Annotated in this window: 123 protein-coding genes and 3 tRNA genes (1 of these 126 running past the window's edge); 47 read left to right on the plus strand and 79 right to left on the minus strand. The window is 50.5% G+C overall.

From position 1 onward, the window contains the following. Together McpAg1_RS04920 and McpAg1_RS04925 are read left to right on the plus strand one after the other, a co-directional pair. Positions 1-626, plus strand: a 626-nt coding sequence (locus tag McpAg1_RS04920) for a 4Fe-4S dicluster domain-containing protein (protein ID WP_338094185.1), incomplete at its 5' end; no start/stop codon positions are given. A 113-nt stretch (positions 627-739) separates the two neighbouring features. Then, positions 740-1327, plus strand: coding sequence for a carbonic anhydrase (locus McpAg1_RS04925; RefSeq protein ID WP_338094186.1), 588 nt, complete (start codon positions 740-742; stop codon positions 1325-1327). 125 nt (positions 1328-1452) lie between these two features. Here McpAg1_RS04925 and McpAg1_RS04930 read toward each other — a convergent pair whose 3' ends face one another. Next, the gene (locus tag McpAg1_RS04930) at positions 1453-2049 is read right to left on the minus strand and encodes an SLOG cluster 4 domain-containing protein (protein WP_338094187.1); all 597 of its coding nucleotides are present in this window, start codon (positions 2047-2049) and stop codon (positions 1453-1455) included. A 253-nt stretch (positions 2050-2302) separates the two neighbouring features. Here McpAg1_RS04930 and McpAg1_RS04935 point away from each other — a divergent pair, with 253 nt between their 5' ends. Next, entirely contained in the window at positions 2303-2488 is a 186-nt protein-coding gene (locus tag McpAg1_RS04935; protein WP_338094188.1) for a CxxC-x17-CxxC domain-containing protein, read from the plus strand. 235 nt (positions 2489-2723) lie between these two features. On the opposite strand, the gene McpAg1_RS04940 is transcribed toward McpAg1_RS04935, so the two are convergent. From McpAg1_RS04940 to mobB, 17 genes are all read right to left on the minus strand, one after another. Continuing rightward, on the minus strand, positions 2724-3494 hold the full coding sequence (locus McpAg1_RS04940; RefSeq protein WP_338094189.1) for a formylmethanofuran dehydrogenase subunit C: 771 nt from the start codon (positions 3492-3494) through the stop codon (positions 2724-2726). After that, positions 3491-5194, minus strand: a complete 1704-nt coding sequence (locus McpAg1_RS04945; protein ID WP_338094190.1) for a formylmethanofuran dehydrogenase subunit A — start codon at positions 5192-5194, stop codon at positions 3491-3493. Before McpAg1_RS04945 ends, McpAg1_RS04940 begins: the two co-directional genes overlap by 4 nt. Continuing rightward, positions 5187-5798: a 4Fe-4S binding protein gene (locus McpAg1_RS04950; protein WP_338094191.1), complete on the minus strand. Its 612-nt coding sequence runs from the start codon at positions 5796-5798 to the stop codon at positions 5187-5189. The genes McpAg1_RS04945 and McpAg1_RS04950 overlap by 8 nt, the downstream gene beginning before the upstream one ends. Position 5799: 1 nt before the next feature. Beyond that, positions 5800-6885 carry a hydrogenase large subunit gene (locus McpAg1_RS04955; protein WP_338094192.1) on the minus strand — a complete coding sequence of 362 codons (1086 nt, stop codon included), beginning with the start codon at positions 6883-6885 and terminating at the stop codon, positions 5800-5802. Next, a complete protein-coding gene (locus McpAg1_RS04960; RefSeq protein ID WP_338094193.1) occupies positions 6882-7346 on the minus strand; it encodes an NADH-quinone oxidoreductase subunit B family protein in 465 nt (154 codons plus the stop codon). Before McpAg1_RS04960 ends, McpAg1_RS04955 begins: the two co-directional genes overlap by 4 nt. Beyond that, the gene (locus McpAg1_RS04965; protein ID WP_338094194.1) at positions 7343-7714 is read right to left on the minus strand and encodes an EhaM family protein; all 372 of its coding nucleotides are present in this window, start codon (positions 7712-7714) and stop codon (positions 7343-7345) included. The genes McpAg1_RS04960 and McpAg1_RS04965 overlap by 4 nt, the downstream gene beginning before the upstream one ends. Then, positions 7705-7962, minus strand: coding sequence for a hypothetical protein (locus McpAg1_RS04970; RefSeq protein WP_338094195.1), 258 nt, complete (start codon positions 7960-7962; stop codon positions 7705-7707). Before McpAg1_RS04970 ends, McpAg1_RS04965 begins: the two co-directional genes overlap by 10 nt. Then, positions 7959-8822 carry a respiratory chain complex I subunit 1 family protein gene (locus tag McpAg1_RS04975; RefSeq protein ID WP_338094196.1) on the minus strand — a complete coding sequence of 288 codons (864 nt, stop codon included), beginning with the start codon at positions 8820-8822 and terminating at the stop codon, positions 7959-7961. The genes McpAg1_RS04970 and McpAg1_RS04975 overlap by 4 nt, the downstream gene beginning before the upstream one ends. Before the next feature lies 1 nt (position 8823). Continuing rightward, on the minus strand, positions 8824-9015 hold the full coding sequence (locus McpAg1_RS04980; protein WP_338094197.1) for a hypothetical protein: 192 nt from the start codon (positions 9013-9015) through the stop codon (positions 8824-8826). Positions 9016-9018: 3 nt separating this feature from the next. Continuing rightward, a complete protein-coding gene (locus tag McpAg1_RS04985; protein WP_338094198.1) occupies positions 9019-9678 on the minus strand; it encodes a hypothetical protein in 660 nt (219 codons plus the stop codon). After that, positions 9678-10289, minus strand: a complete 612-nt coding sequence (locus McpAg1_RS04990) for an EhaG family protein (RefSeq protein WP_338094199.1) — start codon at positions 10287-10289, stop codon at positions 9678-9680. The genes McpAg1_RS04985 and McpAg1_RS04990 overlap by 1 nt, the downstream gene beginning before the upstream one ends. Beyond that, positions 10286-10744, minus strand: coding sequence for an EhaF family protein (locus tag McpAg1_RS04995; RefSeq protein ID WP_338094200.1), 459 nt, complete (start codon positions 10742-10744; stop codon positions 10286-10288). The genes McpAg1_RS04990 and McpAg1_RS04995 overlap by 4 nt, the downstream gene beginning before the upstream one ends. Next, positions 10741-10992, minus strand: a complete 252-nt coding sequence (locus McpAg1_RS05000) for an EhaE family protein (RefSeq protein ID WP_338094201.1) — start codon at positions 10990-10992, stop codon at positions 10741-10743. The genes McpAg1_RS04995 and McpAg1_RS05000 overlap by 4 nt, the downstream gene beginning before the upstream one ends. Next, a complete protein-coding gene (locus tag McpAg1_RS05005) occupies positions 10989-11228 on the minus strand; it encodes an EhaD family protein (protein ID WP_338094202.1) in 240 nt (79 codons plus the stop codon). Before McpAg1_RS05005 ends, McpAg1_RS05000 begins: the two co-directional genes overlap by 4 nt. After that, entirely contained in the window at positions 11225-11476 is a 252-nt protein-coding gene (locus McpAg1_RS05010) for an EhaC family protein (RefSeq protein ID WP_338094203.1), read from the minus strand. Before McpAg1_RS05010 ends, McpAg1_RS05005 begins: the two co-directional genes overlap by 4 nt. Beyond that, complete coding sequence (gene ehaB / locus McpAg1_RS05015) at positions 11473-11961, minus strand: [NiFe]-hydrogenase-3-type subunit EhaB (RefSeq protein WP_338094204.1); 489 nt, start codon at positions 11959-11961, stop codon at positions 11473-11475. Before ehaB ends, McpAg1_RS05010 begins: the two co-directional genes overlap by 4 nt. Positions 11962-12284: 323 nt before the next feature. Continuing rightward, on the minus strand, positions 12285-12710 hold the full coding sequence (gene mobB, locus McpAg1_RS05020; RefSeq protein WP_338094205.1) for a molybdopterin-guanine dinucleotide biosynthesis protein B: 426 nt from the start codon (positions 12708-12710) through the stop codon (positions 12285-12287). 105 nt (positions 12711-12815) lie between these two features. On the opposite strand from mobB, the gene McpAg1_RS05025 reads away from it, so the two are divergent. Then, entirely contained in the window at positions 12816-14537 is a 1722-nt protein-coding gene (locus tag McpAg1_RS05025) for a formylmethanofuran dehydrogenase subunit B (RefSeq protein ID WP_338094206.1), read from the plus strand. Then, a complete protein-coding gene (locus McpAg1_RS05030) occupies positions 14534-15220 on the plus strand; it encodes a hypothetical protein (protein WP_338094207.1) in 687 nt (228 codons plus the stop codon). Before McpAg1_RS05025 ends, McpAg1_RS05030 begins: the two co-directional genes overlap by 4 nt. Positions 15221-15493: 273 nt before the next feature. Here the strand turns inward: McpAg1_RS05030 and McpAg1_RS05035 are convergent, their stop codons facing one another. From McpAg1_RS05035 to McpAg1_RS05065, 7 genes are all read right to left on the minus strand, one after another. Continuing rightward, a complete protein-coding gene (locus McpAg1_RS05035) occupies positions 15494-16024 on the minus strand; it encodes a nucleoside-triphosphatase (RefSeq protein WP_338094208.1) in 531 nt (176 codons plus the stop codon). A 1-nt stretch (position 16025) separates the two neighbouring features. Continuing rightward, positions 16026-17090, minus strand: a complete 1065-nt coding sequence (locus McpAg1_RS05040) for an ABC transporter ATP-binding protein (protein ID WP_338094209.1) — start codon at positions 17088-17090, stop codon at positions 16026-16028. Continuing rightward, the gene (locus McpAg1_RS05045) at positions 17083-17904 is read right to left on the minus strand and encodes an ABC transporter permease (protein ID WP_338094210.1); all 822 of its coding nucleotides are present in this window, start codon (positions 17902-17904) and stop codon (positions 17083-17085) included. The genes McpAg1_RS05040 and McpAg1_RS05045 overlap by 8 nt, the downstream gene beginning before the upstream one ends. A 16-nt stretch (positions 17905-17920) precedes the next feature. Continuing rightward, positions 17921-18733 (minus strand): molybdate ABC transporter substrate-binding protein, encoded by an 813-nt coding sequence (modA, locus tag McpAg1_RS05050; protein ID WP_338094211.1) that lies wholly within the window; start codon positions 18731-18733, stop codon positions 17921-17923. Between the two features lie 99 nt (positions 18734-18832). Continuing rightward, entirely contained in the window at positions 18833-20347 is a 1515-nt protein-coding gene (locus McpAg1_RS05055) for a molybdopterin-binding protein (RefSeq protein WP_338094212.1), read from the minus strand. Continuing rightward, positions 20338-21543 carry a molybdopterin molybdotransferase MoeA gene (locus tag McpAg1_RS05060; protein WP_338094213.1) on the minus strand — a complete coding sequence of 402 codons (1206 nt, stop codon included), beginning with the start codon at positions 21541-21543 and terminating at the stop codon, positions 20338-20340. The genes McpAg1_RS05055 and McpAg1_RS05060 overlap by 10 nt, the downstream gene beginning before the upstream one ends. Further along, complete coding sequence (locus tag McpAg1_RS05065) at positions 21540-21725, minus strand: hypothetical protein (RefSeq protein ID WP_338094214.1); 186 nt, start codon at positions 21723-21725, stop codon at positions 21540-21542. The genes McpAg1_RS05060 and McpAg1_RS05065 overlap by 4 nt, the downstream gene beginning before the upstream one ends. Before the next feature lie 63 nt (positions 21726-21788). Here McpAg1_RS05065 and McpAg1_RS05070 point away from each other — a divergent pair, with 63 nt between their 5' ends. Then, positions 21789-22580: a hypothetical protein gene (locus McpAg1_RS05070; protein ID WP_338094215.1), complete on the plus strand. Its 792-nt coding sequence runs from the start codon at positions 21789-21791 to the stop codon at positions 22578-22580. 40 nt (positions 22581-22620) lie between these two features. On the opposite strand, the gene pfdA is transcribed toward McpAg1_RS05070, so the two are convergent. From pfdA to rnhB, 17 genes are all read right to left on the minus strand, one after another. Beyond that, positions 22621-23070 (minus strand): prefoldin subunit alpha, encoded by a 450-nt coding sequence (gene pfdA, locus McpAg1_RS05075; RefSeq protein ID WP_338094216.1) that lies wholly within the window; start codon positions 23068-23070, stop codon positions 22621-22623. Further along, the gene (rpl18a, locus tag McpAg1_RS05080) at positions 23060-23245 is read right to left on the minus strand and encodes a 50S ribosomal protein L18Ae (RefSeq protein ID WP_338094217.1); all 186 of its coding nucleotides are present in this window, start codon (positions 23243-23245) and stop codon (positions 23060-23062) included. Before rpl18a ends, pfdA begins: the two co-directional genes overlap by 11 nt. Before the next feature lie 11 nt (positions 23246-23256). Continuing rightward, positions 23257-23925: a translation initiation factor IF-6 gene (locus tag McpAg1_RS05085; protein ID WP_338094218.1), complete on the minus strand. Its 669-nt coding sequence runs from the start codon at positions 23923-23925 to the stop codon at positions 23257-23259. Further along, positions 23926-24189, minus strand: coding sequence for a 50S ribosomal protein L31e (locus McpAg1_RS05090; protein WP_338094219.1), 264 nt, complete (start codon positions 24187-24189; stop codon positions 23926-23928). It lies immediately after the preceding gene. Between the two features lie 4 nt (positions 24190-24193). Next, positions 24194-24346: a 50S ribosomal protein L39e gene (locus tag McpAg1_RS05095; RefSeq protein WP_338094220.1), complete on the minus strand. Its 153-nt coding sequence runs from the start codon at positions 24344-24346 to the stop codon at positions 24194-24196. Positions 24347-24348: 2 nt separating this feature from the next. Beyond that, positions 24349-24942, minus strand: a complete 594-nt coding sequence (locus McpAg1_RS05100) for a DUF7411 family protein (RefSeq protein ID WP_338094221.1) — start codon at positions 24940-24942, stop codon at positions 24349-24351. Continuing rightward, on the minus strand, positions 24939-25271 hold the full coding sequence (locus tag McpAg1_RS05105; RefSeq protein WP_338094222.1) for a DNA-binding protein: 333 nt from the start codon (positions 25269-25271) through the stop codon (positions 24939-24941). Before McpAg1_RS05105 ends, McpAg1_RS05100 begins: the two co-directional genes overlap by 4 nt. Positions 25272-25303: 32 nt before the next feature. Then, on the minus strand, positions 25304-25753 hold the full coding sequence (locus tag McpAg1_RS05110) for a 30S ribosomal protein S19e (protein ID WP_338094223.1): 450 nt from the start codon (positions 25751-25753) through the stop codon (positions 25304-25306). Between the two features lie 190 nt (positions 25754-25943). After that, the gene (locus McpAg1_RS05115) at positions 25944-26294 is read right to left on the minus strand and encodes a YhbY family RNA-binding protein (RefSeq protein ID WP_338094224.1); all 351 of its coding nucleotides are present in this window, start codon (positions 26292-26294) and stop codon (positions 25944-25946) included. Positions 26295-26514: 220 nt separating this feature from the next. Next, positions 26515-28197 carry a cache domain-containing protein gene (locus McpAg1_RS05120; RefSeq protein ID WP_338094225.1) on the minus strand — a complete coding sequence of 561 codons (1683 nt, stop codon included), beginning with the start codon at positions 28195-28197 and terminating at the stop codon, positions 26515-26517. Between the two features lie 119 nt (positions 28198-28316). Further along, the gene (locus tag McpAg1_RS05125; RefSeq protein ID WP_338094226.1) at positions 28317-30008 is read right to left on the minus strand and encodes a cache domain-containing protein; all 1692 of its coding nucleotides are present in this window, start codon (positions 30006-30008) and stop codon (positions 28317-28319) included. A gap of 114 nt (positions 30009-30122) precedes the next feature. Next, positions 30123-31811: a cache domain-containing protein gene (locus McpAg1_RS05130; RefSeq protein WP_338094227.1), complete on the minus strand. Its 1689-nt coding sequence runs from the start codon at positions 31809-31811 to the stop codon at positions 30123-30125. A 447-nt stretch (positions 31812-32258) separates the two neighbouring features. Beyond that, positions 32259-32561: a ribonuclease P protein component 4 gene (locus tag McpAg1_RS05135; protein WP_338094228.1), complete on the minus strand. Its 303-nt coding sequence runs from the start codon at positions 32559-32561 to the stop codon at positions 32259-32261. Positions 32562-32565: 4 nt separating this feature from the next. Then, positions 32566-33177 carry a phosphoribosylglycinamide formyltransferase gene (gene purN, locus McpAg1_RS05140; RefSeq protein ID WP_338094229.1) on the minus strand — a complete coding sequence of 204 codons (612 nt, stop codon included), beginning with the start codon at positions 33175-33177 and terminating at the stop codon, positions 32566-32568. Positions 33178-33224: 47 nt separating this feature from the next. Next, positions 33225-34136, minus strand: coding sequence for an EamA family transporter (locus McpAg1_RS05145; RefSeq protein WP_338094230.1), 912 nt, complete (start codon positions 34134-34136; stop codon positions 33225-33227). Positions 34137-34497: 361 nt separating this feature from the next. Continuing rightward, positions 34498-35829 (minus strand): site-2 protease family protein, encoded by a 1332-nt coding sequence (locus McpAg1_RS05150; protein ID WP_338094231.1) that lies wholly within the window; start codon positions 35827-35829, stop codon positions 34498-34500. Between the two features lie 271 nt (positions 35830-36100). After that, positions 36101-36760: a ribonuclease HII gene (gene rnhB / locus McpAg1_RS05155; RefSeq protein ID WP_338094232.1), complete on the minus strand. Its 660-nt coding sequence runs from the start codon at positions 36758-36760 to the stop codon at positions 36101-36103. A gap of 41 nt (positions 36761-36801) precedes the next feature. Between rnhB and McpAg1_RS05160 the strand changes: the two genes are divergently transcribed. After that, complete coding sequence (locus McpAg1_RS05160; RefSeq protein WP_338094233.1) at positions 36802-37458, plus strand: potassium channel family protein; 657 nt, start codon at positions 36802-36804, stop codon at positions 37456-37458. 139 nt (positions 37459-37597) lie between these two features. Here McpAg1_RS05160 and McpAg1_RS05165 read toward each other — a convergent pair whose 3' ends face one another. Further along, the gene (locus tag McpAg1_RS05165; RefSeq protein WP_338094234.1) at positions 37598-38692 is read right to left on the minus strand and encodes a hypothetical protein; all 1095 of its coding nucleotides are present in this window, start codon (positions 38690-38692) and stop codon (positions 37598-37600) included. 5 nt (positions 38693-38697) lie between these two features. Further along, entirely contained in the window at positions 38698-39903 is a 1206-nt protein-coding gene (locus tag McpAg1_RS05170; RefSeq protein ID WP_338094235.1) for a tubulin/FtsZ family protein, read from the minus strand. Positions 39904-39998: 95 nt separating this feature from the next. Between McpAg1_RS05170 and McpAg1_RS05175 the strand changes: the two genes are divergently transcribed. The 9 genes from McpAg1_RS05175 (at position 39999) to ndk (ending at position 47252) form a co-directional block, all read left to right on the plus strand. Beyond that, on the plus strand, positions 39999-41270 hold the full coding sequence (locus McpAg1_RS05175; RefSeq protein ID WP_338094236.1) for an NAD(P)/FAD-dependent oxidoreductase: 1272 nt from the start codon (positions 39999-40001) through the stop codon (positions 41268-41270). Next, positions 41267-41983 carry a dolichyl-phosphate beta-glucosyltransferase gene (locus McpAg1_RS05180; protein WP_338094237.1) on the plus strand — a complete coding sequence of 239 codons (717 nt, stop codon included), beginning with the start codon at positions 41267-41269 and terminating at the stop codon, positions 41981-41983. Before McpAg1_RS05175 ends, McpAg1_RS05180 begins: the two co-directional genes overlap by 4 nt. Continuing rightward, positions 41967-42944 carry a lysylphosphatidylglycerol synthase transmembrane domain-containing protein gene (locus tag McpAg1_RS05185; RefSeq protein WP_338094238.1) on the plus strand — a complete coding sequence of 326 codons (978 nt, stop codon included), beginning with the start codon at positions 41967-41969 and terminating at the stop codon, positions 42942-42944. The genes McpAg1_RS05180 and McpAg1_RS05185 overlap by 17 nt, the downstream gene beginning before the upstream one ends. Beyond that, the gene (locus McpAg1_RS05190) at positions 42941-44944 is read left to right on the plus strand and encodes a DUF2298 domain-containing protein (protein WP_338094239.1); all 2004 of its coding nucleotides are present in this window, start codon (positions 42941-42943) and stop codon (positions 44942-44944) included. Before McpAg1_RS05185 ends, McpAg1_RS05190 begins: the two co-directional genes overlap by 4 nt. Positions 44945-44957: 13 nt before the next feature. After that, positions 44958-45689 (plus strand): glycosyltransferase, encoded by a 732-nt coding sequence (locus McpAg1_RS05195; protein ID WP_338094240.1) that lies wholly within the window; start codon positions 44958-44960, stop codon positions 45687-45689. Positions 45690-46017: 328 nt separating this feature from the next. Beyond that, positions 46018-46386: a 50S ribosomal protein L7Ae gene (gene rpl7ae, locus McpAg1_RS05200; RefSeq protein ID WP_338094241.1), complete on the plus strand. Its 369-nt coding sequence runs from the start codon at positions 46018-46020 to the stop codon at positions 46384-46386. Positions 46387-46391: 5 nt separating this feature from the next. After that, a complete protein-coding gene (locus McpAg1_RS05205; protein WP_268922260.1) occupies positions 46392-46601 on the plus strand; it encodes a 30S ribosomal protein S28e in 210 nt (69 codons plus the stop codon). Positions 46602-46607: 6 nt separating this feature from the next. Further along, positions 46608-46799 carry a 50S ribosomal protein L24e gene (locus McpAg1_RS05210; RefSeq protein WP_042698067.1) on the plus strand — a complete coding sequence of 64 codons (192 nt, stop codon included), beginning with the start codon at positions 46608-46610 and terminating at the stop codon, positions 46797-46799. Between the two features lie 3 nt (positions 46800-46802). Continuing rightward, positions 46803-47252, plus strand: coding sequence for a nucleoside-diphosphate kinase (ndk, locus tag McpAg1_RS05215; protein ID WP_338094242.1), 450 nt, complete (start codon positions 46803-46805; stop codon positions 47250-47252). 301 nt (positions 47253-47553) lie between these two features. Here the strand turns inward: ndk and McpAg1_RS05220 are convergent, their stop codons facing one another. The 3 genes from McpAg1_RS05220 to McpAg1_RS05230 form a co-directional block, all read right to left on the minus strand. Further along, complete coding sequence (locus McpAg1_RS05220; protein ID WP_338094243.1) at positions 47554-48771, minus strand: FAD-dependent oxidoreductase; 1218 nt, start codon at positions 48769-48771, stop codon at positions 47554-47556. A gap of 56 nt (positions 48772-48827) precedes the next feature. Then, positions 48828-49388, minus strand: a complete 561-nt coding sequence (locus tag McpAg1_RS05225; protein WP_338094244.1) for a nucleotide-binding protein — start codon at positions 49386-49388, stop codon at positions 48828-48830. A gap of 155 nt (positions 49389-49543) precedes the next feature. After that, entirely contained in the window at positions 49544-50404 is an 861-nt protein-coding gene (locus tag McpAg1_RS05230) for a formate/nitrite transporter family protein (protein ID WP_338094245.1), read from the minus strand. Between the two features lie 275 nt (positions 50405-50679). On the opposite strand from McpAg1_RS05230, the gene McpAg1_RS05235 reads away from it, so the two are divergent. Together McpAg1_RS05235 and fdhF (McpAg1_RS05240) are read left to right on the plus strand one after the other, a co-directional pair. Further along, a complete protein-coding gene (locus McpAg1_RS05235; protein ID WP_338094246.1) occupies positions 50680-51159 on the plus strand; it encodes a Tfx family DNA-binding protein in 480 nt (159 codons plus the stop codon). Between the two features lie 5 nt (positions 51160-51164). Further along, positions 51165-53201: a formate dehydrogenase subunit alpha gene (gene fdhF, locus McpAg1_RS05240; protein WP_338094247.1), complete on the plus strand. Its 2037-nt coding sequence runs from the start codon at positions 51165-51167 to the stop codon at positions 53199-53201. Here the strand turns inward: fdhF (McpAg1_RS05240) and McpAg1_RS05245 are convergent. Next, a complete protein-coding gene (locus McpAg1_RS05245) occupies positions 53194-53379 on the minus strand; it encodes a hypothetical protein (RefSeq protein WP_338094248.1) in 186 nt (61 codons plus the stop codon). The two genes, fdhF (McpAg1_RS05240) and McpAg1_RS05245, sit on opposite strands and share 8 nt — an antisense overlap. A gap of 199 nt (positions 53380-53578) precedes the next feature. Here McpAg1_RS05245 and McpAg1_RS05250 point away from each other — a divergent pair, with 199 nt between their 5' ends. From McpAg1_RS05250 to McpAg1_RS05300, 11 genes are all read left to right on the plus strand, one after another. Next, positions 53579-54574, plus strand: a complete 996-nt coding sequence (locus McpAg1_RS05250) for an ABC transporter substrate-binding protein (protein WP_338094249.1) — start codon at positions 53579-53581, stop codon at positions 54572-54574. A gap of 45 nt (positions 54575-54619) precedes the next feature. After that, complete coding sequence (locus tag McpAg1_RS05255) at positions 54620-55330, plus strand: ABC transporter permease (RefSeq protein WP_338094250.1); 711 nt, start codon at positions 54620-54622, stop codon at positions 55328-55330. After that, positions 55323-56420 (plus strand): ABC transporter ATP-binding protein, encoded by a 1098-nt coding sequence (locus tag McpAg1_RS05260; protein WP_338094251.1) that lies wholly within the window; start codon positions 55323-55325, stop codon positions 56418-56420. The genes McpAg1_RS05255 and McpAg1_RS05260 overlap by 8 nt, the downstream gene beginning before the upstream one ends. A 371-nt stretch (positions 56421-56791) precedes the next feature. Continuing rightward, positions 56792-56971: a hypothetical protein gene (locus McpAg1_RS05265; protein WP_338094252.1), complete on the plus strand. Its 180-nt coding sequence runs from the start codon at positions 56792-56794 to the stop codon at positions 56969-56971. Between the two features lie 176 nt (positions 56972-57147). Further along, on the plus strand, positions 57148-57543 hold the full coding sequence (locus tag McpAg1_RS05270; RefSeq protein ID WP_338094253.1) for a molybdopterin dinucleotide binding domain-containing protein: 396 nt from the start codon (positions 57148-57150) through the stop codon (positions 57541-57543). 7 nt (positions 57544-57550) lie between these two features. After that, positions 57551-58870 (plus strand): formylmethanofuran dehydrogenase subunit B, encoded by a 1320-nt coding sequence (locus McpAg1_RS05275; protein ID WP_338094254.1) that lies wholly within the window; start codon positions 57551-57553, stop codon positions 58868-58870. Then, the gene (locus McpAg1_RS05280) at positions 58867-60576 is read left to right on the plus strand and encodes a formylmethanofuran dehydrogenase subunit A (protein ID WP_338094255.1); all 1710 of its coding nucleotides are present in this window, start codon (positions 58867-58869) and stop codon (positions 60574-60576) included. The genes McpAg1_RS05275 and McpAg1_RS05280 overlap by 4 nt, the downstream gene beginning before the upstream one ends. An 8-nt stretch (positions 60577-60584) precedes the next feature. Continuing rightward, positions 60585-61385, plus strand: coding sequence for a formylmethanofuran dehydrogenase subunit C (locus tag McpAg1_RS05285; RefSeq protein ID WP_338094256.1), 801 nt, complete (start codon positions 60585-60587; stop codon positions 61383-61385). Between the two features lie 338 nt (positions 61386-61723). Next, a complete protein-coding gene (fdhF, locus tag McpAg1_RS05290) occupies positions 61724-63796 on the plus strand; it encodes a formate dehydrogenase subunit alpha (protein ID WP_338094257.1) in 2073 nt (690 codons plus the stop codon). Between the two features lie 3 nt (positions 63797-63799). Continuing rightward, the gene (locus McpAg1_RS05295; protein ID WP_338094258.1) at positions 63800-65044 is read left to right on the plus strand and encodes a Coenzyme F420 hydrogenase/dehydrogenase, beta subunit C-terminal domain; all 1245 of its coding nucleotides are present in this window, start codon (positions 63800-63802) and stop codon (positions 65042-65044) included. An 84-nt stretch (positions 65045-65128) separates the two neighbouring features. Further along, the gene (locus McpAg1_RS05300; RefSeq protein ID WP_338094259.1) at positions 65129-65716 is read left to right on the plus strand and encodes a carbonic anhydrase; all 588 of its coding nucleotides are present in this window, start codon (positions 65129-65131) and stop codon (positions 65714-65716) included. Between the two features lie 285 nt (positions 65717-66001). Here McpAg1_RS05300 and McpAg1_RS05305 read toward each other — a convergent pair whose 3' ends face one another. The 8 genes from McpAg1_RS05305 to prf1 all read right to left on the minus strand — a co-directional run bounded on the left by McpAg1_RS05305 (position 66002) and on the right by prf1 (position 75186). Continuing rightward, positions 66002-66817 (minus strand): 2Fe-2S iron-sulfur cluster-binding protein, encoded by an 816-nt coding sequence (locus tag McpAg1_RS05305; RefSeq protein WP_338094260.1) that lies wholly within the window; start codon positions 66815-66817, stop codon positions 66002-66004. Further along, positions 66814-68607 (minus strand): NADH-ubiquinone oxidoreductase-F iron-sulfur binding region domain-containing protein, encoded by a 1794-nt coding sequence (locus McpAg1_RS05310; RefSeq protein WP_338094261.1) that lies wholly within the window; start codon positions 68605-68607, stop codon positions 66814-66816. Before McpAg1_RS05310 ends, McpAg1_RS05305 begins: the two co-directional genes overlap by 4 nt. Beyond that, a complete protein-coding gene (gene nuoE, locus McpAg1_RS05315) occupies positions 68604-69152 on the minus strand; it encodes an NADH-quinone oxidoreductase subunit NuoE (protein ID WP_338094262.1) in 549 nt (182 codons plus the stop codon). Before nuoE ends, McpAg1_RS05310 begins: the two co-directional genes overlap by 4 nt. A 12-nt stretch (positions 69153-69164) precedes the next feature. Further along, entirely contained in the window at positions 69165-69437 is a 273-nt protein-coding gene (locus McpAg1_RS05320) for a ubiquitin-like small modifier protein 1 (protein WP_338094263.1), read from the minus strand. 7 nt (positions 69438-69444) lie between these two features. Then, the gene (locus McpAg1_RS05325) at positions 69445-71241 is read right to left on the minus strand and encodes an aldehyde ferredoxin oxidoreductase family protein (protein ID WP_338094264.1); all 1797 of its coding nucleotides are present in this window, start codon (positions 71239-71241) and stop codon (positions 69445-69447) included. Then, positions 71238-71714 (minus strand): 4Fe-4S dicluster domain-containing protein, encoded by a 477-nt coding sequence (locus tag McpAg1_RS05330; RefSeq protein ID WP_338094265.1) that lies wholly within the window; start codon positions 71712-71714, stop codon positions 71238-71240. The genes McpAg1_RS05325 and McpAg1_RS05330 overlap by 4 nt, the downstream gene beginning before the upstream one ends. A gap of 503 nt (positions 71715-72217) precedes the next feature. Continuing rightward, on the minus strand, positions 72218-73894 hold the full coding sequence (argS, locus tag McpAg1_RS05335; RefSeq protein WP_338094266.1) for an arginine--tRNA ligase: 1677 nt from the start codon (positions 73892-73894) through the stop codon (positions 72218-72220). 5 nt (positions 73895-73899) lie between these two features. Next, positions 73900-75186: a peptide chain release factor aRF-1 gene (gene prf1, locus McpAg1_RS05340; RefSeq protein WP_338094267.1), complete on the minus strand. Its 1287-nt coding sequence runs from the start codon at positions 75184-75186 to the stop codon at positions 73900-73902. 166 nt (positions 75187-75352) lie between these two features. Between prf1 and McpAg1_RS05345 the strand changes: the two genes are divergently transcribed. From McpAg1_RS05345 to McpAg1_RS05355, 3 genes are all read left to right on the plus strand, one after another. After that, positions 75353-76870: an SLC13 family permease gene (locus McpAg1_RS05345; protein ID WP_338094268.1), complete on the plus strand. Its 1518-nt coding sequence runs from the start codon at positions 75353-75355 to the stop codon at positions 76868-76870. A 142-nt stretch (positions 76871-77012) separates the two neighbouring features. Continuing rightward, complete coding sequence (locus McpAg1_RS05350; protein WP_338094269.1) at positions 77013-77663, plus strand: hypothetical protein; 651 nt, start codon at positions 77013-77015, stop codon at positions 77661-77663. 312 nt (positions 77664-77975) lie between these two features. Then, positions 77976-79658: a sodium:solute symporter family transporter gene (locus McpAg1_RS05355; RefSeq protein WP_338094270.1), complete on the plus strand. Its 1683-nt coding sequence runs from the start codon at positions 77976-77978 to the stop codon at positions 79656-79658. A 328-nt stretch (positions 79659-79986) separates the two neighbouring features. On the opposite strand, the gene McpAg1_RS05360 is transcribed toward McpAg1_RS05355, so the two are convergent. The 6 genes from McpAg1_RS05360 to McpAg1_RS05385 all read right to left on the minus strand — a co-directional run bounded on the left by McpAg1_RS05360 (position 79987) and on the right by McpAg1_RS05385 (position 83046). Beyond that, positions 79987-80058, minus strand: a tRNA-Ala gene (locus McpAg1_RS05360). Between the two features lie 32 nt (positions 80059-80090). Continuing rightward, positions 80091-81110, minus strand: a complete 1020-nt coding sequence (locus McpAg1_RS05365) for a transcription initiation factor IIB (protein WP_338094271.1) — start codon at positions 81108-81110, stop codon at positions 80091-80093. Next, entirely contained in the window at positions 81086-81430 is a 345-nt protein-coding gene (locus tag McpAg1_RS05370; RefSeq protein ID WP_338094272.1) for an H/ACA ribonucleoprotein complex subunit GAR1, read from the minus strand. The genes McpAg1_RS05365 and McpAg1_RS05370 overlap by 25 nt, the downstream gene beginning before the upstream one ends. A 115-nt stretch (positions 81431-81545) precedes the next feature. Then, entirely contained in the window at positions 81546-82190 is a 645-nt protein-coding gene (locus tag McpAg1_RS05375; RefSeq protein ID WP_338094273.1) for a histidinol phosphate phosphatase domain-containing protein, read from the minus strand. 7 nt (positions 82191-82197) lie between these two features. Next, a complete protein-coding gene (locus tag McpAg1_RS05380; RefSeq protein ID WP_338094274.1) occupies positions 82198-82470 on the minus strand; it encodes a signal recognition particle subunit SRP19/SEC65 family protein in 273 nt (90 codons plus the stop codon). Positions 82471-82695: 225 nt separating this feature from the next. Beyond that, positions 82696-83046, minus strand: a complete 351-nt coding sequence (locus McpAg1_RS05385) for a hypothetical protein (RefSeq protein WP_338094275.1) — start codon at positions 83044-83046, stop codon at positions 82696-82698. Positions 83047-83268: 222 nt separating this feature from the next. On the opposite strand from McpAg1_RS05385, the gene hypB reads away from it, so the two are divergent. From hypB to McpAg1_RS05405, 4 genes are all read left to right on the plus strand, one after another. Next, the gene (hypB, locus tag McpAg1_RS05390; RefSeq protein WP_338094276.1) at positions 83269-83916 is read left to right on the plus strand and encodes a hydrogenase nickel incorporation protein HypB; all 648 of its coding nucleotides are present in this window, start codon (positions 83269-83271) and stop codon (positions 83914-83916) included. Positions 83917-84030: 114 nt separating this feature from the next. After that, positions 84031-84408: a 30S ribosomal protein S8e gene (locus McpAg1_RS05395; protein WP_338094277.1), complete on the plus strand. Its 378-nt coding sequence runs from the start codon at positions 84031-84033 to the stop codon at positions 84406-84408. Between the two features lie 138 nt (positions 84409-84546). Next, the gene (locus McpAg1_RS05400) at positions 84547-84969 is read left to right on the plus strand and encodes a hypothetical protein (protein ID WP_338094278.1); all 423 of its coding nucleotides are present in this window, start codon (positions 84547-84549) and stop codon (positions 84967-84969) included. Further along, positions 84966-85436, plus strand: coding sequence for a DUF2240 family protein (locus McpAg1_RS05405; protein ID WP_338094279.1), 471 nt, complete (start codon positions 84966-84968; stop codon positions 85434-85436). The genes McpAg1_RS05400 and McpAg1_RS05405 overlap by 4 nt, the downstream gene beginning before the upstream one ends. Positions 85437-85546: 110 nt before the next feature. Here McpAg1_RS05405 and McpAg1_RS05410 read toward each other — a convergent pair whose 3' ends face one another. Then, positions 85547-85945, minus strand: coding sequence for a 30S ribosomal protein S6e (locus McpAg1_RS05410; RefSeq protein ID WP_338094280.1), 399 nt, complete (start codon positions 85943-85945; stop codon positions 85547-85549). A 71-nt stretch (positions 85946-86016) separates the two neighbouring features. Beyond that, positions 86017-87789, minus strand: coding sequence for a translation initiation factor IF-2 (infB, locus tag McpAg1_RS05415; RefSeq protein ID WP_338094281.1), 1773 nt, complete (start codon positions 87787-87789; stop codon positions 86017-86019). A 565-nt stretch (positions 87790-88354) separates the two neighbouring features. Here infB and McpAg1_RS05420 point away from each other — a divergent pair. After that, positions 88355-88427, plus strand: a tRNA-His gene (locus McpAg1_RS05420). Positions 88428-88813: 386 nt separating this feature from the next. Here McpAg1_RS05420 and McpAg1_RS05425 read toward each other — a convergent pair. The 4 genes from McpAg1_RS05425 to McpAg1_RS05440 all read right to left on the minus strand — a co-directional run bounded on the left by McpAg1_RS05425 (position 88814) and on the right by McpAg1_RS05440 (position 93336). Beyond that, on the minus strand, positions 88814-89173 hold the full coding sequence (locus McpAg1_RS05425; protein ID WP_338094282.1) for a winged helix-turn-helix transcriptional regulator: 360 nt from the start codon (positions 89171-89173) through the stop codon (positions 88814-88816). A 73-nt stretch (positions 89174-89246) separates the two neighbouring features. Next, positions 89247-91151: an ABC transporter ATP-binding protein gene (locus tag McpAg1_RS05430; RefSeq protein ID WP_338094283.1), complete on the minus strand. Its 1905-nt coding sequence runs from the start codon at positions 91149-91151 to the stop codon at positions 89247-89249. 8 nt (positions 91152-91159) lie between these two features. Beyond that, positions 91160-92896: an ABC transporter ATP-binding protein gene (locus tag McpAg1_RS05435; protein ID WP_338094284.1), complete on the minus strand. Its 1737-nt coding sequence runs from the start codon at positions 92894-92896 to the stop codon at positions 91160-91162. Continuing rightward, positions 92893-93336: a MarR family winged helix-turn-helix transcriptional regulator gene (locus tag McpAg1_RS05440; RefSeq protein WP_338094285.1), complete on the minus strand. Its 444-nt coding sequence runs from the start codon at positions 93334-93336 to the stop codon at positions 92893-92895. The genes McpAg1_RS05435 and McpAg1_RS05440 overlap by 4 nt, the downstream gene beginning before the upstream one ends. Before the next feature lie 231 nt (positions 93337-93567). On the opposite strand from McpAg1_RS05440, the gene hcp reads away from it, so the two are divergent. Continuing rightward, positions 93568-95106, plus strand: a complete 1539-nt coding sequence (gene hcp, locus McpAg1_RS05445) for a hydroxylamine reductase (protein ID WP_338094286.1) — start codon at positions 93568-93570, stop codon at positions 95104-95106. A 14-nt stretch (positions 95107-95120) separates the two neighbouring features. Here hcp and McpAg1_RS05450 read toward each other — a convergent pair whose 3' ends face one another. Together McpAg1_RS05450 and McpAg1_RS05455 are read right to left on the minus strand one after the other, a co-directional pair. Then, a complete protein-coding gene (locus tag McpAg1_RS05450) occupies positions 95121-95753 on the minus strand; it encodes a GyrI-like domain-containing protein (RefSeq protein WP_338094287.1) in 633 nt (210 codons plus the stop codon). A 69-nt stretch (positions 95754-95822) separates the two neighbouring features. Further along, the gene (locus McpAg1_RS05455) at positions 95823-96281 is read right to left on the minus strand and encodes a peptidylprolyl isomerase (protein ID WP_338094288.1); all 459 of its coding nucleotides are present in this window, start codon (positions 96279-96281) and stop codon (positions 95823-95825) included. 103 nt (positions 96282-96384) lie between these two features. Here McpAg1_RS05455 and McpAg1_RS05460 point away from each other — a divergent pair, with 103 nt between their 5' ends. The 3 genes from McpAg1_RS05460 (at position 96385) to McpAg1_RS05470 (ending at position 98892) form a co-directional block, all read left to right on the plus strand. Continuing rightward, complete coding sequence (locus McpAg1_RS05460; protein ID WP_338094289.1) at positions 96385-96798, plus strand: acyl-CoA thioesterase; 414 nt, start codon at positions 96385-96387, stop codon at positions 96796-96798. Positions 96799-97214: 416 nt separating this feature from the next. After that, a complete protein-coding gene (locus McpAg1_RS05465) occupies positions 97215-98369 on the plus strand; it encodes a TIGR04083 family peptide-modifying radical SAM enzyme (protein WP_338094387.1) in 1155 nt (384 codons plus the stop codon). Between the two features lies 1 nt (position 98370). Beyond that, positions 98371-98892, plus strand: a complete 522-nt coding sequence (locus McpAg1_RS05470; protein ID WP_338094290.1) for a VOC family protein — start codon at positions 98371-98373, stop codon at positions 98890-98892. Between the two features lie 510 nt (positions 98893-99402). On the opposite strand, the gene McpAg1_RS05475 is transcribed toward McpAg1_RS05470, so the two are convergent. From McpAg1_RS05475 to serA, 3 genes are all read right to left on the minus strand, one after another. Further along, the gene (locus tag McpAg1_RS05475) at positions 99403-100503 is read right to left on the minus strand and encodes a transglutaminase-like domain-containing protein (RefSeq protein WP_338094291.1); all 1101 of its coding nucleotides are present in this window, start codon (positions 100501-100503) and stop codon (positions 99403-99405) included. A gap of 70 nt (positions 100504-100573) precedes the next feature. Continuing rightward, a tRNA-Val gene (locus McpAg1_RS05480) sits at positions 100574-100647 on the minus strand. A gap of 332 nt (positions 100648-100979) precedes the next feature. Beyond that, positions 100980-102563 carry a phosphoglycerate dehydrogenase gene (gene serA, locus McpAg1_RS05485; RefSeq protein ID WP_338094292.1) on the minus strand — a complete coding sequence of 528 codons (1584 nt, stop codon included), beginning with the start codon at positions 102561-102563 and terminating at the stop codon, positions 100980-100982. 433 nt (positions 102564-102996) lie between these two features. On the opposite strand from serA, the gene ppsA reads away from it, so the two are divergent. Together ppsA and mfnA are read left to right on the plus strand one after the other, a co-directional pair. Beyond that, positions 102997-105282, plus strand: a complete 2286-nt coding sequence (gene ppsA, locus McpAg1_RS05490) for a phosphoenolpyruvate synthase (RefSeq protein WP_338094293.1) — start codon at positions 102997-102999, stop codon at positions 105280-105282. 29 nt (positions 105283-105311) lie between these two features. Beyond that, a complete protein-coding gene (gene mfnA / locus McpAg1_RS05495) occupies positions 105312-106430 on the plus strand; it encodes a tyrosine decarboxylase MfnA (RefSeq protein ID WP_338094294.1) in 1119 nt (372 codons plus the stop codon). 245 nt (positions 106431-106675) lie between these two features. Here the strand turns inward: mfnA and McpAg1_RS05500 are convergent, their stop codons facing one another. Then, positions 106676-107386, minus strand: coding sequence for a YkgJ family cysteine cluster protein (locus tag McpAg1_RS05500; RefSeq protein WP_338094295.1), 711 nt, complete (start codon positions 107384-107386; stop codon positions 106676-106678). A gap of 124 nt (positions 107387-107510) precedes the next feature. Here McpAg1_RS05500 and tsaA point away from each other — a divergent pair, with 124 nt between their 5' ends. From tsaA to McpAg1_RS05520, 4 genes are all read left to right on the plus strand, one after another. Next, a complete protein-coding gene (gene tsaA / locus McpAg1_RS05505; RefSeq protein WP_338094296.1) occupies positions 107511-108017 on the plus strand; it encodes a tRNA (N6-threonylcarbamoyladenosine(37)-N6)-methyltransferase TrmO in 507 nt (168 codons plus the stop codon). A gap of 74 nt (positions 108018-108091) precedes the next feature. Further along, positions 108092-108301, plus strand: a complete 210-nt coding sequence (locus McpAg1_RS05510; protein ID WP_338094297.1) for a TOBE domain-containing protein — start codon at positions 108092-108094, stop codon at positions 108299-108301. Between the two features lie 227 nt (positions 108302-108528). Next, a complete protein-coding gene (ftsY, locus tag McpAg1_RS05515) occupies positions 108529-109704 on the plus strand; it encodes a signal recognition particle-docking protein FtsY (RefSeq protein ID WP_338094298.1) in 1176 nt (391 codons plus the stop codon). Further along, entirely contained in the window at positions 109704-111050 is a 1347-nt protein-coding gene (locus tag McpAg1_RS05520) for a signal recognition particle protein Srp54 (RefSeq protein ID WP_338094299.1), read from the plus strand. The genes ftsY and McpAg1_RS05520 overlap by 1 nt, the downstream gene beginning before the upstream one ends. Before the next feature lie 4 nt (positions 111051-111054). Here the strand turns inward: McpAg1_RS05520 and McpAg1_RS05525 are convergent, their stop codons facing one another. The 5 genes from McpAg1_RS05525 to McpAg1_RS05545 all read right to left on the minus strand — a co-directional run. After that, on the minus strand, positions 111055-111507 hold the full coding sequence (locus tag McpAg1_RS05525; RefSeq protein WP_338094300.1) for a hypothetical protein: 453 nt from the start codon (positions 111505-111507) through the stop codon (positions 111055-111057). Positions 111508-111810: 303 nt separating this feature from the next. Then, on the minus strand, positions 111811-112134 hold the full coding sequence (locus McpAg1_RS05530) for a TfoX/Sxy family protein (RefSeq protein WP_338094301.1): 324 nt from the start codon (positions 112132-112134) through the stop codon (positions 111811-111813). 92 nt (positions 112135-112226) lie between these two features. Beyond that, a complete protein-coding gene (locus tag McpAg1_RS05535; protein ID WP_338094302.1) occupies positions 112227-112442 on the minus strand; it encodes a hypothetical protein in 216 nt (71 codons plus the stop codon). Between the two features lie 37 nt (positions 112443-112479). Next, on the minus strand, positions 112480-113331 hold the full coding sequence (locus McpAg1_RS05540) for a DNA-3-methyladenine glycosylase family protein (protein WP_338094303.1): 852 nt from the start codon (positions 113329-113331) through the stop codon (positions 112480-112482). Between the two features lie 12 nt (positions 113332-113343). After that, positions 113344-113363, minus strand: the final stretch of a protein-coding gene (locus McpAg1_RS05545; protein ID WP_338094304.1) for a hypothetical protein. It continues 160 nt past the right edge of the window; only the last 20 of its 180 coding nucleotides appear in the window; its start codon lies off the right edge, out of view — the gene reads right to left on this strand; the stop codon is at positions 113344-113346.

A 113363-nucleotide genomic window follows, 5' to 3' on the forward strand; every position in this document is an offset into this window, starting at 1 on the left:
GTAACTGGGGTGTTGTCGGCGATAAGGCTGGCAAAGCAACGTTTGTTGAGGTCTGTTCCGAGAAGGGTGCAATGCTCTTTGATGCAGCGGTGAAGGCAGGAGCGATCAGCTCATCTGCACCGGACGCGAAGGGACTTGAGATCCGCGGAAAGATCGAGAACGTGATGATTAAGATGGGCAAGAAGGCGCAGGAACACCAGTTCGGAGAACTTGGTACCGGCACCGAACGCCTCAACAAAATCATGGCCGAGGCATCCAAGTGTATCAAATGCTACGGATGTATCGAGAACTGTCCGATCTGCTACTGTGTCGAGTGTTCGACCAAGAAGCCGCACCTCGTCCGCCCGGGAATTGTTCCTCCGGACTTTATGTTCCAGATGATCCGCTTTGCCCACATTGCGGACTCCTGTATCAACTGCGGTCAGTGCAGTGAACTCTGTCCGATGGACATCCCGAACTCACTCTACATGCACTCCCAGCAGGTTGAGCTTGAGAAGATGTTCGGCCACAAGCCGGGTTACGACATGACCATGCCGGTCCTTTCCTATGCTGAGGAGATGGAGGAACGCGAGCGTCTGCACGCAACCGGCTCGGACATGATCTACGACAATGTGTTTAACGAGTAATTTTACTCCTTAAGCATACTTTTTCCGGATACGCAAAGATACGCACTTTCTAACAGTGCGGATTTTTGCGTCTCTTTTTTTCGGCCTACCGAACACCAAGAGGTGAAAAAAATATGATTGAGAGTTTTATTGAAGGCAACAAGATTTTCCTCGAAAAGGATTTCGAGCGAAAAAAAGATCGGTATATGACTCTGGTTGAGTCCCAGCACCCGACTGTGCTGTGGATCGGCTGTTCTGATTCTCGTGTGAATCCTGAGCGGATTACCCACTGCCGTGCAGGGGAGTTGTTTACCCACCGAAACATTGGAAATATTGTGCCAACCCATGACTGGAACTTTGCGACGGTTCTGGAGTATGCGGTTCGCCATCTGAAGGTGAAGGATATTGTGATCTGTGGTCATTCGGACTGCGGGGCACTGAAGGCACTGGACGTTGATATGAAGGACGATGCGTATATTCCGATGTGGATTAACAGTGCCCGCGAGGCGCAGACACGTGTGGATGCCCGTATTCCTGAGGCGCCGAAGACGCCGGAGGAGAAGGCAGCACGGAAAAAAGAGATCGAGATCGAAAATATCCGCCTGCAGATCGAACATCTCAGATCATATCCTCTGGTTACCGAGGCAGAAAAGAAGGGATGCCTGGATGTCCATGGATTATATTATGATCTGAAAACAGGCGTTCTGTCCCAGATCGTCTGATTTTTTCGGTCATTATTTTTTTTAGTTTTTGAAACTCGGGAACAAAATAATTTCAGGTTCCTCAGACTCTTCGTGTAACTCCCAAGTCAGAGTTTTTCTTGAAAGAAAAAATCCAAAAAAATTTCTTACCGCTTTCCTGCACATGCTGGACGCGAGATATAGAGCGGCAGTTTTTCTGCAAGAATGTTTACCGCATCCTCGGCCGTATCAACACCATAGACACGGTCGCCCTCTATCTGCGGGCAGCGATCTTTGTCATCAAGTTTTTTGTCGGCAACAATCGCACTCCAGTCTGCAAAAATTTCAGGAGAGCCTGCCGGATGCGGGACACGATATGCGAGAATCAGCCGCCGCATAATCCATGCATACGACAGTTCAGAAAGTGTCCCTGATCCTCCTCCGACCGCGATCACCGCATCACTGTTGGCGACGATAAAATTTCTTGCATGATCTAAACCTGTTGCGATCGGAATGTCGATGTACGGATTTGCCGCGTCCGGAGTACATCCCGGCAGAACACCGATAACATCTCCGTCCGAGTAGACTGGCGATGCATGAGCCCCGCGGCCGGCAGCCTCCATTACTCCGCCAAGCCCGCCGCAGATGATCCGGTATCCTGCGGTGACGAGGGCAGTGCCGAGCTGTTCTGCAAAGATCTCTTTTTCAGAATTCTTCTGAAGGGATCCGTCACCGATTACGGCAATGATCGGCTTTCTATTCATAGATGTTGTTTGGACGGTAAAAGAGATGAACTGTTGCATTCTCAGGAATCGGCGTTGTCTATCGTTTTCTCTGGACGACTCAGGATGAAAAATGCAAAGTTGGACTGATACATTGTTATATATCCATGCAGCACCAATGTAACTCTGCAGTTTCGTCTGCATGAGTTATATGCGCATCAAACCCGTTTCGGGTTTTGTGCGTGCAGACTCATGAGCATGGGATTTGTATCCCGTGTTCATGGAGTTAATAAAAATGGAAAGAAGAAATTCCTACGGCGCACCGCGCCAATACAACGACGCACCCCGCGAGATGACCAAAGCAATCTGCTCCGACTGCGGAAAAGAGTGCGAAGTTCCCTTCAAACCGACCGAGGGTAGACCGGTTTACTGCCGTGACTGCCTCCCAAAGCACAGAGCACCGCGCACGCCCCGGTACTAAAGAGATATTCTGCGGAGAAAAGTCTCCGCGTTAACTTTTTTTTTGATTCGATTACTTTGTTTGTGCTCCGCCCACGGAAATGCGGAAAACACAGAAAAAAACATCACGGAGCAGACGTGAACATCACAGAAATATTGTTTTAAATATGAATTCCGTGTTGTTCACGTCTGCTCCGTGCTCTTTTTTTCTGTGAAATTCGGTATTTTCCGTTTTTCCGTGGGCGACCCAGAAAAAATTATATTCGCGTGTAACTACCCACGCGGAGTGTTCCCTTCCCATTGCGGTGCGCGAGATCGCCCGTGAAGACCGTAAGCTCGCGGCCGTTTTCCACAACTTTGCCTACCTCGGCAAACGTTGGCATGAAATCATCCACATGCCCGAAGATCGTACACTCTCCGGCAAACATATCGCCGCAGGGCATCACCGCATTGCCCTCGATGATCAGTTTTCCTCCTTTCATGTTCACGCCCGCATGCAGTCCTGCACTGCCCATCACATGTACAACGCCGCCGAAGAGACACTCACCGCAGTAGTCGCCGACATCACCCTTCACGAAAATCTCGCCGCCGCGAACACCTTTGCGTCCGCCGCGGTAACCTGACCCGCAGTAGTTTCCGGCATTCCCATGACAGATGATTTTGCCGCCAAGCATCTCGCGGCCAAGCCAGTCTCCGGCATCCCCCATGATCTCAATCGTCCCGCCGGTCATAAAGTCGCCGCAGTGCATCCCGATACTTCCCTCAACAACAATTCTGCCGTCAGTCATGTACTCGCCCACACGTTTCACCCGTGAAGCGTCTCCGATGATCACAATCTCGGTTGCGGCAGGACCCGCCGCCTCGCCATCCACGCGGATATCAAACACCTCAGAGAGCATCATCTTCTGGTTTCCCACATACACATTCACCAGAACAGTTTTCGAAAGCGTCTCCGGCGTAATCACCTCTGCCTCAATTGGCAGATGCGGATCAATTGAGTCACGCATAATCAGAGTAATTCGTCTCATAACTTCGTCTCCGTTTCAATCTTCATACTGCGGGCGATGTAGTAGTTCTCATCAACCGGATAGTTCTCCTTCTGAATCGAGTAGAACCGCTCAAAGGTTCTGATAAGCTCAGGATCATTATCCATATCATATGCTTTCGGCACTTTCGGGCTGCACCAGAACATTCTGTTTTGGCTGCCTGCCAGAATCTCATCATCGCGCGAGATCATAACACCTCCCTTGAACGTGTATCTGGTCTGGCCGAACCCGCGGATAACCTCTGCGTACTGTTTTGCCGGATCGATTTTATCAGGCCGGATCGGATACACCGCAATATCAGCTTCAGCACCGACGCCGAGATGTCCTTTGCCGCGTTCCAGTAACCCGAGTGCCCGCGCCTGCCCTGCCCGCGTCATTACTGCGATCTCATCAAACGTCATCTCGCGGTCGAGTGACGGGAGCACCACACGCTTCGCAGTCCCTGCGTGAATTGTCGCAAACTCCTTGTCCCGGTACTCGCGGCTCATCAGAAGCCCGATGATCTCAGGATACTTCACGAACGGCGCTCCGTTCGGATTATCGGTTGTTAAAAGACACTGCCAGGGATTTTCCACCAGCAGTGCAAGTTCAAGACCGATCGCCCACATGATGCTGTTTACCAGATTCTTGCGCCGGTACATCACGGGAATAACACCGGACGCGGTCTCCAGCTCGACATCATGATTACTCCATTTGTCCTGATGCAGACGATAGAGATTGAACTCCATCGGGCCGTCAGCGGTCATCGTGGTTGTTCGTCCAAACATTACCTGACCCATGTCGATGGTTATCTGCGGACGCAGGTTCACCATTCTGGAGACAGGTTCTGCTTTTGAACAGAAATCTCCCCAGCCGGATCCGCCGTAGGAGTGGAACTGGACATGCGTCAGATACGCGGTCTGCCGTTTCTCGTTCAGATCCTTCACCAGTCCCATCGTTCCAAGCGTGCAGGTGTAGTTGCCGGGCTTTCCCAGATTATTGCAGTGCAGATGGACTGAATGCGGCAGTCCGAGCATCTCGTTTGCTTCGATCACGCCGGTAATGAACTCTGCCGGACTTATGTCGAAGAAGGGAATCGGTTTTCTGATGCATTCAACGTTTTTACCCCAGCTCCACATCTCAGCACCCAGAGGGTTGGTGACTTTTACGCCGTAACCTTTGACAGCGTTCAGCCGCCATGCAATGAGAGCCGCAGCGCGTTTGATGTCTCCTGCTCCGATCGCCCGCATAACGCCCCAGTCACCATCAAAGAGTGTGAGAATAAGACCGTCCTGTAATGGTGTGTGGCGGAACTCTTCATGCGTGTGCCTTGCTTCAAGAGGAGCCATCGCCCCTTCGGTGAGCGTGGTGTATCCCATCTGGGCGTAGCGGTAGCTGTTGCCGTACGTGGTCGGGATACTGTAGCCTGAGACCGCCCGCATGCCGCGTCCGCGGGGAGCACGGCCTGCCCGCATATCCTCAGGGCTCATGTATCTGCCGAAGTTCACTTTTGTTCCGCAGATATGGGTGTGGGAGTCAATACCGCCCGGAAGTACCAGCATGCCGCCACAGTCGATGACCTCGGAATTTTTGGACGGCTCTTCTGCGATGCGTCCGTCAACAATCGCGATGTCCATTATCTCCTGCGAGATGTGGTTGACCGGATCGATCACACAGGCATTTTTCAAAAGATAGTCAGGCATCTGCTGTTTCCTCCTTTTGTACTGCTTGAACGCGTCTTGCGACATGCATTGCCCCATTCGGGCAGGTGTCCTCACAGACCTTGCAGCCTTTGCAGAGCTCGTTGTGCAGAACCGTATTTCTTCCTTTCACCACTCTCATCAGAAGATCGTCAGAGACTGAAGTTCCTCCGGCTCCCATCTCTGGATCGATCTCGCGGTTTACGGGACACGCTGTCGTGCAGTTGCCGCATCCCATGCAGAGTTTTCGATGAACCTGCACTTCATACTCGTGCGTGAAGGCAAGTCTCTGTTCGTGTTTGCGAGCGAGAATATCTCCTGCGGTCATCACTTCTTCAGGACATATCTCCACACAGTAACCGCACCGGAAGCAGTGGCCGCGAATAATCTGCGGTTCCCATTTTCCATCTTCCCGCATAACCACATCGATTGCTCCCGGAGCAGGACAGATCATTCTGCACTCAAGGCAGTGCGTACATTCGTTGCCGGTGAGTTCGGGAAAATCGCGGAAGTATGCGGGAGCTGAGAGCGGCGCAGTTTTTGCGGCAAAGAATTTTTTTATCCACGCAGGCCTTGCGAACTCTTTGAAGTAAGACAAAACGCTCATGTTACCGCTCCGCACAGGCAATGCAGGGGTCTGCACTGATGAAGGTCGAGGTCACGTCGGCTGCTGATGCGAGGTTTTTCATCATCGCATGCGTTCCCACTTCCACGTTCATGATTGACGGCGTCTGAATGGCGACCGAGATGACCTGACCTTCTGCATCCAGTTCGATATCGTACGTCAGATCTCCCCGCGGCGCTTCAATCGTGTGTTTGCAGCGGCCGGCAGTCACGCGGCCGCCGAGCCGGATCGGTCCTTGCGGCAGAGCCGCAAGGGCGTTCTTGATGATTGTTGTCGACTGGAACAGTTCGTCAAACCGCAACATGATGCGGGCGAAGTTGTCGCCTTCGGGTCGCGTGATCATCTTCCAGCCAAGTTCTTTGTAGAGCGGGTCGTTTGCCCGGGCATCGCGGGGAATACCGCTTGCCCTTGCTGTCGGTCCTACAACCCCGCTTTCCTTTGCATCTTTTTCGCTCAGAATGCCGATCCCTTTGGACCGGAGAGCAATCATCGGACCTGTTGCAAACATCTTCACAAATCTTGGAAGTTCTGCTTCCACATGAGCGATCGCTTCCCGAATTTTTTCCGCGGTCTCGTCTGTGATGTCCTCGCGAACGCCGCCCGGCACAACATATGCTGCCATAATGCGGGTGCCGGTCATGATCTCGATTGCATCCATTACGGTCTCGCGGAGATTTAACAGATACATCGCAAGCGTCTCGTGCTCGATTGTGTAGCAGTACGAGTAGTTTGCAAGCAAATGGCTCTGCATCCGGTCAAGCTCGTTGAGGATAATCCGCAGATGTGCGGCTCTGGGCGATACGGCGATACCGCTGATACTCTCCAGTGCTCCGACAATTACTGTGTTGTGGACGACCGAACATATTCCGCAGACCCGTTCTGCAAGAAAGATCGTCTCCTGCCAGGGTCTGCCGATCATGATTTTTTCGATGCCTTTTTTCACGTAGCCAAGCTCGACTTCGGTTGCGATCACCCGTTCGCCTATGGTTTCGCATTTGATTCGTGCCGGCTCCTTGAAGCAGGGATGAACCGGCCCGATCGGGAGCGAGATGTCAACCACTTTCTTCATCGCTTCTCCTCCAATCTGGTCTCATAGTTGTCAAAGAGTATGTCTGCTACGCTCAGTATTGCGTTGATGATCTCGGTCGGCCGCGGCGGACAGCCGGGAACGGCTGCTGCGACCGGAATATATTTGCTGACCGGCGGGTCGACGAGAGAGCCGGGCCTGTTGAACGCACAGCCTGAGATCGGGCAGTTGCCGATGGTGACAACTGCTTTCGGCTCAGGGACTTTGTCCCAGAGATCAGGAAGTTTGTCAATCCACTGCGCTGACATTGCTCCGGTCACTAATATTACGTCAGCCTCGCGGGGATTGTTATGGACATAGATGCCGTACTGTTCGATGTCGTAACGCGGCGAGAGGCATGCGAGAATCTCAATATCGCAGCCGTTGCAGGAGCCGGTGTTCACGTAACAGACATGAATGGAACGTTTGCGAACCGCGTTTTTCACTTTCTGTAAGAGTGTCATGAAACTACCTCCACAATTTCTGCGAGAAGTTCTGCAATCGCGGTGCCGGACTCTGCACGGCTGCGGAGTTTTGCGGCCGCTGCTTCAGAGAGAATGCCTGTTGCAGTTGTCAGATGCGGAAGAGAAAGAGCGTCTGAGATCTCGTCGCCAGCAGCCGCGGCAGCTTTTGCTGCCGCATCGGCTGCTTCAAGCCGTGGCCCCAGATTTTCCAGCGTCATCATGTCACAGTTGTTGATCAGAATTTTTCGCATTTTCTGTCGGTTTACGCCAAGCCGTTCGGCAAGAGCGACCACTGCCTGATCCTGCCTGGTTCCCTTGAGAACTGCAAGTTTCATCGGCTGAAGATTTCGTTCGTAGATCAGATCCATGGTATCGCTCCTGCCCAGCAAAGCACGCCGTAGACGACAAACAACAGAATCATCACCCAGACAAGAATCATCTCGCCGGTGTGAATCTTCTCCTCATCTTTTGCGAGGAATACAAATGCAAGAATGCCAAGCAGCACTGCTCCGGCAACTGCTCCTCCAAGCACTTCAGGATGACTGATGACTTCTATCGCCATCAGCAGAATGTAGAATGCGATTCCTGCAACAACTCCTTTTGCTATCCAGCTCATAGTATCCCTCCAAGGACCAGCCACACGCATCCGCCGTAGAGCAGAACGACCAGAGTCCAGACTGTTTGAATCGTCACGACCTGATACGGGGTCAGCATCGGTGTTGACGCACAGACAAAGGAGACCGAGATCATCAGAACGATCATCAGAATGATCATCAGCCACCATGGCACCGCTCCGATAAACAGCAGAACAAATGCCGAGAGCAGCACAACCGTCTTCAGACTCATCGCAATGTTCAGCATCGCCCGCCATCCGCCGAAGTGTTCGGTCCAGTAGCCGGAGATGAGTTCCTTTGCCTCAATCACCGAGAACGGGCCGTAGTGTGCTTTGGACAAAATGATCAGATACAATGATACTGCTGCCGGAAACGCGAGCAGAAGAAGCGGCGTATGCGTGGTGTTCCACTCAGCAATTTCCCCGATCGAAAGCGTTCCGGTAAACAGATACACGATTGCAACAGTTGCGAGCAGCGGAAGTTCGGCTGCCGCTGACATGACCGATCTGATTGCGCCGAACTTGGTGTACGGAGAGCCTGACGACAGTCCGGTTCCATGTTCCACGATCTTATGCAGCATATAGAGTGCGAAGAGGATCAAGAGACTTGCGCCGGTAGCGACCACCCAGAGTGCCGCAACCCAGATGCCGACCGCAATCAACACGATTGCAACATACATCACCTGACTTGCAGTCCTTGGTATCCATGTCTGTTTGAAGGAGAACTTCAGCGTGTGCAAAATTTCCTGCCAGATAGGGGGGCCCGGCCGCAACTGAATGCGTGCGATGACCTTCCGGTGCAGGCCATGCAGCAGAAGTCCGGCAAACACTGCAATGATGAGGAGCAGAAGAAAGGGAATCATCTCAGTACCCCACAAACGGAATGTCTCCGTCCTTTGTTCCTGCACACCACCAGTAAATGAAGCAGGCGAGTGCTGCCGGTATGCATATCACCACAACTGCAATGAGCGCGGGAATCTCTGCTACTGCGAGCGCAGCTGCTATTGCCGCCACGGCAAACACGATTCCAAGACCAAATGCTGTAGACTTTTTCATGATTCACACCGTCAGGAGAATTTCCACTACCCGCAGGAAAAGCAGGAGCGAGCTTACATGGATCATCAGAATGTAGGGGGCGCCCGGCGCTCTGGTAATCTCGGCTTTACCGATATAAAACGGTGCCATTCCTTCGCCCAAGACTCCAACTAACAGCAGGAGTTTGGCAACGATTGGAACCGAGATTCCGGCTGTTGCTTCCGCAGCGACGGCGAGTTCCCAGATCGAGAGCGTTCCACACGTTGCGGCAATAATTGCCGCTCCGGCAAACAAGGGAACGGTCGCCATCATCACAACAAGGCCGTAGGAGAACGCGGCGTTGAGCACCTGTTTGTTTTTGACTGCTGCAACGATACCGATATTGAGCACACCGATAAATGCCGCAAACAAGGTGAAGTTGAAGATGTCCCCTGTTGTGATTGCGCCAATCGTTGCGATACCACAGGCGATTGCCATGAATCGCTGGAACTTCATCAAATCAACAGGCACGTCTTTGGTGTAGTAGCCGTCAGTCCCAAACACAATGTCGATCGGTTTTTCCGGCAGGCTGATGATCGCGAGGATGACAAACATCGCCGCAAACGCAAACAGCACCACCGTGTAGCCGGAAAGATAGTGGACGATGTCGCCGAACGGCATTCTGATTAAGATCTGTTCAAACATTATTCACCACCCCGCATTGTTCCAACCAAAGACATTTTTGCCATAACTTTGAGCATGATGCCAACCGCCGCAAGCATGATCGCAAGGAACCACTGCGAAGGAAACAGCATGAAGATGAAGAATGCAATTACCCAGAGTGCCCAAGCATAACCCGCGGCGTTTTCGATCTTTGCAAAATGTTCGCCCATATTTTTTCCAAGGAAAAAGATCATAAGACCAAGCGCTGCAATAAGTCCTCCGGAAAATCCGGTGAGAAAAATTCCGTACGCTGCAAGCAGAAGGCCGATGATTGGGGGGGCTGTCTTCATGACCTCGATGTCGAATTTTTTTGCCGAATGTTTCTGCTGAAGTTTTTCTTTGGCGAGCCAGAGTTCAGAGACCGCCATAATCTCAGCAACGCCGACGACGAGACCCGGCAGAATCAAAGCTTCTGCAAGATCGGTCGCAATGAGTGCGACCACGACAAGACCGGTTATCTCAATGAGGTCGATGATGATGAGTTTGTGGATGTCATCCTTTTCGCGAAGGATCGCCGAGAACGCAATGATGATCGCGATGAATGCAATTGCAATACCGATCTGGTACACGAGCGGCATCTCAATGGTGATCATTGTTTTGCCCTCCGGTAAAGGAACGAGGCTATGGCAAAAGCCGCAAAGAAGATACTTGCTTCAACAATCGTGTCAAGACCTCTGGTGTAGTAGAGGATCTCATCAAGGATGCCGCCCGGATGGCCGACGATGGTTGTTCCAAGGTACATGGTGGTGTTTGCCAAAAACCAGCTTGCAGGCGTTAAGTACGCGGTGACGTAGCCGATCGCAGGGGAGTTCTCAGGATACTGGGCGACGATCTGCGCCGGCTCGGTAAATGGTATACCGCCGCGGTCGTAAGGGTTTAAGGAGCTTTCAGGATTGATGGATTTTGGGTAGAGCTGAGACTCGTCGTAGACGAGGAATGGAACGGTGAGAAGTCCGATTACTGCGATGAGGCAGACGACGCCTGCGTAAATTTTTGGCAGATTATTTGTGTCTGCAAGGTATTCGGAGATCTTCTGGACTTTGCTCATTGCTCTTCCTCCCTGGCCTGTTGTTTTTCGATGAGCCGCACGAAGATGAGAGTCGTAACAATGTTGACGGCGACGAAGGTCACAAGAGCGAGCATTTCGTCGAACGCGAGCATGATGAAGACGAGACCGAACTCGGCGACTTCCATGTTGATGAGTCTCGTGAGATAGGTTTTGTCACGAGGGTATGCGGTTGCGGCGACTCCTATCAGGAGCAGTACGCAGCCGATGATGAACTCGAGCTCGTTCATTGGAGTCCCTCCGGTCGTTTGCGGCAGAGGAGGAGGACGAAGATGGTTCCAATCGGCATCATGAGAGAGACGACGATGGCAATATCAAGATAGCCCAGCTTTACGATGAGAATGACCGCTCCTGATACGAGAATTCCTAAGGTGATCAGTTTGTCAAACGGATTTCTGACGAGAACGGTTGCAATGCCTCCGATAAGGGCGAGGAATGCGGCGAGAAGAGTGACGAGCTCTATCATGTCTGCTCACCTCTGAGTTTTTCCATGGCTGATGCGATGGCGTTTGCTTCGAGCGTTGCGCCGATAAGATATGCCGCTGCGGCAACCAGCGTCAGCGGATGCGGGAGGATGAGGGCAATGACTCCTGTAACTGCGAAGTTCATGACAGTGACGAAGGGGAGTTTTTTTGCGGTGTTTTTCTCCAGCACTGCGCGAAGGGCTGCGTAGACGGCGATGACCGCACAGATTGCGAGAACAAGTTCGGTCATGAGCATCTCCTCCAGAGTTTTCCAAGGATTCTGCTTACACGCTTGGGTGAAACACCCTGCACGATGAGAATGGCGATGACGATTCCTGCGATGAAGGTCTCGGGCGGAAATCCTGCGAAGGTGTCAAGCGCCCAAAAAACTGCGGTTGCAAGGAGAGTCCCGCTCACTGCGGCGTATCCTTTGTCTGCGCAGATTCGTGCGCCGATAAAGATGAGGACTGCTGCAAGGAGTCCTCCGGGGACGCCCCAGATCCAGTAACCGCATGCGGCAACGAGTGTTCCTGCGGATGCGTCGGGTGAAGTGACGATGTTTCCAATCATCCAGCCGCCGCACCGGTCGCCGCCATCAGCTTCGATTTCTCGTTCGATGGTCTCCGTTCCTGATACTCCGGCGTGAGCGGGGAGTTTCCAGAACAGGTCAAGGCCCACAAAGAGTATGAGGGTGATTACCGCAGATGCGGCGATATATGCTGGTTCAGGGATCATGCTCTTCTCATTCTTTGAAAAATACGGGTTACCCGCAGGTGCGGCGGATTTTTCGGTAATGATATGCTATTGACATCTGTTTCATTAATAAATTGCGGATTGGTACTGTGAAACGCGAATAGCGCGAATAGCACGAATACAAAAAAATCGCCAATGACGATTTTTCAAGAGAAAAGAAATTTCCAGTCACACCCACCGAACAGATCTGTCTAAAAATGAGTAATATAGTAATATCTCAAAAATCGCCATTGGCGATTTTTATTCGCGCTATTCCGCGAAGCGGTGAGCAGGCCGAAGGCATGCGATTCGCGTTTAAAAATATTTCAGCGCTTCTTTGGCACGTAGACCTCAAACATATCCCGCATCGCAAACACTTCCTCAGCATTCGCATCCCGCATCACCACATTTTTCGCCGCAAGATCACCGAGCACCACACAGGAGAACCCTTCCTCCTTAAACCCCTCAACAACCGCGTACTCGTATCCCTTCCATGCATAAAAGTCCAGAATCTCATACACATCCATCGTCCGAAGACTCATCACCGCTTTTTCTGCATCAATACCGGTTGTCGCAACTGCCCCTCCCTCAAAATGCACGGTAGTATCCTTTCCTTTCGGCAGTTCCCAGATGTGATGTCCCATATGTTTTATTGTGGCAACCGTTGCAACGCCTGCAAGAAGCGGCACGAGCTTCGTGATCATGGTTGTCTTCCCCGAGTTCGAGTGGCCGATGATATTGATGATCCGCATATCTATAGTATTGCACCCTAAGATCACTTTATTAATTTGCACCCGGATACATACTTCATAAGATGACCGGACGCAATCAACCGGAACGGTCGGGATACAACTCTCATGAAACTGCTTATGAGCAGCGGACGAACACCCGAACAGGGTGCCCAGCTGTACTATAAAGACTCCGAATCCTACTCACGCGAAACCTCCTACTGTTTCCTCAATCCAATGGACGCAATGGAAATCGGCGTCGAAAACGGCGAGCATGTTCTCATCGAAAGTAGTGCTGGAAAAACTGTATTCTCGGTTCGCGAGTCTCCCGAAACTCCCGAAGGAGTCGCCTACCTCCCCTGCGGCCCGTACGCAAACTTCATTCTTCACGAGTTCACCCACTCAACAGGAGCGCCGGACTTCAAAGGAGTCCCAGTTGAAGTCACGCAGACTGAGCTTCCGCTCCTGTCGGCATGGGACTTAATGGAAGAGCTCGGCGGCAGAAGATACAAAATTCCTGCGGGAACAACAATTCCCGATCTCGAACAAGGCGAAAAAGTACTTAAAAACCATGCCTGCCCGCTCTGCGGCTGCCTCTGCGACGATATCGAGCTCCACATTGCTGACGGCATTGTCACTGACGTTGTGAACGGCTGTCTGCTCTGCGCGGGAAAGTTCCGTTCCCGCGGTCGGATGGCAGTTCCCGTCCGCCGCGAAGGAGATGAGTGGAAGGAGACGAGTTTTGATGAAGCCATCAGAACCGCGGCCGAGATGTTTGCGAATGCAAAGCGTCCGCTCTTCTACGGCTGGTCAGGAACATCCACCGAAGCGATGCATATTGGGCTTGAGATCGCCGAAGAGATCGGCGCGGTAATGGACAACTGTTCATCTGAGTGTCACGGCCCGACCATTATGGCGGTACAGGAGGTCGGCCATCCCGGCTGCACGCTCGGACAGGTGAAAAACCGCGCTGATGTTCTTGTCTATTGGGGCTGCAACCCGATCGCAGCGCATCCACGTCATCTCTCACGCTACTCAACCTTCTCGACCGGCGCGTTCCGTCCTGAAGGACGGGCCGACCGAACGGTTATTGTGGTGGACATCCGCGAGTCAGAGACCGCAAAACTTGCCGACATCTTCATTCAGGTAAAACCCGGCGGAGACTACGCGCTCTTCAATGCACTTCGGGCGATTGTCCGGGGCGAACGCGATGTGATTCCTGACGCGGTCGCGGGAGTTGAGCGGAGCGTTCTCTTCAAGGTCGCAGATATTTTACTGAACGCAAAGTTCGGCGCGTTTTTTACCGGCATCGGTCTGACCCAGTCGCGGGGCAAGTACAAGAATGTCCGCGCCGGCATTGAGCTGGTCGATGAACTGAACCGGCACACGAAGTACACGTTAACGCCGCTTCGCGGCCACTGGAATGTGGACGGCACGAACCAGATGTTTTCGCTCGCGGCAGGGTATCCATACGCGGTGGACTACTCCCGCGGCATCGTCCATTACAATCCCGGCGAGACGAGCGGGGTAGACATCCTTGCAAAGCACGAGGCTGATGCGGTGATGATTATCGGGACCGATCTTGGCGCGCACTTTCCCCGCGAGACGGTCGCACATCTGGCAAAAATCAATACGGTGGTGATCGATCCGTTCATCTCGCTCTCTACCGCGATTGCGAAACTGCATATTCCGGTTGCATCCGTCGGTCTTGATGCGGAAGGAACGGCATACCGGCTTGACGGGGTGCCGATTCATGTGAGAAAGGCGTTTACATCAGGCATGCCCTCAGACGAGGTTATTCTGACTCGTTTGTTAGAGGAGATTAAGAAAATCAAGGAGGAACAAAAATGATACGTAGTTTAGTAATACTGCTGATTGCAGCTGCTCTTCTGGCAGTTCCTGCGGCAGCAGGAGTGACGGAGTTTGATGCGGATTATCTTCCAACCGGCCCGGTGATTGCGGGTCAGGAGATGACGGTGTATAAGGAGATCTTTGTCGGCGAGCGGTTCGCTCCGATCTACACGCTGGAGTTTGATACCGAGCTTTCAGACCCAGTCTGGAAGATCGATCTTGTTGTGGGCGGAAGAGTTACGCAGACCTGGGATTTCCCGTACGAACACGGGACGATCAGCGGGTTTACGATCTCTACTGATGACAACGATACGAAGCTGACGACGACATTGACCGGAACGCCTGCGAGTTATGATGTTGGTGAGGAGATTATTCTCTGGCAGATGAAAGTGATGATGGCAAATGATGTCGCAAAGGATACGTTTGTTTCAAAGCCGGTGACGGTGGAGAGTAAACCTGCGCCAACCGCTGCTACTCTGCCGGTTACGACTGTAAGGACGGTTGAGACAACTGTTCCACACTCGGTAATTTTCACTACTGTTCCGACAACCGTTCCGACTACGTTGGTGACTGAGGCTCCTACTGAGATTCCAACTGAAGTCCCAACAACTCCTGCGAGTCCGTTCTACTTCGGCGCCGGACTGATTGCTGCTATGTCGCTTCTGCTGCTCTGGCGCAGATAATTTTTTTTCTTTTTTGTTGTTGAATGATGAGCGTAGCTTTGCTTTGTAGGAAACACGAACCACGCGAAAAAACATAAAAATACAAAAACACGAAACAGTATGAAAAGCACGAAATAATTTCATCACGGTTTTTGCAGAAAAAACCAACTAAATCATTTCGTGTTTTTCGTAATGTTTCGTGAGTTTACGATTTTCGCGTCATTTCGTGTGGTTCGTGTTTCCCTCGAAATAAAACGTCATTTACCACTCAACAGTACCCATTTACGAAATTATTCAGGTTCCCCGAGCATCCCGCATCGCCCTCAACACCCTCTCCCTCACCATATCAACCATCTCCTCCCGATTCTCCCGCGTCACCACAAGCACCTCAACTGCGGGATGATCCCGCACAGCGTCCAAAAAAGCAAGCCGCTTATCCCGCACAACGCCTAAAACCGGCACATTTCCATCCAGCACCGCAAACACAGCCTGCTGAAACGCATACGACGAACTCTCCATCCACCCAAGCTCATCCATCAAAATAAGAGGGGGCGCGGCCTCCCGAAGAAGCGGAACTCCGATAGCGACAAACACCTCCTCACGCACCTCAGGTATTTTTCCCGGCACGCGATGGGCAAGATGACATTTTTCTGAACAAGTCGGATTCTTCGCATCAACCAGAAAAATATCCGAACAGCCTTCGACACCCGGCACCGCCATCGTCAAAAACCCGGAAACCGGAACATCAAGCTCATCCAAGACCCGCCGCAAAATCGTACTCTTCCCAACCTGCACATCCCCGGTTAGAAACAGATGCCGTCTCATTTCAGATAAACACCTGAACAGCAGTCGCCTTAAACGTCACCGCAACCGTCTGGCCGGTCGCAAGACCAAGTCTCTCAATACTCTGCTGCGTCACGGACGCTGCAAGTGGAATGCCGATATCCACATGCACAAGCCGGTAAAGTCCGGTATCCTCGATCTTTGTGATCATTCCTGTAAACGAGTTGATTGCACTCGACACAAACCGCTCGCGGGAGATGATTAACTCCTCAGGCCGGATGCCAACGCTCACCGTTCCGGAAAGTGCGGTAGCCGCACGAATCTTCACGCCCCCAACATCCACACAGACAACTCCGCTGCGGTTGACCACGACCTTTCCCCGGAACAGATTCAGATTCTCCGAAAACGTCGACATAAACCCGTTAATCGGATTATGAATCATCTCTTCCGGCAGACCTGACGCAACAATTCTGCCCCGCTCAATCACCGCAATACGGTTCGCAAACGAAAGAGCGTCGACGAGTGAATGCGTCACCAGAATACAGGGGATCTGCTCAGCCCGGATAACGGACGCAAGCTCTCTTCGCATCTGTTCCTGCGTCCGAACATCAAGTGCAGAAAGCGGCTCATCCAAGAGCAGCAGCTCAGGCTTTGGTGCAAGAGCGCGGGCAAGTGCTGTCTTCTGGCGCTGACCACCTGACATCCTCGTCACCCGCTGATCCGCAACCTCCGAAAGCCCCATCCGCTCGCAGAGTTCACCAACACGGGCATCGATATCAGTTTGTGACGCATTCTGCACTTTGAGGCCATATGCAATATTCTCCTTCGCCGTCATATGCGGAAATAGCGCATAGTTCTGGAACATATACCCGATTCTGCGATCCTCGGGCGGCAGAAGAACGCGGGCATTTGAATCATAGAGAGTGCGGCCGTTCAGCGAAATCTTTCCTGACGCAGGTTTTAGAATGCCGGAGAGAATTCGCAGAACCGTTGACTTACCTGCCCCGTTCTCCCCGATCAAAGCAAGCGTTTCGCCATCTCTCACCGTGAAGTTTTCTACGTTCAGATCGAAATCACGAAGCTGCGCAGAAAACGATCCTTCAAGCATACGCATTCTCCTTTCGCCCGATATACTTCACTGCCAAAATGATCGCGAACGAAAACACCACCAGAAGAATTGCCAGCGCAATCGAAACCGCCATATCACTTTGCAGCTCGCTGTAGATAGCGAGCGGCATCGTCTGGGTTTTTCCTTGAAAGTTTCCGGCAAACATCAGCGTCGCACCAAACTCGCCGAGAGCTCTGGCAAACGTCATGATAATACCTGACAACAGCGAACTTGCCGCAAGCGGAAGCGTCACCTTGAAAAATGTTTGAATCGGTGTTGCTCCAAGCGTCCGTGAGGCCGCTTCATAGTTTGGATCCACCGCCTCAAAACTCGACCGCGCCTGACGAATGAAAAACGGCGACGCAACAAATATCTGGGCGATCACGACCGCAAGTGTCGTAAACGCAATCTGGATACCAAACACGTTCAGGTACTGGCCCAACAGACCGTTTCTCCCAAACGCCATCAGAAGTGCAAGACCTGCGACCGTTGGCGGCAAAACAATCGGCAGATCGGTTAAGGTATCAACAATATCCCGGCCGGGATACGAGTAACGGGCGTTCACATACGCAAGAGGCGTTCCGAGAATTACCACCACAATCGTACTGAATGTTGCCGTGATCAAACTGAGTGAGAGGGCATCGCGTGCGAGAGGGCTGGAAAGAGCCGTGATGAAATCTTCCGGACTGACCCGCGTAAACAGCGAGACTAAGGGAATGGTAATAAAAATAAGAAACAGAAAGATGAGTCCGGCAACAATCGCTTTTGTTCCGATGCGGGAAGCGTGATGATGTTTTGTGCGTGCCTGACTCATAGATTTTCCTTTGTCTTTATGCGGCTACCGGATCAAATCCGTAGTCCTTCAGAAGTGCGGTTCCAACAGGTCCCGTCATATAGGACTCGAATGCCTTCACTGCTTCAGGGTTTTTCGTTGTGTTGATGATACCGTACGGGTAGTCTGCAATTACATTGTAGTTGTCTGGGAGTTCAATTAAAGTGATATCATCTTTGTCTGCTTTGGAGATGTCAGACTTGTAGACAAGGGATGCATCTGCTTCGTCGAGGACAAGCAGCGGCTTGACTTTGTCGACTGCGTCAACTTCTGACTTTACGTTTGCCATGAATGCGTCAACGTAGCCATCGTGACTGTCGTTCTGGTACTTGTTGATGATATCGCGGGTGTACTGGCCGAACGGAACATCTTTGTTACCGATTACGAGCACGACGTTTTTTTCTGCCATGCCGGCAAGGTCAGTGATGTTCTTGCTGTTTGCTTTCGGGACAGCGATTGCGAGTTTGTTTTTGAGAAGGATCTTCTTCTCGCCAATGAGGCCTGCGTCAACAACCGGCGTGAACTGTGCGTTGTTTGCCGAGATGTAGAGATCAGCGTCAGCGCCTTCAAGAATCTGGGTCTTTAAGGTCTGGCTTCCGGCGAAGTTGAAGTTGACTTTGATGTTCTTGTTCTCTTCCATGAACTTGTTGCCGAGTTCTGTCATGACACCGGTCAGCGATGCTGCGGCATAGACGTCGATTTCAACCGGTTGCTCTTCAGGAGTCGTTGTTCCGATACAGCCGGCCATGGCAACAGTCAGCACTACACACACCATCAGTGCTGTGAAAATGAAAGGTTTGTTCAGTCTCATACGTATTCAGATCATTGTTCGTCTGAATGATATTTAAGTGTAAGGTGATTTATGTTAACTGGTAAACTTAACTCATTTAACAAACTTACTCGAAACCGGTCAGGAGCGGGAGAGTTTTTTCCTGAACTCTGTTGAGTCTGCAAGTTCGAGCACAGTTTTCGTGAGAGGATCGTTCTCCATTTCTTTGCGGCAGACCAGAGTCGCATTTTTGGTGAGTTTCTTCTGCACAATTGGCAGGTCGCCGAGCACAGCGAGGTCGGCCGTGTCGGTGATACAGACGAGATGGCAGGCGTTCTTCAGCAGAAGCATGAGTCCTGAGAGTCCGTTGAAGTTGCCGGTTCTGATGCGGATGTCTTTTTTGACGGCAAGTTCGGTGAGCGCTTCGATTGCGGGATCATAGACACCTGCAATCAAAACGGTTCGGTCGAGTTCCTCGGTCGGGGCGGAGAGGAGGGCAGGCACAACTTCTCCTGCTTCAAATCCTTCGACACCGTACGGAATTCGTATGATCACATTCGACCGAACACCAGTCATCTGGACGCTTGCGCCCCGTGACTGAGGGATTGCAGCGTACTCGCTGCCGACTTTTGCTGCTGCGTGAAGACTGAACTCATCAATGCCGCCTTCGGATGAGATGGAGTCGCCGAGTCTGACGTTGATGGTCTTGTGTTCAGGTCCTTTCCATCCCCATGCTTCGAGCAGTTCGCGGACAAAAATGCGGAGAACAGTCTGGGCAGAGAGCGGGTAGCCGGGCAGTCCGAAGATCGGTTTCTTTCCGGCGATGCCAAGCATAGCAGGTTTTGCCGGTTTGACGGCGACACCGTGGAAGAGAAGTTCGCCGAGTTCGCCGATGACTTTTGCGGTGAAGTCTTTGGTGCCGGCAGAGGATCCGGCAGAGACGATAGCGATGTCGTTTTCTGAGAGAATTTTTTCGAGTGCGCCCCGGATGAGAACCGGGTTGTCGACGACCGGAGGGTAGCGGATGACATCAACGCCGAACTGGCGGAGGTAGGATTCTGCCATGGTGGTGTTGCTTTCAACGACCTGACCGGGGGCCGGCCTCTCACCCGGCATGATGAGTTCGTTGCCGGTCGGGAGGATTCCAACCGAGACGGATCTGACGCTGACATGCGTGAATCCATACGAGGCGATCGCGCCAATATCAAATGGGCGGATGAGGGTTCCGGCAGGAAGGATGAGCTGACCTGCTTTGATGTCTTCGCCGACAGGCCGAACATTTGTTCCCGGGTTGACGGATTTCCGGATGGTGATTGCATCAGGATCGTCTCCGTCAAACCAGACATCTTCGACGCGGACGACTGCGTCGAACTCTTTGGGGATGACGTTTCCGGTGTTGACCCGTGCGAAATTTTTGAGGGAGAGCGGTGTCTGGTCACCTGCTTTGATAGTCTGCGATGATTTGACCGCAAAGCCGTCCATCGCAGATACCGGAACCTCGGGAACCGAGTACTCGGCGTAGAGGGACTGCGCGAGCCTGTGACCAACTGATTCAACGATCGGAACGCGGCGCACGGTGGTGTGCGGCGGGATGCTTCTGATGACCGCGAGTGCTTCGTCGACGGTTATCTGGTGTAGGTATCGTTTCATTGCCATAAGTGAACCTCCACGGTTTCGCCGGCTTCGCATCCGTCGAGGCCTGCGGGGATGCGGATGTAGCCGTCGCTGTGAATGAGGGTGTTGAGGAGTCCGGATTTGCCAAGGACCGGCTCGGCGCTTCCGTCCGGTAATATTTTGATTCTGATCAGGTCTTCGCGTCCTTTTTCCGAGGGAAAACTCATGGAAAGTTTTGCAGGAACAATTCGGTCGCGGGTCTGGTCCCCGGTCATCTTCTGAATCATGGGTTTTGCAAAGACGGTTGCGATCATGTAGGTTGAGGCTGGGTGACCGGGGAGACCGAGGATGGGTTTACCGGATATTGAACCGATTATGGTTGGTTTGCCTGGCGCGATTGAGACGCCGTGGACGTGGATTGTGCCAAGTTCTGCGATGACGTTGGCGGTGACGTCGCGTTCGTCTTTGGAGCTGCCGCCGGAGAGGATGACTGCGTCGCACTCGGCCACTGCCCGTTCGAGAACGTTTTTGAGTGCTTCTGCAATGTCAGGGATGATTCCGTAGAACGCAGGAATCCCTCCTGCTTCAATGACGAAGGACTGGAGAAGGGTGCTGTTGGTGTCGCGGATTTTTCCAAGTTCGAGTTTTTCGTTTGGTGCTATGAGTTCGTTGCCGGTTGAGATGATACCGATTTTCGGTTGGCGGATGACGGGTACCGGATCGATACCAAATGCGGCGAGAACTCCTGCTGCCTGGGCGGTGAGTTTTGTTCCAGCTGGAAATATGTTCTGATCTTTGGCGAAGTCTTCGTCCTTACCAAGGACGTCTGCACCTGGGTTGACAGGGGTTTTGATCATGACGAGGTCGCCTGCGAGTTCGGCGCTTTCCTGCATGACAACTGCGTCTGCACCCTCTGGCATAACTCCTCCGGTCGGGATGTATTTGGCGGTTTTTTCGTCAAGAAATCCTGAGTTGTTCTGGCCCATCAGGATTTTTCCGGTGAGTCTGAGAATTTTTGGTTTTTGTTCGGCTGCTCCGAGAGTGTCTGCGGAGCGGACGGCATAGCCGTCTTTGACTGAACGGTCAAATCCCGGGATGTTTTCGGGGGCGGTGATTGAACAAGAGAGGATTCTGCCGCAGGTTTTGTCTAAGGGTATCAGTTCTTCGGGGAGAATTTTCGTGAGGGCGAGGAGTGCCTCCTCTGCTGCGGCTGCGGTTTGCAGCCTGAGAAATCTCATTTGAAGCACCCGAATTTGCAGTGTTTGAATTTGATGTGTTCTATGTCGCAGTATTTGCCGATGTGGAAGGGATCGATCTGGTAGGTTTCGCAGATGGCTGAGGCTTGTTCACAAGTGATCTCAGAGGTGATACCTTCCTCTGCAAAGATGGATCTGATCTTCTCTTTGGTTTCACTTTTCATATCATAGATGATGGTTGACTGAACAAATAATGATTAGGATTTGCCGCCTTGCTCTGAAGGTGCATGGTATCAGACGGCATAGCCACTCGTTCTACAATTGTTATCAACGACACAACAGGAACAACGAAGGTCCTTGCAAACTATCTCTATCTCGATGAAGCTGGACAGTATGTCGTTATCGGTGAGGTTCCGCTCAAGGAAAAAACGAGACCGGTAAACAACAGTGTCTGGACAACTGTTCCGACCGGACTCTATGAGGAGCCTGACTGGGACGGAAGTTGGTATGTTTTCCAGAATGCTGATGGAACTCTTGTTCCCGCTACCCTCACGTTCAAAAATCCTGCGGTGATTGATAACCGTCCTCATGTCATCTATACGATTGAAGGAAACCTTACCCGGGTGGTGAACACAACTCCGGTCACCTATCCGTCAATCATTACGATAGTCATTGATGATGATGCGAACAGTGTATCAGATATCTATGTCACCGAAAAATCTGATGAGATCTGGGGCAGCAGATCAAATGCATGGGGAAACACCACGATTCTTTCCGGTGATGTGTTTGTGCCGAATCTGGAGATTTATGATCCCGAAAGCGATGAAATATCAGTGATTGCTTCATCGCAGAAGATCGTCTTCGGTGAGAGTCCTCGTGAGAGCCTGATCTATACTGAACTGAATCCTGACAACTGTTACTGGATGGTTGAGCTGGACGACTTCATTGATGATGACGCGTTCTATCTGGAAGGACCCGGGATGACTTCATCATCTCCGACTCAGGCACAAACTCCGTTATGCATCGCAGGAGTTTTCGCAGGACTTCTACTTGCCGGAGTTATTTGCAGAAGAACATAAATTCTTTTTTTTAAATTCAGAAGAAAAGAGAAAGGAAAAATCAGCGGATCTGCTTCTGTGCAGAAGCATAAATCTCCTGCATACGCTGCTCCACCGCTGACATCTGACTCTGCAGTTTTCCCAGAGATTCGGAAAGCCGTTTGCCGGATGCATCCATCTCGGTGATCCGGTCGCGCAGGAAGGAAAGTGCATCCTCGGTTGACTTCTCAACCGTAACTCCTGCGCCAATCCCAACAAGCATCCTCTTCGTGTCCGTAACAGTTGCACGAACCGACACGCCGCCGCCAAGACTGAGAAGTGTGGAAACTTCACCATCTGCTGCGGCGAGAGCCTCAAGTGCCTCAACTGACGCAAGAGCCTCAGCACGTGCCGTCTCGATGAAACGCAACTGCTGGGAAAGAAGATCAAACTGCTGGGAATACTCTGCGGCATAGGAACGGAGGGCTTGTACCTCCTGTTCCAGATTTGCCTGATTTACATTACTCGCCATTGACAGCCTTTACAGAATCAACGGTAATATATTTGCGCTCGAGCCGGTGCTTGCTGCCAATCGTTGCAAGAGTGAACTCTCCTGCAAGACGCTCGCTTGGTGCATCGACTGTCTTTGTGTAGGGCTTCATCTGTCCATCATTTTTGAACGTGCCCTTAACCTCAAATTTCGGCATGTTTTTTCACCTCACAGAAATCCAAATACATCTTCAATTCTACCGAGTTCAAAACCCGTGGTAGCGTTTCCTGCCAGATAACCCTTGCTGTTCACGAGCAAACCAGTTCCGATCAGATTGGATCCCATATTTACTGAACCCGTTCCAACCGAAATGTCCGCTGTCGGAAGACTGCTCTCAAGATGTTCCAGCTCTGATGGTGCGCTTCGGGCCGGCAGCAGTACCCCTGCATTCGTGCAGGCTCCTACCATACCAACCGTTCCGACACCGCCAAAAGACATGGGAACAGTCTCAACTTTCAGGAACTCACTGACCATCTTGCGCATCGCTGACGACATGTCAGGATGCACAACTGCGAATGAATCATTGGTAAGAATTACGTTCCCTGCCGCATTCATCTCTTCGCCGAGGAGTAAGACATCGCCGTACTCCTGCAGAAGTTCAAGTTCTGAATCGTGAATGAGACCGGAAACAACAAATCCGCGGGAATTGCCGGTGAGAAGAAGACCGATAACGGATGATCCTTGAATAAAGGTTGGAATAACCTCGACATCAAGAGCTTCCGCTATTTTTGATCCGAACTCCTCGGGGGAGTCTATTGGAACAAACGCAATGTCTTCAAAGACACGGGCAAAGACGCCGATGTTCGGGTCGCCATTCAGTGACAGGGTGTGGTCCATTTATTCCTCAGCAAGTTCTGCCTGGACCTGTCCGTCTTCGAACTTCATAGCGCGAACACGAATACGTCTTGGCGGTTTCTGGGATCCGCGTGCCCAGACAGCTTCGTTAATGCTCTTGTCGAGCTTAACGTCATCACTTTTCATGTGATGCTCAAGGTAGCCGCGGATGTCTTTGATTGCTGCGTTTGCACGCTTGTAGCATGGCACGCGCTTGACATCACGGAGCGGAATTACATATACCTGTTCCTTTTGTGCTTCTACCATTTTTTTACACCTTCAGAGTGCTGCGTCTCCAGTTGCGTCTGCATGGGTGAGACACAACATTGCGCTTGGTTTTGATCATGACCCAGGCAGGAACACGGCGGTTCTGCTGAGTTGCCTTTGCAAGACGAATCTTACGGCTTTTGGTAAGTTTGCTCATGGTTAATCACCAGTCTTTTTTCGAATTATCAGAGACTGTTCATGGTTTTTCGGGAAGAGCGACGTAAAGTCGATTCCTCGCTGAACCATTTCGGCTCTGATCTCACTTTCGAAATCTCCGTTTGGAATTGATCCTGTTTCGCCGTAGGCGACTTCAAAGGATTTTTCACACAACCGGATGATCTCTTTTTTTCCTATGCCAAGCAGAGGCCGCATGTAGCTGACCCCGTACTTCATCTCAAGACTCTGCACTTCTGACTGTGTCCGCATGGGAACCCGGTCATCACGACGGGTTCCATCGGCGACCACCTCATATTCCTGCGCAATTGCACAGAGAGACCGTCGGTGGATTTCGTTGATGGCATTTGCAGGATGCCCGTCATCAACAATCATGCTGATGATTTCGTCAAGGAAACCTGACGCAAAGGCCTGTGTTTTCCAGGGAAAACCGGTTGCCTTTGCCGCCGCCTCTATGGATGGAACAGCATGGGAGGAATCGAACACGAATGTTATGAGCTCTACGTCATAGTCCCGCGCAAGCAGAACCGCGGCAAGAGTACTGTCTTTGCCGCCGCTGTAGAGCACACCCGCTTTCATCCGACCCTGCGGATATTGAATTCCTTTTTCTGCGGAACAATCTGGGTGAGCAGCTGTTTGAGTTGTGCATCGGTTATTTTCTGACGCAGGCGGCCTGACTGGGCGAGAGCGACGATCTGCTGCTCGATTGATGCGGCAAACTCGGGTTTGGCGAGTCTGATTGTGTTGAGCCGCTCGCGGGCTTCAGGTTCCATTGCCTGCATGAGAACATTCTGAATCTGCGCCTGCATTGCCTGCTGACGCTGTACTTGTTCCTGTTCTGCCATCTGCTGCTGCTGGAGCTGCATCATGCGCTGCCGGCGGATATCTGCGAGTTCATCGTCTCCCATTTCTGGTCACCATTATGTTTGTCAGATGTTCGTTAGTACTTCTCAAGACCGGGGGCTGCCTTGACTGCTTCTTCCTTTAAGGAGTAGGCGATGTTGTCAAGGAACTTGCGGCCTTTTGCGGAAACGTTGCGGCCGCCGGTAACTTTCTCAATGAAACCTGCTGCCTCAAGCTGCTGCATTACTTTGCGGGCAATGCTGCCGCTTCCCTTTCTGAAGTGGGACGGTTTGGAACCATTGTCCTGCATACCACCGTAAACGGAGCGCATGCGCTCAACGCCAATCGGGCCGTCAACATAGATACGACGCAGCACTGCTGCGGAACGGATATACCACCAGTCCGGGTTTTCCGGCGGCATCTGTTTGTGTACTCCCGTCTTTACGTACTCGGACCACTCGGGTGCCTTGATTGCGGACTCGTTCTTGAGTTCGTCGGCGACCTTTGCAATGAGATCGTTGGCCGGGATATCAAATACTGTAGTCATAGACTTTTCCTCACTGTAAGCCCATGCCTTTCGGCATGATTTGGTTGCGAGAGTTCATCTCTGCAACGCATGACATTAACAGTCTGTATCAATTGGTGTTGGAACAATAAATATGTTCGTGAGAGGAAAAATTTTGCATGTTTTGATATGCGTTCCGTTTAAAAGACAAAATCTGAAAAGAGAAAGAAAATTATTTTTTCTCAAGATAGAATGATTTGATCCGGTCACGTGCGGACTGTTTTTTCACAGGTTTCTTTCCTTTTGCAGGAGTTACTACCGGAAGTCTGCCGCGATTCTTTGCCCCGAGCACCACCATTCGCCCGCGGGAGTCGAGAACTTCGGCAGATGTCCTCGCGGCAAGTTCAAGGATCTCAGCCTCGTCCATGTCCGAGCTCTGAAGCCATTTGATCTTGATTACTTTGCGCGCATCAAGCTGGCGGCGTGTCTCCTCGACGAGATCGTCGGTACAGCCGTTTTTGCCGACCCAGATGGTGGGTTTTAATGTTTGAATATAGGATTCGGTATCTGATGGATTGGGCACGTGTGGTATTCCCTCGTGCCGTATATATTAGAGAGATATGATGATAAGAGTTCCCCTCAAAAATATTTTTTCATGATCGACTTTGACGAACCATTTTCTGTTTATTTCATGCCATGAAGACAGATCGCGCCAAATGACAGAACAGATGAGTAATCGTAAAAAATATTTCAAACATGATGAAAAATGCAGGGGACACATCGGGATAAAAAAATTAAAAAAATCAAGAGGGGATCGGATGTGAATCCAGTTTGATGGAACCTGCAATAAACCACTCATCATCTACCGGCTCAACATACATGAGGGAGATAGTAAAGAGACCATCCTCAGCATTCCGTGACTCCACATACTCAAATCCTCCGCCCTGTTTTGCGATCAGAACAAAATCACGGAAAGTGGACGTTCCGTGAGGATCAACAACTGAGAACATATCAATGCCGATCAAATCAGAATTGAAAATATCAGCAAGAAGTTCTCCTTCGTAACTGACCGCAGCGAATCTGACATCAGGATAAATCAGATCCCCGGAAGGATCATTCAGTGTTGCCAGTGTTTGTTCCTTTCCATAAACGCTGACATACTCCTGTACCGGCTGGACTGCCCGAACCAGTTTCGATCGCACTTCAGGATCAAAGGAGACCGTGTGGTTCAGTAATGATTTCTGGGATCCGACAAACCATGTTTCATCCACCGGAATCACATACGCAAGACCGAAAATAGTTTCATTTCCTGCATAGGGCAGTTTGGAGTAGTAATGCACATATCCACCGCCCTGGTTGACACGGTTAATCATCGTGGCTACCTGACGTATGCCGTACGCATCCTGATAGTTTATCTGGTTCCCCCCCATAAGGCCCCTTTCCGTTGGCATGGAAAGTACAACACCATCTGTTGAGATCGCGAAAATCTCGGTTTCTGTATTGGAGAAAGGACCGGAAGGATCACTCATCGCTACAAGAGTGGCCTCTTTGCCGTATTTTTTCGCATAGATAAAAAGGGCTTGAGTGACGTCAGTTACCTCTTTAATATTCACATTTTCTGGGAACGTCACATCCGTTGCCTTGTACGGATAGTCCACTAGCACCAGACGCAGGTCCTGACCACCGAACGACAGAGTATTCCAGATGCCCACTTTCTCAACAACATCAGAACTTCTCAGAGAATAAGACAAATATTTGAGAGTCCCTTCACTGTTTTCAATAAATGGACGAATATCTGATATTTTTGAGTGTTCCTGGTAATAGTGACTGGTGTAGTAATTTTTGCCAATGGTTGATGTATCCGGATGGTAGATGATCGTACCATTCGAGTTGACAATCCACAACTCATACAGTGTATCTTTGTAGTACGGGGTATCCGGCGTTTCATTCAGCAGTATAATCGGCATATGGGCAAAACAGAGATACCCATTGTAACTGCCGTCAGCTGTATAGACCGGAACGACAAAACACACGACCATGCCGTAAACATTTGACATAACAGGATCAGTTAAGATCACATCCTGTCCGGCAAACGACTGTTCCGTAATATTTTGAAATTCACTGGAGGTCAGAACACTGCCCATGCTGTATATCGGGACACTGATAACAGTGTTGTCAGCAGATACCCAGGCAATTCCGGCACTGTTTGGGTACTCGTTAAACAGATTGCGCAAAATTGCCTGAGCTTTCGGGTCATCAGGAGTGAGGGGGGACAGTTCCTTTGCAGCAGCCTGCATGGAGGCAGTAATATCGTCAGTTATGTTGTCGATGCTTTGATAGAACTCCTCAGACATCTGCATCATATCATCAGAAACTGAGACGTTCATCTGCCCGGACGAAGGGGTCAAGGCTATCGAAATCAGCACTATGGCACTCACGCACACCACAGCAAGAACGATAAGAGAGAGAAGAAGTCGCCGACTCACCAATTAGATCATCCATCTCTTTCACGTGTGGAGTTATCAAGCTTGTGAACGGTATCATGAGCTTGGAGACGAAAAAAGATGCAGGTAACTGTATTGTGATAAAAAAAATTAAAAAAAAATTAGGAGGATATGATTCGATGTGAGTCGAGTTCGATCGCACCTGCGATGAACCACTCATCATCTACCGGTTCAACATACATGAGAGAGATAGTGGCGAAGTTCGGATCAGCATCCCGTGACTCCACATACTCAAACCCTCCGCCCTGTTTTGCGATCAGAACAAGATCGCGGGTAATGGATGTCCCGTGAGGGCCGACACGTGAGAACATGTCAATGCCGATCGACTCGGGATGGTCGGCGTCGGCAAGAAGTTTTCCATCATAACTGAACGCTGTGAACCGAATCTCAGAGTTGTTGAACTCCCCGAAAGAATCATTCAGCACTGAGAGTGTCTGTTCTTTTCCATGAGCATCGACATACTCCTGCACAGGCTGGACTGCCCGGATCAGTTTCGATCGCACTTCGGCGTTAATGGGGACTGTGTAGGTCAGTACTGAATGCCGTGATCCAATAATCCATGTTTCGTCCACAGGAATCACACACGCAAGACCGAAGATCGCCTGATCTGTCGAGTAAGGCAGTTCGGAGTAGTAGTGTACGTATCCTCCGCCCTGACTGGCACGATTGATCAGCGTGGCCACCAGGCGTATGCCGTACGCATCCTGATAATTGATCCTGTTCAATCCCACAATCTTGCTTTGTGACGGCATGGAAAGAATGACACCATCAGTTGAGACCGCAAAAATTTCGGTTCCGGTATTGGAAAAAGGACCGGAAGGATTATTCATCGCTGCAAGCGTTGCCTCTTTGCCGTATTTTTTCGCATACAGATAGAGAGCCCGCGAAACATCGGTTATCTCCTCCAGATCGATGGTTTCCGGGAGAGTCACCTCCGTGACTTCATAAGGAAAGTCCACCAGCACCAGACGCAGGTCCTGACCGCCGAACGACAGGGTTTTCCAGATAGATGTTTTTTCAACAACATCAACGTTGTTCAGTTCATAGAACTCATATTTGGTGGTTCCCTCGCTGGTTTCAATAATGGGGCGAATGCCGGAGAAGGCATTGGCAGGCCCCCGATAAAACGAGTTCGTGTAGTAATTATATCCGATCGTTGAGGTGTCTGGATGGCAGAAGACCGTTCCTTCCGAGTTGGCTATCCACAGCTCATACTGGGTGTCTTTGTAGTACGGTGTATTCGGCGTCTCATTCAAAAGGGTAATCGGCATATGGGCAAAGCAGAGATATCCATTGTAGCTGCCGTCAGCTGCATAGACCGGAACAACAAAACACACGACCATGCCGTAAACATTTGACATAACAGGATCGGTTAAGATCACATCATGTTCGGCAAACGACTGTTCTGTAATGTTTTGCAGTTCGGATGAACTCAGAACACCTGTCAGGCTGTGTATCGGGACACTAACCACATTTTTGTCAGCAGATACCCAGGCAATTCCGGCACTGTTTGGGTACTTGTTAAACAGATTGCGCAAAATTTCCTGAGCTTCCGGGTCATCCGGAGTGAAGGAGGACAACTCCTTTGCAGTGTCATGCATCACGGCAGCAATATTATCAGTTACTGCATCAATGCTTTGGTAAAAATCCTCGGACTGCTGTATCATGTCCTCGGAAACAGAGACGTTCGTCGGTTCAGGCGAAGGGGTCAAGGATATCGAAACCATCACTATGGCAACCACACATGCCACAGTAATAAGAACGACAAGGGGGAGTAAAAGACGTCGATTCATCAGATATGTCTCCTTATTGATTGTGAGTCTCGGCTAATCAAGTTTCTGAACAGATAGCACGAACGTAGAGAAAAAAATGCCTGAAACTGTCTCACGATAAAAAAATTAAAAAAATTAGACGGGGACCTGGTGTGAATCGAGTTCGATCGCACCTGCGATGAACCACTCATCATCTACCGGTTCAACATACATGAGAGAAATGGTGGCGGAATTTTCATCGGCATCCCGTGACTCCACATACTCAAACCCTCCACCCTGTTTTGCGATCAGAACAAGATCGCGGGTGATGGATGTTCCGTGAGGACTGACGCGTGAGAACATCTCGGTGCCGATCAACTCAGGATGCTCGGCGTCGGCAAGAAGAATTCCTTCATAACTGATCGCATTGAACCGAATATCAGCATTGTTGAATTCCCCAAAAGGATCATTCAGCACTGAGAGTGTCTGTTCCTTTCCATAAGCATCGACATACTCCTGTATGGGCTGGACTGCACGAATCAGTTTCGACCGCACTTCGGCGTTAATGGGGGCGGTGTTGGTCAGTACTGAATGCCGGGATCCGACAAACCATGTTTCGTCCACAGGAATCACACACGCAAGACCAAAAATCGCCTGATCGGGTGAGTAAGGCAGTTCGGAGTAGTAGTGTATGTATCCTCCGCCCTGATTGGCACGGTTGATCATCGTAGCCACCAGACGCATACCATACACATCCTGATAGTTGAGCCTGTTCAATCCCACAATCTTGCTCTTTGACGGCATGGAAAGAATGACACCATCAGTTGAGATCGCAAAAATGTCGGTTCCGGTATCTGAAAAAGGACCGGAAGGATCATTCATCGCTGCAAGAGTCGCCTCTTTACCGTATTTTTTCGCAGACAGATAGAGAACTTGCGCAACATCGGTTATCTCGTCCATGTCGATGGTTTCCGGGAACGACACCTCCGGGGCCTCATAGGGATAGTTCGTCACCACCAGACGCATATCCTGACCGCCGAACGTCAGAGTATTCCAGATACATGTTTTTTCGACAACATCAACGTTGTTGAGTTCATAGAACTCATATTTGGTGGTTCCCTCGCTGGTCTCAATAATAGGACGAATGCCGGAGAACGATTTGTCAAGTCCACGATAAAGCATGTTCGTGTAATAGTTGTATCCGATCGTTGAGATGTCTGAGTGACATAACACCGTTCCTTCCGAGTTGGCTATCCACAGCTCATAGTTGGTGCCATTGTAGTACGGCGTATTCGGTATATCATTCATGAGCGAAATCGGCATATGGGCAAAGCAGAGATATCCATTGTAGCTGCCGTCAGCTGCATAGACCGGAACGACAAAGCACACGACCATGCCGTAAACGTTTGACATAACAGGGTCGGTTAAGATCACATCATGTTCGGCAAACGACTGTTCCGTAATGTTTTGCAGTTCAGGAGAGCTCAGAACACCTGTCAGGCTGTATATCGGGACATTGACCACATTTTCGTCAGCAGATACCCAGGCAATTCCGGCACTGTTTGGGTACTTGTTAAACACATCACGCAAAATTTCCTGAGCCTCCGGGTCATTCGGGGTGGAAGAGGACAATTTCGTTGCAGTGTCCTGCATCTCAGCAGTAATATCTTGATTTATTCTGTCGACATTTTGGTAAAAATACTCGGAGAGTTTTATCATGTCCTCGGAAACAGAAACGTTCGTCGGTTCAGACGAAGAGGTCGAGGATATCGAAACCATCACTATGGCGACCACACACACCACAGCAATGAGAACGACAAGGGGGAGTAAAAGACGTCGATTCATCAAATGTTCTGTTATAATTTGTGAGTATCGATAAATCAAACTTGTGTATTTTTTGGCGTTGTGTTTTTGAGTTGCCCCAAAAAAACGCAGAATGCCTGCCTGCTCCTGATTGTTGTTTCGCAGAAATATCATCGCAAATCTCAAGGATGGCGAGTATTTTCTGATGACCGCTGAGATGTTACCGGAGTATGCGGTAACAAATTAAGATAGTTATTCGGTTGCTTTTTGAAAATAATTCTGTTTCAGAGGTTTTGTGTTTTTTTTGTTACCGATGTTTTGTACTGTTGTATGTAGTTAATATTTTGGTAAGAGGTATATTGGATTTAGCGGTAACAGAGGTAACACTTTTTGGAAAAATCATTACTTATCGTTTCGTTTTCCGTTTGAATGGCAACTCACAGGTATTTTTTGTTGCCGCATCCCGGTAACATTTTCCCTGCACGTATCTCAGGAGAGAGGATATCTCACAACCGCACCGCAGACAAGGCAGGTGCAGATAACTTTTCCATGCTGAACGCGGACACGGAAATTTTCCCCGGGCACAAAGTATGCGTGACATGTCGGACAAAAAGATCTGCGGAACTGTTTTGGCATCCGCAAGCGCTGACGCATGGCAATTTCGCGTGCGAGGAAAACATACCGGTTCGCAAGAGCTGGATTTGAGCGATTCAAATACGCCTGATCAAATAAAATTTCGATCCGTTCGGATGCAATTTTTTTGGGCGATGCGCCCTTGTTGTGCTGAGCCATGAAATTATTTTTTCTCCAGAATTTTCACGTGACGACCCGACACCACAAGCCGGTCATCACAGAAAAGTGCAACCGCCTCGGGAAATGCAATATGTTCCTGCGTCAAAATCCGATCATCAAGAGCCTCTTCATCATCATCATCCAGAACAGGAACTGCTTTTTGTAAAATGATCGGACCCGAGTCAAGCCCTTCGTCCACGAAGTGTACTGTGCATCCTGCAATTTTTACTCCGTACTCCAGAGCCTGTCTCTGACCGTGAAGACCGGGGAATGCAGGCAGGAGAGCCGGATGAATATTGATCATCCTTCCTGCAAACTCGCGGATAATTTCTGTACCAATTATCCGCATATATCCTGCGCATACAAACAGATCAGCATTCGCCGCTTTCATCGCCGCAAGCATCTCAGCTTCATACGCAGCTTTGGTGGGATAATCTTTGAAGTGAATCACATATGCAGGAACGCCTGCGGCCTTCGCCCGCTCAATTGCGTAGGCATCCTTGTTGTCGGTAAAGAGCCCGATGCACTCTCCGTTAATTTCCCCGCGGGAGAGTGCGTCCAGTATCGCCTGAAAGTTTGAACCGCGACCGGATGCAAGCACTGCAATTCGCTTCATGATACAGATATATTGGACATAAATGGATTATTACGTTTCGGCAGGAGTCACAGAGTCCAGGCCCTGCGGCCGAGGTACGGATACGCAATTCCGAAAAATATCAGCGCAACGCCAATCCACTGCATCCATGAGACCGCTTCTGACAAAATAAGTACCGCACAGATGATGGATGCCGGCAGCTCGGATGAACTCAGAATGGTTGCAGCGCCCGTAGATATCTTCGGCGCTCCAATCGAGAAAAGAAACATCGGCAGAGCGCACCCGATACCTCCGAGAACAATTCCATAGACCCAGATGCCGGAAAACGCCGTCCCGTTCAGCACGTAGGCAGGAGAGAAAATGCAGATCAGGAGCGCAAGGGAGCAGGACATGATGACAAAACTTCGCGTCAGCGGATGCATCTCGGTCTCGGTGCGGCCGAGCAGGAACATGTAGACTGCATAGAACAGTGCCGAGAGCATCCCAAAAACAACGCCCGGAACTGTCAGGTGAGCATCAGTTCCAATAAATCCGGTGGCAAGGACTGTTCCAACAATCAGAACAGCGACAGCAGTAAGCGTCCGCCGCGACGGCAGACGACGCTCCACCAGAGACTGGATGATTACTCCAATCCAGGTAAACTGGAATAACAAAATGACCGAGACGTATGCGGGAACGCTCTGCAAAGAAAAGCAGTAGCACATACTCACGAGAGCAATGGATGCACCGGTCGCAATCAGTCGAAGGACACGCTTGGCAGTCCATGGTACGGCAGTTTTCTGCCGACGCAGAAATCCAAAAGCAAATCCTGCGGCAACCAGCACTAAAAGAATCATCCAGCCGTAAAAATACTGGGTCATTACTACATCGTTGACCGAAAAACCTGCGGCATAGGCAAGCTTCACCGTTGGCGATGACGGACCGTAACAGCACCCGCCAAGAAAAACCAGAAAGGGAAACAGAAGCCAGCGGCCGTTCATAAAGATATAATTTTATGAGGGTTGTATCCTCATAAGTGCTGTCCTTTTTTTTTTGGCTTTGGATTATTATTTCTGCTCCGCCCACGACTCACATGCCTTCGGCCTGCTCACTGCTTCGCAGGAAAAACGGAGTACACGAAATTTTGCGGAAATAAAAACATCACTGAGAGGCGTGAACAACACGGAAAATATTTCTGATACTTCGTATCAAGCCTCCGAATGAAAATGAAATTGGAATTTCATACCAATTAATTTAGGATTCCGTGATGTTCTCGTCTGCTCCGTGATGTTTTTCTGTGAAATTTCGGTGTGTTCGGTTTTTCCGTGGGCGGAGCTGAACAAAAAAACGCAACGCTCCGTTTCAACGGAAAAAGTACGGCATGATGATTGGAATAATAATTACCACAATCAGCAGATTTGTGATCATACTACAAACGGTCTGCGTGTAGTCTCCTTTACCGCGTTTGGAGAGGAAACTTTTCACACCCTCGCGAAGCATCTGACCTCCGTCGAGCGGACCGATCGGCAGGGCATTGAACGTGCCCAGCAGAATATTCACCCATGCACACCAGTAAAAGATGTGAACAACCTCCCAGAATCCATCGAATGGTGCGGACAAATATGCAGGATCCGGAGTTTCGGTAACCAGCATGCTGAATGCATTGTTGCCGGTAATGGATGAAAACGGCAGGACCAGGAAGTTCAGGAACGAAACAACTGCACCTGCCGGGGACGTCGGATGAGTCCATGCATGCAGCGTGTCCGTGACTGCTTTCGGGTCACCATAGAACACACCCATAAATCCTGAGCTGAGATTGCCGGCAACTGAGCCGGCGGCCTCGGAAGGAATGGAGGTGAGGGTGATGTCATACATCTGTTGTTCCCCTTTGTACTCGCCCAGCACCTCAATGGTCTGACCGGGGACGGTTGTGGAAAGAATTTTCGCAACATCGGTGGTATTGGAAACCGGCATGCCGTCAATTGAAAGAATCACGGTGCCCGGCTGCATTCCTGCAAGGTCTGCCGGGTATCCTTCATAGATTCCCTGCACGAACGGCAGGGTCCCGGGGACAACCATACCAAGCAGTGCGACAAGCACGAGAATGCACAGTGCTCCAACAACCATATTGTTGGTGACTCCTGCGGCAAACATCCGCAGTTTGGTTGGAAGCGGGGACTTTTCGATCTCCTCCTCGTCAGGTTCAACAAATGCTCCGATCGGGATCACAAGAGCAAGGATACCGGTATACTTCACCCGGATTTTTTCCACACGCGCCAGAAGACCGTGACCAAACTCATGGATGACTACCGCAAACACCAGCGCAAACCAGACCGCAAATGTTGAGGGAACAAAGTCGTTGATGCCGGGAATCAGAAGAAGATTCTGCGGCTGGATAACAGGGGACGGGTCTGGTTGAAGAATCATCGTCAGATATGCCGTGACAATGATGAGAGCGGTCATCACCAGGCCGCAGAGCGCAGTGACGACAACGCCAAGCGTTCCGTAGACAAGAAACGTTCTGCGAAACCGCGCAAATACATCAAAGATGCCGGTACGGGACGTGCGAATCATCAGGCACGGCCCCATAAACGCAAAAATATCAGGCCGGTAGTTGTGTTTTTTGATCGCCAGGCAGATTAGAGCATAGACGATTACACAGATTAGTACCGGGACTACCCAACCAAACTCCATTTCTCTGTAATGGTCTGATGTGAAAGGTTAAGATGTTGATGTTCGGGAGGATGGTGAATCCAAGTTCGTTTGCTGACAAACATCACTCATTATTCGTCGTAGCTCCGCCCACGGAAAAACGGAACGCATGCCTACGGCCTGCTTACCGCTTCGCGGGAACACACAGAAATTTCACAGAAAAAAACATCACGGAGCAGACGTGAACAACACGGAATTTGAAAATAATTCGTTTCTGTGAAATTTCCGTGTACTCCGTTTTTCCGTGGGCGACTCAGAAAAAATCCGACAGACTTTGTTGGGAGCATCTGGCAATGACTTCATCAATGGTCTTCCATGTCCTGCGGGCACAGGATGGCGGCGTGCCAACTCTTCGAATATATGCTTCAAGAAAAGCAATGGTTGTCGGGTCTGATGGATAGCCGCTGCCGATATCTCCAAACTCATGAGATAATTCTTCTATCAGCCGGTCGCGGGTGACTTTTGCCACAATACTTGCTGCTCCGACAATCAGAAATTTGTCATCAGCTTTGTGCTCGGAAACGATCTCAACCCCGGGAATCCCTGAGAGACTTTTCACCGTTGTGCCAAACCTTGCCGCATTCACATCGCATGCATCCAGATATGCCTTCTCCGGCATAAGCCGCTGGATCACTTCAGCATGACAGGATGCAGTGAAAGTATTCATCGTTCCGGGCCGCAAGTCAATCTCCAGAGAACTTTTCACCACCGCCGTAGTTTTCCACCGCCCAACAATTATCTCATACAACTCCTCACGTTTGCTTGGCGAGAGTTGTTTGGAGTCCTTCAGACCGAGACCGTCAAGCTCTGAGGAATCCACAACAAGAATACCTGCGGTAACCATGGGTCCCAGAACCGAACCCTTGCCTGCCTCATCAACTCCGCAGATACTCATCTGATCAGTATCTATCACAGGGAATAGGTATAATACCCCATGATAGCATACGATTCAGCATGTATCTCATCGTCGTCGGGCTTGGAGGTATCGGCAGAAGTCTTGCAGGCATTGCATCCGAAAACGGACACAGTGTGGTGGTAATCGATCGCGATGAGGAGCGGTGTGCAGATATTCTTGCCCAGTACGATCTTCTGGCAATTGCCGGAAACGCCACGGACAAGGCGGTGCTTGAGGACGCAGGAATTGATCGAGCTGACGCGCTCGTTGCAACAACGAGTGACGATGCGCTCAATCTCATGGCATGCTGGCTTGCAAAACGCTACAATGTCAGAACACTTGTCTCGATCGTAAACCAGAAGGAGCATGCCGAGCTGTTCAAAGAGGTGGGGGTTCGCATCAGCGAAAATCCTGACGAGATCGTCGCACGAAGTCTGTACGTCTGGGCGGAAAATCCGGAGACACAGCTGCTCGCATCCATTGAAGGGGGAAGCATCTTTGAAGTAACCATCAGAGACGGAGCTGAAGGCGTCAACAAAACCGTGCGGGAAACGTCCGACGTCAAGGATATGCTCTACATCGCAATCAGGCGCGGAGGAAAACTGATCATTCCGTCAGGAAACGTAACGTTTCAGCCAAATGATGTTGTAACGGTGTTCACCAAAAAAGAGTCGGAAGGCAGATCAGTTGAGTATATGGACAGCCTGTTCCATTAACTTTTTTTTTAAACGGCGTTGCATTTTTTTCATCCTGAGCCGCACGCGAAAAACACTGAAGTAAAATCATTATGGAATTTGAAAAACCGAATGAAAAAAATTATTTAAAAACAGGTGTCAGGAAAAATCCTCGAAAGGATTATCCAAGTTCGTCCCAGTCGTCGTAACCTCTGCGGCGGATAAGAATAACCGCACCAACAATTACAATCACTGCGACAATACCGATTACGATGTAGATCGCGTACGGTCCAACTGCGGCAAGCGGAGACTTCTGTGCCTCTTCCCAGAGTGTATTTGACTCGGTCAGCGTGCTGGCAGAGTTCTTCAGGGCATCCAGAGCCTGAGTCTTGGTTGAGGCGGAGACCGAGCTTGTCGACGAATCATATGCATTCTTGGCAGTGTTGTACTGGTTTTGTGCAGTCTGCTTGGATGTTGACAGAAGAATTACTCTGCTGTCGGAGCCCCAGTTCTTTGCATTCAGGTTTGCAATATTCTGTTCGATGAGATCCAGATTATTTTTGGCTTTCGTTAAAGCTGCGTTCACCATCAGTTTTTCTGCATCCACAACAGCTGCACTTGCTGAAACGATCTCCTTTGTTGCGGTAGGGATATCATTCTTGTAGTTGTCAGCAGCTTTCACAGCAGTTCTTGCTGTGTCCAGTTTTGCAAGAGCTGAGGATACATCAGCACCCTGTTTGGACATCTCGGTCAGTTCAGCGTCAAGTTTGGTGATAGCGTCGTTGATCTCAGTGATCTGTTTTGGGATGTCATCAGGATTGTAAACTGTTTGCTTCGGCGAAGAGTAGGTCGAGATAACACTCTCGGAACTGCTGACCTCCTCAACAGACATGACGGTAATTTCACTACCTGCTTTGTTCTCAGGAACTTTTCCGTCAAGATAGATGGTAAGAATAGTGTCTTGCCGCAACTTCGTCAACGGATAACCATCGATGTACCTCTTTCCTGCAGGGAACTCGGTAATCGGAGTGCCATCAGCTCCAGTAAGAGAACCGGTCCAGACTGCAGAGGTCAGATCCGTGTACATGTTAATCCGGTACACCGTACTATCCTCTAGAATTTTGATAGTCATCGTTGCAGATACAGAATCTCCCGGCATCAGACTGCCGGACGGATTGATGTTTGCCGCAGAATTACTGTTCCATGCGCTTACCGTGCCTGCAAATGTGGCACAGAGCAGAAGAGCGATTAAAAAGTATGTGACTTTCTTCATCATCTACCTCATTCGAAAAGCGGGTCAACGCCTCCGTCATCAAACATTGCGGTGTGAGATCTCTCACGCGACTTAACGACCTCTTCCTTTGCCTCCTTTGCAAGCTCCATCAGCTCGCGGATACGCGGGGCGTCGCCGATCGTTGCAAGCAGAACAACTGCCGCAACATAACCGCTGTCAACTGGATAGTCACCACCACGGACCTCAACACCCGCGATGTTTTCCTCAACCCAGCTCTTGGATTTTTCAACACCCTTACGATCAAGTTCGCTCGGTGGGCCTGCAACAAGAACAAGAGCACGTTCCGCAGTCGAGTAGTCGCACGGAAGTGTGAGGCGGCCGAGCATTGCACGGCGGACGAGACCAATTATTTTTGCAGACTTGTCTTCACCTGAGGCGATGTCCACATGCGGCTCAGACTTCTTTTCCTTCTTGCCAAGGATGCCTGAGAGAAGACCTCCGCTGTCCTTCTTTGCGGCTGGCTTTCCTCCCTTCATGGTAGGAATTGCTTCGCTGATGGCGTAACCCACAGAGGAGATACCTCCGCCGCGGAGTGTGTTGATGATTTCACTGGAGTCGACAACCATCTCACCAACACCGTACTTGCTGACCTCTCCTGCACGGAACAGGACACCAAAGCGGCGGACGATCTCTTCATTGAGGCGCTCGTACGCACTCTTGACACTTTCGCCATCATTTTTCCATGCGCTGTTGTCAAACACAATGACGTTGTCAGCCTCGTTGACCAGAGTCGAGAGACTGCGTGCAGCGTTTAAGGAGTAGAGGCGTCCCTCTTCGGGAGCCGGAATAACACCGACCGCGTAGACCGGCTCGCGGTAAATGCGTTTCAGGTGACGGCAAAGTACCGGAGATCCTCCGGAACCTGTTCCACCGCCAAGACCTGCACAGACAACGAATGCATCGATGTCATGCGTTCCGCGGCGGTCGATTGCACTAATAATAGTGTCAATCTCATCTGCTGCTACTTTTGCACCGGTCACGTTGTCGGTTCCAACTCCGTGACCTTTTACCATTGTCTGACCGATCAGGAGACGATCTTCCATGGGAATGTGTTTAATTCCCATCAGATCGGTCCGGGCAGTATTGATAACAATACCACGGAAACTTGTGGAACCGAGTTTTCTGTCCTGTGCAAGGAACATATCCACAAGTTTGCCTCCTGCCTGTCCGAATCCTATAAAAAATACCCGCATTTACACTGACACCTTTTTGTTGAGTGTATGTATGTCATTTCTTGGATATATATGACTGCATTAGTTATACGGCTACGTTAGTCAAAAACTTTCTTATGAAGCAGGTAACATCTAATAGAGTAATGAAGATCGGTGTTCTCGGTGCAGGCCTTACCGGACTTGCTGCTGCCCTTCGTCTGGCAAAGGTCGGAGAAGTAGTTGTCTTTGAGAAGAATGCAATGGCTGGCGGATGCCTTGCGTCGATGAAGTACGAAACATATACGCTGGAAACATTATATCATCACTGTTTTTCAGGAGACACCGAGCTGTTTGCTCTTCTCGAAGAGCTGGGGCTCAAAGAGGATCTCATCTGGCTGAAGGGATCAACCGGCTACTACATGCGAGGGCAGCTCTATCCCTTAACAACACCGATGGAAATTTTGCGTTACCCGTGTCTCAGCTTTTTCCAGAAAGTGAGGCTCGGAAAGTTTGTCCTCAGCTCAAGAAAAATCGATATGGCTGCTCTTGACAACATCACGGCAAAGGAGTACCTCTATGAAAAAGTCGGTGAGGACATCTATGACGCATTTTTTGCGCCGCTTCTTGCAGGAAAATTCGGCTCGATGAAGGATGAGGTCTCGGCAGCCTGGCTGATGAGCAGGATTGCGATTCGGTCTGATCGCGGAACACAAGGGGAACGGCTCGGGTATCTGAAAGGCGGCTGGCATCTGCTCATCGATGCAATGGAAAAAAAACTCGTTGAGAGCGGGGTTGAACTTCGGCTGAACACCGCCGCAAAAGATCTCAGGCTCAAAGAAAAATGGATCATCGATGGCGAGGAGTTTGATGCGGTCATCTCGACTCTGCCGCCACAGGTTACTGCGTCCTTGATGGACGAAGAGACGAAAAAGAAGTGCAGTCTTGCAGAACTCCCCTATCAGGGAGCGGCATGCATGACGCTCGGCCTTGGGGCTGATCCGGCGAAAGGAATCTACTGGACAAACATGGGCGACCCGGCACCTTACGGGGCGGTCGTTGTTCACACAAACTTTGTTCCCTACGACTGGTATGGGGAACACGTGGTCTACCTTGCTTCATACTTCAGGGGCGAGCCCGGCGAAAATCTGAAGGAAAAAATGATCGATGATTTCTGTGAGAGGTTTGGAATCGGCAAAGAGATAATCCATCACGCCGACCTGTACATCGATACATTCGCAGGCCCTGTATACACAACCGGATACCGGAACAAGATTCCGGAGGTTGATGCAGGATGCAACCTGTTCCTTGCCGGAATGTTTTCTCTGGAAAATTATCCGGAACGGAGCATGGAAGGATCAGTTCGTGCAGGACACCGCGTTGCTGCCCTGCTTGAGGAGAAAAATTTGTGAGTTCTGTACAAGTCACCGTGGTACTGCCGGTCTACAATGATGTGGAGGCGCTCAAAGTTGCTATCCCGAGATCTCTTGAAGCACTCACCGAGTTTGGGAGAACGTTCGAGTTGATTGTTGCTGAGGACGGAAGTACTGACGGCAGCCGCGAGTGCGTGGAAGAGTGGGAGAAAAAAGATTCGCGAGTCCGCCTTCTCCACAGCGACGAGCGGCAGGGGAGGGGAAAAGCACTGAACCGTGCTCTCGCAGAGTCGCGCGGCGAAATATTCTGTTACTATGACGTGGACCTTGCAACAGACATCAAACATCTGCCCGAGCTCATAACAAGAGTTGAGAACGGTGCTGCTGTTGCGACAGGCTCACGACTGATGCCGGAGAGTAACATCATCCGCAGCGGAGACCGCGAGGTTGCAAGCAGGGGATACAACACGCTGGTCAGACTGTTTCTTGGAAGCAGGCTGCATGATCATCAGTGCGGGTTCAAGGCATACCGGGCTGACGTTTTGAAGGAACTTGTTCCAAAAATCCGCGCTCCTCACTGGTTCTGGGACACCGAGTCTTTAGTGCTTGCAGAGCATGCAGGATTTCTGGTGGAAGAGTTTCCGGTCGTCTGGACCCAGGGGCCCGGAACAACCGTCCGGTTCAAAGATGTGTACGGAATGGGCAGTGATATTTTGAAGATGTGGTGGCGGCTGCATGTGGAAAAAAATTAGTGCCATTCTCATCCCGACTCTGATTGCAGCCGCTTTGATCGTGTTCATGCTCTACCGGGTATGGGACGATCTGCTGGAAGCAATCCAGCATATTGTTCCGGTTTACTTAGTAGCTGCGATTCTGATCTGCTTTGGCGCATGGTATCTCAGAGGCTGGAGGTACCAATATATAATAGAGCGTCTCGGGACTACGATTAGTCTGTCCTTTTCCACAGCCTGTATTTACCTCTCCCAAACGGCGAATCTGATACTTCCGGCGCGTCTTGGAGACTTTGTCAGGTTGTTCATTCTCAAGCATGAAAAGGGAACTCCTTACACAAACGGTTTCACCTCCATCGTTGCCGAACGGGTGTATGATATTGTCATCATCGCCGTGCTCGGCCTTCTGGCGCTGCCGCTTCTCATCAGCATCGTTCCTGAATGGTTTGTCTGGACAATTTTTATCGTTCTCGCTGCCGGAGCAGCGTTCTGTGCATTTTTGATCTTTTCCAAACGACTGCATGCAGAAAATAAAATTCTGAAAAAAATTCTGGAGGTTCTCGATCAGCTCAGACAGGTCTCCTCAACACCAAGATCTCTTGCGGCGCTCTCGCTCTCATCAGCAGTAATCTGGATGATGGACATCATCATCTGTTATCTCGTCTCCCTGATGTTTGGCGTGACACTCTCGTTCATGCTTGTGTTGCTGGCAATTGTTATCGGCAACCTTGTCAAAGCTGTCCCCATCACGCCGGGAGGAATCGGAACCTACGAACTTGCGCTCGTGGTAACGTTTGAGCTCGGCGGCGTTCCCGCAGCAACAGCGACGCTGATAGCAGTCGTTGATCATCTCGTGAAAAATCTCATCACGCTCACGGGAGGAGTGGTCTCTCTCTACTACTTTGGTGACTGGGCGGTCTCGTTACTCAAGAGACTGTTCCGCGAGGATGCAAAAAAGATCAAAGAGGAAGGGGGCGTATGATCTCTCCTGAGATGCAGATAGTAACGGTCGTTCTCTGGCTGATAGTAATCAAGTTCTGTCAGATGACGGTCTATCCGTATCTGAAATTGGCAGTGACTGATCTCGCATACGGCCTATCGTACCCGTTTTCCATTCTCATACTCACGTTTGTCTCCTGGTATCTCGGTGTGGTTGGTCTTCCAATTCAGCTTGCCCTGCTGCCGTTCGCGCTCGCAGGAGTTTACGCACTCATCTGCAGAAAGTACGACATTGAAGAGATGAAGAAAAATCTCCGCTGGGATTTGGTGTTCCTTGGAGCGTTCGCGCTGATGCTGATATCCCGTTTCCTGACTCCCGGGATTATTCCAAGCGGCGAGAAGTTTATGGACGCGGCGTTTCTTGGAAGCATCATGCTTGATCCTTCCGTAACACCGCTCGACCCATGGTATGCGGGAGGGGAGCTGTCCATCTACTACTATCTCGGCCACTGGATGTGCGGGGTTCTGGGAGTTTTCACCGGCGGGGCTTCAACCGTCATCTTCAATCTGATGCTGCCGACAGTTTTTGCTCTCGCCGCAATCTCTGCGTACGCGGTTGGTGTTCTGCTGCTGAAGCGGCATCAGTGGATTCCGATGCTCGTTCTGGTCATCCCGAACGCAGCCCTCATCTGGCATATCTTCTCTGGAGCCGGAGCGGTTGGCATCTGGTGGGCATCAACCAGAGTGATTGAAAATACCATCAACGAGTATCCGCTCTTTTCTTTTCTCTGGGGCGACCCGCACGCACATGTGCTCGGCTGTTTCAATCAGCTGTTTTTCCTCTGTCTTCTATCAGTGATGCTTGTGCGGTGGAAACTGCTGCCAAAAGCTGGAAAGTATCTGCTTGCTGTCATGCTTGCCCTCTCTCTTGGAACAATGCCTGCGATGAACTCGTGGGATGTGATGGTGTATGCGGCAGTCTATATTGTGGTCGCAGCAGTTGTCTGGATTAAAGAGGGCCATACGCTCCGGGACGCAGTGCCGTTAGCTCTTGTTCCCGTCCTTTCTCTTGCCTCGTACGCTCCGTTTTTGTACACGATGATCTCCGAAGGAGGGTCCAGCGTTCAGGGATTTTTCCTCGTGACAACTCCTTCCGCGATCAATGAGTTCCTTGGCGTTTACCTGTTCTTTGTCGCGGTGTTTGTCATCTACGGATTTTCTGTGCTGAAAAAATATCCCTGGCTGATTGCCGTGCCGATTGTTTTCGCGGTTGTCGGTTATGCAGCTGCCGGAGTTGCACTCTTCTGCATCCTGCTGCTGCTTGGAAAGAAAAGCAGTACGCCTGAGATTGTGTTCGGCATTCTTGGTATGGTAATTGTGTTTCTGATGGAGGTTGTGTATCTGAAGGATTACATGGGCGATGTCTACTACCGGATGAACACCGTATTCAAATTCGGATTTTGTGCATGGTTTATGCTTGGCGCTTCCGCACTTCTGATGATCGGCAGCTGGGTCTCAGACCGCTTTGCCGAAGTTTCCAGGAAACGTGCCGTCGCGGCCGCAGTCGTGGTCTTCATCGTTCTTGCGAGCATGATCGGATTTTTTGGCATTCATCTCGGGTACCCGGGAGGAACACTGGATGGTGCGGCATGGCTTGAGGTCTCACACCCCGCAGACGCGGCAGGAATTTCTTTCCTGACCGGCGTTGCCGTGCCCGGCGATGTGATTGTGGAAGCGGCTGACGGGTCGTATGAGTACAACGGCCGCGTGTCTGCAATGACCGGACTTCCGACCATTGTCGGCTGGGTTGGTCATGAGGTAGGATGGCGGAACGGTGTCGGCGATGCCGGAACACGCTGGACTGAGGTGCGGGCAATCTATGAAGACCCGTCCCGGACGCTTGATCTCATGGACAAGTACGGCGCGAAGTATCTGTTCGTGGGTGAGGTTGAGCAGCAGAAGTACAACCTGAACCTGCCGGACGAAGGCCTCATCGAGATCTTTACCGCGGACGGCGTGAGTATTTATCAGCGCGGTGACTAACGTGTTAGACAGAATGGAGAGTCCAGTACTGAGTGTCGTCATCCCTGTCTACAATGACGCAGCTTCGCTCAACCTTGCGGTTCCCGCATCAATAGAAGTACTGGAAGGTTTGGGCCTACCGTTTGAACTGATCCTCTGTGAGGATGCAAGCTCTGACGGGAGTCTTGAAGTGGCAAATGAGTTCGTCGCAGCAGACAAACGGATCATCGTCAATCACAGTGATGTCAGGCGAGGAAAAGGCGGTGCACTTTCCGAGGCGCTGGCAATGTCACGCGGAGATATTTTTTGTTTTTACGACGTGGACCTCTCAACTGATCTCGCCGCTCTTGGAACACTGATTCAAAAAGTTCAGGAAGGAACTGATATCGCAATAGGTTCACGGTTCCTCGATGAAAGTGCAGTCACCAGAACCGGCGAGCGCGAGGCAACAAGTGTCGGCTTCAACCGGATGGTACGAATACTGCTTGCGAGCAGCATCCGTGATCATCAGTGCGGGTTCAAGGCATTCCGCCGCGAGCGGCTGATGCAGCTGATGCCGTACGTCCGCTCGCGCGGATGGACCTGGGACACCGAGGTTCTCGCACTCGCGCAGGCGTGCGGCTACACGGTAGAAGAGATCCCTATTGTTTGGAAACAGGGAGATAAGACCAATGTGCGGACCGGCGATGTGTTTTCCATGGGATGGTCGGTGGTGCGCCTTGCCTGGCGTATCCGCGTTGCCGGAGATTATCCGAAAAATATCTGATCAAACTTCAGCCCACGGAAAAACGGAACACACGGAAGAAAAAAAAACATCACGGAGCAGACGTGAACACAACGGAACTCTAAAACAATTCATTTCTGTGATGTTCTCGTCTGCTCCGTTTTTCCTGCGAAGCAGTAAGCAGGCCGAAGGCATGCGAATCGTGGGCGGCTCATGAATAGAAGTGTGAAGGCTATTAAGTCCAAACCTTTATGCCGGACTCTTGCCCATATATAGAGTTACGCCAGCAACGGTCTGTTACATAACCAGTAAAGCCCGCTGATGAGCGATGACGGATGGTCTTAGAACTGTCCCGAGTGAAGTGAGTATTATGGCAAAGATTTACCAGATGTTTGAAGTCCCAGAAGAACTTCAGAACAAAGCTCTCGAGGCTCTCGAGCTTGCACGCGACACCGGAAAGATCAAGAAAGGCGCAAACGAGGCAACCAAGGCCGTCGAGCGCGGAACCGCAGCACTCGTTCTCATTGGTGCAGATGTCGCACCAGAAGAGATCGTTATGCACATCCCCGGAATTGCAGACGAGAAAGAGATCCCGTTCGTTTTCATCAACAAGCAGGCAGACATTGGTGCTGCATGCGGTCTTGACGTCGGCTGCACTGCAGTTGCAATTGTAAAGGTCGGCAAAGGCAAGGAAATCATCGAGGACCTTGCAAACCAGATTAAGGCACTCAGAGGATAAATACCATGCCTGATGATGCAACGCCAGCAGAAGTCATCGAGGTCATCGGCCTTACGGGTATGCACGGAGAGGCATCCCAGATTAAGTGCCGTGTACTTGATGGCCCGAACAAGGGGCGGATTATCACCCGCAACACCTTCGGTCCTATCCGCGAGGGTGACATCCTGATGCTCCTTGAGACAGAACGTGAAGCAAAGAAGCTCTCAAGACGGTGAAGAGAAATGGTTGATACGTATACCTGCAGTTACTGCGGCAAACAGCTTGAACCGGGAACCGGTAAACTGTTCGTCAGAAAGGATGGCGCAGTCTTCTACTTCTGTTCCTCCAAATGTCAGAGCAACTACAAACTTGGCCGTATTCCGCGCCGTGTTGCATGGACTGCAGCAGGACGCAAGGCACGCGGTAAGGAGTAAACCATGGAACGCACCTTTGTCATGATTAAGCCGGACGGCGTCCAGCGTGGTCTGGTCGGTGAGATTCTTTCCCGCTTCGAAAAGAAGGGGTTCAAGATCGTTGCCGCAAAGTTCGGTGTTCTGCCGGAAGCAATTGTGGACAAGCATTACGAGGAGCACCTCGCAAAGCCGTTCTACCCGGGAATGAAGGCATACATTACTTCAGGCCCAGTGTTCAGATTCGTGCTTGAGGGCGACAATGTTATTGCAACTGTCCGCAAGATGAACGGTGCAACCAATCCGACAGAGGCCGCACCCGGCACTGTCCGCGGTGACTATGCTCTTTCTATCGGCAAGAATGTGATTCACGCATCCGATGCTCCCGAGAGTGCAGCCCGCGAGATTGGTATTCACTTTACCGCAACTGAGCTCGTCGCATACACAAAGATCGACGAGACCCAGCTCTACGAGTAAAGTTCCGGAAATTTTTCCGGTCAATTTTTTTTTGAAAAGTTTTTTTGAAATGAGACTTTCGCGATGGCAAATATTTCGAAACGCGAATAGCGCAAATAAAAAATCACCAATGGCGATTTTTCAAAATAAATTCCTATGCATCTCTAAATAGACAGCTATGCCCAAAAAATAATTTTGGTAATATCTTAAAAATCACCATTGGCGATTTTTATTTATTCGCGCTATTCGTGTTATTCGCGTTTCAAAAGATATCTCATCGCGTAACTCCCGTGAAAAAAATTTAAAAAAAAGTTTTGAAAAATTATTTTCTCAAATAATCGTACGCCGACAATAATGCCTTCACGCCTTCGCCGACAGATGATGCAATCTGTTTTGCAGAGATCGAGGTTGAGTCTCCTGCTGCAAACAATCCTTTGACATTTGTCTTGCAGTTGATGTCAACGAGAATTTCTTTCTCCGCATTCATGGAAACAAATCCTTCAAACATTGCGGTGTTGGGATCAAGACCGACGCCAAGGAATGCGCCGTCAACTTTGAGTTTCTTTTCAGGAGATGACGGAAGAATGTTTGCGAGGAATCCTTTCTTCTGCTCTGGCCCGGCATTGACCGGCACCATTTTCACGTACTCAAGAAGTTTTCCGCCGCCGAACTCGGTGATGGTAAATCCTGTGTGGAAAGTGACGTTCTTCATCTCAGTCAGCCGGCCGATAAGAATTGCGTCGGCATCCAATGGGGTTGCGGAGATGACATGGACCTGGGATGCAATGCCTGCCATCTCAATTGCCATGTCCATTGCAGTGTTGCCGCCGCCAAGAATGGCAACAGTTTTTCCCCGATATAAGGGCCCGTCACAGGTTGTGCAGACGGCAATTCCTTTGCCCAAGTACTCAGCTTCGCCTGTCGCACCGCTGAGGCGGGGAGATCTGCCGGTTGCGGCGATGACGGACTTTGCAGTGTACTCTTTTTCTGAGAGGGTTTCGATAACGAATCTGCCGTTCTCGGATCTGATGGAAAGTCCGACATCCTCAATGATTGTAACGCCTGAGGCACGGGCATGCTCGGCAAACTTCTGCATCAAATCGTCACCCGGGATGTCAGGGAATCCCGGATAGTTCTCAACCGAGCTGCTTTTTGTTGCCATGCCGCCGACAGCCCCGCCAATCACGAGCGTCTCAAGACCTTTGCGGCCAGCATACATCGCAGCTGAAAGACCGGCAGCACCCGAGCCGATAATGATCAGTTCATGATCCTTTGGAATTTCTTTTGCTTCAGAGGCCGGCGAGGGCGCGTCAAGCAGTACTGCAACCTTCATCAGATCATCGCCAATCACAATCTGGCCGTCAATGATGGTGACCGGGACACCGCGCTGACCGGTGAGTTCGATCATTCTGTTTGCCGCGACCTCGTCCTTGCCGACATCAAAATTGGTATAGGAAACATTCTGTTTTGCAAGAAACTCCTTGAGGTTGCGGCAGTGGGGACAGCCCTCAAGCGAGTACACAGTTATCTCATGAGTCATGATTGAATGGTTTCACGCGAGACCATTAATATCCTATGATTGAGGGACAAAAAGAGTTAGTATTTTTTTATGCGAACCGGTTCTGCCGGCTCTGTTTCGGTTTCTTCTTCAAAAGGTGTCAGGTTCTCCACTTTTTTGATGCCGATTGCATGAATCATCATATCGCCAAAGATTGTGAATCTGCGAACGACCATGCCGACCACCTCAACATTGTCACCGACAGCGATATCAATTTCAAGGGGCACGGATTTTTTTGCGGTGATGGCAGCTGAACCGTCAAAGATGGTGACTGCGGGGCGGCAGAGCCACTCTCCTTTTTTTGCCTGAACAACTCCTTCAACGCGGACAGGTTTTCCAAGGGTTTTGAGATTGATGTTTTTGATCCTGACGCGTTTGGATTCAGCCTCATACTCAGGAAGGAGACGCACATACTGCGTGCCCACACTGTAGCTGTTGTAGATAGGAATGATCAGCAGTGCAAGCGATAACGGGATACCCCAGTACAGATAGGCTGGATCAGTTGTGACAATGTAGGACACTATGAATAGTGCCAGGAAAAAGATCACCACAGCGATATGCAGCGGGGATATGCCGATTGTTATACCACGAATTTTCATAATAATTCACACAAAGCCCCGGGATACCGGAATTCTTACTGTAAATATATTCCGCTCCCATAAATAGATGTATAGTCTGTAAGTTTTGGAAAATCAAAAAGAGGTGGGATTGAAAGATCGACGAGTCAGTCGATCTTCAATCTCGACGAATGTGATTATTTGGTTTCACAGAGGGCGCAGATTTCGCTCTTGTAGCAGTAGTAGTAGATAACTGCCATGAAGATGACTGCACCGACAATGTTTCCAATGGTGGACCAGATGATGTTGCTTGTCCACATTGTACCCCAGTTCAGGATCTCGGTGTTTGCCGAACCGCCACCAATTGCATTGGTGATGATACCTGCCGGAATGAAGTACATGTTTGCGACACAGTGTTCGTATCCGCTGGCAACGAAGGCCATGATCGGGAACCAGATTGCAACGATCTTGCTGATTACTTCGTCGGCTGCGAGAGCGAGGAAGATTGCAAGACAGACAAGCCAGTTACAAAGGATACCTTTGAAGAAGACGGAAAGGATACCCATCGGGCCGAAGTAGGATACTTTTGCTGTCGCAATGGCGATTGCACGTGTTCCAAACGCACTGATGGTTGCAACACCTGCTGCGTCCCAGACAGTGTACGGACCATAGCTGACGAGAACTGCCATGAAGAGGGAACCAATCAGGTTACCGATGTAGACAACAATCCACAGATAGATAAGGCCTTTCAGAGAGGTCTGACCCTGAAGAATTGCCATCGGGGCAAACATTGCGTCACCGGTAAACAGTTCTGCACCGGTAAGAACAACGAGAACTAAACCAACCGGGAAAAGAGCACCCGTGATGAGCTGGCCGAATCCTGGACCAAGGAAATCTGCAACGCCGGTCGAACCAACTGTTGCGAGAGCCGCACCCATTGCGATGTAAACACCCGCAAGGAAGGCACGGACAAACATGTTGCCTGCAGGAAGACAGCATTTGGACTTACCTGCCGTACCAATTTTGACGCAAACCTGCGCCGGGCTGAATGTTACCATAAATACACACCTCACATCTCCTCCGCCAGACAAGCGTACAGAGTTGTGCTATTTGAAAATTGGAAGAGGGCATATTTATAATCTGTCTATTGATTTGTCGGGTTCGAAGCCTTTATTGGGGAGATTTGGGATGGTGGTATAGTTAACCAAGTTAACATGACCAATAAATTAATAAAAACATGAGCGTGATTTCGTTCACAGATACTGCGCGTGGTTCGTTGAATCACGAAATGCAGAATAGGGGGACAGTTATCGGAGAAAAATGAGTTTGAGGTATGATGAGAAAAAATATTCATAATCTCTCCGGCAACAACAGATTTTATAGGGTGAAAAACGTAGAGTATCTCACAGTGAAAGAGGCAATTCTCACTGAACGGCAGAAGACTGTTCTGCAGTGCAGGAAAATGGGCATGACCCAGCAGCAGATAGCAGATATGCTCAACACAAACAAATCCAATATCAGTCTTATTGAAAAGTCTGCGCTGAAAAATGTCCGCATGGCAAAAGATGTTCTGGAGTTTGTCTACTCCATGGACGCGGCGCATACTTGCGTGCTTGCCCGGGGCACCAACATCAATCGTGCCCCGCAGGTTTTGTATGAGGCAGTCCAGCCTCTCGGCATCAAAATACAATATGATATCGGTGCTCTGGTCACTCAGATCCGGACAGCTGTTCCGGAAAAACTGCGGGAGAACGAGATCAGAGCCGACATTCACATTTACCTCAATGATACCGGCATACTCTACATAGGATAGCAGCAATGAACCTGAAGTACGTTCCCACCACCTGCCCGTACTGCGGTACTGGATGCAGTTTTTTTCTGGTTGTACGGGACGGCCGACTCGTCGGAGTCGCGCCCCGTTCCCGCTCGCCGGTCAATGAAGGAAAACTCTGTCCGCGGGGAATGGCTGCATGGGAGTTTGTGGCAAGTCCGGAGAGGCTGACACATCCACTCATCCGGAAAAACGGGGAACTTGTTCCCGCAACATGGAACGAAGCGATCACGCTGATTGCAGAAAAGTTCAGACAGTACCAACCGTCTGAGTGCTGTGTTCTCTCATCACCAAGAACATCCAACGAGGACAACTATGTGATGATGAAGTTTGCCCGCGGTGTGTTGAAAACAAATCACATCGATCACTGCGAGAGATTGTGCCATGCATCCATCGTTGATTCACTCGCCGACTCGTTCGGTCATCCGGCAATGACCGGCAGTATCCCGGATCTTGCCAAGGCAAAATGCATCTTTGTTATCGGATCAAATGCATTTGCCCAGCATCCGCTGATCGGCAGAAAAATTATTGAGGCACAAAGATCAGGCGCAACCTACATCTGTGCTGACCCGAGAAAAACATTCACCGGTTCGCAGGCAGACCTGCATCTCCAGTTCCATGCTGGAACCGACATCATGCTTCTCAATGGCATCATGCATGAGATTTTGCTGCAGAAACTGGAGAACACAGAGTTTATTGCAGAGCGAACGAACGGATTTGATGAGTTCAGAGAAATAATTCTGCAGCCCGAGTACTCCGCAGAAAATGTTGCCGAGAGTTGCGGGGTTCCGGCAGAAAAAATCCGGGCCACGGCAAAACTGATGGCGCTGCCCGGCTGTGCGGTAATCTACTCGTCTGGTATCACCAAACAGGGAAACAGTGCAGAAAATATTCACAGTCTTGCAAACCTTCAGCTCCTGACAGGAAACGTCGGGCGAGCAGGCACCGGCGTACATCCTCTTCGCGGTCAGAACAATATTCAGGGCGCATGCGATATGGGAGCGCAGCCGTTCTACTTCACCGGCTATCAGCGCGTTGAAGATGCTGACGTCCACAAAAAATTCGAAGAAGCCTGGAGTTTTTCGGATGGCATTGCACCGGCAAAAACCGGTTACGAAATCACCGAGATGATGGACTCCTTAATCTCAAAGAGTGGGGAGCTGAAGGCGATGTACATCATGGGGGAAAATCCGGTTCTCTCTGATCTTGACATCAATCATGCGAAGGCTGCCTTGGAACAGCTGGAGTTTCTGGTTGTGCAGGATATTTTTCTGAACGAAACCGCAGGCTTTGCGGATGTTGTGCTGCCGGCGGTCTGTTTTGCAGAGCGTGACGGAACCCAGACAAACACCGAGCGACGTGTTCAGCGCTGGCACAAAGCTTGTGAACCGCCGGGCGAAGCAAAAGCTGACTGGGAGATCATCGCCTCCATTGCATCAGCGATGGGGTATGCAGAACAGTTTTCCTGGAAAACTTATGCTGAAGTGTTTGATGAACTTGCAAGCCTCACACCACCGTATGCAGGCATCAGCTATGACCGCCTCGCCTCAGCAGACAGCATTCAATGGCCGTGTCCATCAGGAGATCATTCGGGAACGCAGATTCTCTACACTGATACCTTCGCAACAGCTGACGGGCGTGCGGTGTTTCTGCCGGCAGTGCGGCAGATTGAGAACGAAAAAACTGATGAACAGTATCCGTTCCTGTTTACTACCGGCAGATGTATTTTTCACTGGGATACCGGCTCGATGACACGAAAAAGCAGCGCGGCAAACACGGGAAACTGGCTTGAGATAAATACTGCTGACGCGAAAAAGTTGGAGATTTCCACAGGAGATTCAGTCCGCCTCATCACACATGATGCGGAAATTTCAGCAACTGCCCGCGTCACCGAAGAAATTCTGCCGGGTACCCTCTTCATGCCGTCGCATTATGTTGAGTTCACTACAAAAGAGCTGGTGCAAAATACGATGCCGACGCCTGGATGCGGCGGACGGTCGGCAAAAATTGAAAAAATTATTTGAAGCAGCCAAACATACAGTTGCGAATTTTGATGTGCATGCTGCTGCAGTACGCACCAAATGACGAAGGATCAATATCATATTTTTTGCAGATCGCTTGGGCCTTCGGGCAGGTGATCTCGTTTTCGATTTTCTCAGCTGCAAGAGCCGCGCGGATACTTTCATCAGAACTTGTCGGCATATACATATCGTTAGGGGTTTTCTGGTATAATTACTCGCGGTTTTCGCACCAGAGAGATATTTGGCGTAATTTTATGCTGAAAATAAAAATAGATAAACAAAACAAAAAATGATATCAAACATAGTTACCCAGGAGTATATACAGTTCATTAAATCAACTATACCTATTTTATCCAAGGAGCAACAAACGACTTAGTTCGATGAAGAAATTATTACCTGTGTTTGGTATGGTTCTTCTGCTTGTCGCAGTAATTTTCGCTGCCGGGTGTGTGGGCACCGGCGACGATAGCGGCAACCAGACCGCAACCCCTACTACTTCTGTTCCGACCGCAACGCCGGACCAGCTGAAGATCGCAACGACCACGTCCCTGTACGATACCGGACTCCTTGACTCTGTTCAGGATTACTACCTTGACACCTACAATGTTGATCTCCTGATCACATCACAGGGTACTGGTAAAGCAATTCAGTCCGCAAAGAACGGCGATGTTGATGTTCTCTTAGTCCACGCTCCGGCGCAGGAAGCAGAGTTCATGGACTCCGGCTACGGTGTTAACCACCGCGGTGTTGCTTACAACTACTTCGTAATTGTCGGCCCTGAGTCTGACCCTGCAGGAATCAAAAACATGACTCCTGAAGAAGGTCTCACCACCCTCAAGAACCTTGGCGAGGCTGGCGACGAGTCCATCATCTTTGTCTCCCGCGGCGACAACTCCGGAACTCACTCCGCAGAAAAAGCCATCTGGGCAGCAGCAGGACTCAACTACACCGCAGAAGTCAGCGGCAACCCGGGCAGCTGGTACGTTGAGACCGGCTCTGGAATGGGTGACACCCTGACCGTTGCCGGACAGAAACAGGCATACACCCTGACCGACGAAGCAACGTTCCTGACCTACAAGAAGAACAACAACCTCCAGCTTGTTCCGATCATCGATGAAGGCGAGACACTTCTGAACCGCTACACCATCATCACGATCAACCCGGAGAAGTTCCCGAACACCAACGTTGTCGCTGCAACCGACTTCACCAACTGGCTCATCTCTGCTGACGGTCAGAAGTTTATCGGCGACTACGGCAAAGAGGTCTATGGAAAATCCCTGTTCAGCCCGATGGTAACACTCGCTGACAGCACCCTTCCGCCGTTCAACATCGACAGCACCACTGCGGTAACTGTCCCGACTGTTGCAACCGCGTAAAACCAAAATCAAATTTATTTTTTTCCCGAATTTTTCGGAGCAGCAATGGACGATATTATCAATGGCGTCACTGAGGCAATTCATCTGATTATCACCATGGACCCTGAGGTCATGGAGATAGCGCAGCGAAGCCTGACGGTGTCATCGGAAGCTACGCTTATTGCTGCATTGATTGCAATTCCTCTCGGCGCTGCGATTTACTACTTTACCTTTCGGGGAAAACGTGTCGTGATTGGAACAATTCAGACTCTGTATGCACTGCCGACCGTTCTTGTGGGACTTCTCGTGTATCTGCTGGTTTCAAACTCTGGACCATTGGGCGGACTCAGGTTTCTATACACAACGAACGCCATGGTTTTGGCACAGGTGCTTTTAGTCATTCCAATCATTGCCGGTCTCACAATTGCAGGACTTTCGAGTCTTGACAAGGAGATGAAGTACACCATTCAGTCGCTGAACGCAAATGCAGTACAGGCGATCATCACCCTCTGCCGTGAAGCAAAGTTTGCCATTCTTTCCGGTGTTATGCTTGCGTTTGGCAGAGCGATCGCAGAAGTCGGTGCGGTGATGATGGTTGGAGGAAACATTCGCCACTTCACGCGAACGTTAACGACAGCGATTTCACTCAACACTTCGATGGGCGAGTTTGCCACATCGATTGCTCTTGGAATTATTCTTTTGTCGATTGCGTTGATCGTCAACTTTGCGATGAACATAATTCAGAACTGGCACTCGGGAGGACAGAAGGATGTCTGAGACACAACCTGTGGTGGAGCTTGCAAACATCAGCCGCGTCTACGGAGAAAAGTATGCACTCAATGAGGTGAGTTTTTCTGTACAACGCGGAGAGATTGTTGCGGTGATCGGTCCTTCGGGCGCAGGCAAAAGTACGCTGATGCGTATCTGCGATATGCTTGAAGAGCAGAGCAGCGGAGATCTTACGCTGTTTCAAACAGTGGTTGAAAAGAAAACCCGCAAATCCCTTCGTGAACGTGTGGGTATTCTGTTTCAGAAGACCGTACTGTTCGACCGCAGTGTTTCTGACAATGTGGCGCTCGGCCTTCAGTATCGCGGGTACAGACATGAAGAGATCCAGCGGCTGACTATTGAGTATCTCAAAAAACTCGGGATGGAAACATATGCGGACCGCAACGCACGTACTCTCTCCGGCGGCGAAGGACAGAGGATTGCGTTTGCCCGCGTGCTGCTGACGGGACCTGAACTTCTTCTTCTGGATGAGCCAACCGCAAACCTTGATCCTCTGGCAACCAGAATGATCGAGGAGATGATCAAAACAGAGAATGCGGAACACAACACGACGATCATTCTCAACACGCATGATCAGAATCAGGGCATGAGACTTGCCGACCGGATTATTGTTTTAATGAATGGGAAAGTGATGCAGATTGGAACACCTGATGAGGTGTTCTATCATCCGTCAACTGAAGAGGTTGCTGCGTTTGTCGGGTTCCAGAATCTGATCTCTGGAACCGTCACAAAAATTCAGAGCGGTGTTGCAGAGATGACAACTGCTGCGGGAATATTCCGCGTTCAGGCAGGGGACGCACACGTCGGCGATGCCGCGACACTTGCTCTTCGCGGCGAAGAAATTCTCGTGCACAACGCAGGTGTTCCTTTTGAAAAAGATCCGGAGAACAGTGTTTGTGGTGCCATTCTTTCATCACAGAAGATCGGGCCGGTAATGGAACTTGTCGTTGACTGCACCATTCCGATCACCGTTGTTGTTCCGGCACGCCACCGGTTTGCCGAAGAGTTTGTGCCGGGAACTCCGGTGTGTCTCTCCTGGCTGACGGCCGCAGCCCATCTGATTTCCCAGACCAGATAGGTTACCATCTCTCATTTTTACCCCTCAGGTTTTTGCGCGGGCTTCAAAAATACCGGTAAATATACGTTGGTTCCGCACGCCCCTCATTAGTAAACCAAGATTATTTTACACGTGTGATCATCGGGAAAATGGTAAATCGTTTATGATCAATAATGGGATTTGTCAACGTAAAATAATTTATGAAACCCCGCCCGAAGCTATTTACGTAGACTGGCGCAACCTTGAATATGACTATACGCAAAACCAGCGTTAGTTATGTCTCCGTAAAGGAGTTGGAGCAGCATCAGCACAATCCGAGAACGTCTCAACTTGGTACGTTGTCCATCCGGTAACAACCGGAATGGAGTCAGAAGTTCGTTGGACATGTTGATATGCGGGTCGATGGTAATCGTCGGAATGGTCAGCAGTTATGCAGAAGCCTCGAACGGGAAGTGAGTAATCTGTTTCTAATCGTTGAAAAATATATCGACACAACATCAAGCCCGACAGCAGAGATTCTTTCCGGCCTTGAGCCGGAAAAAAATCTCGCTCCTGTCAGAATGTCACGTTGATACCGCTGCAGTTGGTACCATTTACCTGGTGGTTCGTTTGCCGCTTCCCGCTACACAAAGACAACGATTACGTGCCGCCGCCTGATGTCAGGACTCTATCTTTTGCAGTTTTTCGTATCACTCAGTCGCATTTTGAACATATCTCTCATACAAGATCTCCGGAGAGGATGATTTACTTGACAAAAATAACCGTGAACCTGATTACCGGGCGGACAATCCAACAGGGTGTCTCCATGGAAGCAGGAAAAGAAAAAGAGGATTACATGAAATCCTGCGGCATCATCGAACTGGACGCAGTCGATATTGCCAAACTTGGAATCTGGAAGAACAGCAATGTCAGAGTCGTCAGTGACTTTGGCAGTGTTGTGGTCAAGGCAATTGAAGCCACCCAGGGACCTCACCCGGGCCTTGGCTGGATTCCGATGGGTCCATGGGCCAACATGGTGATTGACACCAACACCTACTCAACCGGTATGCCAACCTTCAAAGGCACACCTGTCACCATTGAACCGGCAGAAAAAGAGACTGTTCTCAGTTCCATCGACCTGGTTCTCAACGCATGCAAGGAGTAAATGATTCATGACACAACTGGTAACAGACATTATCTGCCCGTTCTGCGGAACATTATGCGACGACATTGAAGTCGAAGTCAGCGATGACGGAAAAAAGATCATCAAAGTCACAAACGCATGTGCGATCGGAGCAGAAAAATTCCTTCACGCACAGTCTCCCGACAGAATTGTCCGCCCCCGCATGAAGCAGGAAGACGGCAGCTGGAAAGAGGTAACCTACGACGAAGCAGCAAAGTACACCGCAAAAATTCTGTGCGACGCAAAGAAGCCGCTGATGTACGGCTGGTCTTCGACCTCCTGTGAAGCACAGGCAACCGGTCACATGATTGCTGAACTTGTCGGCGGCGTTGTGGACAACACTGCTACTGTCTGCCATGGCCCGTCCCTCATTGCAGTCCACGATGTTGGTATTCCGTCCTGTACTCTTGGAGAAGTCAAGAACCGTGCAGACCGCGTGATCTTCTGGGGATGCAACCCGGCACACGCCCACCCGCGTCATATGTCCCGGTACTCCATCTTCTCCCGCGGTTACTTCACCACCAAAGGATCCAAGAGCAGAAAGATCATCGTCGTTGACCCACGCCCGACCGATACCGCATCGGTTGCTGACTATCACATCCAGATTCAGCAGGGACGCGACTACGAACTGATCGATGCACTCCGCGTTGCACTGCAGGAAGGCCCACTGCCGGAAACGGTTGCGGGAGTTCCGAAAGAAAAGATCTACGATATTGCACGCCTTCTGAAGAGCGGCCGGTTTGTCACCATCTTCTTTGGAATGGGGGTCACCCACTCGCTTGGGAAAAATCACAACATCGACATCGCAATCGCTCTGACGGCAGACTTAAACAAGTACACCAAAGCTGCCATCATTCCAATGCGGGGCCACTACAATGTTACCGGTTCCGGACAGGTTCTCGGTTGGCAGTTCGGATTCCCGTTCTGTGTGGATCTCTCCCGCGGCTTTGCCCGCTACAACCCCGGGGAAAGCAGTGCAAATGATCTTCTCATGCGTGGAGAAGTCGACGCAAACTTTGTGATCGGCAGTGACCCGGGATCCCACTTCCCGTTCAAGTCCGTCAAAGTCATCAACGAACTTCCGTCGGTATGTATCGACCCGCACATGACACCGACCGTTGCCGTGTCCAAATGCCATGTGCCGGTTGCACTCGTTGGCATTGAAGTCGGCGGCTCCTGCTACCGTATGGACAACGTGCCAATCGAGTCCAGAAAAGTCGTTGACCCGCCGGCAGGAATGCTCACTGACGGTGAGTTCCTCGAACTCGTTCTCACTGAAGTACAGCGCATCAAAGGAGTTGCAGCATGACCGAAATTCTGATCAAAAACGGATTCGTCTTCGACCCGGTATCGGGCATCAAAGGCGACAAGAAAGACATCGCCGTAAAAGACGGTGTGATTGTTGAGTCGGTCTCAGCCGCGGCAAAAGTTATCGACGCATCAGGCATGACCGTCATGGCAGGCGGTGTGGACATTCACTCCCACGTTGCCGGAGCAAAGGTCAATGTCGGCAGAAACTTCCGCCCGGAAGACAAACTCCAGGCAGTCTACGAACCTGCCCGCGGTGTCCGCCACATGGCAGGAGGAAACTCTGTTCCGACCGTCTTCAAGACCGCATACAAGTATGCGGACATGGGATACACCACCGTCATCGAAGCTGCAATGCCACCTCTCTATGCACGCCACACTCACGAAGAGATGCGTGACACCCCGATCATCGATCAGGCAGCACTGCCGCTGTTCGGCAACAACTGGTTCATCCTTGAATACCTCAAGAACGGCGAGATCGACAACGCATCCGCCTACATTGCCTGGCTGCTCCGCAGCACCAAAGGCTACGGTATCAAATGCGTGAATCCGGGAGGAACTGAAGCATGGGCATGGGGTCTGAATTGTATGACCGTCAACGATCAGGTTCCGTACTTTGAGATCACCCCAAAAGAGATCATCGCAGGCCTCATGACCGTCAACGAGTCGCTGCACCTGCCGCACTCTCTGCACCTGCACTCCAACAATCTCGGCAACCCGGGCAACTACCAGACTACACTTGACTCGCTGAAGATCGCAGAAGGCTTCAAGGCAAACAACAACTTCGGCCGCGACCAGGTCATGCACCACACCCACATTCAGTTCCACTCCTACGGCGGAACCGGCTGGGGCGACTTCGAGTCCAAGGGTGCTGAAGTTATGGACTACATCAACAAAAATCCGAACATCACCTGTGATATCGGATTTGTTACGCTTGATGAGACCACCACCATGACCGGTGACGGACCGTTCGAGTACCACCTCTCAGCACTCAACCACCTCAAGTGGGCAAACACTGATGTGGAAGTTGAGTGTGGTTCCGGAATTGTTCCCTACATCTACAGCAAAGACGTCTATGTCTGCGGTGTTCAGTGGTCGATCGGTCTTGAGATGGCGCTTCTTGCAAAAGATCACATGCGCTGCTACCTCACCACTGACCATCCGAATGCAGGGCCGTTCACCCGCTACCCGCGTGTGATGAAGTGGCTCATGAGCGAGAAGGCTCGTGATGAAGTCTTTGCATCCATGAAAGCAGAGGACAAGGTCCGCGACAGATCCACGCTCGGCTCCATTGACCGTGAGCTGACCCTCTACGAGATTGCAATGATGACCCGTGCAGGAACCGCAAAGGCTCTTGGTATGGGCAAAAAACTCGGAGGCCTTGTACCCGGCATGCAGGCAGATATTGCTGTGTATCCGTACAACCCTGAGACCGCAAGCGACCCTGAACAGATCGAATACGCATTTTCGAATGCAAAGTATCTGATCAAGTCCGGTGAGATCATCATCAACGACTCCGAGATTGTCAGCAACGGCAACAAGCAGACCTACTGGGTGGATGTCAAGACCAACCCGAGCAAACAGGTTGAGCATGACCTCAGAGAGATGTTCCTGAAGTACTACACGGTTACCGAACGGAACTATGAGGTCGAAGAGCACGCGTTCATGAAAAACCCGAATGTCATCTCGATTGACGCAACCCAGTGAGGCAGAGTATGAATACTGTAACAATTACCATCAAAAAACAGCCTGACCTGTTCATCGAGGCCGAGTGCTTTACGCCGGATGCTCTGGCAGGTAAGAATGCCGAAAGAATCGCAGAACTGCCGGTCTATATCGGCAGAACAACCGAGAAGGTCGGCGACTACTTTGAGGTCTCAGGCTCTGCGGGTGCAACCGCAGCAGAGACAAAACTCGTGGTCGCTGGAGATCTCACTCGCGTGAAGTACATCGGATCAAAGATGACTGCAGGCGAGGTTGTCATCAATGGTGACACCGACATGTATGTCGGAGCCTGGATGACCGGCGGAAAAATTACTGCCAACGGTAACATCGGTCACTTCGCAGCGACTGCAATGGCAGGCGGCGAGATTGTGGTGAGCGGCAATGCCGGCAACTATCTCGGAGCGTCCTACCGCGGTGACTGGAGAGGTATGAGCGGCGGAAAGATCACCGTTGCCGGCAATGTTGGTTCTGACTGCGGAACCTTCATGCTCGGCGGCGAGATCTGCGTCGGTGGAAACATCGATGTGCATGTCATGACGCATGCTGACGGCGGTAAAGTGGTTGTCTTCGGCAACGCAAAGAGCCGTCTCGGTGGCCAGGCATCCCGCGGCGAGATGTACGTCTTCGGAACAGTTGATGTGATGCTGCCGGGCTATGTTTATGCACGCGACGAAGAGGTCGAAGTCTGCGGTAAAAAGGCACTCTTTGCAGTCTATAACGGCGACATTGCCGACCGTCACCCGACCCGCAAGGGCGAGACGATCTACGCAAAGCTGTATCTGAAGAAATAATTCCTCCAAACATTTTCTTTTTTTCATGCATTTTGGTTTGGTCGAAATGCACATTCAGAAAAAAATGTCCCTGCCGCATGCAGTTGTGCGACCCACCGATAATATACAAAAATACGGGTTTTTCTGCGCGTATCATGGTCCTGAAGAGAAATGATTCCGGTCCTGAGAAATACAAAAAACATGTACAAAATTATTTCGTCATCTAAAAACACTAAACTATGGTCGATAAAAGCATTTTAGTAAAATAAACCAATTGAACAAACACTAAAAAAGATTTACACTCACCAACCTTAATATGTCAAGTTTGAAACCTAAATGTAGATGAGGTTATGAAAAACATGACGGACCTGAAATTTGTTCCAACTACCTGTCCCTACTGTGGTACAGGCTGTTCCTTCAACCTCGTTGTCAAAGACGGCAAAGTCGTGGGCACCGCCCCGGCTCAGCGTTCTCCTGTCAACGAAGGCAAACTCTGTCCGAAAGGCATGTACGCCTACGAGTTCATCAACTCGCCGGACCGGCTCACTCAGCCGCTGATCCGCAAGAACGGTGAACTTGTCCCAGTTTCCTGGGATGAAGCAACCACGTACATTGCTGAAAACATGAAGAAATATAAGCCGTCAGAGCGGTGTGCTCTGTCTTCGGCACGTGTTTCCAATGAAGACAACTATGCAATGATGAAGTTTGCCAGAGGTGTTCTGAAGACAAACCACCTTGACCACTGTGCACGTCTCTGCCACTCCTCAACGGTCGCAGGACTTGCAGGCTCTTTTGGCTCTGGTGCAATGACCAACAGCATTCCTGACATCGCAGAAGCAAAATGTGTCTTCATTATCGGCTCCAACACGTTTGAACAGCACCCGCTGATCGGACGCCGCGAAGTCATGGCAAAACAGAACGGCGCAAAGTACATCTACGCCGACCCCCGCCGCACCCACACCTGTGGACCGGCAGATCTTTTCTTACAGTTCCACTCCGGAACCGACGTTGCTCTCCTGAACGGTCTGATGCAGATTATCATCAAGAACGGCTGGGAAGACAAAGAGTTCATTGAGAAGCGTACCAAAGGCTACGAAGATCTCAAGAAGATCGTCATGAAAGAGGAGTACTCTGTCGAAAACGTCGCCAAGACCACCGGCCTTGACCCGAAAGACATTGAGACCGCAGCAGACTGGATCGCAAACTCCGGCGCAACCGCACTCATCTACTCGATGGGTATCACCCAGCACACTGTTGGTGTTGACAACGTTCACGCCTGTGCAAACATCCAGCTGCTTACCGGCAACCTCGGCAAACGCGGAGCAGGTGTCAACCCGCTGCGTGGCCAGAACAATGTGCAGGGCGCATGCGATATGGGTGCACTGCCGGTCAACTTTACCGGATACCAGAAGGTCACTGACCCTGCAAACCACAAAAAGTTCGAGGATGCATGGAAGTTCCCTGACGGAATCGCTCCGGCAGAAAACGGTTACGAAGTCACCATCATGATGAACGTCTTAACCGACAACCCCGGTGAACTGAAGGCAATGTACATCATGGGCGAGAACCCGCTTCTCTCTGACCCGGATATCAACCACGTCAAGGAAGCATTCGAGCACCTTGAGTTCGTCGTTGTGCAGGATATCTTCTACACCGAAACCTGCGACTATGCTGACGTCATCTTACCGGCAGTCTGTTTCGCAGAGCGTGACGGAACCCAGACCAACACCGAACGCCGTGTCCAGCGCTGGAACAAGGCAGCTGACGGACCCGGAGAAACAATGGACGACTGGAGAATCCTCTCCATGGTTGCAGCCAAGATGGGTTACGCAGACCAGTTCGCATGGAACAATGTCTCCGAAGTCTTCGACGAAATTGCCGAACTTACTCCGCAGTACCATGGTATGAGCTACGAGCGTCTCTCCCATGCAGACTGTCTCCACTGGCCGTGCAAGACTCCGGAAGACCCGGGAACCCCGATTCTCCACAAAGAAAAGTTCCTCACTCCTGACGGACTTGGCGTGTTCCTTCCGGCAGACTGGCAGCCGCCGGCAGAAGTTCCGGACGCAGAGTACCCGCTCCAGTTCACGACCGGACGTTGTCTGTTCCACTGGCATACCGGTACCATGACCCGTAGAAGTGAGACTCTTGACAAAGAAGTTCCGACCGGCTGGATCGAGATCAATGCAGAGGATGCACAGGAACTTGGTATCCGTGACGGAGAAACCGTTCGTGCAACCACCCGCCGTGACTCTCTCACCGTTGCCGCACGTGTTACGCCGACCATCAAGAAGGGAACCACCTTCATGCCGTTCCACTTCATCGAGTGCCCGGCAAACCTGCTGACCCACAATGCCTTAGACCCGGTCTGTAAGATTCCGGAGTACAAGGCCTGTGCAATAAAAGTTGAAAAGATTTCCAAGGAGGCCTAAGCAATGTCAGCAAAAGGCGATATGTACTATGCATGGGCAAACCAGAGCTCATGCCCGATCAAGGGCGAGTGCGGCGGTGCTGTTACTGCAATTCTGAAGTACATGCTGGACAACAAAGTTGTTGACGCAGTCCTGACCGTGAAGAAAGGCCGTGATGTCTACGAGGCGGTTCCGGTTCTCGTGCACAGCTCTGAAGAGCTGTCCAAGACTGCGGGATCCCTCCACTGCGGTACAGTTCTCCTGCCGAAAATCATCAAGAAGTACCTTGACGGCGCACGCGACATGAAGATCGCCGTGACCTGCAAGGGCTGTGATGCAAAGGCAATGTACGAACTGGCAAAACGCCAGCAGATCAACATGGACAACATCTTCATGATCGGTCTGAACTGCGGAGGATCCGTCACGCCAATAATGGCACGGACGATGATCGCCGAGAAGTACGGTCTGAACCCGAACGACATCGTAAAGGAAGAGATCGACAAGGGACAGTTCATCGTAATTACCAAGGACGGCGAACACAAGGGCATCTCAATCGATGAGCTTGAGGAACACGGTCTTGGCAGAAGAGCAAACTGTCAGCGCTGCGAAACAAAGATCCCGCGTCAGGCAGATATTGCCTGCGGTAACTGGGGAGTCATCGGCGAGAAGGCCGGCAAGACTACGTTTGTTGAGATCTGTTCCGAAAAAGGTGCAGCAGTCTTTGACGCAGCAGTAAAGAGCGGCGTTCTTCAGACGTCCGCACCCGAGGCAAAAGGCCTTGAGGTTCGCGGAAAGATCGAGAATGTCATGATGAAGATGGGTAAGAAAAATCAGGAGAAGCAGTTCGCCGCTCTTGGTGAAGGTTCGACCCGCTTAAGCTACATCATGGCCGAGTCCAGCCGCTGTATCAAATGCTACGGCTGTATCGAGAACTGCCCGATCTGTTACTGTGTCGAGTGTTCGACGAAGAAGCCGCATCTGGTTCGCCCAGGTGTAATTCCTCCGGACTTTATGTTCCAGATGATCCGTTTCGCTCACATTGCTGATTCCTGTGTGAACTGCGGTCAGTGCAGTGAACTTTGTCCGATGAACATTCCGAACTCGCTCTTCATGCATGCACAGCAGGTTGAGCTGGAAAAGATGTTCGGTCACAAGCCGGGTTACGACATGACGATGCCGGTCCTCTCCTTTGCTGAGGAGATGGAGGAACGCGAGCGTCTGCACGCAACCGGTTCGGATATGATCTTTGAAAACGTATTCAAAGAGTAACCTAATCCAAGTAGGGTAAACCTCACAGGGAGTGTTCTCGGATAACGCACTCCCTGAATTTTTTTTCAATGGAGATGATTTTACATGACAAAAGAGTTTATCGAAGGAAACAAGATTTTTCTGGAAAAAGATTTTGAACGCAAAAAAGATCGCTACATGACTCTGGTCGAGTCCCAGCATCCTACTGTTTTATGGATCGGCTGTTCTGATTCACGCGTGAATCCTGAGAGGATTACGCACAGTCGTGCGGGCGAGCTGTTCACTCACCGAAATATCGGCAACATTGTGCCAACCCATGACTGGAACTTTGCAACGGTTCTTGAGTATGCCGTGAAGCATCTGAAGGTGAAGAAGATCGTGGTCTGCGGCCACTCCGATTGCGGAGCGTTGAAGGCTCTCGACGCTGACATGAAGGATGATGCCTACATTCCGATGTGGATTTACAATGCCAAGGAGGCACAGATGAGAGTGGATGCCAGACTTCCGGAACAGCCGAAAACTCCTGAAGAAAAAGCTGCACGGAAAAAAGAGATCGAGATCGAAAATGTTCGCCTGCAGATTGAGCATCTGAAGACATATCCGCTGGTCTCCGAAGCTGAGAGGAAAGGAACCGTCGCGGTCCATGGTCTGTACTATGACCTGAAAACCGGCGTCCTCACAGAAATCGCCTGACCCCCCACTTTTTTCTTAAGGCCTGGCACTATTATAATAGTGCGTTCATAAACACGGCTTCGTGTCTTTAATTCTGAGCTGCCCACGGAAAAACGGAACACACGGATATTTCACAGAAAAAAAACATCACGGAGCAGACGTGAACATCACGGAATTCGAAAATAATTCATTTCTGTGATGTTCACGTCTGCTCCGTGATGTTTTTTCCGCGCTGCTCAGTGTATTCCGTTTTTCCGTGGGCGGATCAACACGGCGAATGATATGCCAAAAAAATGGGTATCAATTTCACCGACGCCCGAACGGTTCTGCCATCGCGTCAGCACTCCGTTTCTGTCGGCACGCAGGACACAAAAAGTCCGGGTCGCGCCCGGAGCGCTGGGCTGCGTAACGCACTTCCTTGTCGGTGCCAAGAAGTTCCCCGCACTCTTTGCAGAACGCGAACTTGAACTCTTTTCCCCAGATTGTTCTGCCGGTCTCGGTCTCGGTAACCGTGATTTCTCCGGTCGGGCAGACATTTGCACATCCGCCGCAGCCGATACAGATCTCAGACGGCTCGTCGTACGGCGTTGAGACCGTCTTTGTTGTTCCGCGACTCACCATGGCAATAACTCCTGCGCCCGCAACCGGATAGGCACATCCCTGTCCGGCGAGTTTTTTCAGAAGTGTTCGCGTGGCAACAGAGCCTGCACCGATAAGGTCGCAGGCCCGGACACACAAGCCGCAGAGAATACATTTTCCGCCGTCGAATGACGCGACCGGCAGGTCGGGAGCACCAAACGCCTCACACATATGGGCGATCACATCGCTCTTTGGAGCACGTTTGCGCAGCAAAGCAAGGATCATTTTCCTGTGGGCAAGGATGCGTTCGCTGTTTGTCACGACCTCAATCTCACCTCTGACCGGATAGAGACAGGAGACCACAACTTTGGTCCTGCCGCTCTCGGTAACCTCGACCACACACAACCGGCAGCTGCCCATACCGGGCAGTCCGTCGTGATGACAGAGCGTTGGAATGAAAATGTTGTTGCGTCTGGCAACCGCAAGAAGCTTCTCGCCTTTCTTACAGGTACAGGAAACTCCGTCGATGGTGATCTGAATCATACTCTGCCTCCTTTCACTGCCTCAATCGCATTGAATCTGCAAACGTCACGACAGCTCCCGCAGCCGTTGCAGGACTTCGTAATTATCGGGAACCCGCCGTTCAGTTGAACGATTGCCCGGGTCGGGCAGACCGCAGTGCATGCCATGCATCCTTTGCAGACAGCATGGTTCACCGAAAATGCGGTCAGTGCCTTACAGACGCCGGCAGGACAGCGGTGCTCACGGATGTGCGCCTCGTACTCCTCGCGGAAGTACCGGATCGTGGTCAGCACTGGATTTGGTGCGGAGGAGCCGAGAGCACAAAGCGAGCAGTCGATCATCGTTGAGCCGATCATCTCCAGCAGTTCGATGTCCCCTTCACGGCCGTAACCGTTACAGATGTTGGTAAGAATACTGCGCATATGCCGCAGTCCTTCGCGGCACGGCGTACACTTGCCGCAGCTTTCGCCGCAGAGGAAATTCACATAATAGCGGGCGAACTCCACCATGCAGCTGTGATCATCCATCACAATCATGCCGCCGGACCCCATCATAGTCCCGTACTCTTTCAGGGTGTCAAAGTCCACCGGAATGTCCAGCAGGCTTGCAGGAATACAGCCGCCGGAAGGACCTCCGGTCTGCACTGCCTTGAACTTGCGGTTGTTTGGAATACCTCCGCCGATCTCAAAGATCAGTTTCCGCAGTGTGATTCCCATTGGAACCTCCACGAGACCAGTGTACTTCACCTTGCCGACGAGGGCGAACACTTTGGTTCCGGTACTGTCTTTTGTTCCGATCTCGGCAAACTTTTTGCCGCCACCATTAATGATGACCGGAATGTTTGCCCAGGTCTCCACATTGTTGATGACGGTCGGGCATCCCCACAGCCCTTTCTCAACACTGTGGATGTACTTCGCCCGCGGCTCGCCAACGTTTCCTTCGATTGATGACATCAGTGCGGTTGACTCGCCGCAGACGAATGCTCCCCCGCCCCGGACGACGGAGAAGTAGAGTTTTCTGTTGGTTCCAAGAATGCTCTCGCCAAGAAGTCCGCGTTTTTCTGCGGCACGGATGGCTTTTTTCATGCTCTTCACTGCCTGAATGTACTCGTCGCGGATGTAGAGAAATCCCTCTTCAGCACCAATAGCAAGAGCGCCGATCATCATCCCTTCAAGAACGCTGTGCGGATCGCCGTCCATGATCGAGCCATCCATGAAGGCGCCGGGATCGCCTTCGTCGCCGTTACAGATCACATACTTCGGCGACGACTCAAGGACAGCTGCACTCCGCCATTTTCTGCCGGTCGGAAACCCTGCACCTCCGCGTCCGCGGATACCCGACTCTTCTACTTCGCGGATGATTTCATCAGACGTCATCTCAAGAGCGCGGGCAAGCGCCGAGTAACCGCCGTGTGCGATGTACTCATCGATACTGCGGGAGTCAATGATGCCGACATTTCTCAGAGCGATTTTTTTCTGGTGGCCGTAAAATGGATTGTCTGCCTGATGCAGAACATGATTGCCGGAGCTGTCTTTAAACAGCAGACGCTCGATTGGCTCGCTCTCAAGAACGGTTTTTTGAATGATATCATGAGCGTCGGAAGGCCGGACGCGGTAGTACATGATATCATCAGGCATGATGCGAACGAGGGGCCCGAGTTCGCAGAGGCCGCTGCATCCGGTCTCGGTAACACAGCAGACGTTTGCGTCAGCCGCGGCTGCGTCAACTGCCGCAGTAAGAGCGAGTGATACATCCATGCCGCCGTTTGCCCGACAACCCGTGCCGCAGCAGACAAGAATTGTCCGCGTCATGATTTTTCCTCCTTCTCGTTCTTCTCCCCGTTCTCCATTCCGTTCTCCTCCTCATGCTCTCTCTCCCTCTCCTCCTCCAGTTTCCGATACCTGTTCAGAATCGCCGGGAGATCAGCAGGCGTAAGTTTTCCATAATAGGTTTCGTCGATCAGGATTGCCGGAGCTATCGCACAGGTTCCGATACAGTTGACCAGCTGAAGAGAAAACAACCGGTCGCTGGTGGTCTCGCCGTCACGGATTCCGAGAAGTCTCGTGATCTCATCCCGCAGCTGCACGGAACCTTTGATGTGGCAGGTCGTTCCGTCGCAGAGTCTGATGACATGTTTGCCTTGGGGAACAAGCGAGAGCGCTTTGTAAAACGTTGCCATCGAGTAGAGGTGGGCCTCGGAGCAGGAGAGATACAGGCCGATTTTTTTGAACGCATTGCGCGGAATGTAGCCGAACTTCTTCTGCAGATCCTGCATGATTGGAAGTGAGTTCTGACGTTCCGGCGGATAGGCTTTGATAACTTCGTTGATTTCGGTGTCTGATTCGTTGAGGTTCATGAATATATTCGCTCATCCTCCGGCTACAAGCGGAAATAGTGCGACGGTATCGTCGTCGGTGATTTTGGTGTCAACACCATTCAGGTGAACGATGTTTCTGCCGTTTACCAGAATGATCGCTTCAAGGCCAATGTCGGTTCCTTCTGGATTGAGGATTTTGTCCCGAAGGCCGGGATAGATTTTGGAGAGTTCACGCAGAAGAGAGAGAATGTTCTCTTCTGCTGGAATGTTTGTTTCGTTGCAGCGGGTGATCGCCCGGTAGGTTGCAAAAAATTTGATTTTCATGAAACCATCAGATGCTGAGTTCGTCCTTTTTGTCTTTTGATGGAACTCCTTCGCCGTCCCATCCGCGAAGTTCATAATACTCCTTGAGCATCACGTCAAGCTCGGCAACTTTTCCTTTGGCAGGGCCGGACGGGAGTTTCTCCCGCAGAAGCCGCGGCGGCAGGGTATCCTTCTCAACGCCAGCTGTGATGTTGAAAAGTTTTTCAAGATTCCAGCACCGCTCGCCTTTCAGGAGAATGTCAGCGTCCGACTCATCGCTGCCGATGCATTCACGGTACTGGGCCGCAATCTCCGGAAGGCCGAGGGCGAATGTGGTGAACAGACACATGCCAAGACTGTCGACGAGGGCGGTCAGGTCCTGGAATGTTTTCAGCAGAGACGCTTTTCCTTCGGTGACGAGCGGATCGGTCTTGACTGGAATGCCGAGAATTTCAGGGGACGTGAGATAGCCGCGGACGTGACAGCCGCCGCGATTGGATGTCGCGTACTCAAGCGCCATTCCCTGAATGGCACGCCCGTCGTAGGCAGGCATCTCCTGTTTTTTCACGCTCATGGAAAGCTCGGGATGACCGTACTGTTCTGCGAGCCGATAGGATCCAAGCGAGAGGGTCTTGCCGAAACCTTCGTTTCTGCCGACCAGCTCGGTGAGTTTTACCACTGCGTCGGCATCGCCGAACCGGAGAGGCATGCCGATGTCGGACTCAGGGAGTGCACCCATCTCGAACAGCTCCATTGCACAGGCAATTGTTGCCCCGAGCGTGATCGGGTCCATGCCGTACTCGTTGCAGAGATGGTTCGCCCGAACGATTGCGGCGAGATCGCTCACACCGCTGTCGGCACCAAATGACCAGCCTGCTTCGTACTCAGGTCCTTCGCCGAATGACTGGTAGGGTCCGCTTGGAACGCGGGTGATGCGGCCGCAGGCAATCGAGCAGCCGAAACATCCTTTGTTTTTGAGCAGGAACTTGTCGGCAAGACGTTCACCCGACGTGTCGTCGGCTTTGTCAAAGACCGAGCCGTCACGCCAGTTGTGAAGCGGCAGAGCACCGCTTTCATTGATGATGTTGACGAGGACTTCGGTCCCGAGCATGCCAAGCCCCTGACCTGCGACGGGATGAACGGCAATTTTTGCACGGGCGTCACTGAGCGCTTCATAGAACTCTGCCGGGCGGGCGACATGAACCGAACCGGTTCCTTTCACCGCGACCGCCTTGAGATTTTTTTTGCCCATGACCGTGCCGAGGCCGCCTCGTCCTGCTGCCCGGTGTTTTTCATTCATGACGCAGGCATACAGACATCCGTTCTCTCCGGGAGGACCAATGCAGGAGATTTTGAATGATTGCCCAAGAGCTGCATTCAGCTCGTCGGTTGTTGCATGGACCGACTTTCCCCAGAGTTCAGCAGCGTCGCGAAGCTCAACATCTGCATCATTGATGTAGAGATAGACCGGTTTTTCGCTGACGCCTTCAAAGATGATTCCATCATATCCGGCAAACTTCAGCTCGGGTCCGAACTGTCCGCCTGAGTTTGCAGCACCTATTGTTCCGGTCAAGGGAGACTTTGCGACGACTTCGTATCTGCCGCAGGATGCAGCAGCTGTCCCTGTTAAGGGACCGGTCATGAAGATGAGTTTGTTGTCAGGGCCGAGCGGATCGACTCTTGGATCCACTTCGTCGCAGAAGTATTTGGTGCCAAGGCCGCGGGCTCCGACATAGTCTGTTGCGTGCTGCTGGTTGAGCGGCTCTTTGGTTATCTCTCCCGCGGCAAGATTTACTCTGAGTATGGTTCCGATATAACCGTTCATGACTTCACCTCCGAGAATGCTTCTTTGAACTGATCAGCGATGCGTTTTTTCCGGTCCGAGTCCTCGTGCGGATCAACATACACGATCGCTCCTGCATGGCAGTATCTTGCGCACTGGGGCGTGCCGCCGCAGAGATCGCACTTGAAGACCGAACGCGTGATCGGCGAGAACTTCATGTTCCCGAGCGGGCAGGCGTTGACGCAAAGTTTGCAGACGATACACTTTGCCGGGTCGATGACAACCGCGTCGTTTTTGTCGCGGTAGATTGCTCCGACCGGGCAGACGTTCTGACAGACCGCGTCCTCACATTGCAGGCACATGAGCGGTATGGTGACTGTTGATTCAGGATAATCGATGACGCTGACTGAGGAGAGACGTGGATTGAAAACTCCGTTGTGTCCAAAGGAGCACATGAGTTCACAGGTTCTGCATCCTACACACTTTTCTGGTTTGAGTATGAGTTGTTGTGTCATTATAGTATGATTGAGAAGCACTGCGGCTCCTTTGTACCTCCAAACAGATATGTTGTTATGGTACCTTATGAAATGAACGCTCACTGCAGATTGGGGGTGCGGGTTGGGAAATAATTTTTTGTTTTTTTGGAATTTTTGTATGTTGTCTATTAAGTCCTGCCGCCCACGGAAAAGCGGAACACACAGAAAAAAAATCACGGAGCAGACGTGAACATCACGGAATTCGAGCGATGTATTTCCGTGATGTTCACGTCTGCTCCGTGATTTTTTTTTCTGTGAAACTTCCGTGTACTCCGCTTTTCCGTGGGCGGAGCTACGATGAGTGTTAGTTATCAGTAAACGAATTGATGGGCAGAGACGTACACCAAAGATCAAAAAAATTTCACAAAAATATTTTCAAAAAAAAAATTCGCGAAGAAAAAAATTCGCGGAAATATTTTTCCACAAAAAAATATGATCCGATCAATGGCGAGAAAAAAATTTCCCACGCCACTGATCAGAAATCACATCGACTTCAGTGCTTCAATGCCAAGAACATCAAGCGCTGATGCAAGCGTGTTCCTGCTTGCATCAACAAGCGTCAGCCGTGCATCACGGACAGACCCTTCCGCCTTCAGCACAGGAGCGAACCGATAGAACGAGTTGAAGAGATCCGCAAGGTCGCGAACATAGGTTGCAAGGAGATGCGGACGAAGCTCCATCACCACTTTCTCGATCACATATGGGAAGTGTGCGATGTGCTTCGCAAGCGCAATCTCATACGAATCTGTGTACGAATAATTCTCTGCAAACCCTCCTTCGGCTTTTGCCTTCTCCAGAATTGAACAGGCACGGGCATGAGCGTACTGAACGTAAGGAGCACTCTGGCGTTCAAAGTCCAGCGCCTCCTTCCAGTCAAACACCGTCGACTTCTCAGCAGACACCTTCACAATATCATACCGCACCGCACCAATCGCGACTGCGGACGCAATTTGCAAACGTTCAGATTCGGAAAGTTCAGGACGACGAACCGTCACCTCTTCAAGAGCACGTTTCTTCGTCTCTGCGATCAGCTCGTCAGCAGTAATGAACACACCGCCGCGGGTCGTCATCGATCCTTCCGGCAGCGACACAAACTCGAAGTGCACAATCTCCGGCGGCCGCTCACCGATCAGAGATAGTGTTGCCTGAAGTTGTGCGCCGATCAGTTTGTGGTCAGCGCCGAGCACATCGATGCTCCGGTCGCACTGGCCGTTTTTCCAGAGATGGAACGCAAGGTCGCGGGCCGCATACACCGAAGTTCCGTTACTGCGGCGGAGCACGTACTTGTTGCCGAACCCTTTGTCCGAGAGATCCAGATACATCATCTGGTCTTCGTGATTGGCCTCGGGCAGCTTTTCGATTCTGGCCATAACCTTCTGCATCTCCCCGTTCCAGAGGAACGTCGTCTCGCGGACAAATCTGTCGTGATGAACATTCATCGACGCAAGAGTCTCTTTGATGCCTTCAGCACAGATGTCAACCGAATCATGGAACAGCTTCACGGTCTCAGGATCGCCTGCTTCGATCTTTTCCATCATCACATCAAACTCAGGCTCGATCTCAGGCTTTGCCTTTGCAATTTTATTGGCCTCCACATAATGGCGCACAATAAAATCATCGCCCTTCTCGTTTGGCAGTCTATCGTAATGGAGATTTTTGACGCCCCACGCAACGATTGCAATCTGGCGGCCCATGTCATTGAGATAATACTGGGCCTCAACCGGATATCCTGCCTTTCGGAACGCACGAACCAAAGTGTCCCCGATAACGGTGTTTCTGATGTGACCTACATGCAGAGGACCGTTCGGATTTGCGCTCGTGTGTTCAAGAATCACCCGTTCGGTCCGGGCCGGAAGCTGGCCGTAGTCTGCACCGCGAGCGGCACGAACAGAGTCAGCCACATACTCTCCGCCGAACACGAAGTTAATGTACGGACCCTTCGCAGAAACTGCAAGTCCTGCAGCGTCAGGACGGGCGGAAACTTTTGCGACAATCTCTGTTGCGATCGCTGCCGGATTTTTCCGCTCTTTTTTTGCCAGGGCGAATGCAACGGTTGATGCAATGTCGGCATGGTCGCCGCCGTCAGTAAGCAGCACATCCTCTTCTCCGGTAATTTCGCGGAGAAGAGTCTCAACTTTTTGAATATATTCCCGGTACATAATGCTTACATCCCTGTTGGGTACCGCAGCACTGCGGCAATTCCGCCGAATGCATTGAACAGCATAGACCCTTCCTCGAAGTCATCAGAGATGATCTCAACGCGGGTGTTTGAGGTGTCGGCGAGGTTGGTGAGTTCATCAATAATATCAGTCTCGTCAGCAAGGAACAGCGGCGACTGGCACTGCGGACAGTGACCGAGCGGGAGGTCCTTGAACTTTTTGCCGGCTTCAACCTGCATCGTCTTGATCTCCTGATAACCGCAGTTGCCGCACTGAATGGTGAGTCTGGCTTTTCTGAGTTTTTCGGAGAGCAGCAGGGTATCAACTGCTCCTGCCTCAAGGTTTGCCCGCACGCTTTCCTCACCATATGCTGCGCATCCGTTCTCTTTGATGAGCTCTTTGAAGAACCGCGTCATCTCCTTCTTCTCATCCATGATGTCGACACCACGAAGGGCGTCCTGGGCATTGTCGACGAGTTCACGCAGACCGAACTCGTTGGTGTAGGATGCGTCGAAGAGACCAATAAGACGTTTCTTTACCTCGTGGTGCAGGAAATCTCCTTCTGCGAACTCTTCTTTGGTTGGCATCGGGCCGCCAATCAGAAGGCCTTTGAATTTTTCGAAGAAGTTCGGTTCAGCCAGAAATGCTTCGGATGCACGCTCGCCGACTTTTTTGTAGAAGTCATGGATGGCGATCAGACGCAGGCGTTCGAAACGAATACTTGACTGACCACCTTTACGCTGTTTGCCGGGGACGGTCGAGGTGGTTCCATTGATTGGTTCGATGTGGGTGCCGCGTAAGAATCCCCAGTAGGCTTCTCGGCGGTCGATGACAAGAAGTCCGTAGACGTACTTGTCGTCCAGCATCGCTTTGAGCGGTTCAAGCTCGAAGCTTGAACTGCATCGGTAGCTGTAGGTACGGATTACTTCTGGCGGTTCAACAATGATCGATTCGAGATCGGTTTTGTCTCCGCCGACGTTGATGGCTCCGCAAAATACTGCCATGCCGTTCTCCGGCGGGTTTTTGAAGTATTTCAGCCGTGCGAGAATCGAGGAGATTGCACTCTGCACGTTGGTTCGCGTCTGTTTGCTTTTGATGTTGGCGCACTGGCCGTACTCGTCACGGAGTTGTGCGGTTACGTCGTAGATCTGTTTGTCGGGCGGGATGTACAAAGAGATCAGTTCTGTTCCCGAGCCTTCCTTTTCCTCCAGCTTTTCCAACGATTTTTTGAACTCATACCGCTTTCGCGCTTCGTCCTTCTCAATTTGTGCCTGGGGTATTTCCTCTGCCATTGTATATGCAAATCCTGAAACTGTATTCGTTTATAGAATGTGGTGTATCATTTGTCTGGAAAGATGATTAAGTAGAGGGTAACAGCATGGTTTGTGTCGTTGATTCCTGACGACCCGAAATCAAAAAAGCAATACTCAAATTGGTATCATGTATACAGTATAAGTTATGGATAAACGCATTGGGTTAATACTTGGCATTGCGACATTCATTGCCATACTGTTAATCCCGATAGATCCAACGATCCTTCCGGTCTCAGCAAGGTATGCTGCGGCTGTAACAGTGCTGATGGCTATCTTCTGGATTACCCAGCCTATACCGATTGAGGCAACTGCCCTCATCCCGATCGTTGCGTTCCCGCTTCTTGGCATTCTGAGCCCTGCCGAAGCATGTGCTCCCTATGCTGACAAAATTATTTTCCTCTTTCTCGGAGGGTTTATTATTGCAATGTCCATGCAGCGGTGGGGTCTGCATAAACGCATTGCATTGAAGATCATTGGGTTTACCGGTACCAGTCCGCGGAGACTGGTGCTCGGTTTCATGATCGCAACAGCATTTCTGTCCATGTGGATGTCGAATACGGCGACCGCCATGATGATGATCCCCATTGCCATCGCCATCATTGCAACCGTCCTCCCAACCAAAGTCTACAAGGACATGACCACCGAACAGAAAGCCTTCGCCGGTTGTCTTGTTCTTGCGGTTGCATATGCTGCAAGTATCGGAGGCATTGCGACACTTATCGGAACGCCGGCAAACGGAATTCTCGTTGCCCAGATGCAGATACTGTTCCCGGAAGCACCGACCATTGACTTTTTCACCTGGCTGAAGTTTGGTATCCCGCTTCTCCTCATCTTCATTCCAATTGCGTGGCTCTGGTTAACAAGGGTTGCCTACCGCAAAATGCCAAAGACGCTTGATCATGCAAAGGATGTACTCACCCAGGAGATCACAGCGCTTGGTCCCATGTCCCGCGGTGAGAAAAATACTCTTGCGGTATTTATCCTGACAGCGTTTCTCTGGATCTTTGAGAAAAATAAGGATCTTGGCCCCATCACGATTCCCGGTCTTGAGATGATCTTTCCGGGAATTGATGACTGTACGGTTGCAATTTTTGGCGCCCTTCTTCTCTTCCTGATTCCGGTCAACTGGAAAAAGCAGGAGTTTACCATGAACTGGGAGTGGGCTGTCCGCATTCCATGGGGAATTCTTCTTCTCTTCGGCGGAGGCATGTGCCTGTCGGCGGCGTTCATCAAAAGCGGTCTTGCTCAGGCGATTGTCGGATACTTTTCGGTTTTGAACGGAGTTCCAATTGTTCTGCTGGTGATAATCATCGCAGTGGTGGTGATGCTTCTGACCGAAGTGACGTCAAACACGGCGATCGCATCAGTGATGATGCCGATTCTTGCGGTCACGGCTTTGTCTCTTCAGGTCAATCCATGGATTCTGATGATGACTGCTGCGGTGTGTTCGAGTTTTGCGTTTATGCTGCCGGTCGCAACGCCGCCGAATGCTATTGCTTACAGTACTGAGTATGTGGAGATGAAGGATATGATAAATGCAGGATGGGCAATGAATCTGCTTGGTGTTGCGATATTTACGATCCTGTTGTTTACCCTCGTGCTCTGGGCGTTCGGGCTGACACCAGGTCTCCCGGACTGGGCGCTGGTAACAACCATCGAATAATTTTTATTTTTTCGGCTTTGCATTTTTCATCCCGGCTCGCCCACACTTCACATGCCTGCGTTTCATGAGCGATTCAGAATTACCCATGCAAAGCCCTTCCCTTCCATAAACTTGTTAATGTATAGTAACCTATACATTATCCATGAAACATCTCGCAGCAGTCCTTGCTGTTCTTCTTCTCGGCGGTCTTGTTTTTGCTGCCGGTTGTATCGGGACAACTCCGTCCGAGCCGATACAAGCTGGAGACAATGTTACCGTCGAGTTCACCATGTACATCGGTGATACCGTCATGGTCACCTCGAATGAAACAAAGTACAGAGAAATTCTTGATGCAGGAAGGATGCCGGTCCCGATAATTTTGACGGAGAACGTTGTAGTTACGGCAGGCAACACCACAGACGATGACTACATGACGCTGAACAGCAAAACCCACAAGAGTCCTTACTGGCTCTTGGTTGGAGAGTACAACGTCATTGCAGCAAATATTGTCGGCATGAACAAAGGCGACACCATTCGTATGCCCATCTATGCTGCCGGAACGGACATGATCTCGGTCTGGACAAACGAAGACTGTGAAAATATGGGCATCGACAAAAATGATCTGAAAGCAGGACAGCGGCTTACGTACACCCGCAGTATTTCCGAAGCTGATATCGCAGAAGATGGAACGTTCAACCCTGACAACACCACAAACGAACAGACCATGATTCGTGATATGCTGGTCACAAACATCACCCCGGACGGCATTGAGTATCAGGAAATTTACGACACCATAGAGATAACAATCGTCTGAGTCACAAATATTTGCGCGGCAGAAAAGTACCGCTGCACAAAAATTCTTTTTTCCCGAGGCATCATTGCCCAATTAAAATCTTTATGAAGTCGGTGAACAAAATTTCCGACAGATTGCAAACATTTTTTCTCACCAAAAATTATCGGCAGGCATCTCCCAATCAGTGCAAATCAGATTGTACTGAAATCTTTTCATGAGACACCTTTAAGAAATTACGAAGGCAACAAAGTTAGCATAACACGTGTGGTGTCACGGGGGTGGCAGCAGACGTTTATCCAATATATTTTCCCCATCAAATCTGGAGTGTGGTCTATGGGTTTAGAGCAGATAAGTCAGTTCTTTATCGACAATCTCGTACTGATAATTGTCGTCATCTACATGGCATCGATGATCGCCATCGGATACTTTGTGCAGCGGAAAGGCGCAGATAAAAGTGCAGCAGATTATCTGATCGCAAGCAAAGGGGTCGGCCCCTTAATGGTCGGCGGAACAGTCTTTTCAACCAACTGGTGCGGTGGCGTGCTGCTCGGAGCTGCGGGAACTGCATATACCGGCTACGTGGTATCCACGATTGCAGATCCTTGGGCAACCTGTCTGACGCTTGTGCTGATGGCAATCTTCTTCTGTGCGATTCTTCGAAAACTCAAGATCGCATCCTTAAGCGAGATGTATCGTCTGCGGTTTGGCAAACGCGGAGCAACCGTTGCCACGCTGATGTGCATTCCTTCCATGATCACCTGGACTGCGGCAAATATTGTCGCTCTGACCACCATCTTCAAACTGTTTCTGGATTTTGATCCTCTCATCTGCGCAATCATTGCAGGACTCATTGTGGTTTTGTACACCTATCTTGGCGGAATGCTTGCGGTTGTCTACACCGACAACATTCAGGCAGTGATGATTATGCTTGGACTGATCATTCTGATTCCGACCGGAATCGTCTTTGTCGGAGGACTTGACGTACTGAACGCCGCAACACCGGAAAACTTCTGGAACCTGTTCCCGAACGATGGAGCAGGCGCAGTGAGTACCGGATTCACGGTTGATCCTCTCGGTATCTTCACCTGGATTGCAGGCCTTTCGGGAATGGGATTTGGATACCTTGCTTCAGTTGAGCTGACACAACGTGTTCTCTGCGCTCGCGATACGAAGTCTGCTCAGCAGGGTCTTCTTATCGGTTCGGGAATGTATGCGATCGCAGGATTTTTCTCGATGCTGATCGCACTCATTGCAATCGTGATGGTTTCGCAGGGGGCGACCACCGCCTCGGGCGCTCCCATGGCTGACGTACTCGCCGAAGACGGAAACTATGTTCTGCTGGTCCTTGCGGAAAAGTTGTTTGATCCAAGCGTGATGGGAGCGATTGGTGTTGTTCTGATGGCGGTCTTTATCGGATCACTGCTTGCAGCAATCATGTCAACGTCAAGCTCTACGATTTTTGCAGCGTCTGCGGCAATCTCTACACTGATGCTGCATGGTTCGCTCTCCAAGTACGCAACCACCTCCCTGCAGGTTCTCCGGCTTACCCGTATGCTGGTTCTGGTGATAGGGGTATTTTGTGTGTTCTTCAGTTTTGTGATCGACAGTTTGTACTGGATGATGATCTTCTCGTTTACGATTCTCTTCAACTGCATGTTCTGGGCACTGATAGGCGCCCTCTTCTGGAAGAGATGCAATGCATCGTCCGCGATTGCATCGATTGTTGTCGGGTTTATTGGCGTGATCGGTTGTATCATTGCCCAGTCGATCTACTTCGGTCAGATTGCTATCGAGCCGCAGGATAATCTCTGGATCGGTATTCAGACCTTTGTTCCCTGGGCAATGGGAGGTATTGCCATGCTGGTGACTGCATTCCTGACCCAGAAATCCGATCCGCCGGTCGCACTCTGTGATACTGACGGCGATCTGGTCAAGTGGGAGGACCTCCCTCTTTCCGCAGACACCATTGCGGTTCGCAGACACATCGCAGAGATCAAAGCACAGGAAGAAGAGTAGAAATATTTTTCAACCAATTTCATTTTTCTTTTTTTGGGGGAGTGCTGTCCGCGAGATTCTGCCGCCCACGGAACACACTGAACACACGGAAATTTCACGGAAAAAATCACGGAGCAGACGTGAACATCACGGAACCGATACTCAAAGCGATATTTGGCATGAAAATAAAATTCCAATTCAATTTTTGTCGGTGAGCTTGATACGCTAGTATCAGAAATCTTTCCGTGATGTTCACGTCTGCTCCGTGATTTTTTTCTGTGAAATTTCCGTGTGTTCTGCCTTTCCGTGGGCGGCAGAACTTTGTGAACAGCATTCAAAAAAACAAAAATGGACCCGGCGGGATTTGAACCCGCGGCATCTACGTTGCGAACGTAGCTATCTACCCCTGATATACGAGCCCGATAAAAAGTATTGTTGGGAAGTTAATCCCGATTAGAGAATAATCTCAATATCTAATTGTTCTGCCAATTCCTTATATCTGTTCCGAATCGTGACCTCGGTCACACCCGCAACATCAGCGACTTCACGCTGGGTTCTGCGTTCTCCGGAGAGAATTGACGAGATATAGATGGCAGCGGCAGCTACACCGGTCGGACCGCGCCCGCTTGTAAGCTCGCGTTCGCCTGCCTGCTTTAAGATCTCCATCGCACGCGACTGGACCTCACCCTTCAGGTTCAGACCTGAACAGAATCTTGGCACATAATCGCCCGGAGAAGTCGGTAGAAGTTTCAAGCCAAGCTCACGGGAGATGAACCGGTAGGTTCTGCCGATCTCTTTTCTTGAAACACGCGACACTTCCGCAATCTCATCAAGCGTTCGCGGAACATTACACTGACGGCATGCGGCATAAAGGGCGGCTGCTGCCACTCCTTCGATACTTCTTCCGCGAATCAGATTCTTGTCAACCGCGTCACGGTAAACAACTGCTGCGGTCTCACGCACGTTTCTTGGAAGACCAAGAGCAGATGCCATACGATCCAGTTCGGATAAGGCAAATGCAAGGTTACGTTCGGTTGCGTTCGAAACTCTGATACGGCGCTGCCATTTTCTCAGCCGGTAAAGCTGGGCACGGTTCTTCGAAGAGATTGCACGACCATAACTGTCGCGGTTTCTCCAGTCGATCATGGTGGACAGACCTTTATCGTGAATCGTAAAGGTCATCGGCGCACCAACACGCGACCGCTTCATTCTCTGATCATGATCAAACGCACGCCACTCCGGTCCGCGGTCGATGAAGTCATCATCAAGCACAAGACCACACTGCTGACAAACCAGTTCCGCACGCTCATAGTCATGGACAAGCTGGCGGCTACCGCATTCCGGACAGACCGTCGCAGTGGTGTCATTGCCTCCCTGCTTCTCCTTCACCTTTTCCACAGCGGTGTTCTGCCGCTGTTTCATCTTTTCGCGCTCTTCCTTTAACTGTCTCAGCTTCTCGATTTCTTTTTCCATATTGAACCTCCGGTCTTCGGGCGGCGGCTATTGTCCGTCCCCGTGCGTCCGGACGCATGATGATGTTTTTTCCCTGGTTTTTCCGGTTTTGATTCGGGGATTACATAGAGATTGTCCCCAACATATGCGCAAACACCTTCATTGCACAGAACGGTAAGATAGGGGCGTGAAACGCTTCCGTAGAGATCTACAATTTTACCAACAGGGCGATTTTCTGCATCGGCAACCCCTGTGTAAAGAGGAGGAAGCTGACCCGCATCACTTCTGACAACTAACAGTCGTTGTCCAAGAATTGCTGTAACACTTCCTGCAAACTTCACAAATCAGCCTCGAAATCATACCGCATATACTGCAGAATCAAACCACAGAATATATATGCAATATATTATGATGAGTGAGGACTATATAAACTTGTTCCAGAATAGTAAAATAGAGTCAGAGATTTCTGACCTCATCTGCGGATAGAGAAAGAGCTGTTTTTGCCTCGTCTTCACGCATCCCTGCCCCCCGAGCAACAAGATACTTCACCTGTTCACTCAACAGATCATCAGGACCGTGGGCATCAGACTCAACTACCAGAGATGCACCCGCGCGACGGGCTTCAAAGACTACATGGCCGTTTGTTCTGTTGTGTCCGCCACGCGCAGTGATCTCAAGATATATGTTGTTTCGTGCGGCAAGTCGTGCCTCTTCTTCGGTGATGAGACCCGGGTGTGCAAGGATATCCACATAACTGCTGGAAAGTGCAGCCATGTTGGTTCCCGGAGCTACCGGCTCAGAAACTGTCTCGCCGTGCACCACCACAATCTCTGCACCAAGCGCTTTGGCATATCCTGCCAGCTCATCGATCTGTTCCGGTGGCACATGCGTAATCTCAATGCCTGAGTAAAGACGCAGTCCAAAAAGTTCCGCAGATTTTTTTACTGCTTTCTGGGCGGAAAGGAGTGCTTCCACATTGGAAAAGTCTGCATGATCCGAGATGGCAACTTCGGTGTAGCCGAGGACAGAGAGTCTGCGGAGAAGTTCGGTCGGCAGAAGTTCTCCGTCGCTCATCGTTGTGTGGCAGTGGAAATCGTACATGATTTTCTTAGTTCCCGCTCAGTTTGTGTGCAACTTTCTGGAGAAGTTCCTCTTTGCTTCCCTCATACTCAACCCGCAGTCTGCCTTCACGGGAAAACCAGTGTGCCGGATGCATGATGTCGCGCTCTTCGTCAAGGACAGTTACGCTGCACTGTTTTACCGCACGGGTAACCTGAGCAAGGTTCGGTGAGGATACTGCAAGAGTTTTTGCCACGCGTCTTCCTTGAGAGCGGGTCAGACCTGCATTGAAGTAACAGGGATAGAGAAAACGAATCGCCATGGATGTAGTACTGTTTGGCGTTGATGATCTATAAGGTAATTGGCGATGAAGGATCTTCGATGCAAAAATCTGAAAAAATAATTTTCGGTACGGGAAATTTTTTACCTTGATTGCTTCAAGTAAAATGACATGCCAAAAAATTTCAAACAATAACGAATCCTTCAGACGTTGTGAAGAAACGAAACGGAAAGCAGAAAAAAGAAAATATGAATATTGGTATTTTCTTTATGGGACTGCCGCATACTCGTATGTCATCGATCCGGCAGAGTTTTCCAAAACTGTGTCCGGCATCATAACGATCGCTCCTTTCGCGATCAGATCATCGACCAAAGGATCTCCTGCGTCAATGATCACGAGCTCCGGATCGCTGTCCCGGAAGTAGGGGCGAAGCTCCATGTGTTCTGGGATCGCTTCATGTTCGACAGGTGGAATGTATTTCAGATATAGGGTGGAATGATCATCTGAGATTGACACAACAAAATAGCCGTGTTCTCCCTCGGTTTCTGCTGCAACTACCGGCAGAGCCAGCAATGTAAGAGCAAGCAGAACTGCAGTAATTTTTGCAAGAGTGTTCATAATGGCATTTCTCCTGAGTGTGTGTGGGGTGTCAGAATTTTTCTCTGACATAATATAATGGGCAGTCGATGTTAATATAACTTTACATAATGTTTTGATATGATTACTTTGTGTAATCTGTAGCTGACCAAAAACATATTTTTCTTGTTCACGGTATGACGCACTCATACGCAGAATAGAAATAGCGCATCTATAAACCAGACGCACACCAATACTACCATTATGCACCACGTGGATGTTCACATGGAAGCCGAGATTTACGGCGCGAATAACCGTCTTGCGGAACATAACGCAGAACATTTCAAAGCGCACGGCGTCCGTGCATTTGATCTTCTCGGAGCCATAGGCTCAGGTAAAACCTCGCTCGTTGAACAGATCGTTCCCGAACTCAAGCGCCGCAACCTCAACGCTGCCGCAATCGCAGGCGATGTCTACGGTGATGATGACTTCCAGCGAATCGTCAAGACCGGCATTCCTGCCTTCAATGCAAACACCGGAAAAGAGTGCCACCTTGATGCGCATCTCGTCCACCATGCGCTCGACCACCTTGACCTCCACGGAATCAATGTAGTCTTAATCGAAAATGTTGGCAACATGGTCTGCCCGACCGACTTCAAACTTGGCGCAGAAAAACGGATCGTCGTTATCTCCACCACCGAAGGCGACGACGTGGTCAACAAACACCCGATGATGTTCCGCGACTGCCAGATTGCAGTCATCAACAAAATCGATCTCGCTGAAGCTGTCGGCTGCAACGTCGAACGCATGATAAACGACATCAAACGCTACAACCCTGAGATGATCATCATCAAAACCAATCTCAGAAAAGGTGAAGGGGTCAAGGAAGTTGTTGACGCAATCCTTGCCTAAAGGAATTTAAATATCGGTAGAGCCTATACATATAGGACTCTGGAAAAGACTGAGATGTTCGGACAACCTCCGGACATTCGATCAGAGAAACACATTATAGGAGATAATTAATTCATGCTTTGGCAAGGAAGATCCGTTAGAAAGTCTACCGGCGGCCGCTACCACGCAAACCGTGGAAAGAAACGGTTCGAGATCGGCAGATCCCCGGCAGACACCATTGTTGGCCCAACCCGTGTAAAGACCATCAGAGTGACCGGCGGCAACACGAAAGTCCGCGCACTCCGCTGTGAGTTCGCAAACGTCAGCGACAAGAAGACCGGAAAAGTCCAGAAGGCAAAGATCACTTCTGTGGCAGAGAACGCAGCAAACCCGAACTATGTTCGCCGAAGCCTGATGACCAAGGGCGCAATCATCATTACCGACATCGGTAAAGCCCGCATCGTCAGTCGCCCGGGTCAGGACGGCGTTATCAACGCAGTCCTGCTCGAATAACCATAATATTTTTTTTCTTTTCTCAGTTACGTGAACGTACAGTTCTCGGAGACTGCCGGTCGTATTCATCTCACAAATAAGGATGCAACGCATCACAGCAGAATATACTTATCCGTAGCAGTTACCAATATCTGATACATGAGAAGAGTGTCCTATCAGTTTCCCAACCGCTGCGATCTTGAGTTTGAAGCAGATGTCCATTTTCCGGTATTTCTGGACGCCGTAGAGTCCCTCGCCGGACGACAGGATAATTTCCGAACCGATCGCGGACCAATCAAACGGGAGATCAGTGTTTTGCTTGCCAATGACCGGCTTGGATTTGAACAGATTGTAAAGGGTTCTCAGATGAGCAAAATTGCAACCGATGCCGCTGACATTGTCGTTGTCCTCACCGACACCCTGCTCAAAGCATCCGGCAACGTGCCCTTAAACGACCACCGCTTCATGATCCGCACCATCGAAAAAGGTGACAGAACCGAAGTCTTCATCACCAAGTCTCCGTCCATCGAAGGATTCGATTCAATGGACATGAAGAAAATGATTCTTGAGGCACTTTCGTGACCGAACTGGAAACCACCATTGCCGCGCCTTTCAAACATGGAAGAAAAGAAAAGCTCACCAAGATGGAGCTGGTGTTCTACTATGTACAGGACAAACGGTGGATGAGTCAGGACCAGGCGAAAAAACTGATCGACCTCGCATCAAAACGCAACCTGATTAGTAAAGACGGCTCGGAAACCAGTTACCGGTTTACCGGATCTCTTGCAGACATCACCATACCTCTCGGGTTCCGGCCGGGCGATGAGATCTTTTCTGCAACAGAAGCAGAAAAAGATCCGGTCGAAGCACTCTTCGAAGACATTGCCACAGCGACTGGAAAAACCAAAAAAGATCTCGCAGCCGAACTGCAGGAGATCAACGAACATTTTGACAATCTTCTTCTGCCGCAGGCAGCAATGATTCTTCTGGCAAAAAAATATCGCGTGGCCTATGATGCATATCTGCCGGCTCTGAAAGAGACGATGTAACAATCAGAAACAATAATTTTTCTACGCGACTGTAAAGATTTCAAAAAATCACAACGCGTAATTTTTTTTTTAGAAATTTTGAAGAAAAGAAAAAAGTATTGATGAGAGAGTTACTCTGCTGCAGCTTCTGCCGGAGCAAAGATCTCTGCGACCGGCTTTTCGCCGTAGGTGGAGATTTTGGCATTTACCTGAACGAAATCAGCTGCGATCTCATTGCCGCGCTGGGTTTTTCTTCTTCTCTCACCGTGGTGGGTTGCGTGGAAACCAAATCCGTCGGATAAGAGAAGGTTTCTCTTGCCGTTGCCCGGAAGGTCAGCGCGTGCCGGAATACCGGTCTTGTCGGATCCACCAGTGATTGTGATCTTGTAGCCGTTCATACCAAACGGAGCGCCGTCAACTTCGGTGCCGATCTTCTTTCCCAGAAGTGCACCTGCAGCTGCGCCCGTGGCATCTATTTTGTACGAAAGACCGGATTTCGGGTCTGACAGTACGACCTTAAAGTCTACCATTGTATAAGCACATCTCCTCGATATCAATAGGATGCCGAAGTACCCATATAGTTAGTCTCTCCCCATTTATACTACTTCCCCCAGAAGAACTCGGTCTTGCGGAAAATGTTGGCATACTCCTCAAGTGCCTCCTGAGTACCGGGATTTAAATGAGAGTACATTTCCGTCTCCAAAACCTTCACATGTCGCTCGGGCACGGCAACGTAAAGCGTCTCCCCGACATCGATTTGTCGCCCGATTGTGACGCCGTCGATGGAGATCGCAACTTCGGCACCCTCCTTTGCCTCCTGAATACTTTCCTTGTTCAGTTTGATCTGCTTGATCTCACCAACAACCTTGCCCTCGCGCGTCGAGACATTGACATGCGGCCGGAGAATTCCTCCAAGGATTCGCACACCCACAACCGCGGGGCCGCTCTGGCGGAACACGCAGCCGGGAAGAATGGAAAACTTCGCCGGAAGTACGACGGTCTCAAACTGTTTTGCCTCACGCGCTCGGGCAAGTTCGTCGCGCCATGCGATGTACTCGTCGATGAGTTTGTAGATGACGCGGTTGGAGAAGACCTTAACATCCACATCGCCGTCGCGGATCATTGCTTCTGCGTCCGGCAGGAGAGGGACGTTGAAGCAGAGCACGGTTTTGTAGGATTCGTCCTTCATGACGCTGATCTCAATCAGGTCATGACGGCTGACAGGACCTACTTCAGCGCGCATGATTGGGATGTTCTTTCCTTCCAGCTCTTTGGAAAGTGCTTCAAGAGCACCGATTGTGTCGGCCCGGACAGTGATACCGACTTCGGAGAGTTTGACATTGATCTCCTGCATCTCCTGATCTATTTTTGCAAGCACCGCGTCGCGGTCATCGCGAATGACCCGAAGCGGGGAGCCGGCAATGACTGTCTCCAGATTCGGTGCAGTGATTTTGACTCCGGCTGCGGCGATCACGGATTTGACGCGTTCGAACCGATCTTCGACCAGAATTTCCTTCATCGGTCGCGGCTGGAGAAGCGCACGCACTTTGGTTGCGATTGGCCCTTCAGCACCCGCAACAGCGATTTCATCGCCGATGCTGATGATGCCGTCATAGAGAATAACGTCAAGGGTTGTGCCAAGACCTTTTTCCTCTTTTACTTCAAGAACAGTTCCAACGCCAGGACCTTCGACGGTCATCTTCAGACCTTCGGTTAAGAAGCGCTGAGCAAGACCGATCATGACCATCAGCAGGTCGCCGATGCCTTCACCGGTCATGCTGCTGACAGGAACGATCACAAGGTTTCGCTGGAAGTCACTCACGCGGTCGAACCGCTCGGAGTTGAAACCGAGGTCGGAAAGTTTTCCGACCAGTTCGTAGACACGGTTTTCGCACTCGGTCTGGGCTCGGTCGTTCTGACTTTTGTATGATTTCAGGAAACCTGCGTTCTGCTGCGGCCGCCAGCCCGGGATGCGGTCGATCTTTGTTGCGGCAATGACGAACGGAGTTTTACAGTTTCTGAGAATCTGCAGAGCTTCGATCGTCTGCTGTTTGAATCCTTCATTCACGTCCACCACGAGAATTGCGATGTCGGCGAGTGCGCCGCCGCGGGCACGAAGCGTGGTGAATGCATGGTGTCCGGGTGTGTCAATAAAGAGAAGGCCCGGGACTGAGGTCTTCATCTTTCCCAGGTCACCGCTTATTTTCTGAATGGAGTCGATGGGTATCAGTGTTGCGCCGATATGCTGGGTGATTGCCCCTGCTTCCCCTGCGGTAACACGCGAGCCGCGAATCCTATCCAGAAGCGATGTTTTCCCGTGGTCTACATGCCCGAGCACGCAGACAATCGGGGTCCGGAAGTGTTCTTCTGTCATATCTTTTTCCCTCACTCTCTGAACTCCAAAAAACAGAGACAAAAACTACGTAACTATTGGTGGTGGACAGTAATAAACGTGAATGGCATCCGGGACTTTTTCGGGTGAATGATTTTCGTTTATTGGGATTTCTTTATGTGATTTCATTTAAGGTAACCACGTGAGACCACCTACAGAGAATCACGACTAACAAAATTTATTCCCAAATCAACGAACACAACCTGCCCCGACTACAATCCAAAGGGTTTTGCCCATTAATTTGTTTATCGGTAAACACTGTTTGCGTTTGGACAACTCCGCCCACGGAAAAACGGAATACGCAGAAAATTTCACGGAAAAAAACATCACGGAACTCACCTTTGAAACGATATTTCTGTGATGTTCACGTCTGCTCCGTGATGTTTTTTCGGTAAAACTCCGTGTGTTCTGTTTTTCCGTGGGAGGCCAAGAATTACTAGGCAACACCAATCCAAAGGATATGTTAATATTTGGGAACACCCTATGTATTAGAGTGTTTCACACGGCGGTGTGAAACCGAATTCATTCCAGAGAAACTGGTTTTCAGGCTAAGGTAGGGTAGCTGGTCATCCTTTAGGACTGTGGATCCTTAGACCCGGGTTCGAGTCCCGGCCTTGGCCCTTTCATATTTTCACAGAATATTATGTATGCGTAATGTTCGTGGGGTTTTTCGTATAGTTGAAATCATTGTATTTTGCATATTTTTTGATTTTGTTGTGTTTGGTTGCTATTTCGTATAGTGCGTATAGTTGGAGTGTGTTTTGCCTGGATCTCTTTGGGGCTGTTGATCTCTATTTGGTTAATGGGAGTGAATTTTCGTTTTCACTATACGTATATACGAATTCCTTTCACATGGCATTGGATTTTGATTTTAGTCTTTATGATGCGGCAAACGGTTGCGTATAGTTGGCGCAGAGTTGGCGGAGTTTGCATGGTGTAGCGTGTGAAAGGCATGATTTTTCGCGAGAAGGCGACGTGTAACAGACACCGCCTACAGAATGAATCATCACAGCTTACAGTGTTTGCATTCCTGATCGCCGCAGGGAATGTTATCGATCTTCCACTTCAGCGCCCAGTACTTAATCCCCCGCACAACCTCCATCAGCTCGATACCGCTCGCAGTCAGCGTGTACTCTGATCTGATAGGAACAACGCTCGCATCAACATGTTTTGAAACAATTCCCTCAGCCTCCAGTTCCTGCAGGCGCTCGGACAAAACCTTCGCCGTAATATCAGGCAGCCGGTCCTTCAGCTCCGAAAACCTTCTGGTATGATTCTCTCCCTTAAACAACTCAAGAATAATCAGCAGCATCCACTTCTTCGTCAGATACCGCACCGTGAGATTCACCGTGCAACACTCGTCCATACAAAGAGTATAGCACCTGCATCCCTATCTATCTTTGTATCTTTTTGATACCATCTATGAAAAATAGAGTATGTTACTCCAGCTCGAACGCTCCCGTGTAGAGCTGGTAGTATTTTCCCTTCTCCTGAATCAGCTTATCATGACTGCCGCGCTCAATGATTCTGCCGTCTTCAAGAACCAGAATCACATCCGCATTATGAATCGTTGAAAGACGATGGGCAATCACAAACACCGTCCTTCCCTTCATCAGTGAATCCATTCCAGCCTGCACAATCGCCTCAGTTCGCGTATCAATACTCGACGTCGCCTCGTCCAGAATCATCACCGGCGGGTTGGCGACCGCCGCACGCGCAATCGAAAGCAGCTGACGCTGACCCTGCGAAAGACTGCCGCCGTCTCCTTCCAGCATCGTCTCATAACCCTCAGGCAGCATTTGAATGAAACCGTCAGCATTCGCAAGCCTTGCCGCAGCATACACCTCTTCATCGGTCGCATCCAGTTTTCCGTACCTGATGTTCTCCATCACCGTTCCGGTAAACAGATTGGTATCCTGCAAAACCATGCCGAGCGACCACCGCAGATCACTCTTCCTGATTCTCTTGATATCAATGTCGTCATAGAGAATCGTTCCTTCAGAGATGTCATAGAAACGATTGATCAGATTTGTGATCGTCGTCTTTCCTGCTCCGGTCGCGCCGACCAGGGCAACCTTCTGACCAGGTTTTGCATAGAGACTCACACCATGCAGAACCTCTTTGTCAGGCACATATCCGAAATGCACCTCATCAAACCGTACATCCCCTTTCAGCTGCGTGTAAATTGTTCCCTCTGGAGTCTCCTCCTTCCATGCCCAGATACCGGTATCATCCGTCGTCTCAGAAAGAACGCCGTTCTCGACTCTCGCATTCACCAGTCTGACGGTTCCCGGATCATCCTCGACCGGTTCATCCATCAGATGGAAAATGCGTTCCGCACCCGCAAGCGCCATCACGACCGCACTGATCTGCTGGGAAACCTGACTGACCGGCATCATAAAGCTCCTGCTCAGCAGCATAAACGCCGCAATCGCCCCAAGCGTCAGACCGCCGATACCACTAATCGCAAGAGCTCCACCGATGATTGCCACCAAAACATACTGAATGTTACCGATATTCATCACGATCGGCATGAAGATGTTGGCAAACGTGTTCGCCGACTTTGCGTGACCGTAAAGTTCGTCATTCAATGTATCGAACTCGAGCCTCGACGCATCCTCATGACAGAACACCTTCACCACCTTCTGGCCGTTGATCATCTCTTCGATGTAGCCGTTCACCGTCCCGAGCGACTTCTGCTGCTGCACAAAGTACTTCGCACTCCTGCCGCCGATGTACTTTGTCACGAAGTAGAACACAACCAGCATCGCGACAACAATAAGTGTGAGATACACACTGGTGTAGACCATCGCCACAAATACGGCAACAATCGTCACCACCGATGAAAACACCTGCGGCACACTCTGGGTGATCATCTGCCGAAGGGTGTCGGTATCGTTGGTGTAATGACTCATCACATCGCCAAAAGTGTGTGAGTCAAAGTAGCCTATCGACAGCTTCTGCATATGGGCAAACATCTGGTCGCGGATCTTTTTCATAACCCCCTGACCGATGACCACCATCATTCGCGTGTAGATGAGTGTTGATACAATGCCTATCAGATAGATGACGGCCATGAATGTGATCGCTGTCAGAAGACCGGTGAAGACCGGATTCTCTACCCCGATAAGCGGCGTGATATAGTCATCAATCAGCACCTCCATGAAGAGCGAACCGACAACTCCGGTGATGGAACTCAGAACAATTCCTATGAGAACGATTGCGAACCGGATTTTGTAGGTTCCGGTCAGATATCCAAGCAGACGCTTTATCGTTTTCATGGCATCGCCAGGCTTTCTGCCGCCGCCGAACTGTCCGCGACCGTGGTGTCGGCCAGACCCCATCGGCGGCATTACTCTTCCCCTCCTTTCTGCTGGGAGTGATACATCTCCCGATAGACAGGATCCTTTTCCAGAAGTTCCGCATGGGTTCCTTCGGCAGTGATGCGACCTTCGTCCAGAACAAGAATCCGGTCCGCATCCTGAATCGAGGAGATTCTCTGCGCAATGATGATCTTGGTGGTGGCAGGAAGTTCGGTCCTGAACGCTGCCCGGATCAGAGAGTCGGTTTTGGTGTCAACCGCACTTGTTGAGTCGTCGAGAATCAGAATTTTCGGTTTTTTCAGAAGAGCACGGGCGATGCAGAGACGCTGTTTCTGGCCGCCGGAAAAGTTTGAACCGCCCTGTTCCACATGTGTGTCATAGGCTTGTGGCAGACTGCTGACAAACTCATCAGCGTGAGAGAGCCGGCAGGCATGTACAATCTCTTCCTCGGTTGCGTCCCGGTTTCCCCATCTGAGGTTGTCACGGATCGTTCCTGCAAACAGGATGTTTTTCTGTAAAACCATTGCCACTGCATTGCGGAGAGCGGCAATATCGTACTCTCTGACATCTCTGCCGCCGACAAAAACCGCGCCATCAGTTGCGTCATAGAGTCGCGGGATCAGCTGAACAAGTGTTGACTTTGAGCTTCCCGTTCCGCCGAGAATACCGATTGTTTCTCCGGACGTTATCTTCAGGGAGATGTTTTTGAGGGCAAGTCTGTTCTGATCTTTGGTGTAGCTGAAGCTGACATTCTGGAACTCCACACTTCCGTCTGCGACTTCGTAGACGGGGGAGTCAGGATTTTTGAGATCAATTTCTTCGTCGAGCACTTCGGTGATTCGTTTCGCAGACGCACGCGCCATTGTGATCATTACAAAGACCATCGCGAGCATCATGAGACTCATGAGAATCTGCATGGTGTATGCGATGAGGCTCACAAGTTCTCCGGTCGAGAGGTTGCCGAGTACAATGAACTGTGCTCCAAACCATGAGATCAGAAGAATACTTGCATAAATTATCGCCTGCATGAGGGGGCTCGTGAATGCAAGAAGTTTTTCAGCGCTGCTGAAGTAGCCGTAGATTGTGGTTGAGACGTCGCGAAACTTTCGTGTTTCATAATCTTCACGGACATAGGACTTCACGACCCGGATTCCCCGCAGGTTTTCCCGCACGACTTTGTTGAGATGGTCATATGTTTTGAACACGAGTTCAAAGAGGGGATGGGCTTTGGTGATGATCAGATACATGCCGATTCCGAGAATCGGCAGAAGGACGAGGAAGATGAGCGAGAGTTCAGCGTTGATGCCTACCACCATGAGGAAGGAGAATACCAGCATCAGGGGACAGCGGATGGCAACTCTGATGATCATCTGGTATGCGTTCTGGACGTTGGTGACGTCAGTTGTCATGCGGGTGATGAGGCTCGCTGTTGAGTATTTGTCGATGTTTGCGAAGGAGAAGTTCTGGATGTTGTGAAAGATGTCATGCCTGAGATTTCTCGCAAATCCTGCGGAGGCTGATGCTGCGTACTTTCCGGCAAGTACGCCGAACACCAGAGCCATGATGGCGAACAGGAGAAGGGTGAGGCCGAGTTTGACGATGATCGGCATGCTGCCTCCGGTAATGCCGTCGTCGATGAGGCCTGCGATGATCAAGGGGATGAGGACTTCCATTACGACTTCGAGTGCGACAAAAACCGGTGCAAGAAGGCTGTCACGTTTGTATTCGCGGATGGATTTTGAAAGCCGCTCGACGATATGATTCATGGGTTGTCTCCTGCGAGATTTTTCTGCATTCTGGCGATCACTGAACAGAAAAGGGTCAGTTCTTCGGATGTCAGGCCGCGGGTGAGTCGTGAGTCGATTCGGTTCATTTCTCCGGCGACGCGACGGTGGATATCTTTTGCTTTTTCGGTAAGGATGAGCTTTTTGAGTCTGGCGTCGTAGGGTACGGGCTCACGGATGATGAGGCCGTTTTTTTCCATGAGCTGGAGGATGCCGCTTGCGGTTGAGCGTCTGACTTCAAGTTGTTCTTCGATGTCTTTTTGGAAGATGTCCTTTTCCTGATGGTGAAGGTAGCCGATAATCCATCCTTGTACTCCGGTGAGGTTTTCGCATTTTGAAAAACTGTCTGAGTTGTGAAGCTGACGTTTTATCTGGTTGGCAAGTTTTTTTATTTCGATGATGACCGGCGGCTGTGGATCCATTGCTCATGATAGTTAGGAAGCTAACAATATAAACATCTTGGCTGGGGATATATCTGAAACGCGAATTCTGAAACGCGAAGAACACGAATCGCATGCCTGCGGCCTGCGATTCGCGTTTCAAAATCCCATCCCGACCAAAACTCCCATGGTATGTTTTTGGAAACTTTTTGTTATATAACTAAGTATCAACCATATACATACTATACAAAAGAAACCAAGGTGAAAATAATCATGTACTGTACACAATGTCAGGAATCAAAAGAGCCCTGTTCTCTGGGCGGCGCCTGTGGAAAGAACAAAATCGTTGCCGGAGCTCAGGATGATGTTCTCTACGCTCTTTCATGTCTTGCCTACCGGGCAAAAGCGGCAAACATCGATCTTCAGCCCTGCGTTCTTGAAGCACTGTTTGCCACGCTGACAAACGTCAACTTCGACGAGCAGTGTTTTGCAGAGTATTCCTCCTGCATCACCGCACACTACAACTCCCTGCCCAAGGCCGCGGGCGAACCCGCCTTTGACGCCCCCGCAGGACTTGACGAGATCGCAGATGTCAACGTCCGGTCGCTCTACTCAACACTGCTCTTCGGCATCAAAGGCCTCGCCGCCTACTACTCGCATGCAATCGTGCTCAACAAAACAGATGACAGCATCCTCACATTCATCCGCGACGCACTTGCCTCAAGATTTGAGAACCTCACGATCGAAGAGAGAACTGGACTCGTGCTCGAGTGTGGAGCTTACGGGGCAAAAGTTCTCGCTCTGTTAGATGAAGCGAACCAGACCTATGGAAAGCCGGAGATCACAAGTGTGTCCACAAGTGCCGGAACAAAACCCGGAATTCTCGTCACCGGCCATGACTTAAAAGACCTTGAGATGCTGCTTGAAGCAACCAAAGATGCGGGCGTTGACATCTACACGCATGGCGAGATGCTGATTGCCCACGCCTATCCGGCCTTCAAGAAGTATCCGCATCTCCGCGGACACTTTGGCGGATCATGGGCAGAGCAGAGAAACGAACTCCCAAAGTTCCACGGTCCTGTTCTGTTCACAACAAACTGTATCGTCCCGCCAGCGCCAGCCTATGCAGACAAAGTGTTCACGACCGGTGCCGTCGGTTTCCCGGGAACGCCCCACATCGAAGCAAAACCTGACGGAAGCAAGGACTTCTCCGCAATCATCGCGCTTGCAAAGACCTGCCGCTCGCCCGAAGAACTCGGACGCCCCGACCTTCTGACCGGTTGTGCTCACGATGCAGTGCTTGCTCTGGCGCCCAAAGTTATCGAACTCGTCAAGTCAGGAAAGATCCGGAGATTTGTAGTGATGGCAGGTTGTGACGGCCGCGATAAACGCCGCAGCTACTACACCGAGTTTGCCAAGGCGCTTCCCAAAGACACGGTTATTCTGACCGCAGGATGCGCCAAGTACCGCTACAATGCCCTGCCGCTCGGCGATATCGAAGGTATCCCCCGCGTGCTTGATGCAGGCCAGTGTAACGACTCGTACAGTCTGGTGGTTGTGGCACTCGCCCTTGCGGACGCATTCGGCTGCGGTGTAAACGATCTGCCGATCTCCTACAACATCGCCTGGTACGAGCAGAAAGCGGTTCTCGTCCTGCTGACGCTCCTGCACTTGGGAATCAAGAACATCATGATAGGTCCCTCTCTCCCGGCATTCATCACGCCTGATATCCTGAATGTTCTTGTCGAAAACTTCGGACTTCAGCCAAGCTCAACCGTTCAGGAAGACTTAGTGAAGCTCTCCTGCGTGTAAGGAAAACCCTACACTCACACTTCTTTTTTTCGGACCGTCCACCGAAGTACGGTTTTTTGTTTTGCAGGGTCACTCTTTCTGGCATCTGAGATGTAGATCTCCCGATGCAGGAGTGAGGTGCGTTCGAGATGGTTTTCTTCAAGGAATGCGGCGAGGCGTGCAAAGCTTGCCGGTTCATCATCGTATGGTCCGATATGCAGCATCTGGGCGGCAAGTCCCTCTTCGATTTCTTCGAAGATCATTTCATCAACACGGGCGTCAGGATTTTTCTTTCTGACTGCCTCTTTTGCGCGGGAGATTACGTCGTCAGTGACGAACTCGGGCTGGCGAATCATCAATGTGTAGGAGAAGTTGCTTTTGTCAGCTATTCCAAGCTCTGGGTTGACGAGTCCCCAGACTCCTTCGAGCGGGTAGACGGTGTAAGGCGCGTAGCCTTCAGGCGTGAATCCCTGTTTTGGCATCATGCGAACTGCATAGGAGAGGGAGTAGAGAAGGCCGATGTGGTCGGCGAAGGTCTGACTCGTGTTTGGGTCGCCGACTCCTTTGACCATGAAAAATTTCATGGCAGGGATAGTTATCAGTTCCGGCTGATTTTTGGGGAGGTAGAGGGTTTTGTCCTCTTTGCGCCACTCATGTTTTTCGGTCATTGATTTTTCTATATGGCGCTTGGGCTATATGAAGGATAGACCGCGGGGAGTGAAAGTGCGAAAAAAAGTTTAGAGAAGGGTTGCCATTTTGATGGCGACTTCGGTGACCGGTTTGTCGCCAAAGTTGGTCTTGACTTTGCCGATTGCGTCGACCACGTCCATTCCTTCGACAACTTTGCCGAATGCGGGATGCGCTTTATCGAGATAGTTGTTGTTGACGAGGTTGATGAAGAACTGGCTTCCGCCGGTGTTCGGCCCTGCGTTTGCCATGGCGATGGTGCCGCGGTTGTTTTTGTTGTCAGGCATGAATTCATCTTTGATTGCGTAGCCGGGTCCGCCGCGACCGGTGCCGGTCGGGTCTCCGCCCTGAATCATGAATCCGTCAATGACGCGGTGGAAGATTACGCCGTTATAGAATCCTTTTTTGACAAGGTCGGTGAAGTTGCCTGAGGTGACCGGCATGTCCTCGCGAAGTTCGAGGACAATGTTGCCAAGTGTTGTTTCCAGTTTTACTAACTGTGCTGTCATGATTACAGGTTGTAGTTGGACCGGCAATAAACATGCATGTCTGAGGAGTCGTTTCCACAGATTTACCTGATCATCACACCTATCTGTTTGAAGGAGTTGTTGAGTGCAGCTGAAAACAGTGATTCGCGTTGACTGGGATGATCTCGATGCGTATGGCCATGTAAATAATCTGATAATTCTGCGGTATGTGCAGACATCCAGAATTCATCTGTGTGAAGAGGTGGGTCTGATGAAGGGAAGTACGCGGCCTGCTCATGCCCCGATTCTTGCGGCAACCAGCTGTCGGTACTGTAAGCCGTTGTATTATCCGGGAACGGTGACGGTTGATTCTGTGGTGACCGAGGTGAAGAACACGAGTTTTTTGATCAGCCACTCGATCTATGATTCTGATGCAAATCTTATCGCGACTGCTGAGGATGTTTTGGTCTACTTCGATTATGAGAGTGAGTGCAAGACGCCAATTCCTGATGATCTGCGGGAGCGGCTTCTGCGGTTTTGTTCAACAGAGACTAAGTAAGTAGAATTTTTTGGATGTGGTTGTACTTGGGGCAACCACGGAACACACTGAACACACGGAATTCCACGGAAAAAACACAGAATACCGCTTTGCTTACGGAAAACACGGAAAGACTAAGTGTATTGGTATATGGAGATACTATCACTTTGAGATACCAACTTCCTTAGGCTTTCTGTGTTTTCCGGCGCCGCAGGCGTTCTCCGTGTTTTTTTCTGTGGAATTCCGTGCGTTCAGTGTGTTCCGTGGTTACTCCAAGCGAGACCACCTTCAGAATAATCCCAAACAATGAAACTCATCACCGCGTAACTCCTCTTCCAAATAAAACCAAAGAAAAAGAATCCCCCATCCCACCGCAAGGAAAAACCACCAAAGACCGGCAGAAACTTATCTCCCAAAAAACACCAGTAATGATATCGATGAAAAATCCCTTCCATGTGATGATCATCCCAACCCTCGGGTGCCCCGGGCGATGCAAATACTGCTGGAGTTCAGACGTCAACTCGCCAAAAATGACCCTGGCAACAGCTGAAGCAATCGTCAAGTGGCTTGAACCATTACAGGACCAGCGGGTGACCTTTACCTTTCACGGCGGAGAACCCCTTCTCGCAGGCCCGGAGTTCTACCGCGAAGTTCTGCCAATGATTGAAAAACGTCTGCCGCATCTCAGTCCGGAGTTTGCCATGCAGACCAACCTCTGGCTGATGACCGACGAACTCGCAGAGATTCTGAGCAGTCACCATGTCCCGCTTGGCTCCTCCATTGACGGACCAAAAGATCTGACCGACTACCAGAGAGGTGATGACTACTTCGAGCGAACCATCGCCGGCTACCAGACAGCAGCAGCCCACGGACTTCTCGTCAGATTCATCTGCACATTCACCAACTCCTCGGTCGAGAGAAAAGAGGAGATCGTCGAGTTCTTCCAAAGTCAGGGATGGGTGATGAAGCTGCATCCCGCTCTCCCCTCCCTCAAAGGCGACAACCCGAACGAGTGGACGTTGTCCCCGACAGAGTACGGAGAGCTTTTGGTGTATCTTCTGGACGCAGCACTTGCGAATCCAGATGATCTTGAGATCATGAACATCAACGACCTCTGCCGATGCGTGTTTACCAGAAGCGGATGTGTCTGCACGTATGCGGACTGCATGGGGACAACATTTGCCGTCGGACCGAACGGGGACATCTATCCCTGCTACCGGTTTGTCGGAATGCCGGAGTGGGTGATGGGCAATGTGCATGACGCACCGACAGTTGAGATGCTGATGCAGACACCGGCAGGAGTGCGAATGCTCGCATTCAAGGATCATGTGGACTCTGCCTGCAAAGACTGCGTCCACATCAGCTACTGCCGGGGCGGCTGTCCCTACAACGCGCTCGCGGGAGACGCGGACGCGTCTGGTGTTGATCCGCACTGTGTTGCGTATAAGAGAATTTTTGATGAGATCACCGCACGAATGGAGGCTGAGATGCAGACAGCACCCGCAGTTCCGGCGGGGGCCCGTGTCTCACGCGTGAGGCGAAAGGAAAAGCCGGGCGTTATGATGCTCATGAGAAAAATTGTGGAGAAGTGAGATGAAGTTTCTCGGTCCGTTAATTGTGGTAAAGGATATCGCTGCGTCAGTGCAGTTTTATCAGAATCTGTTTGACCTTGAGGTTGCGTATGATTTCGGTGAGAACGTCTCCTTCACGAACGGCATTTCCTTGCAGTCAGTTGCATCGTTTGCTCGTCTGACGGGAGTGAGTGATGATACGATTCTCTGCCGGCCGCATAATATGGAACTCTATTTTGAGGAGGAGGAGTTCGATCTGTTTTTGTCACGCCTGAAGGCGATGCCTGAGATCAACTATGTCCATGAAATGATTGAGCATTCGTGGGGCCAGCGGGTTGTGCGGATGTATGATCCGAATCTGCATATTATCGAGGTCGGCGAGAGTATGGAGATGGTTATCCGCCGCTGTCTTGCGAGTGGGATGAGTGTTTCAGAGACTGCGGCAAAGACCCAGCATCCAGTTGAGATGGTGGAGAGGGTGGCGTTTGGAAACGCGAATAAACGCGAATCGCATGCCTTCCACACGCCGTTCCGTCGTGTTTAACTCCTCCTTTCAGGAGTCGTTTCGGCCTGCTCACTGCTTCGCAACTCCGCAGCTTCGCAGAATAAAAAAAATAGCCAATGGCGATTTTGAAGAATGTATTGAAGACAGGAGTTCTGCGGCGATGAGTTTCATTGTTGGGGACTTTTCTCTCCTTCACCCCACTTGAGGGACCTCCAAGGCATGTTGATGCTAGATGCTTCATGCTTGGTGCTATCCCCATTATGATTGGAAGAGGAGAGAAGTTGACGTTTCTTCCATCCTGACAATACACACATTTATATACTTTTAGAAAGAAATATATAATACGAGAGTACTTACGGAGCACTATCTACTATTTTGAAAGTCTGCGGGATTTTTTTGCTGGTCAGATGTTTTCTGATTGAGAAGCACCAAGCATCTAGCATCTAGCATCTAGCATCAAAATAGGGGGGGGTGTTTCTCACTTCGAGATTTTTTGAAACACGAACAACAGACCGAAGCGGCGTTTTGGGGCTGTAATTCGTGTATCCCTCACGGCGCGTTGAACACGCCGGTCTCGGCAATCACGTCCCCATGCAGATTGCCGCCGGTAAGAATTGCGACGATCTCTGCCTGCTCACGGCGGGGAAGATTGATCTTTCCCGTGAGAGTAACGGTGTCATGCTCGCGGCAGTCATCGAGGAAAAATATCTGGCTGTCATACACCTTGCCGCCAACCCGCACCGTCACCTCGAGCCGAACATCATGCGAAGTGCCGGGGCCGAGATTTTCCGCGGTTGCAACCATCCGGTACACTGCCGTGTCCCATGTAGAGGTGTCGGGTTCTGCCATAAACTCAAAATTCATTACCGGATGTTGTTCGAGCGGGAGCACCTCAACCGTGACATCGGCAAACTCTTCAGGCAGATCACCGATACTCCAGCCTTTGGCGGTGGTCTCCTGATAGTAGTAGCGCGTACCATTATAGAGATAATATGTTCCGGAAAACATGTCGTCTCCTGCAATACCGACCGCCATATGTTCCGGGAGTTTGAAGAGCACCGTCTCGTGCCCCATTTCATGAAGCACAGAGGCGATAAGAATGGCAACATCCTCGCAGTCGCCGCCTTTGTCCACAAGCGTCTCTAAGGGATAGCGCGGATACTCTTCAATTTCGGTGGTTTCACTATCCGAGGTGTAGGGAAGTGACTGCACGAATGCGATGAAGTTTTCAATCGTTTCCTTCTCGCTGTATCCGGCTTTTGCACCCATCGCAGTAAACGCATCAGCAATCTCCTTGATGTAGGTGCGGTCGTAGTCCGAGAGGGCGTAGCGGACGTAATTGCTGTTTTTGGTGTGATCCTGTTTCTGGAAGTACTGGTATACGGATTTTGGGACGTCGATATAGTAGGTGTGGTTGGTATTCTGATAGGTCCAGGAAAACTCAGAACGCAGCATTCCCCATGCAGTAGTGGGGAGAGGGGTCGGAGTCGGTGTGGGAATTGCAGTAATTTCCTGAGTGGGCATTGGCGTCTCTTCCGGCGTGGACGTTGGGATTTCCGGCCCTGGGACATACGTGATGCAGCCAGCACCAAAGCTTGCGAGAATGAGGAGGAGCAGGAGAAGTGCGAACGTGCGGTAGGAAAACTGCAAAGTAATGAGATACTATGTAGTGGATGGAAAAATACTTACCGAATATTTTGAAAGTCTTTCAGAAAAGAAGTGGACCCGAAGGGAGTCGAACCCTTGATCTCCGCCATGTCAAGGCGACGTCATAGCCAACTAGACCACGAGTCCACAGAGGTATTGCACCTGTGTGCTCTAATACATTAGACATTCCGAAATATAAAGATTTTCAAGTGATTTTCAAAACAGACCGGTCAGGCAAAAAACAGCAGGCTGAATAAAATCCTCCCGCACAAAAGAGAAAAAATCAGCGACTGTGCAGATATCATTCCATAAATTCTGAAGTCTCAGAAAATTTCAAAAGATTCAAGACACATCTACTCTCAAAACACAGCCAAAGTCTGCAAGCAGAAAAATCAGAACGGTATCAATAGCGCATAATTAAAAAAATAAAGAGGATTACCCTCAATCTCCGCCATGTCAAGGCGGCGGCATTGCTTCAATTACAACTGCATGAACTTCGCAGAAATAATGCCATCGCTCTCCGCGACTTCCTTCATTACATTTGCCGGAACCAGATCATCGACCGCGAGAATCATCAGAGACTCTGCGCCGACATCCACACGTCCTACCTGCATGTTGGAGATATTAATATTGTATTTGCCAAGAAGCACACAAACCGGACCAACAACGCCCGGACGGTTGATGTGATCTGCAATAATCACATTTCCTCTCGGCACCAGATCCATCGAGTAGCCGTTAATTGCCGTAATGCGTGGACCGACACGGGTAACAATTCCCGAGATCGTCTGCTTGCCCTTCGCTGTCGTAAAGTTCAGCTCAACTAACGACTTGTAGTCGCCTGCATCAGCCGATGTCTTCTCAACGACCGTCATACCACGCTGCTGTGCGATAAACTCTGCATTCACCACATTTGCCGGAGCATGCAAAGCCTTGTCCAGCAGACCCTTCAGGCCCATGCGGGTGGCATACTTCAGATTCTGCTTCATCTCAGAAACCTCGCCAAAGTACGCAAACTCAACCTCAGTGATAGCTTCGTCCGCAAGCTGGGCTGCAAGACCGCCCATCTTTTCGGTAAGCTGTGCGAATGGTTCAAGCTTCGGGCGAATTTCAGGAGCAATCAGCGGGGCATTCACCGCACTTTTTGCCGAGCCGCCTTTCAGTACCTCGATACACTGCTGGGCAACCGAGATTGCGACATTCTTCTGTGCCTCAACCGTGCTTGCGCCAAGATGCGGTGTGACAATGACTTTGTCAAGCGTCAGAAGCGGAGAGCTGGTTGGCGGCTCCTCCTCAAACACGTCAAGAGCAGCTCCTGCAACCTTGCCGGAAACTACTGCATCGTAGAGAGCTGCTTCATCAATGATACCGCCGCGGGCACAGTTGATGATGCGAACGCCGTCTCTCATCGTTGCAATCGAGTCCTTGTTCACCATATGCGTGGTGGATGGAATAAGCGGGGTGTGAACTGTGATAACGTCGGCTTTGGTGAAAAGCTCGGCAACGCTCATCATCTCAACACCCATCGCGGCACCAACTTCGGCAGGGATGAACGGGTCGTACGCGATGACCGTCATCTGGAGAGCCTGCGCACGTTTTGCGACTTCTCTGCCGATTCTGCCGAATCCGACAACACCGAGCGTCTTGCCGTTCATCTCATTGCCCATGAACTTGGAGCGTTTCCACTCGCCCTTCTTGAGGGATGCGGATGCCTGCGGGATGTTTCTGGCAAGCGCCATCATCATGGCGACTGTATGCTCGGTTGCGGCGAGAGTGTTTCCTTCCGGAGCGTTCGAGACGATGATTCCTTTTTTGGTTGCAGCGTCGCAGTCGATGTTGTCCACGCCGACGCCGGCACGACCGATGTATTTCATTTTGTCTGCCGCTTCGATGATGCGGGCGGTGACCTGTGTGCCTGACCGGACAATCAGTGCGTCATATTGACCAATGATCTTGACGAGTTCGTCCTCGGAAAGATCGGCTTTTTCATCAACATCACAAAAGCCCTTTAATATAGCAATGCCCTCTTCGGCAAGCGGGTCGCTGACAAGTACTTTGAAGCTCACGGATAATCCTGTACGTATTGGTGTTTGAACGGTAATAGTATTGTCCTGCTTCGTGGAGTTGGATTGGAGAGAGTTGGAAAATAATTTTCGTATGTGGCCTCGTTTGGGGTAACCACGGAACACACTGAACACACGGAATTCCACGGAAAAAACACAGAATACCGCTTCGCTTACGGAAAACACGGAAAGTCTAAGGAGATTGGCATCTCAAAATGGTGACCTATACACATACCCGTACTCTTAGGCTTTCCGTGTTTTCCGGCGCCGCAGGCGTTCTCCGTGTTTTATTTCCGTGGAATTCCGTGTGTTCAGTGTGTTCCGTGGTTACTCCAAGCGAAACCAAGGACATAGACCCCGCTTCCCTCTACCACAATATACCCATCCCAACGCAATCTATTATTGTTGTTTGGCACCAATGTAATACCGAGTGTCTATGGACAAATCACCCGATATCTTATGGCTCAACGAAATCCGTAAAGATGACATCCCTTCTGTTGGAGGGAAAGGCGCCTCTCTTGGTGAAATGACCTCCATTGGTCTCCCTGTTCCACAGGGTTTTGTCGTGACCGCCCAGGCTTTCCGCAAATTTCTGCAGCTGACAAAACTTGAGGATTCCATCTTCGATATACTGGAAAAACTCAACGTCGATGACAACGATGCCCTCAACTCGACCGCCGACATGGTCAAAGAGATGGTAAGTTCTGTAAAGATGCCAGAACAGATCAAAAAAGAGATCACCGCATCCTACAAGAAAATGGGGTCAAAAACGGTCGTAGCTGTCAGGTCCAGCGCAACCGCAGAAGATCTGCCGGACGCATCCTTTGCCGGTCAGCAGGAGACCTACCTGAATATTCTCGGCGAAGAAGATCTTCTTCAGGCCGTGCAGGACTGCTGGGCATCCCTTTACGGTGCCCGCGCCATCTACTACCGTGCAAAACAGGGATTCGATGACCGCACCGTCAATATCGCGGTTGTTGTCCAGCAGCTGGTTTTCTCGGAAAAAGCCGGAGTCATGTTCTCCTCGCACCCGATTTCAGGGGCAGCAAACGTCATCATGGAAGGCTCATGGGGCCTTGGCGAAGCAGTAGTTTCCGGAACCGTTTCTCCTGACAACTATGTCTATGACCGCAAAAACAAGCGGATCACCACCAAAACCATTGCCAACAAATCTGTGGAGATCATTCCTGACGGAAACAAAGGAACCAAAACCGTGACCGTTCCGGCAAACCGCCAGGACGCTCAGGTGCTCTCCGACAAAGAGGTTGCAAAACTTGCAGAGTTTGCCGTAATCTCTGAAGAGCACTATAAAATCCCGCAGGACATGGAATGGGGAATTGTGGGTGACACGATCTACATCCTTCAGTCTCGCCCGATCACCACGATTCAGAAGAATGGAACTGCAAAGAACGGCGACTCCTGTGGTGATGTGGTCTCAGACGCCGAAGTGATCTTACAGGGATACGGAGCATCTCCAGGAATTGCGTCAGGGCCTGTCGTAATTGTGACTGACGCCCGCGACACCTCCCGTGTCAAAGAAGGCGACGTCATGGTCTCGTCCATGACCAATCCTGACATGGTTCCTGCCATGCGCAAAGTTGTTGGTATCATCACCGACGAAGGCGGAATGACCTGCCATGCGGCAATCGTGTCCAGAGAGCTGGGCACGCCCGCAGTTGTCGGCACAAAGAAAGCAACGACGCTCCTCAAAGAGGGTCAGATCGTCACCATCGACGGAGAAAAAGGTCTGATCTATGACGGAAAGCTTGAAGCAGCAGTTTCGGCAGCAGGCGCTGCCGCAACCACAGCGGTCGCGGCAGCCCCGATTATTACCGCAACGTCTGTAAAGGTCAACGTCTCTATGCCCGAAGCAGCCGCCCGTGCGGCAGCTACCGGTGCTGATGGTGTCGGACTGCTCAGAATCGAGCACCTGATTATCGGTATGAACAAGACCCCCGGCTGGTACATTAAAAACAACAAGGAAGAGGAGTTCATCTCCGAACTTTACAATGGTATCAAGACCGTGCTGGACGCATTCCGCGGCAAACCGGTCTGGGTGAGAACGATCGATTCGCCAACTGATGAGTTCAGAAATATGGCTGGCGGCGAAAACGAGCCTGACGAGCACAACCCGATGCTGGGATTCCGCGGTATCCGCCGCGATCTTCGTCAGATCGATCAGCTGAGAATTCAGGCAGCCTGTTTCAAACGTCTTTGGGACGCGGGCTACGACAATCTCGGTATTATGTTCCCGCTCGTTCAGCACCCCCGCGAGTTTATCGCAGCAAAGGAGGCGTTCCGCTCCTGGGGTATTGATGTGGACAACCGTGTGCTCGGTATTATGGTGGAGGTTCCGGCGTCCGCTATTATTATTGATGAGTTCATCAAGGCAGGCATCAACTTCTGTTCGTTTGGAACAAACGATCTGGTTCAGTATACGCTTGCGGTCGACCGCAATAACGGTCTTATCGGCGATATGTACGAACCGGAACATCCGGCGGTTATGCGGCTGATTGCAAGCTGTATTGAGCAGTGCCGCGAAGCGGGCGTTGAGTGTTCGATCTGCGGTCAGGCAGGCTCGGACCCGAAGTTTGTGAAGTGGCTGGTGAATCAGGGTATTGCAAGTGTTTCGTCAAACATTGATGCAATCCAGAAGATTCGCGAGACTGTCGCAAAGACCGAGCGCCAGATTCTTTTGAATGCGGCGTTGAAGAAGAATTAATTTTTCCAAATTTTTTCAGGCGTTATTTTATGGAGGAGAGAGGATGCAGCAGGGAGGAGGTCATCTCCTTCCTTTCCGGTGTTCGGGCTGAGGATGTGCATCATGATCATATCCTCAGTTCGATGTGTACGATTCCGCATCCGATTGCGATCGCGGTGCAGGAGATGTTTAGTGCGACGAATCTGGGAGACCCCGGTCTCTTCCCGGGGACGATGAAGGTCGAGGATCTGCTGATCAGATCCTTAGGCGATCTGATGCATCTGCGTTCCGCAGGGGGTTATGCGACGGCTGGAGGGACTGAGTCGAATCTTCAGGCGATTCGTATTGCAAAAAAGCAGAGGGAGGATGTGAAGCGTCCGAATATTGTGGTTCCTGCGTCTGCGCATTTTTCGTTTGATAAGACGTGCGATATGCTGGGTCTTGAGATGCGGGTTGTGCCGTACGGGAGAAACTATATGGTGGACACCGAAAGAATGGCGGAGATGGTGGATGCGAATACGATTGCGGTGGCAGCGGTTGCCGGGACGACCGAGTATGGTATGGTGGATGATGTGCCAACGATTGCAAAGATTGCAAAAGAGCATGACTGTTTCTGCCATGTGGACGCGGCATTCGGTGGTCTGGTGATTCCGTTCCTTGAGCGTCCGGTTCCGTTTGATTTTGCGGTTGAGGGGGTTGATTCGATTTCTCTTGATCCGCATAAGATGGGGCTTTCGACGATTCCGTGCGGGTGTCTTTTGTTGAGGGAGCAGGAGATGCTTGGGTGTCTGAATGTTGATACGCCGTATCTGACGGTGAAGAAGCAGTGTACGCTTGCGGGAACGCGGCCGGGAGCTGATGTTGCGGGTGCGTATGCGGTGATTCGTCATCTGGGACGTGAAGGGTTCCGGTCAATGGTTGCCGGATGTATGGAGAATACGCGGCGACTGGTTGCCGGGATGGAGGCCTGCGGATTTTCCCGGGTGGTGGATCCGGTTATGAATGTGGCGGCGTTTTCTGCGGGGGATGTTCCGGCAGGATGGAAGGTTTCCCATACGCGGGATAATCATCTGCGGTTTGTGCTGATGCCGCATGTAACAAGGGATGTGGTGGAGCGTTTCCTTGCTGATGTGGCTGATGGGCAGGATGAGATTCTGAAACGCGAATAACGCGAATAACGCGAATAACGCGAATAAAAAAATCGCCAATGGCGATTTTTAAGAAAATATTAAGCTACCTTTTTTTCAGACAAATTCGCCCGAAAAATCACAAATAATTTTTTTATTCGCGCTATTCCGCGAAGCGGTGAGCAGGCCACAGGCATGCGATTCGCGCTATTCGCGTTTCAAATACACATCCATCATCACATTTCCCAGAAAAAAGTAACGAGAAATTATTTCGTGGTATCAGAAAATTACCGATAATCTTCAGGCATCGCCTGCTCCAAACAAAGCTCCTCCCCATTCCAGACGTAAACCGAGGCAGCCTCCTCCCCACGCAAAAACTCCCGCATCCGCAGATCATGATCGCGGCGAACAAATCTGATGCCCTTCTCAGAAAACTTCGCCAGCACTGCCTCATGAAACTCGATCTCCTGCAAAAGATATGCGGTCTCATATGCGATGACCTCTGCTGCCGCAGCGTCTGCCGCGGTTGCTGAGATCTCCACATCATACTCGCCATGCTCGTCAAGCCCGCTGATCTGCCGCCAGTCGATGCGTCCGCGTGCGTCCGGTTCGCGGTGCAGCATATACGGGTAAATCCGGCAGATGGAAAACCTGCGATCATAGATCGTGCAGCGTTTCTCTTCAGAGAGGAACACACAAGAGCCGTCAGGCTTTGTCCTCAGCGCGTAACCTGAGACATAGAAGTTTCCTTCATTGTCTGAGTAGGAAAAATCCGGCGCCGGCATCAGCGCTTCGGGTGCGAACGCAGCCGCGTTTCTCGCATCGGATGAGAGCAGAAACACATGGCCGTTAAAGTCGCGGGTGCAGCATTTGCCGCAGCAGGTACAGGAAAATCCGATGTCCTGAATGATCTCTGCAAGCTTCTCCTTCGGATAGGCATTGAGGAGAGAGAGCTCGCTCTGCAATGCGGCAAGTTCAGCTTCGGGACGAATCGGCATAACTGATCACTACTTGGACGTAGCGGAATATAGAATAGATTCTTTGTCCCTGACCTCTTCAGATTTTCTCAAACCTGATCACTAACACCAGCATTTTTTGAAACACGAACGCCAACAACATAGTATGGACTCAGTCACCTATCAGCCGATCGGCATCATCCATTCCTCGCACACGAGCCTGCAAGGCATGCCGATTCAGCCGCCTGCCGCAAAAACCTGCACCGGCATCCTTGAGCTGCGGCCTGATCTGGAGGAGGGACTGCTTGGCATCGAAGGATTTTCCCGTATCATTCTGATATATAGTCTGCACAAAAGCGAAGGGTTTGCCCTTACCGCAACGCCGTTTCTTGATACCGAGTCGCACGGCGTGTTTGCAACCCGGGTTCCCCGCAGGCCGAACCAGATAGGATTCTCGGTGGTCAGACTGATTGAGCGGAAGGGGAGAAATCTTGCGATCGGGGATGTGGATATTCTTGACGGAACGCCGGTGCTCGACATCAAGCCATATGTTTCCCAGTTTGATGCGTATCCGAACGAACGATGCGGATGGTTTGAAGGAAAACTCGGAGAAATCGAGTCGGCCAGGTCTGATGACCGGTTTATGCGGCCTTTGTCAGAGACCAAACTTTGAAAAGTTAATGAAAATGCATTGTCACATATGCATGAGTTTATGATGTGGCAGTGCATAGATATCAAGTGATTATCATGAAAATTAGTGCAAGGAACCAGATCAAGGGAAAAATTGTCAAGATTACAGAAGGCGCAGTAAACGCTGAAGTCGTGATTGAGATAACAGGCGGCCAGCAGATCACGTCGATCATCACCAAGACCGCAGTGAAGAGTCTCGGCCTCGCTGTCGGCAAAGAAGCCTACGCGATTGTCAAGGCAAGCGAAGTCATGGTCGGTATTGAATAAAAATATTTTTTTCTTTTTTTGTATAAGTCGCACGTAGCATCACGTTGAAAATAATTTTTCTGAGATCGTGCGTGACCTCACAAAATCGTATTGTAGAACTCCTCGTATGATCTTCTACAGAATTTGGCCCGCTGCATTTTCAAAAAATTCACACAAAATACGAATCTTATCCGGCGATGAATCTGATAACAGAGGCAATTTATACTCTTAAGAGGAATGAATAGATAATGTTTGAAGGGCTGAAGAAAAAACTCAGCGGGATTACCCAGAAACTGGGCAGCAGCGTAGAGGCCGCCTCGGTGACAACCGAAGTTGAGGCCGAACTGCCTGCACTTGAAGCTCCTGCTCTATCCAGTACTCCTGTGAGTCCCCCCAAGCCGGAGGAGGCTCGCACTGTTGATACCATACCAACTCCGGCATCACCGCCATCATCACCATCACCAAAATCTGTTCCAGCTCCCGAACCATCCTCAACACCGGCAGTGCCGGCTCACGAGGATGAATCCAAGAAGCCCGGATTTTTCGGCAAACTGAAGACGCTTGTCGTTGAACGTGAGTTCGTCCTCTCGGAAAAAGACATTGACGAAACACTGTTTGAACTGCAGATGATCCTTCTTGAGTCAGACGTTGCCTTTCCGGTCGCCGAAGCAATCACCGATCACATGAAAAAGGAACTGGTTGGAACGCACCGCAAAATTCGCGAGTCTCCTGAAGAAGTGGTGACGAACGCTCTCAAGCATGCGATCGAGGACGTCCTTGGCGAAGGATTTGATCTGGTCGCATACATCAAGGCGCACGACAAGCCGGTGAAGATTCTTTTCACCGGAGTAAACGGTACCGGCAAGACCACATCGGTCGCAAAGATCGCCTACTATCTCAAAAGTCAGGGACTCTCTGTGGTTATCGGGGCAGGCGACACATTCCGTGCAGGCGCAATAGAACAGATTCGTGTACACTGCGACCGCCTTGGCATCAAACTGATCTCTCATCAGGAAGGAGCTGACCCTTCAGCAGTTCTCTATGACACGGTTGAGTACGCCAAAGCCCACAATATTGATGTAGTGCTTGCCGACTCTGCCGGTCGTTTCCACAACCGCGTGAATCTGATGAATCAGCTCGAGAAGATCAAACGCGTGATGAAGCCTGACCTCGTCTTCTATGTTGACGAGGCTGTTGCAGGAAATGATGCGGTGGTTCGTGCCGAAGAGTTTGAGAAAACCGTTTCCACGAACGGTGTGATCCTCACCAAAGTTGACATGGATCCCAAAGGCGGTGCCGCAATATCAATCGCATACACAATCGGCAAACCGCTCGTGTTCCTTGGCGTCGGTCAGGAGTACTCGGACATGAAACCGTTCACTCCTTCTTTGATTATCGATGAAATTTTCGGAGATGAAAATTAATGGGACTTGACAATCTTTCCAACTCCTTAAAGGATGCAATGAAAAAACTTGCCGGAAAAACGGTCATCGACCGTGCGGCAGTGGATGAACTGGTTCGCGATCTGCAGCGTGCCCTGCTTTCCGCGGACGTGAACGTGAAGCTGGTCATGCAGCTGTCCCAGTCGATCAAGACGCGGGCACTGGACGAGGATCTGCCAAAAGGCATGAACGTCCGCGAGCATGTTCTGCGGATTGTGTACCAGGAGCTGGTCAACCTTGTCGGCAAGGAGGCCGAGCTGTCTCTTCGTCCGCAGAAAATTCTGATGGCAGGTCTCCAAGGATCTGGTAAGACGACGACGACCGGAAAACTCTGCCGATACTTCCAGCGCAAAGGTCTGAAGGTCGGAGCAATCGGAGCTGACAATTTCCGGCCCGGTGCGTACGCTCAGCTTGAGACGCTGTGTAAAAAGATCAATGTGCCCTGTTACGGTGATCCAAATGAGAAGGATGCGGTCAAGATCACCCGTGATGGTCTTGCGGCGCTGAAGGATGTCGAGGTTGTCATCGTTGATACTGCGGGCCGTCACGCTCTTGAGGATGATCTGATTGAAGAGATCATGCAGATCAACGAGCTCCTGAAACCAGATCATCGCTGGCTGGTTATCGATGCGGCTCTTGGTCAGGCAGCACGTGATCAGGCAAAAAGGTTCCATGAAGCGGTTGGTATTGACGGCGTGATTGTTACCAAGATGGATGGTACGGCAAAAGGCGGAGGCGCAATGTCTGCGGTCTCAGAGACGGGCTCCGGCATTGTGTTTATCGGTAATGGTGAAACGATTGAGGATCTGGAAAGGTTTGATGCGAATGGTTTCATCTCCCGTCTGCTTGGCATGGGCGATCTGAAGGCGCTTGTCGAAAAAGCTGAAGAAGCGATCAAGCCTGAGGATGTGGATGTCAATGCGATGCTTCGCGGCAAGTTCACGCTGAATGATATGTACAAGCAGCTTGAAGCTGTGCAGAAGATGGGTCCGTTAAAGCAGGTTTTATCCATGCTGCCGCTCGGCGGAATGAATGTTCCTTCCGAAGCACTTGACGGGACTGCGGATCGGATGAAAAAGTTCCGCATCATCATGGACTCGATGACCCCTGAGGAGCTGGATGATCCTTCTCTCATCAACACTTCTCGCATGACGCGTGTTGCAAAAGGTGCGGGAGCAACCATCGACGAAGTCCGCGAATTGATCAAATACTATAAGATGATGCAAAAAACTCTGAAGGGATTCCGCGGCAACCGGATGGCAATGAATAAGATGATGAAGCAGATGAGCAAGGGCGGCGGAGACTTCGGCGGTATGGGGCCGATGTGATTTTTCAGAGATCAGAGTTACTGATTTTTTTCTTTTTCCCTTCCACTTTTTGATATTTTGGTTTTGCTTCACCAACTGTTCCGATCATTGAGTCACGAGCTGAGCGGATGTAATGAGGATCCTCCACCTGTTCGAGCTGTTTGGTAAGGAGAGATATCCGTTCATCTTTTTCAGCGTTGAGTTTTTCAAAAACTTCAGCCTGTTTGTCCCGCGAGTTTCGCAGATCATTGATTATCTCCTGCTGCATGTTGATAGTTATCCGTGCCTGTTCAAGCTCTTTTTGGATTTTTACACCGTCTCCATCAACCTGCATCCAGTAGTCCAGGGCATCACGAATAAATTCTATCTTCTTTCCACCGCGGACTTTCATGTATTCATTGAACTGGGCGATATAGTTGGAGCCAAGACGGATATTGATTTGATCCGGCGGATCTTTTTTCCGGGTTGTGCTCTCCATTAGAATACAAATATCCTGATGGATAGGTATAAGTATATGGATAGTCAATAAATATTATTTGCATAGTCAAAGAACAATCATCTGTAGTTCTTTTCTGTTGCAAATTCCTGACAAATGGTTGCCGGTTAGAGAACTATCTAAAATGCGTACGTATTTGGTTTTTCTCTACTGTGACAGAATTAAGTCTGCCCAGGAGAAGATGTTACTATTTCCTTTGCCGGGATGTGACGGGGAGTCACACTGTAATTCCGGAGATCGAATCATCTGATCCGCTACCACATTACTAGGACAGACTTGCTGAGATCACAGCGATCTTTTTCGTTTTGATTCCGGCAGCTTTTCAGATGTTTTTCTGATGAGATTTGTTATGAGTTCTGTGTCTTCGAATTCTGTGATCAGAAAAGATTCGTTTTTGGATCCTTCATAGGGATATGCTGTTTTTGCGTTCGGCATCAGTTGTTTTCCTGCTTCGGTGATCTTTACGAACAGCATGTTATCACAGATGCAGGCACAGTATTTTTCATTGCAGTAGATGCCATACTCGCCGAACATTTTCCGATATCGTATACTGCCTGCATCACTGATTTGGTCGCAGACAAAACGGACGAACTCTTCGGTTGAAGCCATGCTCAGATATTGACGAGTCTCCTTATAATATGACAGGCGTGCGGTGTGAAAGTGCCGTGACCTTTCGTCACTCATAGTGGCTACTGAAAAATTCAAAAAAGATGCCAAAGCAGTGCTGTTCCCCAACAGATGCCAAGGACGATGAGGGTGAGAATCAGGAACTCTTTCCATGTGGTTTTCTTGGGAACATGCTCCTGATGAATGAAGTCTGAAATTTTCTGACCGGTTGATTTTGTTTCCAAGTCCTCTTCCTGACTCGTCTGATTGTTTGAAACAAACGACTCCCGCGGAACCGGCATCCATGTCATACTCATCTGTTTTGTTTTAACGGTTACATTTCTCTTTTCATTCGCCTTTTCTGCTGATGATTTCCCTCGACGCAAACAGATACTCCTGGGCATATCCGGCATAAGGGCCGAAGTGATCTCTTGCATAGTCACCTGCTTTGGTGTAGTCCAGTTTTTTTTCTCCGCCCACATATTTTGTGCGGAGAATTCTCTCAATCCACACGTCGACTGGAACCGCCTCAAACTTTTCAAAAGCAAACAACAGTACGCAGTCCGCAACCTTTGGGCCGACACCGTTCAGCTCACGAAGTTTTTTCTGTGCATCCCTGTAAGGAAGGGACTGAATTTTTTCTGACCAGTTGGAATCCGTGACCGCCATTGCTGCTGCATCGCAGATGTATGCATCACGATAGCCGACTTTGCAGGAACGAATTTCACAGACATCAGCCTCGGCAATTTTTTCTGGAGACGGAAACGAATAATATTTTTTTCCGTCACAAAAAATTTCGTCGCCATATTTTTCTGCAAGATTTTCTATCCGCATCTGAATGCCGGGAATGTTTGCACAGCTCGAACAGATGTACGAGATCAAACACTCCCAGGGGTCCTGCCGCAAAATCCGAAGGCCCTGACATCTCTCGATCGCATCATGAATTAAGGGATCACAGTCGATGCTCGCAAGAATTGCATCGAGATCATGATCCAGAGAAAAATATTGGATCAGATCTTTTTCCTCCATCCCGTCAAAAAAGATCACATCCCCTTTCTGCCAAACTTTCCATACCTCGGCATCCCCGTACGGGGACGGCGCACACCAGATGCCGTGCCAGTTTCTCCAGCGAAACGCCTGACCGCAGGAGACCGTTAAATCAAGATTGAATTTGATGTCGTCGAGGGGAAACGTCTGCATAAAAAAAGAAAATTATTCCTTTATCATCAGGT

It is taken from the genome of Methanorbis furvi (assembly GCF_032714615.1).
In the GTDB taxonomy this organism is placed as follows: Archaea; Halobacteriota; Methanomicrobia; order Methanomicrobiales; family Methanocorpusculaceae; genus Methanocorpusculum; species Methanocorpusculum furvi.

Coding starts and splice junctions, on each gene's coding strand:
- McpAg1_RS05510 (WP_338094297.1), top strand. CDS start 108,092: ATGAAAATTAGTGCAAGGAACCAGATCAAGGGAAAAATTGTCAAGATT.
- McpAg1_RS05005 (WP_338094202.1), bottom strand. CDS start 11,228: ATGATAGAGCTCGTCACTCTTCTCGCCGCATTCCTCGCCCTTATCGGA.
- nuoE (WP_338094262.1), bottom strand. CDS start 69,152: ATGAACCTCAACGAATCAGACACCGAAATCAACGAAGTTATCAAAGCC.
- McpAg1_RS05275 (WP_338094254.1), top strand. CDS start 57,551: ATGACACAACTGGTAACAGACATTATCTGCCCGTTCTGCGGAACATTA.
- McpAg1_RS05185 (WP_338094238.1), top strand. CDS start 41,967: ATGTGGAAAAAAATTAGTGCCATTCTCATCCCGACTCTGATTGCAGCC.
- infB (WP_338094281.1), bottom strand. CDS start 87,789: ATGACAGAAGAACACTTCCGGACCCCGATTGTCTGCGTGCTCGGGCAT.
- McpAg1_RS05175 (WP_338094236.1), top strand. CDS start 39,999: ATGAAGCAGGTAACATCTAATAGAGTAATGAAGATCGGTGTTCTCGGT.
- McpAg1_RS05065 (WP_338094214.1), bottom strand. CDS start 21,725: ATGAAAAGTGAAACCAAAGAGAAGATCAGATCCATCTTTGCAGAGGAA.
- McpAg1_RS05450 (WP_338094287.1), bottom strand. CDS start 95,753: ATGACCGAAAAACATGAGTGGCGCAAAGAGGACAAAACCCTCTACCTC.
- McpAg1_RS05265 (WP_338094252.1), top strand. CDS start 56,792: ATGCGGGTCGATGGTAATCGTCGGAATGGTCAGCAGTTATGCAGAAGC.
- McpAg1_RS05455 (WP_338094288.1), bottom strand. CDS start 96,281: ATGACAGCACAGTTAGTAAAACTGGAAACAACACTTGGCAACATTGTC.
- McpAg1_RS05285 (WP_338094256.1), top strand. CDS start 60,585: ATGAATACTGTAACAATTACCATCAAAAAACAGCCTGACCTGTTCATC.
- McpAg1_RS05130 (WP_338094227.1), bottom strand. CDS start 31,811: ATGAATCGACGTCTTTTACTCCCCCTTGTCGTTCTCATTGCTGTGGTG.
- McpAg1_RS05195 (WP_338094240.1), top strand. CDS start 44,958: ATGGAGAGTCCAGTACTGAGTGTCGTCATCCCTGTCTACAATGACGCA.
- McpAg1_RS04950 (WP_338094191.1), bottom strand. CDS start 5,798: ATGAGCGTTTTGTCTTACTTCAAAGAGTTCGCAAGGCCTGCGTGGATA.
- McpAg1_RS05125 (WP_338094226.1), bottom strand. CDS start 30,008: ATGAATCGACGTCTTTTACTCCCCCTTGTCGTTCTTATTACTGTGGCA.
- McpAg1_RS05535 (WP_338094302.1), bottom strand. CDS start 112,442: ATGACATGGATGCCGGTTCCGCGGGAGTCGTTTGTTTCAAACAATCAG.
- ndk (WP_338094242.1), top strand. CDS start 46,803: ATGGAACGCACCTTTGTCATGATTAAGCCGGACGGCGTCCAGCGTGGT.
- McpAg1_RS05070 (WP_338094215.1), top strand. CDS start 21,789: ATGGTATCAGACGGCATAGCCACTCGTTCTACAATTGTTATCAACGAC.
- McpAg1_RS05025 (WP_338094206.1), top strand. CDS start 12,816: ATGAAACTGCTTATGAGCAGCGGACGAACACCCGAACAGGGTGCCCAG.
- mfnA (WP_338094294.1), top strand. CDS start 105,312: ATGGAGGAGAGAGGATGCAGCAGGGAGGAGGTCATCTCCTTCCTTTCC.
- McpAg1_RS05310 (WP_338094261.1), bottom strand. CDS start 68,607: ATGACGCGGACAATTCTTGTCTGCTGCGGCACGGGTTGTCGGGCAAAC.
- ftsY (WP_338094298.1), top strand. CDS start 108,529: ATGTTTGAAGGGCTGAAGAAAAAACTCAGCGGGATTACCCAGAAACTG.
- fdhF (WP_338094247.1), top strand. CDS start 51,165: ATGAACCTGAAGTACGTTCCCACCACCTGCCCGTACTGCGGTACTGGA.
- McpAg1_RS04965 (WP_338094194.1), bottom strand. CDS start 7,714: ATGGATCTGATCTACGAACGAAATCTTCAGCCGATGAAACTTGCAGTT.
- McpAg1_RS05030 (WP_338094207.1), top strand. CDS start 14,534: ATGATACGTAGTTTAGTAATACTGCTGATTGCAGCTGCTCTTCTGGCA.
- McpAg1_RS04955 (WP_338094192.1), bottom strand. CDS start 6,885: ATGAAGAAAGTGGTTGACATCTCGCTCCCGATCGGGCCGGTTCATCCC.
- purN (WP_338094229.1), bottom strand. CDS start 33,177: ATGAAGCGAATTGCAGTGCTTGCATCCGGTCGCGGTTCAAACTTTCAG.
- McpAg1_RS05105 (WP_338094222.1), bottom strand. CDS start 25,271: ATGGGAGACGATGAACTCGCAGATATCCGCCGGCAGCGCATGATGCAG.
- McpAg1_RS05355 (WP_338094270.1), top strand. CDS start 77,976: ATGGGTTTAGAGCAGATAAGTCAGTTCTTTATCGACAATCTCGTACTG.
- McpAg1_RS05440 (WP_338094285.1), bottom strand. CDS start 93,336: ATGGATCCACAGCCGCCGGTCATCATCGAAATAAAAAAACTTGCCAAC.
- rpl18a (WP_338094217.1), bottom strand. CDS start 23,245: ATGCCGAAATTTGAGGTTAAGGGCACGTTCAAAAATGATGGACAGATG.
- McpAg1_RS05435 (WP_338094284.1), bottom strand. CDS start 92,896: ATGAATCATATCGTCGAGCGGCTTTCAAAATCCATCCGCGAATACAAA.
- McpAg1_RS05135 (WP_338094228.1), bottom strand. CDS start 32,561: ATGGCTCAGCACAACAAGGGCGCATCGCCCAAAAAAATTGCATCCGAA.
- ppsA (WP_338094293.1), top strand. CDS start 102,997: ATGGACAAATCACCCGATATCTTATGGCTCAACGAAATCCGTAAAGAT.
- McpAg1_RS05380 (WP_338094274.1), bottom strand. CDS start 82,470: ATGGCGATTCGTTTTCTCTATCCCTGTTACTTCAATGCAGGTCTGACC.
- McpAg1_RS05090 (WP_338094219.1), bottom strand. CDS start 24,189: ATGGTAGAAGCACAAAAGGAACAGGTATATGTAATTCCGCTCCGTGAT.
- McpAg1_RS05150 (WP_338094231.1), bottom strand. CDS start 35,829: ATGGAGTTTGGTTGGGTAGTCCCGGTACTAATCTGTGTAATCGTCTAT.
- McpAg1_RS05465 (WP_338094387.1), top strand. CDS start 97,215: ATGAAAAATCCCTTCCATGTGATGATCATCCCAACCCTCGGGTGCCCC.
- McpAg1_RS05280 (WP_338094255.1), top strand. CDS start 58,867: ATGACCGAAATTCTGATCAAAAACGGATTCGTCTTCGACCCGGTATCG.
- argS (WP_338094266.1), bottom strand. CDS start 73,894: ATGTACCGGGAATATATTCAAAAAGTTGAGACTCTTCTCCGCGAAATT.
- McpAg1_RS05160 (WP_338094233.1), top strand. CDS start 36,802: ATGTATCTCATCGTCGTCGGGCTTGGAGGTATCGGCAGAAGTCTTGCA.
- prf1 (WP_338094267.1), bottom strand. CDS start 75,186: ATGGCAGAGGAAATACCCCAGGCACAAATTGAGAAGGACGAAGCGCGA.
- McpAg1_RS05040 (WP_338094209.1), bottom strand. CDS start 17,090: ATGCTTGAAGGATCGTTTTCTGCGCAGCTTCGTGATTTCGATCTGAAC.
- McpAg1_RS05305 (WP_338094260.1), bottom strand. CDS start 66,817: ATGATTCAGATCACCATCGACGGAGTTTCCTGTACCTGTAAGAAAGGC.
- McpAg1_RS04940 (WP_338094189.1), bottom strand. CDS start 3,494: ATGAGACGAATTACTCTGATTATGCGTGACTCAATTGATCCGCATCTG.
- McpAg1_RS05145 (WP_338094230.1), bottom strand. CDS start 34,136: ATGAACGGCCGCTGGCTTCTGTTTCCCTTTCTGGTTTTTCTTGGCGGG.
- modA (WP_338094211.1), bottom strand. CDS start 18,733: ATGAGACTGAACAAACCTTTCATTTTCACAGCACTGATGGTGTGTGTA.
- McpAg1_RS05525 (WP_338094300.1), bottom strand. CDS start 111,507: ATGGAGAGCACAACCCGGAAAAAAGATCCGCCGGATCAAATCAATATC.
- McpAg1_RS05300 (WP_338094259.1), top strand. CDS start 65,129: ATGACAAAAGAGTTTATCGAAGGAAACAAGATTTTTCTGGAAAAAGAT.
- mobB (WP_338094205.1), bottom strand. CDS start 12,710: ATGCGGATCATCAATATCATCGGCCACTCGAACTCGGGGAAGACAACC.
- McpAg1_RS05530 (WP_338094301.1), bottom strand. CDS start 112,134: ATGGCTTCAACCGAAGAGTTCGTCCGTTTTGTCTGCGACCAAATCAGT.
- McpAg1_RS05190 (WP_338094239.1), top strand. CDS start 42,941: ATGATCTCTCCTGAGATGCAGATAGTAACGGTCGTTCTCTGGCTGATA.
- McpAg1_RS04995 (WP_338094200.1), bottom strand. CDS start 10,744: ATGAGCAAAGTCCAGAAGATCTCCGAATACCTTGCAGACACAAATAAT.
- McpAg1_RS05045 (WP_338094210.1), bottom strand. CDS start 17,904: ATGAGTCAGGCACGCACAAAACATCATCACGCTTCCCGCATCGGAACA.
- McpAg1_RS05250 (WP_338094249.1), top strand. CDS start 53,579: ATGAAGAAATTATTACCTGTGTTTGGTATGGTTCTTCTGCTTGTCGCA.
- McpAg1_RS05330 (WP_338094265.1), bottom strand. CDS start 71,714: ATGACACAACAACTCATACTCAAACCAGAAAAGTGTGTAGGATGCAGA.
- McpAg1_RS05060 (WP_338094213.1), bottom strand. CDS start 21,543: ATGAGATTTCTCAGGCTGCAAACCGCAGCCGCAGCAGAGGAGGCACTC.
- McpAg1_RS05245 (WP_338094248.1), bottom strand. CDS start 53,379: ATGCCGACAAGTTCTGATGAAAGTATCCGCGCGGCTCTTGCAGCTGAG.
- McpAg1_RS05325 (WP_338094264.1), bottom strand. CDS start 71,241: ATGAACGGTTATATCGGAACCATACTCAGAGTAAATCTTGCCGCGGGA.
- McpAg1_RS05095 (WP_338094220.1), bottom strand. CDS start 24,346: ATGAGCAAACTTACCAAAAGCCGTAAGATTCGTCTTGCAAAGGCAACT.
- McpAg1_RS05395 (WP_338094277.1), top strand. CDS start 84,031: ATGCTTTGGCAAGGAAGATCCGTTAGAAAGTCTACCGGCGGCCGCTAC.
- McpAg1_RS05220 (WP_338094243.1), bottom strand. CDS start 48,771: ATGACTCATGAGATAACTGTGTACTCGCTTGAGGGCTGTCCCCACTGC.
- McpAg1_RS04970 (WP_338094195.1), bottom strand. CDS start 7,962: ATGAGCTGGATAGCAAAAGGAGTTGTTGCAGGAATCGCATTCTACATT.
- McpAg1_RS05255 (WP_338094250.1), top strand. CDS start 54,620: ATGGACGATATTATCAATGGCGTCACTGAGGCAATTCATCTGATTATC.
- McpAg1_RS05205 (WP_268922260.1), top strand. CDS start 46,392: ATGCCTGATGATGCAACGCCAGCAGAAGTCATCGAGGTCATCGGCCTT.
- McpAg1_RS05035 (WP_338094208.1), bottom strand. CDS start 16,024: ATGAGACGGCATCTGTTTCTAACCGGGGATGTGCAGGTTGGGAAGAGT.
- McpAg1_RS05295 (WP_338094258.1), top strand. CDS start 63,800: ATGTCAGCAAAAGGCGATATGTACTATGCATGGGCAAACCAGAGCTCA.
- McpAg1_RS05385 (WP_338094275.1), bottom strand. CDS start 83,046: ATGAACACTCTTGCAAAAATTACTGCAGTTCTGCTTGCTCTTACATTG.
- McpAg1_RS05345 (WP_338094268.1), top strand. CDS start 75,353: ATGGATAAACGCATTGGGTTAATACTTGGCATTGCGACATTCATTGCC.
- McpAg1_RS04935 (WP_338094188.1), top strand. CDS start 2,303: ATGGAAAGAAGAAATTCCTACGGCGCACCGCGCCAATACAACGACGCA.
- hypB (WP_338094276.1), top strand. CDS start 83,269: ATGCACCACGTGGATGTTCACATGGAAGCCGAGATTTACGGCGCGAAT.
- McpAg1_RS04960 (WP_338094193.1), bottom strand. CDS start 7,346: ATGACACTCTTACAGAAAGTGAAAAACGCGGTTCGCAAACGTTCCATT.
- McpAg1_RS05100 (WP_338094221.1), bottom strand. CDS start 24,942: ATGAAAGCGGGTGTGCTCTACAGCGGCGGCAAAGACAGTACTCTTGCC.
- McpAg1_RS05365 (WP_338094271.1), bottom strand. CDS start 81,110: ATGGAAAAAGAAATCGAGAAGCTGAGACAGTTAAAGGAAGAGCGCGAA.
- McpAg1_RS04945 (WP_338094190.1), bottom strand. CDS start 5,194: ATGCCTGACTATCTTTTGAAAAATGCCTGTGTGATCGATCCGGTCAAC.
- McpAg1_RS05170 (WP_338094235.1), bottom strand. CDS start 39,903: ATGCGGGTATTTTTTATAGGATTCGGACAGGCAGGAGGCAAACTTGTG.
- McpAg1_RS05010 (WP_338094203.1), bottom strand. CDS start 11,476: ATGACCGAACTTGTTCTCGCAATCTGTGCGGTCATCGCCGTCTACGCA.
- McpAg1_RS05230 (WP_338094245.1), bottom strand. CDS start 50,404: ATGGTAACATTCAGCCCGGCGCAGGTTTGCGTCAAAATTGGTACGGCA.
- McpAg1_RS04930 (WP_338094187.1), bottom strand. CDS start 2,049: ATGAATAGAAAGCCGATCATTGCCGTAATCGGTGACGGATCCCTTCAG.
- McpAg1_RS04925 (WP_338094186.1), top strand. CDS start 740: ATGATTGAGAGTTTTATTGAAGGCAACAAGATTTTCCTCGAAAAGGAT.
- McpAg1_RS04985 (WP_338094198.1), bottom strand. CDS start 9,678: ATGTTTGAACAGATCTTAATCAGAATGCCGTTCGGCGACATCGTCCAC.
- McpAg1_RS05210 (WP_042698067.1), top strand. CDS start 46,608: ATGGTTGATACGTATACCTGCAGTTACTGCGGCAAACAGCTTGAACCG.
- McpAg1_RS05000 (WP_338094201.1), bottom strand. CDS start 10,992: ATGAACGAGCTCGAGTTCATCATCGGCTGCGTACTGCTCCTGATAGGA.
- McpAg1_RS05320 (WP_338094263.1), bottom strand. CDS start 69,437: ATGAAAATCAAATTTTTTGCAACCTACCGGGCGATCACCCGCTGCAAC.
- McpAg1_RS05540 (WP_338094303.1), bottom strand. CDS start 113,331: ATGCAGACGTTTCCCCTCGACGACATCAAATTCAATCTTGATTTAACG.
- McpAg1_RS04975 (WP_338094196.1), bottom strand. CDS start 8,822: ATGATTCCCTTTCTTCTGCTCCTCATCATTGCAGTGTTTGCCGGACTT.
- hcp (WP_338094286.1), top strand. CDS start 93,568: ATGTACTGTACACAATGTCAGGAATCAAAAGAGCCCTGTTCTCTGGGC.
- McpAg1_RS05225 (WP_338094244.1), bottom strand. CDS start 49,388: ATGAAAATTCGTGGTATAACAATCGGCATATCCCCGCTGCATATCGCT.
- tsaA (WP_338094296.1), top strand. CDS start 107,511: ATGGACTCAGTCACCTATCAGCCGATCGGCATCATCCATTCCTCGCAC.
- pfdA (WP_338094216.1), bottom strand. CDS start 23,070: ATGGCGAGTAATGTAAATCAGGCAAATCTGGAACAGGAGGTACAAGCC.
- fdhF (WP_338094257.1), top strand. CDS start 61,724: ATGACGGACCTGAAATTTGTTCCAACTACCTGTCCCTACTGTGGTACA.
- McpAg1_RS05085 (WP_338094218.1), bottom strand. CDS start 23,925: ATGGACCACACCCTGTCACTGAATGGCGACCCGAACATCGGCGTCTTT.
- rpl7ae (WP_338094241.1), top strand. CDS start 46,018: ATGGCAAAGATTTACCAGATGTTTGAAGTCCCAGAAGAACTTCAGAAC.
- McpAg1_RS05500 (WP_338094295.1), bottom strand. CDS start 107,386: ATGCCGATTCGTCCCGAAGCTGAACTTGCCGCATTGCAGAGCGAGCTC.
- McpAg1_RS05425 (WP_338094282.1), bottom strand. CDS start 89,173: ATGGACGAGTGTTGCACGGTGAATCTCACGGTGCGGTATCTGACGAAG.
- McpAg1_RS05350 (WP_338094269.1), top strand. CDS start 77,013: ATGAAACATCTCGCAGCAGTCCTTGCTGTTCTTCTTCTCGGCGGTCTT.
- McpAg1_RS05165 (WP_338094234.1), bottom strand. CDS start 38,692: ATGATGAAGAAAGTCACATACTTTTTAATCGCTCTTCTGCTCTGTGCC.
- ehaB (WP_338094204.1), bottom strand. CDS start 11,961: ATGATCCCTGAACCAGCATATATCGCCGCATCTGCGGTAATCACCCTC.
- McpAg1_RS05520 (WP_338094299.1), top strand. CDS start 109,704: ATGGGACTTGACAATCTTTCCAACTCCTTAAAGGATGCAATGAAAAAA.
- McpAg1_RS05410 (WP_338094280.1), bottom strand. CDS start 85,945: ATGGTAGACTTTAAGGTCGTACTGTCAGACCCGAAATCCGGTCTTTCG.
- McpAg1_RS04980 (WP_338094197.1), bottom strand. CDS start 9,015: ATGAAAAAGTCTACAGCATTTGGTCTTGGAATCGTGTTTGCCGTGGCG.
- McpAg1_RS05260 (WP_338094251.1), top strand. CDS start 55,323: ATGTCTGAGACACAACCTGTGGTGGAGCTTGCAAACATCAGCCGCGTC.
- McpAg1_RS05470 (WP_338094290.1), top strand. CDS start 98,371: ATGAAGTTTCTCGGTCCGTTAATTGTGGTAAAGGATATCGCTGCGTCA.
- McpAg1_RS05400 (WP_338094278.1), top strand. CDS start 84,547: ATGAGAAGAGTGTCCTATCAGTTTCCCAACCGCTGCGATCTTGAGTTT.
- McpAg1_RS04990 (WP_338094199.1), bottom strand. CDS start 10,289: ATGATCACCATTGAGATGCCGCTCGTGTACCAGATCGGTATTGCAATT.
- McpAg1_RS05110 (WP_338094223.1), bottom strand. CDS start 25,753: ATGACTACAGTATTTGATATCCCGGCCAACGATCTCATTGCAAAGGTC.
- McpAg1_RS05430 (WP_338094283.1), bottom strand. CDS start 91,151: ATGGGGTCTGGCCGACACCACGGTCGCGGACAGTTCGGCGGCGGCAGA.
- McpAg1_RS05375 (WP_338094273.1), bottom strand. CDS start 82,190: ATGTACGATTTCCACTGCCACACAACGATGAGCGACGGAGAACTTCTG.
- McpAg1_RS05055 (WP_338094212.1), bottom strand. CDS start 20,347: ATGGCAATGAAACGATACCTACACCAGATAACCGTCGACGAAGCACTC.
- McpAg1_RS05235 (WP_338094246.1), top strand. CDS start 50,680: ATGATGAGAAAAAATATTCATAATCTCTCCGGCAACAACAGATTTTAT.